Raw genomic sequence first — 109,934 nt, 5'->3', positions numbered from 1 at the left:
CCAGCATGTTATCGCTGGCATTCATGTTAATGTGGCTACCGATGTATTGTTGAACACGAAATGTACAGCAAAGATCAACACGCCCTAGTTAGCGATCAACAATAGCTAGATTACTTCTTTACACCTTCAACGTGTAGATCCATATCTACATAGCTTGAAGCGCCCATTACTGGAATGTTGAAGTCAGCAAGTTCTAGACGAGTTGTACCAACGAAACCTGCACGCTCACCGCCCCATGGGTCTTGACCAGCACCGATGAATTCAGCTTCGATAACGATAGGCTTAGTTACACCGTGAAGTTTAAGGTCACCCATTACTTCAAGTTTGCCGTCGCCTTTATCAACAACTTTCGTGCTGTTGAATGTCGCATCAGAGAACTTACCAGCATCGATGAAATCGCCGCTACGGATATGCTTATCACGTTCTGCGTGGTTTGAATCAAGGCTTGTAGTATCAACCGTTACGTTTACTGTAGACGCTTCAACGTTGCTTTCATCAAATGAGAAATCACCTGAGAATGTGTTAAAACGACCTTGGATAAAGCTGTAACCCAGGTGGCTAACTTTAAAGTTAACTGAAGCATGCGCACCTTTTGTATCAATCACGTAATCAGCGGCGTTCGCAGCGAAAGGCATTGCCATTGCAAATGCTAATCCTGTAGCGATAATTGACTTTTTCATTTTGAAGCTCCTATCATTTTTCGTAGCGTATCGTCTTTGTCGATAACGTGGTGTTTTATCGCCGCTAAGGCGTGTACTGATGCCATGATGATCAGTACCCATGCAGCATAGTAGTGAATCGTTCCTGCGAGATCAGATTGGTTTGCAAACAGTTCACCCATACTTGGTACAGTGAACCAATTGAATACGTCGATCCCGCGGCCATCTGATGTTGAAATCAAATAACCTGAAATAAATAAAACCGCTAAGTTAATGTACATAAAGCCGTGAGCGATCTTCGCTGCTGCAACTTCATAGCTTTTACCTTCTACTTTAGGTGACGCGGTAACTAGTTTCCAAACCAAGCGGATAACGGTAACGGCAGCCAAAAGAATGCCTACCGAGCGGTGATAGTCTGGCGCTGTTTTGTACCACTCGCTGTAGTATGAAAGATCAACCATCCACAGGCCTACACCAAATAAGCCAAATACCGCGAGAGCTGAAATCCAATGCATCGCTCTTGCTAAAGGGTTGTAATTTCTAACGTTGTTGTCCATGCATCTCTTCCGAATGTTAACGAGTAGTGTAGTTTCGAAAAGCGTACCCTACACCAAGTTTGTGTAACATATTATTTACCAAGCTTTACATTGGTAACATCATTTCAAATTAAACGAGTTATTCAAATTATTTGAACAAGTTTGGGCTAAACGTTAGATTTCAACGATTTGTTCGATCTCGTAAAGCTCATCTGAGATATCTAACATTTTACGTTCCATGACTTTTTGAGCGTCTTCTATCCCTTTGTTGTAGTAAACCGCCCCAAACTTTTTACTTATGAAATCGACCAAGAATTCTGTGTCGAACTGACCAAGCTCCACATCGAGTTCATCCTGCAGGTACTTTTGGAGCGTATGAGTAAGCTCAGACTTTTGTTTCGAATCTAATTGAATGGTCATGAATGTTTCCAAATAAAGAGTAAGTAGATCAATTGTGATTTGCTGACTAGACTATAGTCGAGGTAACTAGCTAGAATTCCTCATAATTTAGAATACAGACCTGTAGAGCGCCAGTGCTATCCATAAAATCACTCAGCAATGGTTAATTTTGATAGAGAGATCAAGAACTCGCACTTTGACGATAGGTAACGGAACCGCAATTACCGTACTATTGCCCATCAATAAGATAGTAGCTGTGTATAAGGGACTTCATTGTTATTAGATCTAGTGATTAAAAGCGTTAATCAATTTCAAGACGATTGCCTAAAGCTCTGTGAACGCCACTACCCTACTGTACACAATCAAGGGATCAGTGAGCACCATATAGGTAAGGCATTTGCCCGCCGAATGGAGCACACCTTCGTTAGCTTTAATCATGCAAGCAACATCAGCCCACTTGAAATGCTTTCCTCTAGAGAAACGCCTCGACACTTCCGAATATCTTCCGAAATCGGTACCGTTTGGATGATCAGTCACCACATGGTGAGCGCGGGGAAAACTTGTCGTAGAAAGTTGATGTTGGACATTCATAACTGGCAATCAGAGTATGGATTTGCAATCCAACCCAATGACGTTTTGATCATTGTCTCCGACCATTGGATTAGCCGAAGTAAAAACAGTGGTGAATTATTGCATTGGTGGATGGGTGAACTCCCAGACGAGATCACGGAATATAGCCAACAAGGTATCACGCTAAGAGAGAGTGATTCTCAATTCGCTACTGACTTAAATAATAATTTTAAAATCAGCCCTTGCTTCATTAAATTTGGACACCCTTTAAAGCGGTCAGGAAATCAACAACTGGTTCGTAAATACCTGCAACTTTACGCAGTACTTCAATGGCAGTAAGAATACGGGTCAACTTTTTTAATCAGTCTTGAAAGTAAATAGTTAGACCTCCATCCCAGTATTTTATAAAAGATAACTCATTCCCTGTTCATTAATTATTCGAACTTCCTGTTTTAATTATTAATAGCCGATCGACTCACAGTCTCGATTTTGAGAGATAGATATCATTTCTGTGTAACTCGCTTAGTCAATCTATTTTATAACTTTGACACTCCCCCATAATTTAAGCCATTAACCCTACTTTTCTCTGGTGTATCAGCGTTCTAGCCTTATATTGGTTGGGGTTAATATGTGAGACGTTACTTAGCCATTAGATTCACTTAAACTATCAAACACAGTCAATGATAAGTAAATTTAATGGTTAATGTCATTTATCATGCTGATTTTTCGTTAGTTATATTAATTTAAATATTGACGTTACAAATGAATTTTTATTAATTGACAATTTAGTAACACCTGTCAATATTGTGACAGCCGTGACGTATATTCTCGTCATTAAATAAACACCTTTATTAGCGACTATGATTTTATCAGACAGAAGTGAATTTATTAGCTGTATATCTGTGGATGCCGATATGCAGTTTATTGCGAAATATCAAGACCTAACACTTAGAAGTGTCTACCAACCTATATTTGATTCTTCTATGACTCAGATAGGTGTAGAGGCTTTAGTTCGAATTTCGAACAGCAAAGGTGCCATTGTTCGCCCTGATCACTTCTTTCATTCCGACGAAACCTCATGCACAGACAAAATTAATGTCGAGAGGCTGAGCCGAGCCATTCATATACGCAACTTCGCACAGTCGACTATTCGTCATTTACACCTATTCTTGAATGTTCTTCCTAATGTTGGCGAGTTATTTGCCGCAGAGAAAGTGAGCGATAGCTTGTTAGCTAAGCGCCTGCATGAGCTTAATCTTTCATGCGAACAGATAGTGATGGAGTTGGTAGAGTTGAATGCAGAAAGTGAAGAGCGCTTGAAAGATGCCGCTCTTTCTCTTGCGGATAATGGCTTTCAAATAGCGGTCGATGATTTTGGAACACAAGCATCAACCGAACAACGCGTTCGTCACATTAACCCTCATATCATCAAGATAGACCGCTCGGTTATGTTGGACTTTGAACAAGGCGACACTCGAGGAATGGAGTTAGTGCTTGATCTTGCAAACCAAATTGGCGCAAAGACAGTGATTGAAGGCATAGAAACCCAACAACAACTCCAAGCGATGCAGAGCTTAGGCTTCAATATGTATCAAGGCTATCACTTAGCCATGCCAAAGCCGATTGAATTAGACATACGCCTAGCAATCTAGAATTGCCCTATCCTTCTCAAAGCCGCTTGACCATTGAGTAGCGGATTTTTTAATGCTTGCCTATTCGTACCCTCATACAGCTCTCACGTGTCAACACATTTCAGGACGGGACAACACGCATAAAAAACCCAGTCAAATTTGACTGGGCTGGCTTAAAAGAATCTGTTTTATATCATTCCCTAATAACCCGCAGTGGACGGTTTGATTCTATATAAAATAGCGAACATCACCGGTACTACTATTAGCGTTAGTACGGTAGCAAAGCCTAAGCCTGCCATGATGGTAATCGCCATCGAGCCGAAAAATGCATCGAATACCAAAGGAATCATACCCAAGATAGTCGTTAATGCTGCCATAGATACCGGTCGTACACGACTAATCGCACTGTCGACAACCGCTAAATATGGGTCTTTACCTGTTGATAGCTCACTGTTGATTTGGTCAAGCAGTACAATGCCGTTCTTCAAAATCATGCCGCTTAGACTCAATAAGCCAAGGAACGCTGTGAAGCTGAATGGCATATTGGTACCTAACAGACCAATTGAAACACCAATGATAGAGAGTGGAACCGTAAACCAAATCACAAGCGGCTTACGAACCGAGTTAAACAGAAGCATCGTGATGATAAACATCAGCAAGTAACCCATTGGCAGTGAGCCAAACAGAGATTCTTGCGCATCTTTAGAGCTTTCGTACTCACCACCCCAGCTAATGCTGTAGCCTTCTGGTAAATCTAATGCTTCTACCTTTGGTTTCACACGAGCAAACAGACTCGCTGGCGTTTCATCACCAAGAACATCGTGGTCAGCCAATACTGTTAGCGTACGTTTTCTGTCGCGACGCTGAATCAGTGGCTCAGACCATTGAAGCTCTACGCCATCAATCACTTGCTCAACTGGGATGTAAGTTTGTAGTGATGGGCTCCAAATCTTCACATTGTTTAGCGATTCGAAATCAAAACGCTCTTCTTCCGGTAAACGCGCCACGATAGGTAACATATGAGTACCATCACGCAGTAGGCCGATGTTGTAACCGCCAAACGCCATCTGTAATGTCTCAGACAAGTCAGTTTTTGAAATGCCTAGGCGACGAGCCTTAGATTCGTTGAACAGTGGTACAAGTTCTTTAGTGCGTTCACGCCAGTCATGACGAACATTTCGAGAGCCTGGATCGGCAAGCAAGATGTCTTCGACTTCAACTGCAATGTTACGCAGTACTTGTGGATCGGCACCGATAATACGCGCTTCAATTTTTGAAGCGGGTGACGGACCAAACTCAATCAACTTGAACTGGAACGTTGGTTGCTCAAATTCGTTCGCTAAGTCTTTGTCTAGCGCCGCTAGAGCCTTAAACATAGTGTCGCGGTCAGTGGTTCTTACTTGTAACTGGGCGTACGCTTCGTAGCTTTTCTCTGGTTGGTAAGTCAGTGCGAAACGTTGCATGCCCTGCCCAACCGTTGTCGTTACAAACTCCACGTCGTCTTGCTGGCGAATGTAGCTTTCAACTTTTTCTGTCTGCTTGATCGTTTCACGAACATCGGTGCCTTCTGGCATCCACATGTCTACGTAAAACATTGGGGTATTTGACGGCGGGAAGAACTGCTGCTTCACCATACCAAAACCGACGACAGAAACTGCTAATAGAGCGACCATACTAACTACAGTAAGCCATCTAAATCGAAGTGCTACTTTCAGACACGCACCGAATACCACAAACAGGATGCCTTTGTATGGGTCTTCGTTCTCATCAACCTTGTCTTCTTCTTTAAGCAACATCTCGGCAAGGAATGGCGTTAGTGTTAGTGCAGTTACCCAACTCAAAAACAGTGAGAAACACAGTACCCAAAACAGTGAACCCATGAATTCGCCTGTCGCATCCTTCGACAAACCAATCGGTGCAAACGCTGTGATAGCGATAATGGTCGCACCTAACAGTGGCCATTGTGTTTGCTTGACGATGTCTTTCGCTGCTTGAAGCTTGGTTTTGCCTTTCTTCAAGCCCACCAAAATACCTTCAACGACAACAATCGCATTATCCACCAGCATACCCAGCGCGATGATCAGTGCCCCCAGAGAGATGCGGTGCAGTTCAACATCGTTGTAATCCATCAGGATGAAGGTACCGAATACCGTCAATAGAAGAACCAAACCGATGATCAAACCAATGCGTAAGCCCATTGCGAACAACAATACAATGATAACGATGGCTACCGCTTCAACTAGGCTGATTAAGAAGTCAGCCACAGATTTGTCTACTTCTTGCGCTTGGTTGTAGAAGTAATTCAGTTCTACACCCGCTGGCTTAATGCTTTCTAGGCGATCCAGTTCCGCATCCAGTGCTTTACCAATCTCAACCACGTTTACACCAGAAGAGAACGCAATACCCAAGTTGATTGCAGGTTTACCGTTGTACGTTAATACATTACCCGGTTTTTCTTGAATACCACGAGTCACTTCAGCAACGTCTTTTAGACGAATTAGATTGCCAGTGTCACGACCATGAATGATTAGGTTTTCTAGTTCTTCAACCGTGCTTAATGTGCCGTTTGGCTTAATCGTTAGGCTTTGACCATTCAGCATCACCTCGCCTGCCGATACCACACTGTTTTGTTGTGCTAGCAATGCTGTCACCGTCGACATATCTAGGTTCAATGCGGCTAAGCGTTCCAGTGACATCTCAACAAACAGTTGTTCTTGTTGGTCACCTGCAATGCTAACTTTACCGACACCGTCAACCAGTTCGATTTCACGCGTTAGGTAATCTGCGTACTGTTTGAGCTCAACGTAATCGTAACCATCACCGGTCAGCATGATCATCACACCAAACACATCACCAAAATCATCGATGATCTGAACGGAATTTACACCACTTGGCAGTGTTGGTTGTAGATCGTTGATCTTACGGCGCATTTCATCCCAGATCTGAGGCAGCTCGTCTGGACCGTAGTCCATCTTCATACTGACCATAATTTGGGACATACCGTTCGATGATGTCGAGGTAATCTTGTCGATGTACGGAAGCTGTCTTATCTCTTTTTCTAGTGGGTAAGTCAGCTCTTCTTCAACTTCCATTGACGTAGCGCCAGGGTAAGTTGAAATAATCATTGCATCTTTAATGGTAAAAGCTGGGTCTTCTAAACGGGATAGATTACCAAAAGACGTCACACCGCCAATGGCCAAAATGACTAGAAACAGCCAGCTGATTACTTTGTTCTTTATTGAATATTCTGCGATGTTCATTCTGCTTTTCCTGACAATTGGATTCCGTCACGGAGTTTTCTTAAATTCGAATTTACGAGTAGCTCACCTTGCTCAACACCATGAGCGATGAGTGCGCCTTGGCCACTGATCTTGTCGACTTCTACTTCGCTTTTGAATGCTTGTCCGTCTTCCATTTTCCACACATAGAACTGATTCGCTTCAGAGCCCGCTTCTAGCGTTGTCATTGGTAATTGGTAGCCTTGAACATCGCTCAGGCCCGCTTTCGCCATATCTACATTGACCGTAACGCTCGTGCCTGGCAGGATTTCACTTTCAGGCTGCTGCATCTGCATCCAAAATTCGTAGGTACGGGATTGTGGGTGCAGTTCACTGGTGTGTTCTAGATACGTCAGTGGATATTGGCCTGTGTGACCGCCAAAGGTCGCCTCAGGACGATAGCTATTTGAACGCATGTCTGGGCTAATTGACGCCAAGATCGAATCTGATACTTGAATTCGCACATACACCTTGTCGTTCTGGTACACACTCAGTAGTGTTTCTCCAGGCGCCGTATTTTCGAATCGTTGCTTATCGACAGTTGAAACTGTTCCTGAGAACGGCGCTAAAAGTTCTGTGTAACTCAGCTTGCGTTTCGCCGCCGCCAAATTCGCCGATGCGAGCTTATAGTTAGCCGTCAGTTGGTCGTGTTCTGATTGCGATAACATTTCGCTGCCAAACATCTCCGTTCCACGGGCCAACTGTTTGCTTGCCAGTTTGAATTGAGATTGAGCATCAGTCAGATCTTGTACGTACGTTGCGTTATCTAAGGTGGCTAATAACTGCCCTTTTTCGACATTGTCGCCCGCTTCTACTAATACTTGTTGAATCTCGCCTGCTAGCTTAAATGCCAAGGGAGTCAATTCAGCTGGCATCACCTGTCCATTAAAACTTCTGAACTGATTAGTAAGCGGTGCGCCAACTTCAAAGGTAGAAACCAACAAAGGTGGTTGTTCACGGTGTACAGCTTCATTGTTACAGGCTTGAAGTAACAGAACCGACGCGACAACAACTGATAATTTTGAAAGGTTCATTAAATACCGCCCTCACGAAGCCAAGCTTTTACTTGTTGTCCGTCTGATAACACATCCACACCCGCTTCAACGATAAGGTCACCAGACGACAATCCGTCGATAACCTTGCCTTGCTCATCAAGAAGGACTTGTACTTTAGAAATCAGTTGAGAGTCAGGGTTATAACGCCATAGTTCACCATGGCCTACGTCTTTGTTTAACCAAGCTGAATCCACAATACCAATGCCGTAGTCAGATTTACTTTTCTGAACTTCAACTTGCGCTGTCATACCAGAAAGTAGATTGATGCCTTCTGGCTTTTCGATAGACACAACCGCTTGGTAGCTGTTGGTATCTTCATCTGGTTGCGTTGAGATTTCTTTAAAGCGAGTCGGGATACGAATGCCGCGGTGGTTGTCCATCACAACCCACATGTTTGAGCTCGTTAGGTCTTGAATAGAACGGTCTTCAAGCTTTGATACTGGAATTGAAAACGTCACATCCATTTCACTGTGATTCAAAATATTCAGTACAGGCTGCTTTTCTGCGATCAATTGATATTGCTTTCCAAACACCATCGATACCACGCCATCGAATGGAGCAACTAAGGTAGTGTAGCCAAGGTTTGTTTTTGCTTGGTCCAACTCAACTTCAGCGGCAGTAAAGGTGTTTACGGCTTGGTCGTAGTAATCGGTACTGACCAGTTTTTTCGCATACAACTCAGAAGCTTGTTTGTATTGGCTGTTCGCCAGATCAAATTTAGCTTGGGCTGCGTCAACGGCAATACGGTAATCCGTCGCGTCTAATACGGCTAACACCTGACCTTTCTTCACTTCTTGTCCCATACGAACATCGAAGGTTTCTATATCTCCACCCACTTGGAAAGAAAGTGCCGCACGGTCGGTTGCATCAACCTTTGCAATGAAGCTATCGAGATCAATATCAGTCTGTTGTGGGATTTCGAACAGCTTGACTGGCTTGATTACCTGCACATTTTCCTCTGACTGAACTTTGTCACATCCAGTTAGAGAGCCTGCGAGCAATAGTGCTGCAATAACAGCTCCCATGCGCTTGCTCGATATGGCATTGATAGACAAATTGAACTGCATGATGCCTCTCCGTTTAATTATTATGATTTATTACACAGGTGGGCAGTATATTTAATATTAAATAATTCTCAAGATTTACTTTCCACTTGTGCAGTATTTTTTATTTCAGTAAAAACAGTGTAGAATGTTGTAATCAGGTAATTATGTGAAATGAAGATGACCGAAAAGAAGCAAGGTAGAAGAAGTGCAAAAGACGCCGAAGAGACGCGTTTTTTGATCATGAGCGTTGCCGCAGACATGTTCTGTGACTTTGGCTACGATCGTGTATCACTGCGAAACATCAGTGAAAAGGCAGGCGTCTCGCATAGCCTTATCCGCCACCACTTTGGTAGCAAAGAAAAGATTTGGCATGCAATAAGTGATTGTTTACACGATTATTTTCAGTCTTACATCAGTAAGATTATGGAAGAGCTGCCCAAAGATGTTACGCCAAATATCGCTATCTACCTGTTTAGCATGCGTCTGTTCACCAACATGATTCACTCACGTAGGCCAATGCAGCTTATTTCAGACTCTGTTCGCCAAGAAGACAACCTAGTTGATTACTTCATCGACAATGTCGGCGATGTTGAAAAAGAGATTAACGGGCTTGCCGCTGAGTACAATGCAGCTAACCCAGACAAAATGATCAACATTTACGAAGTTAAATGGCAAATGATCATGTACGCAAACGGCGCTGTATGCCTCACTCCCTTTATGGAAAGCACTTGGAATGAAGGCGATATGGTCACCTCTCCTGAAGATGTTCTACTTAAGCATTGGCAGCTTTTCAACACGCAGATGGTCAGCAAGTTCAATATTGATGAAGAGTGGGTTCTAAACCCAACCTCGATTGAAGAGCTGATTTATGAAGTGCCATGTGAATGGAAATGTAACCAGGAACATAAAGCTTAATCGGGTTCATACCCATGATGAGCTTATAAGATACAAAAACGCGCCGTTACAGAAGTCACTGTAACGGCGCATTTTTATATGTATAGATCTTTAAACTGGAGCTTTGTCCAGCTTGTTAACGACGTGCTTTACCGCGGTTTTGGTGAATCTTAAGCTTCGCTTTCATCTTACGTTTTTCTGATGAACGGCTCTTGCTGCGACCACCACGATCGGGCGCTAGATCTTTTTCAAGGCTTGGTTCAAAGCCCTCTAGCCACTCTTGAGGCAAGCGCGTATCAAGTAATCGCTCAATGTCACCCAATAGGTAAGCTTCATCCTGACTCATCAAAGAGATCGCTAAGCCGCTGTTACCCGCACGGCCAGTACGTCCGATGCGGTGAACATAATCTTCTGCTTTAAATGGCATGTCATAGTTCACAACTTGTTCTAGCTGCTGAATATCAATACCACGAGCTGCCACGTCGGTTGCGATCAACGCACGAACTCTGCCTGACTTGAAATCGTCTAGGGCTTTTTGACGCGCACCTTGGCTCTTATCGCCATTGATTGATGCCGCTTTAATGCCGTCTAACTTAAGCTCTTTAACGAGAGCATCAGTGCCCTGCTTAGTCTTTGTGAACACCAACACTTGTTGCCAGTTTTTTGAACCAATCAAATACGCTAATAGCTCACTTTTACGCGACTTATCTACCGGGTAAACCATCTGTGTTACGGTTTCAGCGGTGCTGTTTTTTGGAGTAACTTGGATTTCACTTGGCTTCTGCATCATACGGTGTGCAATCGCTTTGATTTTGTTATCAAACGTTGCAGAGAAGAACAGAGTTTGACGCACTTCGTTCATGCGAGAAAGAATACGCTTAATGTCAGGCATGAAGCCCATATCTAACATACGGTCAGCTTCATCCAGTACCAGTACTTCCGTTTGGCTCAACATGATGTTTCTAGTGAACATGTGATCAATAAGACGACCAGGCGTCGCGACAAGAATATCTGCGCCACCGCGTAAGTTATCAGTTTGCACCTTCATACTTACACCACCGTAAGCTACGACCACTTTAAGATCGGTACCTTTTGCATAACTGGTTACGTTATCAAACACCTGTTGCGCAAGCTCACGGGTTGGCACTAAAACCAAAGCTCGAACCAGTTTAGGATTTGGAATTACATTATCTTTAGTAGCAAGTAATCTTTGAATAATTGGCAAGCCAAAAGCCGCCGTTTTACCTGTCCCCGTTTGAGCACCAGCCAGTACATCTTTGCCCTCTAAAACCAAAGGAATCGCTTGTTCTTGAACACTGGTTGGAGCCGTGAAGTTCAGCTCTTCTAGCGTAGCAAGTAGATGATCAGACAATCCTAATTGATTAAAAGATTTGGTAGATTCAGACATAGTAAGATGCTCAAAGATTAAATAGGCGCGGATTGTAGCAAACCTACATTACGCTGTTTACCTTTCCTTTTGATTTTTCTTCAATTGAAGCGTATTAAACTCACTCGCTTCTTTTAAAACCATGGGATAAAGCTCATTAAAGTGACACTGCAACGTATCATAATGGTTTTCCAAATCAGCGTAGCACGCTTTTAGCATGCCAAGCTTTGGCCTTCTCAACGCCATTCGCTGTAACACCATTTCAATGGACTCCATATCCTGGTAACTCTCCAACCAGCGTTGTTCTGCCATTTTCTGATGAATGACCACAAAGCTTTCCGGCCAATGAGGTTCTTGATGATCAAATATTTGTTGATGGCTATCGAGACAAAAACGCTCTAGTGATTGCTTAGAAAAATTGGACCAATGATTGGCTAAACAGTGATCCCAGAATACATCGAGTGCGATAGGTGCAAAGCGTTTCGTTTGATTTGAAAAGAGTGATTTAGCAGAACGAGAAACATCGTGCCTGTCTGTATAGCTGTCTACAAACCGATGAAGTCGAATGCCATCGGAAAGCGAATCTGAATAGTGTTTATTTGGGTCGCCTTTCACAAAATCACCTAACAAGTTTCCTGCTAGGTTGCTGTTACAGTATTTGGCGATATGAAGGTGTGCGAGAAAGTTCATTGAACCTCATTAAAGTGTCGAGAACTAAGTAACATGATAAACGTACTTGTTTATCTTCGCGAACTTTAATGAGGATAGCTTTTGGTATGACGAGTGAGCGAATCAGATTTGCTCAGTATAAGAATTGAAATGAAACGTTAGTTAGAAGATGGGAAAAGTTCTTCAGCTAACTGTTTAACTGTCTGTTCGTAGTCAGATAAATCAATGCCAATTTCCATAGCATCTAACAACTCTAGACTTTCGTCATTTAAAGATTGGTCACTCATAGTGCCCCCTCTATTCCTTGATGTGGACGTTATGTCCAATTAACCAGTGCACCATCTTGGACTTATATTATGTCACTTTGATGAACGCACTCTACTCTACCCATTCCATATTTATAGCTTGAAGCTACTCGCGATCATTAACGGTTATCTACGTTAAAGGGGTATACGCGAACGACATATGTACTGCCACCATACATTAAGTACAACAAATTACTCTAATTATTTTGAAGCCGATCATGGTCAAACGTTTGCTCACCTCGTTTTTTGCACCTCAACCACATCAATGTAAATATTAATTTACAGTGGATATTTTAAATTACATTAACCGTTGCAATTGGAATTAAACTCAATCAGAATACTCCAAAATCGAGATATTCTTTGGGTTTATGCGCTTAAGCTAGAAGAATTACAATTAGAACACACCCTAACGTAAAGAATTATATACAATGAATAAATCAAAGGTTTTTGGTAGTACTTTGATCATTGCTGGCACAACAATTGGTGCCGGCATGCTCGCTCTTCCTCTTGCTTCTGCAGGTATTGGCTTTTCAACTTCACTTTTCTTGATGCTTGGTTTATGGGCACTAATGGCATTTACAGCGTTATTAATGGTGGAGTTACACCAATTCGTTGAATCTGATGCCACCCTACATACTTTGGCTCACACGATTTTAGGAACAAAGGGAAAGTGGATTGCGAGCTTCGCTGTTATGTTTCTATTTTACGCACTGTGCGCCGCTTACATCGCAGGCGGTGGTGCGCAGTTTAATCAACGAATTGCCGACATCGCAGGAATTGAGCTCAATGGCCAAGTGACGACTTTGCTGTTTACATTGTTGGTGGCTGGTGTTGTAACTATTGGTACGCACAGTGTTGATAAGGTTAACCGTGTATTATTTGGGCTAAAACTGGTCGCGATGGTTTTAGTTCTGAGCTTCTTAGCACCTAACATCACTTCTCAATACCTATTAAGCATGCCACTACAGCAAGGTCTGATTGTTGCGGCAATTCCAGTCGTGTTCACCTCTTTCGGCTTCCACGGCAGTATCCCTTCTATCGTAAGATACCTTGATGGTGATGTACGCTCTCTACGCAAAGTTATGATTGTAGGTTCCGCGTTACCTTTAGTTATTTACATTTTTTGGCAAGGCGTTACTTTGGGCGTGATTAGCCAAGAGCAGTTGTTGTCTGACACAAGCTTGGGCGCGCTATTAGTCTCGCTATCGCAAACGGTTCATCAATCCAACCTAAGCGTGATCGTCGGTGTGTTTGCAGACCTTGCACTGCTGACATCTTTTATTGGTGTGAGCTTGGGCTTATTTGAATTCATGGGCGACTCACTGAGCAAGAAACTAGGTAACGCAAAACGTGTTAAGACAGCTGCTATCACCTTCTTACCGCCACTGGGGTTTGCCTTATTTTACCCACAAGGCTTCATCATGGCTTTAGGCTACGCAGCCATTGCACTTTCAGTGCTCGCGATTCTGTTACCAACAGTGATGGTCTACAAGGTTCGTTACACTGATTTCTCTGTCAAACCACAATCTTCAGAAGCCAGTTACCAAGTGTTAGGCGGTAGCAAAGCGTTGTTTTTAGCAGGTAGCGTTGGCGTATTTATCATTGCGATTCAAGTTCTTATTTCAGTAGGGTTACTGCCTTCTTTAGGCTAATACCTATACAGAACTAATTTACTTGATTCAGATCTCATAAATGACATATCACTATCATTAATTTTCACAATTAGTCGATTGAAGTCACATTTTTATTCAGGTCGGTTATTTAGAGTCCACGGTAAAGGATTTACCGTGGAGTTTTTATGAAAGAAGTACAATTTCGAACGATAGACAAACTGTTTATTAAGATGTCGATCAACGACAAGTTTTGGGTCATTTTCTTAATCTTTTTTGCCGCTCTGGCAAGCCTAGCTGGACTGAACTACGTCAACAAAATGGAACACATTGACGTAACTGCAAAACAGCAGGTCGAGTATCAACTGCAAGGCATTTTATCAGCATCAGATTCCCCGGCATCTGTTCGCTCTGTTAGCCAGCAAACTCGCGCTCAACAAACCACTATTTCAAATAATGGTTCTGTGACTGCCACAGCACTCGCACAAGATGGCAACTACTACTCACTTACCGTTTCAACTAACGATATACAGAATCAAAAGCAGCAAGCACTGTACACTTTATTACTGAGCTTCTTGTGGTGTGTGCCTTTTGGTCTTTTCTGTTACTGGGTAGCGACTTTCCTAGGCGGCGCACTTTGGGTTCTTTATTCAACGACTCAAAAGATTGGTGATGGTGACTTAACATCACGCCTTGGCTTCCACCCTGGCCGTGATGAGTTCGGCACGATTGGTTGTGCGCTTGACCGTTCAATGGACACGCTTAGTGAGTTAGTCAACAACGTAAACCACAGTGCAGCAACGCTAAGCGAAACATCGGCTTCTTTCGAAACTGAGATGAAGCGCAGCGAAACACAAATCATGAGCCAAAATGCCTCTCTAGACTCTGTAGCGACAGCAATGGATCAGATGACAGCTTCGGCAAATGAAGTCTCTAACATCTCTGCACGCTCAACTGAACAAACAGAACAAGACGCGCAGCAAATCAACGATAGCCACGCGAAGGTTCAACAGGCAATCTCGGAAATCACCACCCTTTCTTCTTTGATTGAGCAAACCTCATCTTCTGTTACTAGCTTGAATGTGAATACGAGCCAAATTAACGAGGTCATCACGACGATCAATGCTATTTCAGAGCAAACTAACTTACTTGCTTTAAATGCCGCGATTGAAGCCGCTCGTGCGGGCGAGCAAGGCCGAGGTTTCGCTGTTGTTGCTGATGAAGTAAGAACACTGGCAAGCCGCACTCAGTCGGCTACTGTAGAAATCCAAGCGATGATTGAACGCTTACAGCAAGAGAGCCAAAATATCGCGAAGATCACCGAACAGACGGTTGACCAAGCGCAAACCAGTAGCCAGTTGATTTCAAACATTGGTCACGACGTAAACTCGATTGCAGATTCAGCTCAAGCACTAATGGATATGAGTATCCAAATCGCAACATCAGCCGATGAGCAAAGTAACGTTGCCAATACGATTGCAGCAGAGCTTAACGATATTCGAAGCCAATCCGATGTGATTAAAGACGTGGCTCAGAATTCTTCAAATGGCGTATCTAGGCTAACAGAAGCGTCGGTTTCTCTATCTCAGACATTGGCACGCTACCGAACTTAAGGATCAACTGGTGAACTAGCGGCGTGAATTGAAAACAAACTAATGAGGACTCGTAATGGGTCCTTTCTTTTTGGCTTTTGTTTAATAACATTACAAGAACCATGGTCAATAACGATGACATTATCAATTACCATGAAGCAAGTCGCAAAGGAGAGATTAAGAAGTGTCAGAACTGTCTAATATTCGAGCTTAGGAGTAATCTAATTGAACGGGTCTTTTTTCGCTTACCCCCTTGCTGCAGGTGACACATAATGAATAAAACAGAAACACCAAACACCGACGACATTACATGCCCTTTATGCCAACACGACGAGTATCTGCTTTCAGAAAGTGGAGAAAAGTTTACTTGTGCATCTTGCGGTTTCCACACCAAACAATTTAGTAAGGTAGTCAGCCTTCAACTAAGCTCTACCCCACCAAAGCTGCAGAATTCGATATACCACCATTTGAGCAGTGCTTGCCATTAATCCAAACTGAAATTTCTTCTAAACTGTAGATATCCTGAGCCGCGAGTTCTGCTGAGTCGGCTTCGGGATCTACGATTGCTTCATCAATACTCGGGCGTAATCGAAACGATTGGATACCCGCGCGAACACCAGCCTCAATCCCTTTCAACGTATCATCCACGTAGATGCACTCATTTGGCAGAAAGCCCATGTTCATGGCCGTGTACATGATTAGATCAGGCTCTGGCTTCCAGCTGTTAGCATCAAAAGCTGAGAACACTTTGCCTTTGAAGTCGTCTAGCATGCCTGTCATCGCCAATGAAGATTCAACCCTAGATTTCGGTGCATTGGAAGCAATACAAAACTCGATGTCTTGTTGTTTGAGGAATTCAATAAGTTCGATAGCGCCATCCATCGGTTTTAAATGACGCTGGAACAGTGCTTGTAATTCATTGCGATATAACGGCTCAAGTGTATCAATCGAGATAGATAGCCCAAGACGTTCTTGTGTATCCATTAAGATGTCAGCTAGCTTCCCGCCTTGGAAATGCGCATAGCAGTCGTTGACGTTTAGCTCCGCTCCAAAGCCAGTGAAAACGTTCACCAAAGCTTGGCAGCACAGCTTTTCACTATCGATAAGTGTTCCGTCACAATCGAAAATCACACATTTAGTCTGTTCTAACCGCATAGGTATCTCACTCAGATTGAATCCAAGTTTTATCCTATAGTGTTCTTTCAATGCGCGAGATGATTGAGGTAACAGTTTGCAGATACAGGCTTATTTCTCTTCGCGAAATATGGAGTTGATCACTTTATCGCTCGGCATAAGCAACAGTTTTTATTAAATTAACCCAGATTCTACGAAACCAAATACTGCGAGCTTTACATAAGCTACTCAATTTCAGGGGAAATATAAATCACTACTTCCTAGCCGGATCGTGGTGAATCGATAAAAAAAATGGCTTATAGGCTACTCAGATAGAGCGACAATTAGCTAACAACCGACTCTTTTAAGACCTTAGCTTCAAGCGAAGGTGAAGACGCATATTCTACAGTTCCAGTATCGGGGTACGAATCTCGGATAGCGACAAACTCGGATAAGTGTTTCAGTAGCAATTTAGTTAGCTGAGGATCAAACTGGTAGCCACACTCTCGCTCAAACAAATCGACCACCATATCTAACGGCCACGGTTCTTTGTAGCAACGTGCACTAAGCAGCGCATCAAACACATCGGCTACGGCAGTGATACGAGCAAACAGGTGTATTTCATCACCCACTTTTCCATTCGGGTATCCAGCACCATCCCAACGCTCGTGATGTTCGTTAGCAATGATTGCCGCGAGGTTGGTAATATCACCCGCTCCGCTCTTTAGTAAGTTATAGCCAGCCGTAGTATGAAGCTTCATCACATCCCACTCTTGGTCGGTTAATTTCCCAGGTTTATCCAAGATTGATTCAGAGACTGAAATCTTACCCACATCGTGCATTGGGCTGATGATCTCAATCATCTCGACCTCGCGATGGCTCAAGCCACGATACTTAGCAAGCAGTGCAGACAACTTGGCTACACGCTTAACATGATTACCAGTTTCGCCAGAGCGGGTTTCAATTGCCTCTCCGAGAACATGAATCATATCCTTTTGGATATTCAAGGTCTGTTTCTGAAGCTTTAAGATTCGTTTGTTCTTATTCGCCAACTCTTTCTTTTGGCGCAGAGTGACAAATTGCATCAAGATGATCAGGCTCAAACCCGCAATCACCATCGACAGCCCCAATAACAACTGGAAGTTTTTGCGAATAAAGGATGAAGGCTCGTTAATGAAAACCGCTTCGTCAGGTAACGCGTTTCCACTAATCCCGTATCTCTTCATTGCAGGGTAATTGAATACAAAACGTTTGTTGTCTCCGGGAGTTAACGGTGTAGTAAAACCAAGTGGAAGGTATTTATCCAACGCATCGACGGCCTGTTCACCCATGCTTTGTGAGTGATTAACGTAACCACCGAGTACATCACCCGAAATATAGAACTGCCATAAAGCAAACACCGGAGCAGCACTCGCTTTTGACAACGTATCCGCAATCTCTTGGTAAGTGTGATAAACCCCTTGCTTTAACTCGGTGTTGTAATGACTGAGCAATACCGCATCGTCCGCAGAGATCCCTTCCAAAAATTGGCTCGTATGCTCCAGCGACAAGTCGCGAATTTCTACGAGATTGATATTTGAAAATTCAGCCATCATTTTGTTCATTTCTTTATGAATCAATTCAGACGTGACACTGTAATCATTTACAAAATAGAGATTCTTTAGATTAGGTCTTAATTTGGAGATCAGCTTAATATTAACGTCTATCTGATCGTTCTCGTAAAGCACAGTTGCTCTGTCAGACACCGCGTACATGTCGGTGCTGAAATCATTGATGCCGGCTGCAACGACAGGTGTGGAGCGATCAATCAAATTAGGCAGAGATTCAAGAAAATTGGCTGCGTTATCGTCCGTCGCAATTACGCCATCAAATTTATAACCTGCATACTTCGCACGTAAGTAGTTCGCGAGAGAGTCGTAATACTCTGGGCTGTGGACACGCTTTGAATCCAAATACTCTATTGAGAGTTTAACTTCGGTTTGAGACTGGCTGAACGCACTGTCTATCCCTTTTTGGAAGTCAGCAGTCCATTGATAAGAAGGTTCGTATGAGTGTAAAACTAGGATGCGTTTAATATCCCAGTCGTTAGCAAAACTGAGTGAAGAATAAGCGCTAACACATAATACAGCGATTGATATCAATAGCTTGTACATACAATACCCTTTAAATAAGACGGGGTATTGTACTTAGATTAACGCTTTGTCAAAGAATCTTTAGTTCTCGATCCATACTTTATCGCAAGAAGCATGATCTTGTGCCCAAAAATCGTGTAACTGCTTAGCAAAGTTGTTGATACTTTGACCATTTTCAGCAACGACATCCGAGATCAATAGGGAACCATCCGCTTCTGTGACGATAGCGCTCGCCACAACTTCACCGTTTTGAGTACCAATATATAATACATGATCGTCAGAAAGCATAATTTGGCTCAAGAACTCAAGCATGTGTGCCCTTTCGATTTCATCTTGGTAAACGCTTGCTTGGTTGAGTGAAAATAGCACGGTCAATTTATGGAAATCGACTTTATGCAGTTCATCAATTTGGGAAGGAGTTTGATCTTGTGCTAGGAGTTGGTATGTCTTGGATGGAAGTTTGCTTTGATAAAGTTCACGGCCGAGGAGGCTCTCTTTTGCGGGGTAAGCAATATCGAGCTGACTAAATAGCCATTGGTTTTTCTTGTGTGCAATTTCAGGTATTTCGTTATTCATTCTTTTAGTACCTACGGTTAGTATCCCCAAATATCGCAGTTATTTGGAAGACATACGGTCGGCTGAGGTGCCGAGCTACAAGCAGAGAGCATACAGAGCATGACCAAGGCCAACAAGTACTTTAAATGCTTCATATTTTTCATTATCCAACAACATCCTTTAAGAACTTAACGAAAAGCTCTACACTCGTATCCAAGCTTTCAATATCCTTATAGTAAATAGAACTATATAAATAAAAAGGACTTCTTATGAAAAAAGCCTTAATAGCAGCAGGTATCGTGACAATGTTAGCTGGCTGTTCGGACAACGAGGTTGGCGACGTCTCACTGGGTTTCTTCACAATGAAGGATATCAAGATGTCTTCATTGGATGACGATAAGATCGCGGGTGTTACCTGTCATATCGCATCAATCGAAGCAAACCTTAGCCTTTCTGATCCAAGTGATAGCTCTATATCTTGTCGTCAAACAGGTGAAATTACACCAGAAATGATTGCTCAAATAGACAAGAGTAAGTCTGGCGAAGTGGTATTCAAGCAATCGAAAAGTATCTTCTTTAAAACAATGAAGGTTCGTCGTATCTACGATGCAGAGAATCAGTCGCTGCTCTACTTGTCTTACACCACCAAAGAAACAGAAGGTAGCTTCAAACACAGCCTTTCAACTGTTCCACTATGGGGTACAGAGGCTTACGTTGATCCAGCGACGTTAGTACAGCCAACCGAGTAGTTTCAAACATATAGTTAGTTGAATCACCTGTACAGACATTGTGCAGGTGATTCAAAATGTAATAAAAATGAAAGAAACAGAAACAAAATGTGATATCATGCGGCAAAATTTTTTCACTGTATTTTTCATATGAAGTTTCCTGGACAGCGTAAATCTAAGCACTACTTTCCAACTCACGCACGTGATCCGTTGGTCAACCAAATTCAACAAACGCCTAAGCTTCACCGCGCAACGATTGTGGGTGTTGGCCAAACGATTGTTGATATCGAAGCCCGTGTTGACAACGAGTTCCTAGAAAAATACGAGCTGAGTAAAGGTCACTCACTGGTATTGGAAGAAAGTAAAGCAGATGCGCTGTATGAAGAGTTAGTTGAGCGCGGTTTGATCACGCATCAATATCCTGGCGATACTATCGGCAACACACTGCACAACTATTCCGTACTTGCGGACAGCAAATCTGTCCTGCTTGGCGTAATGTCTAAGAAGATTGAAGTTGGCTCATTTGGTTATCGTTACCTTTGCCGCACTTCTTCTCGTATGAATCTAAACCACCTTCAAACTGTTGATGGTCCAATTGGTCGTTGTTACACGCTGATTTCTGAAGATGGCGAACGTACGTTTGCAATCAACGAAGGCCACATGAACCAACTTCTTCCAGAAAGCATTCCTGAAAAAGTCTTCGAGAAAGCTTCTGCATTGGTTGTGTCGTCATACCTAATGCGTGGCAAACCTGAAGATCCGATGCCAAAAGCGGTACAAAAAGCGATTGAATACGCGAAAGCGCACAATGTGCCTGTTGTACTAACACTTGGTACTAAGTATGTGATCGAAGGCAACGCTGAATGGTGGCAAGAATACCTGAAAGAAAACGTAACCATCGTCGCGATGAACGAAGATGAAGGTGAAGCGCTAACGGGTGAAAAAGATCCTCTATTGGCTGCTAACAAGGCACTTGAGTGGGTTGACCTAGTTCTATGTACTGCAGGTCCTATTGGTCTATACATGGCAGGTTACACTGACGAACCAGCGAAACGCGAAACCACACTGCCATTGTTACCGGGTAACATCCCTGAGTTCAATAAATACGAATTCAGCCGTGCGATGCGTAAGCAAGACTGTAAAGACCCAGTAAAAGTGTACTCTCACATTGGCCCTTACCTAGGTGGCCCACTTGAGATTAAGAATACCAATGGCGCTGGCGATGGTGCACTTTCAGCACTACTTCACGACATGGCAGCAAATAGCTACCACCACGTGAATGTACCAAACTCAGAGAAACACGAGCACACTTGTCTAACTTACTCTTCACTGTCTCAAATTTGTAAGTACGCAAACCGTGTAAGCTACGAAGTGTTGACTCAGCACTCTCCTCGCCTTTCTCGTGCACTGCCTGAACGCGAAGATAGCTTAGAAGAAACATACTGGGATCGTTAATCGGCCATATTAGGTAGTTACCTCTTAGAGGTTAACGCCAAGTGAGATTACCCATTCCTTGAAGGGCTGCTATATGCAGCCCTTTTTGTATTCAACGCCAATATAATTGCAACTGAAGGTAATCAGAACGAATATTTTGCTCGTTTAAGATTTGATCTCGCGCAATGACTCTTTAGATCTGTTATCTTCCAGCACATAATTCGTGTGGTTTGCCTTTACTTGGCAAATTTATACAGTACTATCGCCACGCAAACGTTTACGTACCGCCTTTCGGTTCTGATATAAGGATCAAATATGCTGTCTGATATTGATATTTGTCGCTCTACTCCCCTTAAAAACATCAGTGAGGTTGCCAAGCAAGCTGGCCTGCACCACAACGAACATCAGCCATTAGGGCAATTCAAATCTAAAGTGTCTCTCACGTCACTTGAACGTCTCGCCAACCAACAAGATGGTAAATTAGTCGTAGTCACGGCGATCACACCGACACCTCTTGGTGAAGGCAAAACCGTCACTACTATCGGATTAGCACAAGGCCTCGCAGAGATTAACCAATCTGCAATGGCCTGCATTCGCCAGCCTTCAATGGGTCCGGTATTTGGTGTAAAAGGTGGCGCTGCGGGTGGTGGTTACTCTCAAGTTGCCCCTATGGAACAATTAAACCTGCACCTGACGGGCGATATTCATGCTGTTACGGCCGCTCACAACCTCGCCTCTGCCGCCATTGATGCACGTTTGTATCATGAACAACGGGAAGGCTTAGAGGCGTTTGAAGCGCGTTCTGACTTAAAAGCCTTGGATATTGACCTAAGCAGAATCGTTTGGCGACGTGTACTTGACCACAATGATCGCGCACTACGCATGATCACGGTTGGCAAGAACGAAGCAGACAAAACAATTAACGGCTTTGAGCGAGAAGATGGATTTGATATCTCAGCTGCTTCAGAGCTAATGGCCATTCTTGCTCTAGCCAATGACCTTCAAGATTTGAGAAAGCGCATCGGACGAGTGGTACTTGCCTACAACAAACAAGGCTTGCCGTTGACCGCAGATGACTTCAACGTTGCAGGCGCAATGACCGTAACCATGAAGGATTCTATTGAACCAACATTGATGCAAACCCTTGAAGGCGTTCCTACCCTAATTCACGCCGGGCCTTTCGCGAACATCGCACATGGTAACTCTTCAATTATTGCCGATAAGATAGCGTTAAAACTGAGTGACTTTGTCGTGACCGAAGGTGGTTTCGGCTCAGATATGGGCTTTGAAAAAGCGTGCAACATAAAAGCAAAAGCGTCGAACAAAAAGCCCGATTGCGCTGTGGTTGTTGCAACATTACGTGGATTAAAGGCCAACTCTGGTTTATACGATTTGAGACCCGGCACTCCATTACCAGATTCAATTTTTAATGATGACCAAGACGCGCTAATTGCAGGCTTTGAGAACCTAAAATGGCACATCAACAACGTTAAGCAATACCAAGTGCCTACAGTTGTTGCGATTAACCGATTCCCACAAGACTCAGCTCAAGAGCTCGATGCTTTGAAACAGATGATCACCGACTTCGACTCAAGCGTTAACGTTGAAGTAAGCGAAGCATTTGGTCAAGGTGGCGAAGGCGCGACTCAACTGGCTCACGCTGTAGTCAAAGCTTGCCAAAAACAGAGTGAATTTAAGCCTTTGTATCACTCAGAGCAAAGCCTAGAAGAAAAGCTGATGGCAGTTGCTGAAGTTGGTTATGGCGCGGCAAGTATTTCGCTATCTCCACTGGCTAAAAAACAACTGGCTGAATTCAAACTGCATGGCTATAGCGACCTATCAGTTTGTTTGGCAAAAACACCACTATCGATCTCGACAGAAGCACACGTAAAAGGTGCACCAACCCAATTTGACGTGCCTGTTAGAGAACTAAAATTGTGTGCTGGTGCTGGCTTTATTTACGCGTTGTGCGGCAATGTAATGACCATGCCAGGCTTGCCTGACAAACCGGCGTTCATGTCGTTAGATATTGATAGTAATGGAAATATCGTCGGCCTAAGCTAGCTGCCCTTAGTTAGATAATCGGCAATTAATCGCGATTAATTTAGCTTAGGTTTCGGAGCAGTGTTCTATATTGAGCAATCATTTACTAACGAAGTGATTGCTCAACAATCAAGCTTAAGTGCAAAAAGTTGCACTTAAATCGTAGTTATATGCGAATCTTGTCTTAACTTCTGGGTCAAGATCACATTAAAAACCCTATAAAATATATAGTATTGCGCTGATTCTTTGAGGACAGTGATGAATACAAGTATAAAAAAACTAGTCAGCCAATTTCTATGTACCATCTTTGCCCTAGGACTAGTCCCTGCCCTCTACATTAACTCTGAATTTGACAGGGTTGAAGCTCAGCACACGCTAAATATCCAACAGTCCAGCCAGAACCAGATCGAATACAGCTTTCATGAACTCGCTGTTATTGTTGAGCAAATCTCTAACTCTGTTCCGTCAATCGCCGACTCTCAAACACTACTCCGAGCGATTCGAGAACCTTCTATTATCCATAAAGAAACCCTGCAAGATCTTTGGGTGATGTTAGCTCGTGGCCAAAAATACTATTCCCAGCTTCGTTATCTCGATCTAGCCGGCAACGAAGTGTTCCGCGTTAACTACAAAGACGGTCGAGCCACTGTCGTCCCCGAGAACGAACTGCAGAACAAGTCTTCGCGTGATTACTATGAGGTACTACAGCAATTAAAGATTGGTGAGATTAGCTCTCGCGGTATTGATCTTGAAGTCGAAAACGGAGAGATCGTTCGCCCTTTGATTCCAGCACTACGCATTATGACGCCAGTCGCTGAAAACAACCGCATTATTGGTTACTTCATCGCAAACCTGAACATGCTTGAGATTTATAAGCGCCTTCACTATCAAATTGGTGCATCTTCTGCTGTTCCTATTATTCTCAACAAAACCGGACACATAATCATGGGGCCGGATCCTACGGAATCTTTCGGACATGTAATTGAATCACGTTCAGAGCAGACTTACGCAAAGTTATACCCTGAGCTTTGGACTGCGATTCAAGACAAGACATCTTCGAGCTATTTCGATGGTGAGAACTGGTATTTTCATTCCGACATCAGCCCTAAAATCAAACAGTTTGAAGGCCCTATTTACATGGTTCTTCACATTGAAAATCAGCAGTTCAGCAGTCAATACCGAGAAGAAAAACAAGCGATCGTCGTTCAGATCATCACCTTGTCTTTCTTGATTTCGATGATCTCCGCTGGCTTCGTATTGTGGAACAGCAACCACAAGAAGAACAGTATCGAGAGCCAACTTGCTAAGGCCGCAATGAATGGCATGTCTGCCTTGGTGATTACCGACAGAAACAACCGAATCATCAAAGTAAACCAAGAGTTCACCCGTGTGAGTGGCTACGAGTTAGAAGACGTAAAAGGCCGCCAACCGTCCATGTTTGCCTCTGGTCGCTACAACGAAGAGTTCTACATCAAGATGTGGAGCATCATCAAAGAGAAAGGCATGTGGGAAGGCGAAGTGGTTAATCGTCGTAAAGACGGGTCTTTGATCACGGAAATATTGCGAATCCAAACCATTAAAGACTCGAAAGACGTGATTCAGTTTTATGTCGCTTCATTTGTGGATATAAGTAAACACAAAGAGCTAGAAAACAAACTGAGAAACCTGAGTGAAAAAGATGCCTTAGCTGGGTGTTGGAACCGCCGTAAATTCGATCTTGAGCTGCGAGATGAGTGCTCTCGTGTTAATCGTTACCCTACTCGCGAACAGTCTTGTTTAGCGATTTTGGACATAGACCACTTCAAACGCATCAACGACAGATTTGGTCACGATTATGGAGATCGCGTCATTCAAACCGTTGCTCAAGTATTACAACGAGAGTGCCGAGAAACTGATTTTGTGGCTCGTATTGGTGGCGAAGAGTTTGGCGTTATTCTGCCTCATACCACAACAGAAGAAGCTGAGTATGTACTTAACAGATTGAGAATCGCAGTCAGTATTGAGCTCGATAACGTGGTGACGGTCAGTGGTGGAATTACCAACCTGACCAACGACCCTGCTCTTAGCTACAAGTGCGCCGATTTAGCACTTTATGAAGCCAAAGCAGCAGGTCGAAACAGTGTGTGCCTGTTCCTAGACAGCGAAATGAGCGAAATCGCCTAACAGAAAATCAGTATTGTTCCGCTAGGCTATTAGTTTGGCGGTTTAACAACCCAATCCTTGCAATCAGCTTGGTGCAGGATAGAACTCTAGTTTGTTCCCCTCTACCACTAGAATACAATCCATGTTCGCAGCATGAGCAGCCTGCTTACCTAGGTTCGTATCTTCAAACACAACACACTGCTTTGGCTGCAAACCCATACCAAAACACGCATCTAAGAAAGTATCCGGATTTGGTTTGTGATTCTTAACGTCTGTTGCTGTCACGAGAATATCGAGCTTACTCAAGATCTCTGTCTTATCCAGTAACTGTTCGGCACTTTTACGTTGACTGCCCGTTCCGACTGCAATCTTCTTGTTACCCAGATGCTCTAACAACAGAGAGTGAGTACAAGGGATAACGTCTCCTTTGTCTTCGATAGCCGCAAACGACGCCATTTTAAACGTAGAAACCGCTTGTGGGTCGAGCGATAAACCGTATTTGCTGTTCACCTCACCGGCTATCTTATAACTCGGCATGCCACCTAAGCTATGCAGCCAAGACGCTTCAAAATGAAAGCCAAACTCTTCAGCCGTTCGCTCCCACGCCTTTACATGTGCAGGCATTGTATCGATCAACGTACCGTCCATATCAAAGATTAATCCTTCATATGCCGTTAAATCTATTTTCATCACTACTACCACTCTTAAATAAAGTTACTGATACCATAACCAATATTCAGTATCATGGCGCCATATTACCGTTCAAAATGGATGTTTATGTTACAAATATCTAACTCTGTTTCGATTCAAGACTGGGAACTCCAGTTAACAGCGATCAGAGCACAAGGAGCCGGCGGTCAGAACGTCAATAAAGTATCGAGCGCGATACATTTACGTTTTGATATCAAGCACTCTACCCTACCTGACTTCTATAAAGAAAAGCTCCTCGCACACAAAGATAGCCGCATCACCAAAGACGGTGTGATTATCATTAAAGCGCAACAGTATAGAACTCAGGAACAAAACCGAGATGATGCTTTAGTGCGCTTGAAAGAATTGATCTTGGAAGCGACAAAGGTTCAAAAAGTAAGACGAGCAACTAAGCCGACGCGTGGCTCTCAGAAAAGACGTTTAGAAAGCAAAAAACAAAGAAGCACCACCAAACAGCTGCGTGGAAGAGTGAGCTGATGGCTTCATGCCCTCAGAGAACACATTACCCTAGAAGTATCTGTCAATTTGACTAACGAATCGATCTATTACGCTGTTTATTTGAAAGAAAGACTACTGCTTCTTTTTGACCGACAAAATCAGCTTGATCAACAACAGGCGCTCTTCGCTGGTCAGCAGACGACTGACCGCAGCTACATCTTCCGCTGTTACTTGTGATGCGCCAACAATATCAAGCACCACATCCAAATCCGTCACTTTTAAGGTTCTAGTGATTGAACGATACTGAGACATCTTGATGTCCGCCTCTCCGCGTTCAATCCTTTGATAGGTTTTTAAGCTCATTTCTGCACTCGAGGCTAACTTTTCTTGAGACAAGTTGGCTTGTTTCCTACGCTCAATCAGCGCCAATATTATGGGTTCTTGTGACATAAGCTCATCCTCAAAAGACAGTTATGTCCTAAATTCAGCAAGAAGCAGACCATATTGACTTGTGATGGTTTACATAAGCCATCAAAGGCATATTATTCGCTTGATAAAACCGTTACGTTTCATAAACCTTCACACTGATATCAGTTGTGAACGTACAGGCTAGGTAACTTGAGTATTCAAGTGTTGGGAAATAATAAAAATTGCATATTGCGAATAAGAAAGACGTCAAATTGGAAATTGCGAATCGCTATACATTGGCATTTCCTTGCATTAGTCACGCATTAGAATCAGACAATCCCCGCCCAGAAATTATTGCAATACAACATAAGCTACTCACGTACAAAGAGGTGTTGCTGCACGGGAACATGTTGGAAGGTAAGGAATTAAAGCAAGCTTTTTCTGCATTGAACGAAAATGAAAAAGGTGTGGCTCAAGGTGGGATTAAAAGCATCAATGCTGCGATAAAAGAGATGGATGAGATTCTAGAAAGATACAGCCGTAAAGCGGTTATCGAGCTGAGTAACTAGTTCTACAAGCAACTAACCAACTGCACACCTGCAAAAGTAAAAAATAAAAAGTCGACGCTATCTTTAAATAAAGCGTCGACTTGTTCAAAACATTGAAGATCTAACGTTTAACTGCTTTTCTAACACCAGCAATCAACATCAGCATCCCTAGCAAACCAAATGAAATACCTCCGCCACTGCTACCAGAGCCAGTTGACGCACTTGTCCCAGCAACAGCAACTCGTTTTGCCTCTGTCGCGGTAAACTGGACAGTTTCCGTGCTATCATTTACCCCTTTAGTTACATCCGTAATCCAATCTTTATAATCATATACCTCTGTAAATACAGATGTTACGCCGATGTCATCACCGCAAGTAGTCGGCCCAAAACTCGTTATACCGACCTGTTCATATGTAGAGCCATTTTTCCAAAACACCGGACCACCAGAATCGCCTTGGCATGTACCCCCGTATAAGCCATTATTCGGTCCGTTACCGTTGAAACAAATTTGTTTATCAGTGACTAACGGACCGAAAACAGCTTTACAATTAAGAGTATCAACATATGTCAGGTCAACTTGTTGTAGCAATGTCGTACCATCAACATCAGTCTCGATGTCACCATGGCCAACTGCAACGAAATCATTCGCAGCATTAAGGTATGTATCAAATTGAGGGATAACAGTTTCAGCTGAGGATTGAAGGTTAAGAGAAGCTTCTAACTTTAAAATCGCAATATCATTTCTTAATAGTTGATTGATACTGTTTGAATAATCCGTTCGATAATACACCTCAGATACTCGTACTTTCTGGATGCTACCGTTAGGGAATAGAGAAGTATCTTCCAATTGAGGAACAACTACCGTGAAAAGTTGAGCATTCTCATCACCATAAATACAGTGTGCAGCAGTCAGTACATGATAGCTATCTAAAATTGTCGCACCACAGTAAGGGCCTGTTGAGTAAACACCGTCATAATCAATACGATCAATGAACAAGCTTGCCATCGAAGGAAATTCCGTGACTGAAGCGTCGCTACCATTCACAATATAGGGTGTTACACCCAAATCAGGAGTACTTTCGTCCGTGTTTTCCGTTGCCATAACACTTGATGTGTAAATTAATGGCGCTAAAAGCCCTAAAACGGCTTTACGAACCGGACTCATTGTATGGTTTACGTTCATAGTTAACTCCTTGTAACCCCTACTACTTATTTACAAAAATGATGAATCGTCACCATAACACGTCACAATCGTGATTATAGTAAGTATTTGTAACGATATCGCCACATATCTCATTTTATAAACGAATTTTAAGTAACCGTTGTTAGTGGGTAACGTTAAAAGCAATACGTTACCAAAGACATACGCTACCAAAATCAAAAAAGCCTACCGTTAGGCTTCCCAATAAAGAGAAGCAAACAATAGGCTTTCATTTAGCTTAGTGGTTTCTCTTAAAAGAGATTAGCCACGATAGTAACGCTGAGGTACGAATGGCATTTTTTCTACTGTCATTGGTAGCTTCTTGCCACGAACTTCAGCGAATACTTCAGTGCCAATAACCGCTAGGTCAGTACGAACGTAAGCCATAGAAACAGGCTTGCCCGCGTTAGGACCCGCAGTACCACTTGTTACAACGCCAATCTTGTTGTCTTCAGCATCGAACAGCTCAGCGCCTTCACGTACTGGTGCTTTAGTCTGACCAACAAGACCAACACGCTTGCGTTGAACGTCTTTAGTCGCGATTTGCTCAAGGATGATATCAGCGCCAGGGAAACCGCCTGCACGTTCACCGTCAGTACGACGCACTTTTTGGATACCCCATAAAAGGCTAGCTTCTACCGGCGTTGTTGTTGTATCTAGATCGTGACCGTACAGACATAGACCACACTCAAGACGAAGTGAGTCACGAGCACCAAGGCCAATCCACTCTACTTCTGCTTCTGATGTTAGTTTACGAGCAAGTGCTTCAGCGTGATCGTTCGGTACTGAGATTTCGTAGCCATCTTCACCGGTATAACCACTGCGGCTTACGATGCACTCTACGCCGTCGATATCGACTTTTTGAACATCCATGAACAGCATGTCTGCAACGCTTGGTTGGAAACGAGCCAGAACTTCAGACGCTTTCGGACCTTGAAGTGCTAATAGAGCGCGGTCATCAATCACTTCCATTTTTACGTCTGCAGGAAGGTGAGCCGTTAGGTGGTCGATATCTTGTGTTTTACACGCCGCGTTCACAACAACAAATAGGTGATCGCCAAGGTTAGCAACCATAAGATCATCCATGATGCCGCCCTGTTCATTAGTAAAGAAGGCGTAGCGCTGCTTACCAGAAGGCAGGTCGATAATATCTACTGGAACCAGAGATTCTAAAACAGCGGCTGCATTTTCACCGTGTAGACGCAGTTGCCCCATGTGAGAAACATCAAAAAGACCAGCAGCGTCACGAGTGTGTAAGTGCTCTTTCTTTACACCTAGTGGATACTGAACTGGCATGTCGTAGCCAGCAAAAGGAACCATTTTTGCGCCGACTTCAACGTGAAGTGCATGCAGAGGTGTTTTTAGTAGGTCTTGATTAGCGTGTTCTTGAGTCATTTTATTCTCCATGAAGCGTTGCAGGCTTTCCAAATCGAATCTGCCGCTTATATCTCTATTTAGAGTCGCCTCTAACGATATGGGTTAACGTTAGAAACAGTAGATAGTAAAAAGTGATGTCTTCTATATAGGCTTTTATTACTAGCGATATAAAAAGAGGCTTCTGTATAAAAGCTATACGACTCACTTTCTAAGAATTCACTTCAGTAAACTTCAATCAACATGAGTAAACCGTGTTCACTATAGTAAACAAGCCTGAGTCAGTTTTACACCCTTAACAAGATTAAAACAGCTCAAAATGTGATATTTAACAATTTAAAAACAACTTTCAGTCGCATACAAAAACGCGATATTGATGCTTTTCACACCAACATCGCGTCTTTTGGCAAACGTTAGAAACAAAAGCAAACGTTTGCATTCACTATAATAAATTCTAACTTTGTTAACTTATTTTGCAGTCACCCACAAAATCAGTGCATCTTCTGTACTAGTAGAAATCAACATATGCCCCATGTTGGCGTCGTAATACATGCTGTCACCTTCGCTCATGGGTACCGGCTCATAGAATTCTGAGTAGAACATCACATCACCAGAGATCACCATCAAGAACTCCTCACCATCGTGGCGAACCCAATCGTTATACTCTTCAAAGGTGCGTGCTCTCACTCGGCTCTTGAACGGCATCATCTTCTTATTCGAAAGTTCTGTCGCGAGCAGTTCATGCTCGTAAGTCGGAGTTGGGTGAGGTTTGCCCTGACCTGCTTTAGTTAAGTCACGACGTCCTGTGGCAACCTTTTTTCTTGGTGGCTCAAAGAGTTGCGGCATATCAATTTGCAAACCCATAGCCAATTTCTGCATCGCTTGGAACGTCGGTGAGATTTGTTCGTTCTCGATTTTACTCAGCGTAGAGCGCGCCAAACCAGTACGTTGGCTCGCCTCTTCTAACGTAATGCCCAGCTTGCTGCGGATATCTTTAATACGCTGGCCGAGCCTAAGTGGTTCGATATTCTGATCTAACGTCTCTTTCGCCAACGTTAAAGATGGGTACTCATCATAAATGTCTTCTGACATAGGTCCCTCATTCATTTCTTACTTCCTGTCTATTGATTTCATTGTTGCATGAAGCGCTTTGTTGATTAAAGAGCACACAGGGAAATAAAGCGTGCTCCCTGTAGCAAAACGAGAAAATCTGTTTCCTATTGGAAATTTTTGTTGAAAATTGATTTTATCGGAGCTATGTTATCGACTTGTTAGATGAAGAGATGCTACTTCAGCTTGCAGCAAGTGATAGATTTAACATTTGTAAGAGCTGTTTTTTACCCGAAATTTTTGGGAACCAATTCGTGCTGCATTGACCCTACAACGATCGCTTTGACGCTATGGTCGTATAAATAAGAAGCAACGCACTATTTATACACCTATATAACGCAAACGATACCGATGCAGAAATCAACGTAAGACCTAATGGACTATAAAAACAATCACCATTAGCTTAATGAAAGGTCTCGACAATGAACGCTTATCAAAACCATAGCTTAGACAGTTTTTTCTCTACGAACCTATCTGCGACTGACGACGCAGTATTTGCTGGAATCCAAGCAGAGAACACTCGTCAAAACGAACAAATCGAACTTATTGCTTCTGAGAACATCGTTTCTAAAGCAGTAATGCAAGCTCAAGGCACTTGCCTTACCAACAAATACGCAGAAGGCTACCCAGGTCGTCGTTACTACGGTGGTTGTGAGCACGTAGATACAGTAGAAGCTATTGCGATTGAACGTGCTAAACAGCTATTCAAGTGTGAATACGCGAACGTACAACCTCACTCAGGTGCTCAAGCGAACGGCGCAGTTAAACTTGCCCTACTTCAACCTGGCGACACTATCCTAGGTATGTCTCTTGACGCTGGTGGTCACCTTACGCACGGTGCACGCCCTGCGCTTTCAGGCAAATGGTTCAACGCAGTTCAATACGGCGTAGACCGCGACACTCTTGAAATCGATTACGAAGCGGTACGCGCTCTCGCTATCGAATGCCAACCTAAAATGATTATTGCAGGTGGTAGTGCTATCCCACGCGTTATCGACTTCGCTAAATTCCGCGAAATCGCTGACGAAGTTGGCGCTATCCTTATGGTAGATATGGCACACATCGCGGGTCTTATCGCGACAGGTGCTCACCCTAGCCCACTACCACACGCACACGTTGTTACAACAACAACGCACAAAACACTTCGTGGCCCACGCGGTGGCATGATTCTGACTAACCACGAAGACATCAACAAAAAGATCAACTCTGCCGTGTTCCCTGGCCTTCAAGGTGGCCCACTAATGCACGTTATCGCGGCTAAAGCAGTGGCGTTTGGCGAAGCACTTGGCCCAGAATTTAATACTTATATTGATTCAGTGATCGACAACGCAAAAGTTCTTGCTGAAGTGTTGCAAACTCGCGGTTGTGACATTGTGACTGGCGGAACAGACACGCACCTAATGCTGGTTGACCTTCGCCCTAAGGGCTTGAAAGGTAACGTAACTGAAGAAGCATTAGAGCGTGCAGGGATCACATGTAACAAAAATGGCATACCATTCGATACAGAGAAGCCTATGATTACTTCTGGCATTCGTTTAGGTACGCCTGCTGGAACCAGTCGTGGTTTTGGCACTGAAGAATTCAAATTTATCGGTGAATGGATCGGCGATGTTCTTGACGGCTTAGTTGAAAGCCCTGAAGGCAACGCTGAAGTTGAGCAACGTGTTCGCAAGCAAGTTAAAGAGCTTTGCAAGCGCTTCCCTCTTTACCGTTAGACCGTTTTTAAGATTTAAATTAAAACCTCATAAATTTTTGGAGAATAAGCAATGGACAATACACTAAAGTTTGCAGACAGCCACGAGTGGGTAAAAGACAACGGTGACGGTACTGTAACTATCGGTATTTCTGAGCACGCTCAAGAGATGCTAGGTGACGTTGTGTTTGTTGACCTGCCTGACACTGGAGACGAAATCGAAGCTGGCGAAAGCTTCTCTCTAGTTGAATCAGTGAAAGCAGCTTCTGATATCTACGCACCAATCTCTGGCGAAATCGTAGAAATCAACGAAGAATTAGAAGATAGCCCTGAGTTAATTAACGAAGAATCTTATGAAGGTGGTTGGATTGTTAAAGTGAAGATGTCTGATGCGTCTGAACTAAACAACCTTAAAGATGCGGAAGAATACCTAAGCTCTATCGAAGAAGACTAATAGGTAACCTCATTACGATAAAGCTGCTCTTTTGAGCAGCTTAATTTTAGGGGCTAGCTCACGGCTCCAGAGAGAAAGTAGAACATATCATGACTGAATTACTTCAAAGCCAATTACTGAAAGACCTGGGTACTCAAAACGAGTTTGTTGCTCGTCATAACGGCCCTAATAAAGCAGACCAGCAAAAAATGCTTGAAGCGATCAACGCGACTAGCCTAGACGCACTGATCGACGAAACGGTTCCTGCACAAATCCGTCTTGAAAAACCAATGACACTCGCTGCTCCATTGAGCGAAATGGACATGCTGACCTCTCTTAAAGAGATCGCTAACCTAAACCAAGTGAAACGTACTTTCATTGGCCAAGGCTACTACAACACATTCACTCCAAACGTTATTCTACGTAACGTTTTAGAGAACCCAGGCTGGTACACAGCTTACACACCATACCAACCAGAGATTTCTCAAGGTCGTCTTGAAGCTCTACTGAATTACCAACAAATGGTAATGGACTTAACTGGTATGGAAATCGCGAACGCGTCTCTTCTTGATGAAGCGACAGCGGCTGGCGAAGCTATGACACTGTGTAAGCGTGCAGGCAAAAGCAAGAGCAAAGTATTCTTCGTTGCTGACGATGTTCACCCTCAAACACTAGAAGTTGTTAAAACTCGTGCTGAGTACATCGGTTTTGAAGTAATGGTTGGTGCTCTTGAAACACTTCCAGAGCAAGACGTATTTGGTGCATTAGTTCAATACCCTGGTACAACGGGCGAAGTTCGTGACCTAACAGACATCATTGCGAAAGCTCAAGCAAACAAAACTCTAGTAACCGTTGCTACTGACCTACTCGCATCTGCTCTACTTAAGCCTGCTGGCGAAATGGGCGCAGACGTAGTAATCGGCAGCGCACAACGTTTCGGCGTTCCTATGGGGTACGGCGGTCCACACGCTGCATTCATGGGTACTCGTGAAAAGCATAAGCGTACAATGCCAGGTCGTGTAATCGGTGTTTCTATCGATACTCACGGTAACCAAGCGCTACGTATGGCAATGCAAACTCGTGAGCAACACATCCGCCGCGAGAAAGCGACATCGAACATCTGTACAGCTCAAGCACTTCTAGCAAACATGGCGTCTTTCTACGCGGTTTACCACGGTGCAGAAGGCCTACGTACTATCGCTCGTCGTACACACCACATGACAGCTATCCTAGCGGCTGGCCTGACTAAAGCGGGTTACGAGCTAACAAACAACAGCTTCTTCGATACCATCACAATCAACTCTGAAGAGAAGACAGATGCACTGTACGCAAAAGCACAAGCAGCAGACATCAACTTGCGCCTTCTTAAAGGTAAGATCGGTATCAGCTTAGATGAAACAACCACAGTCGACGACGTGAATGCCCTATTCGCTATCTTCGACGTAAAAGAAGACGTTCAAGCGCTATCTTCTGACATTGCATCAAATGAGTTTGCGGCAATTCCAGAAAACTGTCGTCGTGAATCAGAGTTCCTAACTCACCCAGTGTTCAACACGCACCACAGCGAAACGCAAATGATGCGTTACCTAAAACAGCTTGAGAACAAAGACTTCTCACTAACGCACGGCATGATCCCACTGGGCAGCTGTACGATGAAGCTGAACGCTGCTGCTGAGATGATTCCAGTAACATGGCCTGAGTTTGGTTCAATTCACCCATTCGCACCTCTAGAGCAAGCGGCGGGTTACACAGCACTAGCAAAAGATCTTAAAGAGAAGCTATGTGAAATCACCGGTTACGACGATTTCTCACTACAGCCTAACTCTGGAGCATCTGGCGAATACGCAGGTCTAATCGCGATTCAACGCTACCACGCAAGCCGCGGTGAAGGTCACCGTAACGTTTGTCTGATTCCAAGCTCGGCGCACGGTACTAACCCTGCAACAGCATCAATGGTTTCAATGAAGGTAGTGGTTGTTAAGTGTGATGAAGATGGCAACATCGACATGACAGACCTAGCAGCGAAAATCGAGAAGCACAAAGAAAACCTATCAAGCATCATGATCACTTACCCTTCTACGCACGGCGTATACGAAGAGCAAGTGAAAGAAGTGTGTGAACAAGTACACGCAGCGGGCGGTCAAGTTTACCTAGACGGCGCGAACATGAACGCTCAAGTAGGTCTAACTTCACCTGGCTTCATCGGTTCAGACGTATCTCACTTGAACCTACACAAAACATTCTGTATCCCACACGGTGGTGGCGGTCCGGGTATGGGTCCTATCGGCGTTAAATCGCACCTAGCACCTTTCCTACCTGGTCACATCGAAAATGGTGTACAAGGTTCTGACTACGCAGTATCAGCAGCAGATTTGGGTAGTGCTTCAATCCTACCTATCTCTTGGGCTTACATCGCAATGATGGGCGAACCTGGCCTAACAGACGCAACGAAAGTAGCGATTCTGAACGCGAACTACGTGATGGAAAAACTACGTCCTCACTACCCTGTTCTTTACCGTGGCACTAACGGCCGCGTAGCGCACGAATGTATTATCGATATTCGTCCACTAAAAGAAGAAACAGGCATCAGCGAAGAAGATATTGCTAAGCGTCTAATGGACTTCGGTTTCCACGCGCCTACGATGTCTTTCCCAGTAGCTGGCACGCTAATGGTAGAGCCAACTGAATCAGAAGATTTAGAAGAGCTAGACCGTTTCTGTGAAGCGATGATCGCAATCCGTCACGAAATGGCAGCAGTGAAAAACGGTGAATGGCCACTAGACAACAACCCTCTAGTGAACGCACCGCATACACAAGTTGACCTTTCAGGCGCAGAATGGGATCGCCCTTACTCTCGTGAACTGGCTTGCTTCCCATCGAAAGCAACCAAGAACTCGAAGTACTGGCCTACTGTTAACCGTGTAGACAACGTATACGGCGACCGTAACCTAATCTGTTCTTGCCCAAGCATCGATAACTACGAAGACTAATTTTGTAGATGATCACAGATAACTAAGTTGAAAACTGTGATAACCGAGTTGGAAATCGATAACTAAGTTGGAAACTAACTCGAATAAAAAAGGCGAACCGTTTGGTTCGCCTTTTGCACATCACTATAACCTAGAAATCACCGTCATCTAATAACTAGCAGGTAGAACCACGCTACATCATTTCAATTTCATCTTTAGTAAACCAACCAGACTCTAAACTCTTCCTCTTTACAGCCTCGGGATCTTTTGTGTATGCAACGACAGCTAAACTCTTTTCTGCCCTACTACATATCACGTAAAACAGCCTTCTAGTTCTTGATAGAACAGAGTCTTTACCTTCTGATTGATTTCGTATATCCGTCTGGGACAACTCTTGAGCACCAAAAAGTTTTTCATAGCGGAACAAAAACCCATTTGCACTACTATCGTCCATGATTGCCATAACACGCTCAAACTCTAACCCTTTAACCCCTTGATGTGTTCCATACCCTAAATCTTCGTTAATATAAAGGGCGTAGTTTTCCAAGTGGCTGATAGGAGCTAAAAGAGCCTGATTCCATGCAATTGACCGTTTACTTAAATTCTCATCTTCCCCATCATTTGTCTCGTCAGATAAACCTACAAGAAGAACATTAAGTTCATCAGGAATATAAAGTAGCTTACATTCTTTTATCAAACGTAAAACCTGTACCAAAGGAGGATTAAGTTCCGAGACTATGACTCTTACTTTCTCAACTGACTTATCTGTATTTTTGAGAGTCAATATTGGATCTAGGCAAAAATCTAGGTTATTGGAGCTAATAACTCCAGAGTGCTTTTTGATGATACTTGCAATGCCAAACTCATCTCGAATTCGAATTGCGTTAACAAGAGGCAACAAGCTATTACATAAAAACCTTAAAGAAGTATTTGTTCCGTTAAGTAAGGAGTCTCTGAGACCGTCAACTGTAGCAAGTGGGAAATAAAATTTATCGAAGTTCCCCCTGATAGCTGCCATTGCATGTTCCAAAGTAAGAGCTTTTATTTGATTTGGTTCAAGCCACAAAGAATCATCTGAGATAACTGACATCTTAGCTCTAATTGAAGCTTCTACATCTCGCTTACGCGCTATATCAGAATCAACAATAAACAACCTAACAACTCCAAGCGACGCTCCAACTTTTGGCTCCTGCTTTTTCTTGTCATCCTCTTCGCGAATGCTATTAATTAACTCTATTACTCGCTGCGGGCAGCGGTAATTTATCGTTTTCGAAGGGGTCTTCCAATCGTCAGGCAATGAGGACTCAAGATCATGTTTCCCTCCTCCATAAATCCTTTGCATGAGATCTCCAAATAACCCAAGAGAAAACTTCGAACAATTCAAACTTTGAGTTTGAATGAAAGCCTCCATAAGCTCTTTTCTTGTGTCCTGACTTTCATCTATTAAAAGTATGGGATACCTATTCGTAAGTATGTTTTGAAGTAACGAGCTCTCATTCAATAGCGTTGCAGTGATCTGTATAACTTCTTCATGAGAAACCGTACCTCTTTCGATCCTATTACTAGTAGGCGAATACGAAAATTTTTTTACTAATCGTAAGTCGTCTAATCTCGTAGCTTTAGACTCTCTTTTTCTAATATTTTGCTGAGCTGTCTTACCATTGATGTCTCTAGCTTTTGAGATTCTCAAGTCAAGATCCTCGATATCAGAACTAAGTTTATTCTTAAGCCATCTTTTGATATCTTCGGTAAACGGCTTAATCATCTCCCAGACAAAGCTATGGATTGTGGATACATGAAACAATGGGTCATAAGACAAGCGCCGTTGAATTTCGTTACACGCAGCATTGGTATATGTTATGACCCCGACCCGTTGGCCATTTTGGATAAGGCGATCTAAGTTCTTCTCTCGTATTTCTTGTAATACATTTACTAGAGACCTAGTTTTACCTGAACCAGCACCAGCAAATAATAGAAAGCTCTTGGGATTATCAAGGTTTAGGTATCCGTAGATTTCCTGATCGATCCCAATTAGGCTGTTAGGCTTACTCATCAATCATTTCCTCCATAATTTCAGAGGCTTTATTTTCTGGTGCCCATGTATATTCTAGACTCATCGTCTCTAGCTCACCCTCTAGCCAAACCAGCCCCTCGCTTATGTACTCTGGGACAAGAAGCTCGTTAGGCTCAACATCAAATAATAGATCTAAAGCCATTTTTGCTTTCTCTCCATCGAGAGCTTTATACATTGCATTGCAACAAGCATTTAGTGTTGTCATTTTTGTAGCTAAATGCATTTTCTTTACCATTCCAGTTGAGTTACTTAGCTTCTTAAATAGCTCGAAGTTCGTCAAAGCCACTGCATCTTCGAACGTGTAAGGAATAACTTCTTTCGTCGTTCTCGCTTTCGGCGTAAGTTTAGTCTGAATACCATATTGGAAAGATACACGAACGTTACTTTTAACTTTTCGCTCAGGCGGTAGGTCAAGCAGGTCGTCCAAAGTCAAATTACTAAAATCAAACCAACTTTTTAGTGTTTCACTACCAGACTCTAAAGAAGCCCCTCTTTTCGGGAGTGCTTTTTTCCCTAGAGAGTCGCACGCATCAGTATCGGTAATGACTAATGTTGGTAAACCTAGTAGTTCAATTAGAGGACGTAATCTTTGTGCATGTGCACCACCAATTTCCAATATTGAAATATAGCTTCGTCTCAAATCCTGATGATGATTGGAAATGAAATGTGGTAGAAGCATCCGTTCTGCTGCCCCCTCGACCAAAATCACCCCATTAGCAAAGAACAAGTCGCAATGAGTTGTCTTTAGATACCTTGAAACAAACTTACTCGTGGACGATACATCAGTTTCATTTTTCTTCTCGGAGGGGAAAACTGTCGCAAGATTAACCACTTCAGCCTGAGGAGTAGGTTGTTCTTTAGAAGCAGGTTTTCTTTTGAAATAACGAAGGGATTCAAAGCCTGCTTCATAAGCAACGTAACTAGAGTGGGTACTAATAACCATTTGGGTCGTCAGGTTAGCTTCAACTGCTCCATACTCTCTGAGTACCTTATAGGCTTTACGAACAAAAACCTGTTGTACTTGAGCATGGAGGTGAGCTTCTGGTTCTTCAACCAAAACTAGATGAATAGGTTCAATCGCCGTATCTTCTTCCGAGCGCTTTTTCCCTATTTTTCCAACCTTCAACCAACGATCTCGGAAAGTAATCAACTGAAAAATTATATGGATCAAGTTTTTATAACCCAATCCATTGTATTGCTCAGGAAGAGAAAATGTATTGTCACCGAAATTCTGTTTTCTAACATCAAAGATTACAGCAGCATCATGCTCTAAAGTATCGATCGGGTTCAACCTGCTCGATAGCCTAATATCAGGATCGGTAAACCCTGGATATCCTAGTTCCTTTATCTCGCCAAGAGTTTTTTCAAAGGCTTTATCCAAACGAGAATCAAACTCGATTTGAGCCTTTTCAACTGCCTCTAACGCATCTAAATCTTCAGCCTCAGGCATATCAGATGGATTTAAATGACGCTTGTAGTACTCGTTTAGTTGAGAAGATAAGCTGCTAGCTGGCTTTCCTAAATCTGAGTGGGGGTCAGAAAAGCCTCTTTGCGCTTCAATCGTATCGACTCGAAAAATACCCTTAAATGGATCAGCATCAAAACATATAGAATCATTTGATAGCGTTTGAGTTTCATCTTTCTTGGAGGGGTCTAGTAAATACGCTTTGATTTCAAATTCAACATGTAACTTTTCTTTAAGGTAGTCTTTAAAGTCTCTAGGCCAAAGTGATAGTTGCTTATCTTTATTTACCTTAACTACAGCATCCCTTTCACGAACATAGTTTTCTCGTAATCTATCTAAGTCTTTGGGCTGATATATCAAGCGAACACCTAAAGGTTCTCCATTCCACTTTAAAGTAGGTATAAGATGAGAAACTCTTTGAACTTCTTTAACATCTGCATCTATCCAAACATCTAACGAAGGACAATAAGGTTGCCATTCTGGCAGCTCTGCTATAGTTGCCCCTTGTTTCATCCAAAATTCAGCAAACTCATTCAAAGCTATCCAATTGCATAATGTAAAGTCGGTTGAGGTTATCTTTTTGCCTTTATCGAGAAAACAAATCAACGCATCTGTCGCTGAAGTCTTTCCGCTATTATTTGCCCCAACTAAAAGCGTCTGCTCCTTCGCAAACTCCACGCGACAGCACTTCAACTTTCGGAAGTTTTGAATGTCTACAAAGCTAATTTTCATGAGTTACTCATCAGATAGTAAATAAGCAATCATTTTAATATCTGGTTAAATGTAAGTTATTGATCTATGTATCATATAAGACCTGAAATTATCTGGCTTCTAGTTTAAATCAACACAATCTCGATAAAACGCACCTTTACAGTCCTGAAACAAACTTGCCTCCTCCTCAGCTGTTAAAACAAAAAGGACAACAAGCTCACTTGCATCGTTATTAACCAGTAAAGACCTTAGCCAAAACGTCTGATCACACTCTAAAGGTGCCAACGCGTCAGCTCTCTCAAAGATGACAAGTGTCTTGCGTCTACATTGTTCCAAAGTAACAACCAGTTCTCGATTCTCTTCTGCTGCGAAAGCAGCTAGGGGGGATTCATAGTCATTAAAGTTCAAGCTAAAGACATCGATGCCTCTAAGCTTCGCTTGGTCTCTACACATATCCAGATAGCCCGCTGGCGTGCGCTCAGTTATTAGTGAGCAGATGGTAAGCTCTAATTCCCATGCCATATTGATAAATCTTTCTGCACTAACCATAACGAGGCTTAACTAACGATCACATATTTCTAAGAGTAGTCGATTTAAAATAGATAGCTAACTCCGAAAATAATGTGCAAATACACTCACAAAAACATTTATTTCGGCGCAAAATTAAAAATAAAATCAAAAAATACGAATAACTCACAAATTATAGATTAAGCCACTGATAAATATAAACATTAAAAACCATGTTAATTATTTAGATGATAATATTAAAGTCATTAGAAAATATGTAATTATTTTGAACAATCTCGATTATCATATTGAACATGAAGGGTTTTCTTTTATACCCCACCTTAGTTTCGATTTATTTAAGTTATAATAAATCCTTTTATAACAACAACTTAAATTAAAAATAAGTTGGACAACCTAGTCATGAACTGCTAATTATATATTAGTCACTAAGGATTAATATTATGAAGATAGTCTCACAACCAAGCATCACAAGACGCGAACTAAATAAATTAAGAAAACACTTAGGTAAAATTAAAAATGGAACCTATGAGCCTTTTATTACAGTTAGAAGATCTAACAGTGTTGGTTTATCGCATATTTTATTCAGCCATAAGACTAATCGTTGTCATCACCTATTTAGTTTGGGCGAGCTCGCGCTATTCCTTCATCTAGAGCATGATCCTGATGTGTTAGACATACAAGAACAGTATCCACTACCGATCAATGAGACACTTTCATGCGCTGAAAAGCTGAACTATCGTCACCCAGGGAAATACAAAGAACGAGATGGCAGAGAAATCCCTGCTGCAACGATGACCACAGATTTTGTTGCCACAATTCACGATGTTACAAGCGGGCAACTTTATATTAAGCCATACAATTACAAGCCAAGTTCAGCTTTGAGTACTGAGTTCGAGTCTCCGCAAAAAGTAAAGCGAACCAAGCAGAAGTTCAGGATAGAGCAAATGTATTGGGGTCGTCACAACCATCACCTAATTCAGGTGACAGAAGAAGATTTAAACCCTAATAAAACATATAACCTTCAATGGCTTAGAGAGACATATCACCACGTCAGGAAGAGTCAAATTGACGGTCATCTATGCCAAGGAATGCTAGAAACCCTCAGCAATTGCTTATTAAGCAACCCTGAATTTACTCTCAAGCAATGTCTAAGTTACTCCGCGTCAATCCACGATGTTTCTGAACTTGCCGCTCTAGAGATCTTTCAACACTTGGTCTATTCAAACCAATTAAATGTAGATCTGAACGAACGCATAGAAGTTTTTCGTCCTGTAATCATGATTTCGAAGCACGATGAGAATTAATCAAAAATTAATCGATGGCAAAAAGGGGCTTGAATATCTCATCGTAGATATGTGCCAAAACCTCGACATGATTGCTGTCACTCAACTCAATATTGAGCGCCCAAAAAGGCCTCATACGCTTTCGCTGAGTGATACGTTGAGTCAAATAGAGCTAGGCAAATGGAAAGTGCTAAAGCATTCCTTTAGCCCTTACCTATACATGTCAGACGAAGAGTTACTGAAAGACATAAAGCGCAGTAAATGGTTACAACGTAGAGACAAGAGCTTCCACATCATTGCCCCGCTAGTCGATAACGACGAACTACGTTACAACTATCTATTTATCGATAGCAGTTCAATCCTAGATCGTTTGATAAAAAAATCGGGGCGCAGTCGTAGTTATGTAGCAAAGATTTTAAATCGTTATTGGTATTACGGTTCTCATATCAATGCTCTACTCCCTCTATGGAGAAACTGTGGAACGAATCAGTCTTTACCTGAATCACCATCATTTGACCAAGCCCCTGAGTTAGGCAAAAGTGGCCCCAAAACCAGGTATGGAACGCCTTATCGTGGAGTAACTCAACAAGATATTAAAAATATTCGACGATTTGCTAAAACCATTCCAAACGGCGGAAAAGTCAGGTTGAGTGACCTTTACGATCAGTTTACACGCAAGTTCATGTATGCACGGGTTAGACCAATGGTTGAGGGAGCACATGAAATAGCTTTACCCGTTCCAAGAGCCAAGCTCATTTCACGAAACACCTTTAACTACCATTTTAAGCAAAACGTTGATCAACTTGAATTGATTCGGAAGTCTGTCGGTACAGTCAACTACCAAAAAGACCATCGAGGCCGATCAGGTCTTGCTCGACAAGGCGTCCGTGGGCCCACGAGCCGTTACGAAATAGATGCAACAGTTGTTGATCAATACATCCGTTACCCCTATGACAAAACCAATCAGTTAGCGACGGGACGCCCTGTGATCTATCTAGTTGTGGATACGTGGTCTGGCATGTTTGTTGGCACTCATGCTTGTTTTCACGGCCCTGATTGGACAGGGGCATCACAAGCCCTTTTCAACGCGTTTACCAACAAAGTCCAGTTTGCTAATCGCTATGGCGTTGAAATTACTGAAAATGAATGGCCGTGTCACCATGTCTGCTCTCAGTTAGTCATGGATCGAGGCTCCGAGTATACAGACCGTAATATTGAAAGCATGCTCAAAGGGGAAATTGGCTTATCAATCGCCAGCTTCGCTCCGTATCATCGCGGGGATTGTAAAGGGACTGTCGAGAAAGCGTTTGATATCTTTCATCAAAATGCTGTTCGATTTGTGCCTGGTCAAGTTATGAAAGTGCCCTGCAAGGAGGAACAACACGCTTCTAGAAAAGCGTCGATGTCCTTCGAAGCGTTCATGGAAAAGCTCATAAGGACAATCATTTATACCAACAATAACCGTCTGAGAAAGAACAACCATAACTTTGAGATGTCTCGAGATGATGTTGGTTTCTCTCCTAGAGACTTATATCTCTATGGGCTAGAAGAAATGATGATCCCGCCAGATCAGATACCTGAGGAGCAACTTCGTTTCGCATTACTACCTGCTGACAAGGCGACTGTGAGAATGGAGGGTGTTTACTTTAAGGGGCTGTATTACAGCTCTAACAAAATCATTCAGAAACAGTGGTTAGACAAAGCTCGTAATTTTGGTCGATACACAGTAGAGGTTCGATACGACCAAAATTCAACGAACTTAATTTGGTGTAAAGACCTTGAATCTAACGAACTAATTACTCTAGAACTCACTGACCGCTCTGAAGCGTATCGTAATCAGATTTGGCAATCGACTCTGCATGAAATCGAATTAACCAAACAAAAACAAAGCCTTCATGAAGAGCATTCATTCGCTAACAAAATTGAGTTCTTAAACAAACTGGATGAAATCGATAAACAAGCAAAAGCTGACGCTAGATTCCTAAAAACATCGTCAGCAAAGTCTATCGAGACTGGCATTAAAAAACGAAAGAATATTGTTTCTTCTATTGAACGCAACAAACAATCTGAACAAATAGCAGCAACGTTAAGTTACGAAGAGATCGATAGTTCGACCGCTAAAAAGAAAACCCAACACTTGGAAACACCTGATTTTTTTGACTTTGATGATGAACAAGATGATAGCTAATTATACACCTCACCCTAACTCTCAGATGGCAAGAAATCCTCTGATTGAAGCGCTTGGAATGCCATTGCTACCTAAACAATTTATACAGGCAACAACATTATCTCCTGACATGTTGATTGATGTGAGTTCACTCCCTACTGAGCATCATGGCTACTACACCAGAACATTCATTGATAACCTATCTGAGTGCTATGTTGTTCAGGATGAAGCCCCTCGCCTTTATGACACAGTATTTCGCATGATTGAGCGAGGCTATATCTACCGCAATCCTTTGGTGTATGGCGATATTAAACAATTGCAATTTGCCAACTCTATTGAAATACCTGAAGGGCAAGAACGCACTCTAAAGCAAACAGCAAATCAGCAGAGCTTTTTGGTTGCGGGTCTATCAGGTCGCGGCAAGTCTGCGATGGTTGAAAGCATCTTGTCAGCCATTCCTCAAATCATTTCTCATCAAGAGTATCAAGGGAAAAGATTCATCTACGAACAGATTGTCTGGCTTAAGGTGGATATCCCAACAGCGAGAGGCCAACGGGCATTGCTATGGAGAATCCTTGAGTCTATTGATAGTGTAACGGGAGAGAATTATTACGAATCACATCAAAAAAGTTCAGTCACGGCGCTAATGATTGCTGTTCGTAAAGCTTTACTCATTCATGGAGTTGGGCTTATTGCTCTAGATGAAGCTCAAAACCTATCAGAGACTCGACAGTACGAGAAAGTCGGTAACAACGAAAATGCCACACTAAAGTTCGTTGAAGAGTTGTTTAACAAGGTTGGTGTACCGCTCCTATTGGTCGGGACATTATCAACACTCAATCTATTTTCCAAAGAGATGACCTCCGCTAGGCGTATTGGAAAAACAGGTTCGCTTATCTTAGAACAATGTGATGTTGAAAGTTCTTTTTGGAAACGCTTCATTAAGCAAATGTGTTCTACACAATTACTTAAGAATCAGACAACTGACATCGATACTCTAACGCGTCATATACACTACCTGTCAGCAGGAATACCTGCCATAGCAAGTAGTTTAATAAAGGCCACGTTGTCTTATCTGACCTATCTAACTCCAAGCAATCAAGATCTGAGCATGGCTGCATTAAACCATGTATTTAAAGAACAGTTTATCCTGGTTTCAGGAGCACTGACGGCTCTAAAACGTGGTCAGTTCCATAAATATGAAGATTGTATTCCTTTGTCTCAACTTCACTCGATTCAAGACGATTTTTCTCCCTACGGCGATTCAAATTTTGGCAGTGACCAACTCAAGAAGCAGCCCACTAAAAGCTCTCGCTCTGCCGTAAACCTATCTGAAAAAGATCAAGAAATGCTTGAGAAGCTCACTCCTGAATCTCTTTTAGCACAGGCTCGCAAGTATGAATAACATCTTAAACTTGCTTCCCCACGAACATCTGAGAAGTTTTCTTCATCGGATTCATATTATGTCTCCATTTGGTACTTTTAGTACTACAGCACGACGTTTAGGGCTCGAAAAATTTAGTTCTTCTCCAGTGACAGTGTTCTCAGATCTCGACTTCTTACTCATGGACACTTTAAATAGTGATAATCGTACTATTTGGAAAAAGCATTTGCACGGTAACGTCATTGAGTCTTTCCTGAACGAACATGAGAAAAGACAGGTTCCGTTGTTCCTGATAGGGAAACAATATGACATTGAATTTATACACTCGCAAACAGTTCACAACCGCACATGGCGTTGCTGCAAAGACTGCATAGAAGAAGATCATGACACGTATGGTGTGGCATATTTCCATCAACCACATCAACTGCAAGGTGTGTTTCACTGTTACAAACACGGTTCAAGACTTATCAACGCCTGCTCGTCATGTGATTACCGCTTGAAGAACATCAGCCGAATGCCAACACCAGCTTTAGCTTGTCCAAAATGTGATTCCAGCATGACATGTCAAGAATTGTATTCTGATGAAACAACGCTGAAGGTTGAACGGCTAATGATTGCATTAAACAATGGAGAACTCGCCCTAGACCTTGAATCCGTGCAACAAAATACGTTGGCACACATGGGATTTACGCTTGAGCAAACTGAAACGTTAGCTTTTAAGAAAGCTTGTGGCGATTGGTACAAAGAGATTTTCATGACTCTAGGGAAAAGCGCTCTAGAGCAGTACTTCTCGAATACGAGGAAAGTAAATGATCACATAATTACTCCTACTATGAGGACTACACGCCTATTTTTATCAACTTCAACAAACAGATTTAGTCCACCACTGATCTACATTCTCATGCTGGTCGCTACAGGACAACTATAGATCTATGTACCTGCACGAAATAGCTGGAGAAGCCTTTTATAGTCTAGTTGCGCGACACCACGCAGCCTCACCAAGACGCTCGCTACGCGAAAAAAACCGAGCTCTCCTTGGGCGTACAGATGTGCGCATTAACCCACAGCTTCCTTGCATGCTCAAACACGTTGCCAAACAGACTTCAATAGACGCGGAAAGGTTGTTGTTTGACGGTACTTGTTTCCCTGTTGTCGGCTCTTGCCTTCAAGATAACAAAAGCAAAGCAAGACTTAGATGGCACATGTTGAGTAATGATGGCAGTCACATCGCTGCTGTATCACGTACCGCTTGTTCTCGGTTACAGTTTAGCAGTGCACTAAAGCTCTGCTCGCGATGCCTAGAGGAAGATGCATTGAAATGGGGGCATGGTATTTGGCGTACCGTACATCAGTATTACGGTATGTTCGTTTGCCCAAAGCATGCATGTTGGCTGCAATATGCACCGACAAATGCCGATGGTCTTAACAAACGCATTGAACTACCACCAACACCTTACGATAGATGTTTCCATGGTTCGGATCTGTGCTTAGAACGAGCGTTGAGGTTGTCGCAATTCATCAGTAGTTGGCATCAATATGAATGCGAACGTCGATTCGGTCATATTGTTACGCCCTCTCACTCATCTTGGATGGGTAAGGCTCATTTGTTAACTCCGAAAGGACAGATCAGGCAATCAGAAGCAGTCAATCGTCTACAAAACTTTTGGGCTCCTCTATTTGCTGGTGCAAAGCTACTGCCTTCGAAGCTATACCAGTTTAATTTCTTAAGATTCCTTCTCTTAAATGGCAACTACAACCATTACATACAGCATGCATTGGTTGGTGCTTTTTTTCCAAGAACGCCAAGTTTTATCTTCAACAAACTGAGCAGGCCTCAAATTATTGCAATCGGGAATCATCTAAACCTCGTGTCTGTCTATCAGAGCTGACCTCAGGAAACTCGCTTCGTTCTGTCGCCAAGGCGACAGGATATTCGGTGGGCTATCTAGCAGCCCTAGCGCAGAGGAATGGGATAGCGGTAAATCATCGATTCAAACGACTAAGTAACTCGCTAGTCGATATGATCATAAAACTCGCATTCCGTGGACTTCATCGACGAGATATCGCGAAATTATGCGGTGTTAGCGTTGGAACCGTGGAACAAAAAATCAACTCGATGTCAGGGTTAGCGGCTTGGAGAAAACGGCTCTGGTTCTGCCAAAAACGAAATCAATATCGTCAAACACTCCAGTCAATCATTTCTCAAAACCCAACATTAACTAGAACAGAGATTAAACATTCGAGCAGTTGCTACATGTGGCTCTTTCGATATGACAAAGATTGGCTAAACCAACACTTACCAAAACGAGAGCCAGCTAAGTTCCATAAATCTATTGATTGGAATCAGGTAGATAAAAAGCTGGCTAAACAAATTAAGCAACACGTAAATAAGGCTAATTCGGTGTCTCACGTCGAAAGACAAGTGAACTCACGACACTCCTTAATCAAAAACAGAAAACGCCTACCCCTTTCGATTAAGCAAGCGGAACAAATCGTCGAAAAATCTAAAAACTAGGAACAATTACTATGACATTTCTCGGTAAATTCAAACAAATTTTCGAAGCACACGAAGTTAAACCTCACTTGCGTGACATTGCCATGTTTGTGACTCTGAATGATACAAGGCTCTACCCAATTGAGCAGTTTGATGAGAATGGAGACATTCACCCGTACCTCGCGCCACACCTAAACCTCATAAAGGTAATCAAGCGACACAACGCGGTAAGGTGGTTTCTTACCCCCAAAACTTACCAGGTTTGGGATTATAAAGTGCATCCTGACTATAAACATCTTATTGATAAGCGACTTAACGACCATCTAAAAGCACTAGAAATGTTTGAGCGAAGCCATAACTATCTAACTGCGAGTCCTGAATCACTCCTCAAACAAAATGACAACGGCAAACTATTCAACATGTTCTGTGATTACATGTGTACATTTAACGCCGTTGCCATTGAAAGCAAAGAGATATCAACGACTGAATGGGTTATTTGGTTTGCTGAAGCTTCCCGCATCGATCAGCAGAGTGAAGAATACAAGAAAAAACAGAGACATCATAAAGCGGCTATCGCTGACTGTAATATCATCAAAGACGATTACGACGAAGAAAATGATGAGTTCTACAATCGAAATTATCCAAAATATCGATTAGCTCAGAAGAGTTGACTCTGGTGGAGCGCAAGTAGCTCCACCTGCGTTGGTTCAAACAAACCATTGATTTAGAAAGTTACGCCAATTGATTTTAACGAAAATCAGAAGCATAAGTACACAAGCTCTATGTTCAGGTCAATAGTCAATACGTGACCTATTCTCTGAAGACAAGTTGACACTTGAATAGCCTCAGCGACAAATTAACAATGTGAAACTTAACACTGTGAAACACATATGTTAGTGATATAGTCCAGTAACCCTCTAAATAACAAGGACTAATGAATATGTCTGTTCGAGACTACAAAAATGGTAGATTACTTTACCACATAACTTCAATCCAAAATCTTCCGAGTATTTTGAAAGAAGGTTTACTTCCCAGAAATCAAAGGAAGCCAGTTGTCGATGTAGCAGACCAAGAAATACTTACTGGTCGTGCAAAGTATGGGCTAGATTCAATGGTTCCTTTCCATTTTTTTGCCGACAATCCTTTTGATGGACGAGTCCAAAAAGATCACCCTCAAGAAACCTTTATTTTTATTGGCATTCCTCGCACACATGCCAACTCGAATAATTGGAACATATCAGCGAAGCACCCATTAAATGGGGAATTTGAATTGCTAGGTTATGCGAAAGGTATCGAAGCAATTGATTGGGATGCAATGAATGCTCGAGATTACACTACACGCGAAGGCAAAAGCGTATGTATGGCAGAATGCCTTTCACCCAAAACAGTCCCTGCAAAAGATTTTCAACAGATCTTTGTAAAGTCAGAGCAAGACAAACAAACCGTTGAGGCTATGCTGCGAGACTTCGGTATCAAGTGTTGGGTAAACGTTAATACTCATATGTTTGCAGGTTAGTCTCTAGCAATAAAAAACTTTCGAAAACTTCAGATAAGAAGGGCTTAGGTAAACTGCCCTTCTTCAACTAAACGTTGATATGCGGACTTAATTAAAGTCGGGGACACACGAGCTTGTAATGATGTTAACGATGACACATGTTCCACAAGAGACTCTGCAAAGACCTCCTTGTTAGCGTCACTCATTTTTTTAGCTGACCACAAAGTAGATGCCAGAATAATCATTCCATCTTTAGATTCATAGCCAGCAATGAGGTCGATAACGTACGATATACTTTTTTCATTAGAATTCTGTTCTCGCAACATACGAGTTGCTTTAGACACAACTTTAGGTTCCAACATAATGAAAGTACTATCAGCAGGCTTATTAATCCCAGAGATATATAAGAAATCTCCATCCATTATTTTTATCGCACTATTTAAAACAGATGAATACGGCCCCTGCCTGAACTCATTAAATTCCATCTTGTTTAGCTCTACACCGTTACAACTTAGAATATAAAGTAAACACTGAGCCTCAAGCTCCGACATTTGTTTCTTACGCGATGATGACAGATACTTTTTCAATGCAACTATAAGTGTTGCCCTACCTAGCGTTAGTTCAAGGCTTCTGTCCTTTGGAGGCGCGTCATTTGGAGCATAAATTCTCCATTCTACGTCATCTAACGAGGACAACTTATCATGAATTTGTCTTTCAACCTGGCTCCATGGTAGCCCCCCTAATCCACTACCGAGGGCAGGGATAGCCACTGACTTAATCCCCTTATCTAAAACAACTCTAACTAAGTCATCTAAACCATTCTCGATATACTCTATTTTCGATTTACCGCGCCAATGCGCTTTAGTTGGAAAATTAATAATGTATCGGGGAGAACCTTCAGCAATGTTCTTTACTAACAAAACCTTACCAACTGATAACTCTTCATTTTTACAAGCATCTCTGTAAATTTTGAAGTTATCTGGATAACGTTCTTTGAACTGATAAGCAAGGCCTTTACCCATTACCCCTACTGTATTCACTGTATTGACTAGGGCTTCAGCATCATCAGCGAACAAGTCACCTTTTTTGTATGTAATCATGTTAGTTCGTTAGTGTGAAAGGTAGTCCCAAAAACAGGACTAACAAATGTGAATTTAAGACTGTATAGGATACTTGATACGCAACTAATCCGCTATAAGAGTATGAGGTAATGACAGTTTTTCTTAAGTTTCATGACGTAAAAGCCAAGCTAAACTAGCAGCTTGGCTTCCAACGAACAGATCAAAAACTAGTCGCTCTTTGATTTGACTAGTTTATGTTCATGTAAAAACTCAGCCTTATATTGGTCTATTCGCCTTACTAGTTCCATGCCAAAACTATCGGAAATTGAATTATGAGCGAATATCCTGATGAAGCACTTTATGGACTGGTATCTTGACAACTTCTTGTTTGAATCCTTAAACGCTGTTACAGAATACTTTCCATCAAGCTGTTTTTCTAACAATTTAATCTCCGTCTTTGAGATATCTTTGAAAGCATTATCGGTCATGACATCTATGGTAAATTTCGACCTATCAATACCTTGGCTTGTAATCATTTCATCGATTGTTAACGTTAACAGCTTGACTGTATCCTTATTGATAACATCCGTGATATTTAAGTTTTCGGGATACAACTTTGATTCGTAGACTTTTTCCCATGGCGTACGATGGATTATGTCGTTATTCACTTCCTCAGCAGCAATGTTCCCTTCAATCGCCACAGCCAGTTGTTCGTTCAAGAAATGATCATCCGAGTTATTCTCATAGAAATCTTGGATTTGCTCTAAATAAGACTTTTTTTCGGCATCTGAAGGCAAAGTGAACTCAAACAAATCAACATCTGCGTTAACTTTCTTTGCTAAGCTACACACTTTGCTCAACATAGAAGAAAAAGAGCGATTAGTCTTGTGGTAGTAGACTTGTCCAAATAAATTCGCCCTAGCGTTGATGAATTCAACAATAGAGTCTAGGCCACTTTCTTTATAAGCTAGGTGAACAGCCCCATCACACTGGACAGGAACCATAGACATAAAGAGTCGGTTATGGTCATAGATTCCACATTTCACGCCTGAAAAATAGCTATCCCTTAGAAGGTAGTCCATTCGATCTGCATCAATAGGGCATGATGAAATTATTGAAGTCAAAAGAGGTAGTATGTTTAAGTTTCCTTGTTCAACCTCTATGTCCAAGCACACGTTATTGCTCTTGTAATCCTTCTCAATAATTGCGAGGACGTTATCGATATTTATATCCGCTTTATGTTTATCATCCAAGCTACTGTAAATAGCTTTAATAAATAAAAGTGAAATGTGCTCATGCTCTACGTTATTGCCGTCTTTAATCAGTTCCAATATCTCAGGGAAATCATTTCCAAAATACTCCTGAAAGTCATCCTTAGAAAACATAAAGGAGTCAAACTGATGAGACATAGGGCCATGACCGATGTCGTGCAATAACGCCGCCAAACGAAGTTCTTTAACAAAATTGACAGGTAACTCAGTAAGGCCAGTATAAATCAAGTCATCATTGTATTTATTCTCATACCGATGTGCATTCACTCCCATATTGGTAAGGATTTCATATGACAAGTGCATCACACCTAATGAGTGTTCGAAGCGGCTATGCATAGCTGATGGAAAGACTTTATAGAGGAATGTATTTTGTTTTATATTCCTAAGTCTCTGGAATAGAGGATGATCAATAAATGCTAGTTCAAGCTCTGTCAGCCGAATTATTCCATGAATGGGGTCAAGTATTTTACCTGTTAAGTATTGTTCGAATCGCATAGCACACCTATCTCCTGAAAATGCAATATAACTCATAACATTGGGGTGCATATCAACAAATTCAATAGATAGTGTCTAAGTATCTTTCTAGTTAATCAAAATATACAAAGTTGCCATTAAAGCCCACTCATTAACACGTTACTATTGACTCTATTCACAGCACTAGTAGTTATCCTCTAATGGAGCCACTAAATACTAATCATGTTGAACTAGACTTTCTGTTTAAATAACAGTTAAATTAGAATTGAACACTCAAAATTAGGTACGGACTAAACCAAGGGAGCTCTAGATAAATCTATAATAATCAAAGTGCACTGGTTTCTAATCAAGTGCTCTTGAGTTATTGCCAGTGAATTCTCCTCAATGAAGGTTAAATGCTCTCGTATTGATGCGCTAACAACTCTGTTCTTTAGCCTATCAAGCTGTTCTAGTTGCTTCAAAAATTCATCTAGCTTGTTGATACTTTGGAACAACTCCAGATTTTTGACAGGTACAATCCAATGATGTTTATCATTACTTAGTTGGTCGATCATATCTAAGCCTGCTGGATCGTAATCAAAGAAAAAACCCACCTCAACATCATTGTTGTCAAAGCACTCAATCATAGTAGGTAGGTCTTTTTGGTTCTTTCCGTGACCACGGTAGACGAGCACTGCGGATTGCCATTCCGCAGGTAAGGAGTGTACGACATCTCTCCATCGCACAATAAGCTCACCATTTTCAATAATGAGGACACGGCTAAAACGCTGGAAATCAAGGTCATCCAATTCTACAGAAACAATATAGCTAGCTTCTTTCGGTACATCTGGCTGGTTCTTTAACGGGATATTCACATTACCAGCTAAGCTAATTAGCTGCTGAAACACACCACCTTTAGCTGATTTCTCATTAATACTAGGGCCTGCTGCGTCCAATCTTGAATTACTACACTGTTGAAAGGTCAATAAATTTTGCCCCAATGCAGAAGTAAAATAATTATCAATTTCCCTCAATTCGGAGCGGGATACGAGAATTGAATTGCCACTAACAACCCCTACTTCCACGAGTCTGCAAACTTCAGTATTGGACTTGTTGGCAGATATCCTCTCCCTAGAACTGGCAACAATCCTCTTAGCTGCATTAATTAACGATCGAGATAACATCATTAAGCACCACCGATTGCTTCAAAAACAATGTCACTAATAATCACATTACCGTCATAAGGAAGTATTATTTCTCTTTCTTCCTTGATTTGGACAATGCTCTTCAAACCAATTTTTTGCGCACTAATGTATCCATCGACCAATAAAAGCCAGTCTTCTAATTCTATATTAAGGTCAAACATCATATAGCTTTGCGCAGCAGACAGAGGGAGAATGTTCAGATCAGCTTTAATAGCCTCAAACATTAATTCCAACGCTTCGTCTACCTCATTAAGTTCAAACTCTTCCTCATCTTCACGGACATCCATGACTTCGATACTGTCTAAATCTGAAGTTTTACCTTTCTTCCGCTCACCGCCAGCAAGAGCCCTCACTGCCAAATCGATTAAGTCATCAGCTTGGAGCTCACTGTTAGTATTTCCATAGGCTCGTACTTCCGTTTCCGAAACCTGAGACAAGCAGTCAGGCAAGCATTCAATTGAATCTATGGATGGAGAGAAGGTTTTGTCATCTTGGAATTTAATTGCAAAAACATCAATAATACGATTAAGCTTGGACGATTTCTTATCTCGCTGAAGCTTTGCCAACATATCGACCATTTTTTTGTTTGATACATTTAAATCCTTCAATGCTAGATCGATTTTAGATTTAAGTACCTTAAGAAGGATTCTCTCAAGATGAATATCAGTTTGTACCCACTCCCTAAGCTTTTTCACACTTAAGTGCTCGAAGATATCATTGATTCTACCGATCTCACGTTTGCATCGACCGATTTGGCGAATTTTGTCATCAACATCAGTGACCATGCTAAATTCATCCGCAACGATCCTATGAAAAGAAGACACAGTCTCAACCAAGGCGTCATTTATCTCGACGGTTATCTCTCGAATTTCATCTAAATAGTTTTGTTTTTTATCGTCATTGAAATCCTTAACTCGTCTATAACTTTCAACGGCATAGTCCAAATTTTCAATCTGATTAGAAAACTCGCCATGACGTTCTCTGAATCTATAACGGCTAGTCACCCTATCTAGTAAACGCTTAACAGACGAATGGATTTGGACTCCATGTTCATCATCTAAGTCATACGCTAACTGATGCTTTGTAAGCGCAGCGATTGCAGCCTTATTGCTTTCACTATAATGAAGAACTCCAGCATGCTCATAGCAAGCCTCGTCTACTACCTCAGTATGAGTACTCAGCGCTCGTACAGCTTCTTTTGACTCCACCTGTCGAGACATCTAAATTAACCCCATTTGAGTATCTAGTTGGTTTTCAGCATCAGCTTCGATTTCCAGCATCCCTTCATTAGTAGCGATAAACTCCAAAGTCTCATAAAGCAGCGACCATTTCGCTGTAGCAATAAAAAGAGAACCAGTTGAGGATGGAGATACAAAATATCCTTCTTGGACAAGGTAATCTAAGATCGACCGCAGCTTCGTTTTACTCTCTTTGCTTTTATGAGCTCTTTTAAGTTTATGTGCAATATGATCAAGCTGATTTTGAAGAGAGTTACTTTCCTCTATTGCTGCGAGTAACTCTGACTCCGATAGTTTACCACCAGCCATTATAGGTCTTGAGTCTGAGTCAATATTTCGGGCTAGCTTTAGCCAAGTTATTATCCCTTCCATTGTCTGCGAAAAAACTTCAAAGTCTTTTAGTACTTCGTTTTTCTTACGTGTGTTATCTATGTTCTCGTATCCACAGTAAAAACCTAGCCCGTCTTGTGTTTCGACTGTTGTCATACTTATTCGAGACAAGTATTGGTTCATGTCACTTCGATTTCTGGTATCGGATAAATATGTGAACTCAATAGGAGTCGCATACTCACAGATCACTTTTTTACTCATGAGCAGTCGGAAAACCGATTCGAACTTATTCATTCAACCACCTCTATAGACTGATTTTGCTTCGACTCAGAAAGCAATGGATTGACTTTGCTTCTACGTCCGCCAATAAATGATTTAACACCTACATTCTTCACTATGTGATTTTTAGTCGCGAAGTATTTGTAAGTGGCTGGATGCAGATCTGGCTGAGCAGTGAACAAGCAAATACCTTTTTGAGCCATCATGTCGAATAAAATGGCCAGGTTAGAAATAGAGATTTTCCCTAATTCGTCTAGCGGCCAGTGAATAACAACGTCTTCATCCTGGCACAAGAATCGAGTCATCCCACAGAAAACAACGATAATAGCTAGTTTGGAAATCCCTTCGGAGCCGACCTTTTCTAGATCTTCATCATTTCGAACCACTGCTGGACGTCCATTCTCAACAATCGTTATCTCCATCTCGACCAAAGACTCTAGGTTTTTAGATATCTGAGCCTCTTTAAATGAAGCCAACAATTGCTTGAAAGAAGCAAGAAACGCTTTGGAAGGTAGACCTCTTGAGGTTTCGCCTGACCATTTATCCAACTCGAGGCTAAAGAGATTGAGGTCTTTCCAAAGATCAAAAGTATGGATCTTGCTTGATAGTTTGATGTGTATGCTGTCGATAGCAGGGAAAGGATTGCCTGTTTCAATCGACTTGTCCAAAGTGCTCGAAACTGAATCTACTTTACTGTTCACTTGTTTAAGGGTTTGGTGGTAGTTAGAAACCTGAGTCGAGATTGAACGAAGAGTTTCAATTTTAACGTCCCTAACATCTGGAATCACGTTTAGGACAAGCTCTTCAAGGTCTCCCAAGCAAGCAAGGGAAAATTGAGGACTATCGTAGTTGATAGCATATTCATAATTTTCTGAAAGCTTCGTCATGGTCGCAGAGCGCATCTGCTCCCACATCATTTTTATTTCATTGTTGTCGTCCAATCCTAAGATTGTGTTACTTACATCTTTTACTTTACTAACGATTTCTTTCTTAAGCGTGTTAATAGCAGTGATTTTGTCTGTCACTAAACTTACGGCATGCTCAACAGAATGAAACTCTAAATCTACAGATACATCTTCTAAACTAACTAAATCTGATTCATCGACCGCTTTTTCCAAGTTATTGGTACAAGTTGTAAGCTGCCCTATAGCCTCTTTGGTTGAAATTAGCTCCTGCTCATCCAATTTAATTGAAGTCGCTACGTCATCGATTTTTCTGCCCACCGATTTCTCATAATCGTCTCTCTTCGAAACGCCTCTCGCGATCTGTCGCTCTAAATCCAGCTTTTCAGAATTATAAGTATCAATATATTTCCATTCTGCTTCGAGCCAAGTGTGGTAGTCGATAATTAAAGCTTGAAAAGATTTGATCTCCTCACACTGGCGCTCGAGCGCACCCCACTTCGACTTGGCACTCTCGATGCTGACTGGATCTACGCCTTTATTCATCAACGCATGGTTGAACGTTAACTTGCAGTCTCTGATTCTGTCTGAAGTCACCGTTTCTTTATCTTTGATCAAAGCTTCAATAGCACTTTTTTTCGCGTCTTCTTCTGACAACCTATAATCAAAGTTAGCTTTTACCTGAACACGCTCCTGTTGGTGGCGCTGTTCTTCATTTTCAAGGTTTGCTTTCAACTCGGACTTAATTGCAAAAAAATCAGACTCTAGTACGCTTTTTTGTTTCTTAACTTCGTATGTACGACTTTCAGCATCACTTTCAAACTGGCCTATCTTTTGATCTTTTAGGAGGTTAAGCTTACTCAGTTCATCCTCAAAGACTTTTGATCTTTGACTCTGAATTTTTACTTCTTTCTGAAGATTCTCTGTTTCTTGCTCATCACTTTTGGCTCGACTCTTAGCTTTCTCTTTGCGTGTTTCTGTTTCCAATTCTTTAATTTTTAAAGTATCCAGACGCTCTGAAAGCTTTTCTTCACTAAGACAAAAATCAGGAAGCGCAATTGAATCAAGATCCAGATGAAGACCGAACATTGACTCAGTCGTATCGAGGTCAAAAATTGGCTTTAGATTGTTTGAATCTAACAAGTTAGGGTCGATTACTTTACCTATATTGCAACGCCAATCAGGAAATTTCTGTTCTAAAAACTCGTTGAGTGACCCTTTTGTGGGCAACAATGCACGACTTACAGAAATGATTTCATCTGAGATTTCTTTCAGCTCATCCCTACAAGCATGGTAAACCGATAGACTGCCCTCATGAGTTTTGGTTGCTTGACGAAGTTGCTCATTTAAATAAATTACTACACTTTGCGAAGCACTAAGGTCTTGGCGCTTACCCTCAAGATCATTTTCCAGACTACGTAACTCACCCTTTTGTTCTTGTGTGAACTCAAGAGATTGTCCTTCAAGAACTGCAAGTCGAACTTGTTCTTGTCTTATCTTTTCAGACCGTTCATCGAACTCATCTTGCAACCTTTTTCTTTCAAGGTGAAGGTCACTTTGCATCGCCTCTATACGGTCAGACTTGTGCTCGAATATCTCTTCCCTAGTTTTAAGTATGCTATTGATTTCTTGGTGCTTGCGAGAGCGGAAATCAGAACATTCGAGTTCCAGTTTTTGAACCTGAGCGTTAAATGTACTTTCTTCTGTTTGTACATCTTCCAGTAGATTGTCGTAATGGTTCTTGGCCGATTCCGCTTCCTTCAGCATATCGCTCAAGCTATTGTAAAGCGTGATTTTCCCTAAAATATCATCTTCACTTTCATACTTGTCACGCTTATTGTAAATAGCATCAACAACCTTGGATTTCCTTTCAAACTCAGTCCGTTGAATGCTTAACTCAGTGTCGAGCTTTTGAAGATGATCTTTCCTATCACCGACCAACGAGCTGTACAACACCTTCTGCGAACGAATCTTGTCTGACAACTGAGTGTCACTAAATGCCAGTTGATGCAGGTAAGAAGAGATTTGAGCTCGGTACAAGTTTAATTGCTTGATGTACTCATCAAGGCTGTCTTTATTTGCAACTGCTTCATCGAACTTGCTCTTTTTAGTATCTAGTTGAACAAATACGTCTAGGCTATTTGCTAGGTTGATATACTCTTTCTTATATGGGACATCGTCCATCGATGTATTGTTCAAGAAACAATCTACAATCATCGTCTTAAAACGACTCAACATTTTCTTGTGGCGCATCATTGTCGCCGTCAAAATATCGATATGATTCATGTTATGGTTCGCAGAACACAACGAGTACTCATGAGCGATTGCAACTAAGTTTTTTCCCGTACGGCGTCTATGGGCCAAACGCTTTTTGTTATTTAGAATTACTGAACGGTAATCGACGCTTGTTTCTATTTGCGAACTTACCAACATTGACTGAGAAACAACGTTTTTAAGCCATGTTCGAGTTTCATTTCCTTGCTTAATCAGCTCGTCGTACAAATGCTGAGAAAACAATTGTTCAGCGGTTCCCGTCAAAAACCTATAGGCGACACTGGAGCCATTCCGATACATTACAGAGCACTTTCTCTCACCAAGCTTTTCATATTCGAACACGATGACAGATTTTGGGGTGGGCAAATAGTAATCAACGAAGGAAACTTTATCCGCTTGTCTATCCACCAGCTTACTCGGATCGGCTCCATAGAACGCTGGAAGTAAGCTTAACAAAGTGGATTTACCAGCTCCGTTATCACCCGTATTGTTGCTATGCCCGATAGCCTTGACCTTGAATAGTTTCCCAGGGATAAATGAGTGGAAAAGTACGATCCCTAATAGTTTTGAGCTTTTTGTTTCAGATTTATTCATTTCTTTCATCACAGTGCGGCAGAGATATTCTCAACCCCTCGGTTAGTGAATGATCTACAACAAACTTACTGACTCGGCTGCCACTAAGTGAGTCCATTATTTGTGCTTCCAACTTCCACCAGAGTTAAGAGGCTGCGTTTAAGATAGAAATGCCTCAACACCCAAAAGAGCCAAGTGTATCGTGTCTACTAGCGGTCAAAGAATCAACTAGTATCATATTACACTGGAATCAAATGATTCGTTAGAGTAAATTAGTACAGTTCATTTTGATAAGGGTAATCATTATGCGTTGTGTCGAATCTCCACAAACCAAACGACTAAGGCTTATTGATTTCTATCTCTGCTTCTTTGGGAAAGTGAATCGCTCCGACCTTATTCAGCACGGCGATATTGCCGTTGCTACAGCAAGCCGTTCTTTTAACGCTTACAAGGAACGTTTTTCCGACAACACGGTTTTCAACGAAAGCCTGCGTGCATATATGAGGTCAGCATCGTTTAGTCCAGCTTTTGAGCATGCCCCAGAAGCTGCTCTGAGGTTAATCGCATGGGGTCAGGAGCTTAACTCAATTCCAGTAACAACTTATGGTGTGAGCAGCTTCGCGACAGTGTTGGATTCACTATCCATTGATATCGTCTCTCAAGTCACAAGGTCGATCCTGAATAAGCACTGTATTTCTGTCCTGTACAGTTCCTCAACTAGCACCGAGACTAGAACCCTTACGCCTCATTCTCTATTCAAAGGACTTGGGGCTTGGCACATCCGTGCTTGGGACAGCAAAAGACGTAAATTCCTGTGCTTTAGAATCAGTCGAATTCTTAAGGCTCAGCAAACTGACTGCTCATACGACAAGACTATAAAGGACGATACTCTTTGGAACCGTGATGTCGTCTTAAGTGTTGCACCACACTCTAAGCATGAAAATAGAAATGACTTAGCCATTGATCTTGGTATGGAAGGTCAATACGTTCGAAACATTACAATCAATGAGGCGTTAGCGGGCTACGTGCTCAATGACCTTCACGTAGACTGTACGCCTGATGCTTCTTTGCCGCCGCATGCTTTCAACTTGCAGTTGATGAATAGGCACGAGCTAGAGCATGTTGACTCTATTCGAGCCCTAGTACCTGGATTTAAATCAGGAAACCGATGACCATCACTAAACACCAAATTAGCGTATAGACAGCTATACATATTTGTTTTGTATATCCTTAACGAGTAGGACAATGAGCTTGAAAGCTACCTCAGATACTGGCTGGGTTAAGCCGATTAATCAGATTACTGGCCTCGACCATTTAGGAGTGCAAGCTCCATGCATCGAAGTCTACGGTAAACTTCTTCCTGGAATCACTAATGTTACCGATAGAGCTCGGTACTATTCGTTCTACGCATGGGTGTTTTATGCCTTCGAAAGGAAAAAGTGGTTAGATAGTGACACTTTTTTAAAAATGTTCCGAAGAGCAGACTGCCTATTCACACTTGCCGCTATGGCACATGAAACAAGTGATGACGGTACAGTTAATCACTCTGGGGCTCTTGTAGGCAAGGATACATTTCAGAAACACTTCGAAGACATCACCTCAGGGAAAAAATTCAAGCTATCGCAATTTAGCCATACTAATCCTGATTCCTCTCGATACTTTAAGAACTCCTTTGGCGGCCTAGGACAGTATTACTTTGGCACACTTTGCAACCTAAAAATACTAGCGGGTGAGTCTCCTAAAAACGGGAAGCTCATTGAAGAAGTAGGACTAAAACTAGCCAAAGCATTTGACCAAAACGTTAACTCATCACTTTTTTTGGAAACTATTGAAAATGATGAGTTTACCTACGAAACTCTGACTTATTTAAAGTCATTCTGCCCATGTAATCTATCATGCGACAGTGAAGAACGAACTCTTTTAATTAACCTATTCACCAAAGGTTTCGCGTCACTTTATCAAACAGAATACGAAACTGACTTTCAAGCTCTCAGCCGCGTTGAATCGATGGCTTATATCCTTGCTCTCACCGAGCATATTACTAAAACAGACACCTCTCAAAGTTTTGATGTGGCGGTCTTCCGAAAACTGGCTTATACAAATGCTCTTCAATACACAGGTAAATACGAGCACCTTTGGAACATTGAATCTAGCTGGCAAGATTACGCTAGAAATGAGATAGCCTCTATTGCCATGCAAGGAATATTTTACTGTGTTCTAAAAGCAACTGAATCTCGCAGACCGAACTTCAAAGACACTCGGTCAATAGCTGCGTGGTACTGGCAAGAAGGGCCTGGTGGCAAGGTAATATCAAATTATCATCACCAACAATTCGATCAAACCTTGTCTCAACTTTCTGTTCAGTTACCTAACTATGAACGATGGGATGAAAATAACCATGAAATGACTCTTGCCCACAGAGTAGAGAAACTTACAAAGAATGGCAGTAACGATTTAGAATCCATAACTAATAATTGCCTAATGATCTTGGCAGCACTGGTTTCCCGCACTCAGAATAAGTCGGGGTATAACAGCGTAGAGCTCCAGAAAAGCTTTTTAGATAGATACCCACTCAATCTGTTAGCTATCTGTGAAACTTTAAATACCCAATTGAGTAAACAATCTACTCTGTCAGGGTTGATACAATTAACTCACCATAGCTTACTTGAGAACCACTTTCTTGTTGCTATGAGAAAGCTAAGAAACCAACAACAGATGACCTTTCGTTTCCTACCCAGTGAATTTGGTATCGAAATAATAAAGCCACCCCCAGCAGTTTTTACGTCACCAAGATTTAAGCAAGTTATTCAAATTATGGCAGATCTTGGCATGGTTCGTATAACAAAGAACTCTTTTCTAGTAGAACCTGCGGGCTATGACATTCTGAAGGTGAGCCTATGAGCAGCCCTATTTCGCTCATAGAAGAGCTGAAGAAAGGTGGTTACGATTCATGCCTAATGACAAGCTACTCTATTAACTTTGCATTCTATGAAGAGTACCTTCTTCGAAAAATGCAAATTGCTGGTGTGACAAATCATTTACTGTTCGTTGATAATCGCATGTTAAAAGCGGCTATCCAGAATTTTCCACCTAAGTTTGCTGGCTACGCATACGGCATTGCACCTATGAAATGTAACCAAGCATTTCACCCCAAAGTGTATATGCTCCTTGGTAAAAGGAAAGGCTTGCTTGTAGTTGGAAGCCACAACATGACTCTATCTGGTTTCGGCAGCAACTTAGAAGTTACAAATGTAATTAGGTTCGATGAGAAATCTAACGAAGAAGATCTTTCTATTTTTAAAGATGCTTTTCATGCGTTTGAAATATGGCTGAATGATTATGGGCAAAGCTCGTCTCAGATAGTTAGAGAGATGTTAGGTAAAGCCAAGACTTTAGCTCCATGGGTTAAAAAGAAGCCGAAGCTACCTAGTAGCAATAGCTTCCTGTTTTCATCCTCTTCCAATAAAGAATGTCTTTGGAGAAGCCTCCAAACGCACCTACCGAAAACAGTTGACAAAACATACGGCGTTTCAGCGTTCTTTGACAGCTCGGGACAGTTCGTTTCATCTCTTTCTGAGTTTTCTGTAGCTAAACCCATCATTGCAATACAGCCTAAAAGCGTTTGCCTGAATACCACAATACTGCACAGTGGCACCGTAAAATTTGTAGATATAAAATCTATCCAACCTGATAGTATGCCAGAGTTCACAACATACGCTCATGCAAAAGCTTTAGTATTTATCGCCAATCAAGAAACATTCTTCATATCAGGTAGTGCTAATTTCAGTAGCAATGCATGGCTTAAGACTGGCAGTAATACCAATGCTGAGGCAATGCTTCTTCTCCGAAATGGAGATGCAAAGGACGCAATAATCTCAACCAACTTTTTGGATATGGTAGCGTCAGAAGAAGTACTGGAAGTAAATAGCAAAGAGCTAAGCGAAGGCTCTACAGACACTACACATATCGAGTTGGTATTTGTTGAACTAGAACTTAACCAGTCTTTAGAAATCGAGCTCAAGGATAGCCATAGAGGTTGTCAGCCGTTTTACAAGGATGAGTTTGGTGACTATTACCAAATTGAACATACTCTAGAAAATCAGGTCATTATTATATCTGAGCAGTTGTTAGACTGCGGGAAACTGATCTACCTACTCCTTAATGAAAAGTTAATCGCTACTGTCGTTACACATAACGTCCCCTCGCTAGAAAAACTATGTGAGTCTTCTGAAGAACGCCAGTTAAGACAGGCTGTTTCATCATTAAGTACTGATTACCCTCAATTTGATCTTCTATTTAACTGCATTGAGAAGCTAACACCTCAATTACGCCGCCCTGTCGGTACATCTGAAAAATATATACCACAAACTCATGGTGATACGAATGAGAGAGATTCGCTCATTGTTAGCATTGATCAAGAAAACTACGCTCACACCAAGTCAGGAAGGCGTGCCATATCGTCGGATGGTTTAAACCTAATCTTAGATATGTTTCTTCATGCCATACCTTCTATCCAGCCAGGCAGCAATTCTCTATATAGAGAAGACCATTTAGGACGCAATGAGGAAGAACTTGTCGGAACAGATGATGAAGATACCGCTGAAAACCCAAGTATTTCTCCTGAGCAAGTAGAATATGTACATAAAAAGCTCACGAAAATACTTAATAAGCTTGAAAAGGTATATGTTTCGAACTCGGATAATGAAGCCAATAAAATGAGCTTTCTACTAATGGCCTTCGTTGTAATTCATAACCTTAGCCGTCACGAGTTTATTGTCGGTTCGCATGAAATCAAGGTACAGCCGACTAAAGACAATGCCAACAAAACAAAACCAATAGTTGATGAGAAGCACCTTAAAAAACTTAGAGAGATCTCTTTTTTCCGTTTCTTTAATGAAAAAGAATCTCCAATTCAGATCCTCAATGACAGTGAAAACATCTACAACAGCAACGAATACACCCAGTTGTTAGCACACGTCTCGTGGTTGCTTTTTAAGTTAGGCATAAGCTATAGCGACGCTCCACGGCTATCAAATAGTGATAAAGAATGCGAAATCATTCACTGCGCAAACGCTCAAATGCTTTTCCTGATGCAAAGGTTAGATGGTGATGAAAAGGCTTTTAAAACTGCGGAAAGCTTACTTGAAAGTGATTCATCGAGCGCTTTAGAGTGGTTACACAGGTCAATGTCGGAAACTGAACTGTTACTTTATGAAGACAGGCTCCCTTATAAAGGATATCAATTAGCGAAATCAAATCTCGCTGGCTTTAACGGATTCTGCTTCGTTGATAAAAAAAGGAATAACAGGCCATCGGTACAACTTGCTACTGTAGGTTCGAACTTAACATTTTCCCGAAAATCCTTAGATATTGTATTTTGAGAATTATCGAACCCCAGTAGTGGAATACTAAATTTGGCCACCTTAACTAGCGATTTGCAAAGCCCTAGATAATCCATAATTTGCTAATTTAGTAGTTTCACTAACACAAAATTGTCCGTGCGGGATGCCTGCTCTGCCTTAGCTTCTACTTTCAAGTGTTTTCGTGTCAATGATGGTCTACAAGCGGGACTTCAGCTACAATAGGCTTAGGTAAGAGAAGGATTAGTCGAATTGAAAAAGCCCTTCCACCCGCTCTATAGCCGAATTAATGTAGGTACTTCGGGAGAAGTTTAAAGTTAGAGCGACTGCGAAAAGCGTATATACAAAAAGGTAATTCGGTGATAACACGCCCTCACTTGTGGGGGCGTTTTTTATTTGCAGATTTTGATCTCTAATTTAAGGGAGTTAGTTGATTAAAGTTTATCTGCTTTTCTCAGCATGATGTTCTTTGTTAACAGCCACTTGACCAACATTTTTGAATATAGTCGCGTTAAAAGTTCGGTTGACAGTTTAATTTTACTCCATAGCTAAACATCTTGAATCAGATCCAGTAGAACATAATCCTTATCTAAAATTGAATACGTTGCTCTAGAAGTTTACGAATAGCCAATGTTCTATTAAGAGGCAGTTCGATTCAGATCGTAATCAATTATTCACAGAGTCTATATAATGTTGTTTTTACGAACATAATTCCAATTAAAAGGTAGCCTTCGATGGTAACTAGGTTGCCCGAAGTCTAACTAGTGCTCTGATCTACATGGGCTTACTACTGATTCAGCCTTCAAAATTCTTTTCTTATGATCATTTCATGCCAGCTTAATGAACCGAACAAGCAAAAACACCAGTTTAATAGGCTAACTTGTGAAAAACATCAGATTAAATGCAGCCAAAGGGAAAAGTATCAGATTAAGAAGCTAGTTTGAGAAAAACATCAGAGTAAATGTAGCCAAAGGGAAAAGTATCAGATTAAGAAGCTAGTTTGAGAAAAACATCAGAGTAAATGCAGCCAAAGGGAAAAGTATCAGATTAAGAAGCTAGTTTGAGAAAAACATCAGAATAAGAGGTTTGAAAGAGAGTGCCACAAAAAATGAAGCTCTAGCAGGCCATTTCTCAATGATGTTCTCCTTAACTATATCAAACAGTGGCGGTTCGCTGTATGGAAGCTAAAACCGACTAATCCCTACCCTCTTAGTTTCCATTTTAGTTATCGCTACAAAGTTTAATAAGACTTCCAAGTTACCAACAGTTTCCAACTTAGTTACCCTAAACATGATTTCCAAACGATTGATAAAGAAAGATCACAAGTTTCCATCTTAGTTATCTGTGATCAGGTGGTGCCCCTCTTGGCTTACTTCTAAAAGTCACGCTTGGGATTGGGATTTTTGTGTTTCTGCTGGCTTTGTGGCAGTAGGAACCTGATATGGCATTAGATTTCAAACGAAGACGTGAAAGTACTTAAGAGTCATGTAGTTACAAATTGCTATTGGCGCCATAGTCGTTTGTTAGGGCTTCACTGTTTTGGGCGTGGAATTGAGTCCTTAACTATACTTAAAGACTCCTTTTGCACTTCATTCATCTCTCCTAAAAACACCCAAATTTTATGAATCAAATTCAGAAACATTAAGACCACACCAGAGATAGATAATAAAATCATTTTCAAAACTGAAAATTTATCAATAGGGCCATCACTCATAACTTCCAAGTATAGTTGGTAAGAAATAACAGAAATTGCCCCCAACGTTAGCAACTTCATCATGATTTGTCTTAAGTAATCATCAGACTTTTTGCGTGACGACATACTACTCAACTTGTTTTCTAATAATTTTGAAATAATGGTTACTATAATTGCAATAAACAATGGTATTAATAAATCTTTCATATAACTCCATAATTAAATTTATTAGCCTGAGCTCTAACAGCTATTAGACCGAAAAACTCCATATTTAAATACCGCACTTTTCTATCAAGTTTTTATGCTATCAATTGTACTAGCCTTTGTCTTTCCATAACAATCACTTATACCGTAGCCTTAGTGATTAGCGTGGCAAATGTAGAATTTACCCATCTAGTATGATTCCCACTAAATCATGAGCTTACGTGCGTTAGAGCTGTGTTTTAACCATCAGAACCCTTGACTGTCTCCAAGCTAATTGAACTCAATAAATCCAATGCTTGACCCTATACGGTAAGGTGTTTATATTGTCGCCCGCCCAACGGGGCACATCCTAAAATGCACACCGGCCATCCTGCCATCATTCGTGTATTTATATTGGTGTTGTGAACTTCCATGCTAACGAAACTTCGTCCTTTTACTCGTGAATCGGGTGCACTTATGCATCTTTCGGTTCCAATCATTTTGACTCAAATAGCGACCCAAGCGATGGGATTTGTCGATACGACAATGGCTGGCCAAGTAAGCCCTGCCGACCTCGCCGCAATTGCACTCGGCACTAGCCTTTGGATTCCTGTATTGCTGCTACTGCGTGGCGTGATTATGGCGTTAACGCCAGTTGTCGCTTACCACCGCGGTGCTCGTGACTTTCAAAGTATCTCTGTTGAATTCTTCCAGATGGTTTGGCTCGCATTAATTGCTAGCGTGCTGCTTATCGCTTACTTGGTGAGTGCGAAACCGATTTTAGAATGGATTGGTGTAGCCGCTGAGATCATCCCTATCGGCAGTGACTATGCCTTTGCCCTAGCCTTCGGTGTACCGGGTATTGCCCTGTTCTACACCTTGAACGGCTTCTGTGAAGGGATGAACAATACCAAAGTACCAATGATCATTTCTGTGGTTGGTTTGTTGGTGAATATTCCGGTCAACTACGTGCTTATCTACGGTAAGTTCGGCTTCCCTGAAATGGGCGCTGTGGGTTGTGGCTGGGCAACAAGCTTGGTGTATTGGCTAATGTCGGGAATGCTGTATTCCTACATTAAAGGTCATCACCATTACAAGACCATCATCAACTTTTCAGATGCGAAGCCAAAAGCAAAAGAGATGCTTCACCTTCTAAGATTAGGTTTACCTATCGGGATGAACATTGCAGTGTGTGGCAGCATCTTTGCGGTAATCGCACTGATGATTGGTCGTATTGGTGCTGAGAACGTAGCAGCAGCTCAAATTGCACTTAACATCTCGAGCCTGACTTACGTGATTCCAATGAGTATCTCGTTTGGAATTACGATTCGTGTTGGACACGCTCTAGGTGAAAAAGACGAACTCGGTGCGATTGAGCGCAGTAAAGTCGGTATCTTGGTTGCAGCGTTGATCTCATTGCTTTCGGTTGCGATGTTCCTGCTGTTCCCAGAATGGATCATTAGACTTTACACCACTGACCCAGCGATAAGCGCAACGGCAGCGGTATTGTTGACCTTTACTGCTATGTACCAATTCAGTGATGCATTGCAAACGTCTGCTAACGGTGCATTACGTGGCTATAAAGATACTAAGATCCCAATGATCTTAGCCATCGCTTCATACTGGGGCTTGGCACTACCACTTGGCATGGTGTTGGGCTTAACAGACCACATTGTTCCTGCAATGGGTGAAGAAGGCTTTTGGATTGGCATTCTAACGGGATTAAGCGTATCAGCTGCGTTGATGTTGCTTCGCTTGCGATACGTAATTAAGAAGCGTGACTTGCCACCAGCAAGTGCTCCATTAGCAAACTAAGATAGACCTATAAGCTAATACAAAAAAGCGCGTTACTGCCACAAGGCAATAACGCGCTTTTTCTATTTAAATTGAACTGTGTTTATCTGTTTATCGCCAAATATGAGCCAGCAGCAATCATTATTCCACCAGCACTTTGATTTAGTCTTTTATGTGCGCGTGGCGTTTTTAACAAACCTGCCATTCTGCCCGCGCCCACAGCGATAAGCATTAAGCCTGACATCAGAGCAACAGATGCTAAAGCAGAAACTAATACGATATCTTGTGAGCGCAGAACAGTCAGATCAATAAAAGTCGGCAAGAACGAAATATAAAACAGAATCACTTTAGGGTTCGATGCTGAAATCAAAAAGCCTTGCGCGAAACTCGCGAGTTCAGATTTCTGACTCTGTTTGGCCGCAAGTTCCGCAGAGCCTTGCACTTCAGGCAGGCTCTTAAACATCTTGTAGCCCAAGTAAATCAAATAAGCTGCACCAACATAGCGAATCACCTCAAACGCAATCGACCAATTCTCGGCAATCGTTGCTAGACCGAAACAGGCAAGCGCAAGGTAAATAAGATCACTGCATATCATACCTAACGAAAGCGTGACGCACTTTCGCCATCCTTGAACCATAGCACGAGCTAAAATGGCAAAGACGCCAGGCCCCGGAGTAATACCAAATACAAACATGGCAATAAAGAATGTAATCGCACTTTCTAATGACATTGGACTGTCCTTTTCTATAACCCAACATAATTGATCATGAACGTATCATGGAGCTTCGATTCTGGTAAAGAACGTTTTTTACTAAATACGATTTACACAACTCATGTATTGAATAAGTGTCGCACGTAATTTACCCACCAGACTTAATTAAACCTAAACCTAAGTACTTTTCGTTAGGGCATAAAAAAGGCGAACCTATTGGCTCGCCTTAATCATTTTGTTCGCCAGAATCGTTTAGTCGTTACGAATGGGTGATAACAACTCAGGGTTAACCACCAAATTTCTCACACCGTGGGCGTGATCTTCGTTAAAGTCATTGCCTTCACACCAGCTACCTACTGTCGCGATATTTACTTTCGCGACTTGTGGTCTAACGCTCCATGTTACTTGGAAAGGTGAACCTTGCTCATTATAACCAGGACCCGTTGTAGAGCCTGCGTATTGGATCGCTGAGCCCGTATCTTGTGGGATGTTTGGTGCTTGATGTAAGCCGTTCACTTTTGAATGTTTAGCGAGCGCTTCAAAGTCGGGTGCTTTGTCGTCATTCACTAATACGTAAACTTGGGTTTCTACACGCAGTTGCGGGTTGGTAATCGCATCGTTAAAACAAGCACCCAGTGTTTCACCCGGTTCAACTTGCGCCGTTGAATAAACATAGTGAACTTCAATGGTGTCACCCGAATGCAAAGAACCATGCTCGCTCGGACAAACCTTGCCCTCAAATGGTTTCAGCTCAGCAGAACTCAGCTTGCCTGTGTATTTAAAGCCACTCTGGAATCCCTTACCATCACCGTTACCAGCGTATTGAGTAAACTCTCCACCTTTATGCTCAGCATTTTTATGGAAGTGAATATTACATAAGTTCATCGCTGTTGAATCAGGGGCATCCGAGAACAGCCTAGTATTTGTACCTTCTAATGAACCCAAATCTCTTGGAGCTTGCGGTCCAAAACCTTGTCCTTGGGTATTTTCAGAAAGCTTTGCTCTTTGTTCTGCGATAACACCATCTGATACAGACTCATGGTTCGCGTCTGATGCACTTGCATGAGCTGACAACATCACCAATGCGGCACTTAAAAACACACTCTTATTCTTCATTTTTCTTCCCTAGAATATTGATAACTAAACCCAAACCGACTTAACAGCAAACATCTTACTATGCTCATAAGTGAATATAAGGCTTGTCTTTGTAAGATTAGATTTCATTGCTTACTTTGGGATGAGTATTAGAACCCTTGATGCATATAACAAGTCAAACAGGGTAAATTCGGCGACTCCCTTCCAGAACGAATAATTTCCTATTTTCGTTAACCGTCGCCTGACTCAGCGCTCAGATAAGTGAACACGATTCTTAGGAAGAATGGTGGCCAGATTTAGAAGACCAAAAAAGGCGAACCATCTGGCTCGCCTTCACGTTTCATTCTATCTATTAGGTTGTCGTTCTAGGTTAACGATTTAACCGTTACCGGTGGCAAATATCCCAAACGTCATGACGTTCAATGCATCTGTCACGCCCTCTAGTGATTTAATCACCGTCTTAGTCGGTTTATTATGACGAATAAAATAGCTTCCGATGCCTTTTTCACCGCCACTCTTAGCATCGCTTTCAGTTGTTTCTGTCGCTTCTATTTGAGAAGGCTCCACTGATTCTGGCTCTGCATTGGCGTGAGCTATCGTATCTTTATTTGAATCAAGGTTAGTGAGTGGTTGATGATTAACGATTGAATCATGGGAAGAATCAACGCTGGTCTCAGCGTTTGTATCCTTTGAAGTCTCGAGATTACTCTCTCCCTCTACGCTTTTCGACATAGCATCTTCGTTGCTCAATGTCTCATCGTCTAGCTGATGATTACTCGTTGAAGAACAGGCTGTTAAGAAGAACAGGCTAACGATGAATATGAGTAAGTTTCTCATCATAATGATAAAGCACGAATTAATAAAACATTGTTCGATTGTATTTTATTTGGCTGACGACATCCAGTGATAAGCGGAGTAAACACGAACAGTCACGGTCTTGAAGAGTAAACAAAAGCGTACGGGTTTAGTGCTTAAGAATAATAATTCGAGAGCTCAATTAGGTTGCCCGCCGCTTATCATCTGAAAGGTGGTGTCAGTTAGGCTTGAGGATTCACACGCTATAAGCTTAATCTTTACTGGAACACAGTTCAGAGATTCGGTCACACATGGCTTGGTTGACTGCGAAGTGGGTGTTGAGGAATGCTAGTTGGGCAAGTGCCGATTCAGCGGTGCGCTCGTAGCCTTGGGTAAAGGTTGGTAGCAATTGGGCAAACTTAGGGAAGCGTGCTTCTAGCCTTCTATCCGACATAAATTCATCAACGAATTCAGGCTCAGACTGTTCAGTTTGATCCACAAGATCGATCAAACGATCGAGTGCGTAAGATTGAATGAACCGACTGCCCGACAGCTTTTCGCCTCGGTTATAACGAGACATACCCACATAAAGATTGGTTAGAGCCTCACCAATGATCCAATCTTGGGAATTAGTGTCTGTCTCCCCTTTTATTGGTGAAACACAACACTGTGTATCAAATTCATGTTGCTGCCAAACAATACGCCCTTCAGCAAACGGAATGTGCGCTAACTCGTGGGGTTCAAACACTGCAAACTCACAAAAGATTCCGTCAGCGTACAGAACTTTATAGCCATCGACGGTATTTCTCACTGTGTAGTCGATTGAGTGAATATCAGATAGCCAATGCAAACTGTCTAAGAAATACTGCTTGTGCCCTGTTTGCACTATTGCGAAAAAATCGACATCTGAGTACTGATCAAGTCGTTCTGTTTCAATACCTACTGAGCCCAATCCCAGCAAAGCATGAGCCTTACCCGATGCTTCCAAAGACTCCCCAATAGCATCTAAACGCTGGAGTAATTTTTCTGGTGTGTTTATGTGTCTTGTCTGTATCACTTTGTCCGTCTGCATTGCTCAATCCCTATCAAGTTGAATGCCACTCAACCTAACTGATAGTTAGAACATCTAAGAAGCTTAATTTATAAAATGTGTGTTTTGGATAACGATCTGCGCAAGTTATTGTTTGAATTAAGGTGGGATTTAGAGGTGAGAAAGAGTGTGTACAAGCTATAAACAACACTCTTCTATCATGACTTATCTTTTTAGCAGCTCATATTTGCAACAACGTTGACGCCATGCTCACGAAGTTTGCTTTTCTTCCAAGATCTCGCGTCTGCCGACATATGAACAGAGACCGTAAAACCCAATTTGGCACTCATGATACCGATCGACATGCCTAGATTACCCGTGGATCCTACCGCAATGCTGTATTGTTGGAAGAAGTCACGGAATTCAGGTTCGAGCAACTTACTATAGTCATCGCTCTCACACAGTAACCCGGCTTCAATCGCAAGCTTCTCGGCATGTGTTAGTACTTCATAAATACCACCGCGAGCTTTGATTGAACCTGAAATTGGCAAATGGCTGTCTTTCTTCATCATCAAACGCCCTTTTATAGACTGCTGATAATGCGCTTCCAATACTGATTTCATAGATGGAATGTCAATAAGCTCAGACTCGATGATGCCATTGGTCGCTTGAGTTTCAGGAAACGCCTTGGCTAGATAAGGAGCAAACCTTTGCAGCTTCAAACTCGCATCATGAATATCTTGTTCGCCTAATCCCACATAAGGTAAACCGCGCTCCAGAGTCGTCACATTTGGGTTAAACCAAACCACTTCTTCCAATGCAATCAATTGTTGAAGTAATGGGAAATCTGAGATGAGTTTATGGGTATTCAATATGGTCATGGATTACCTTTTTTGGTAAAGCGCGCGCGACGCTGGTTCAGTCATTAGTAAACCTATTTAAACGGTATTTGTGTAATCATTCAATGATCTGTAGGCTAGCCTGTCTCTCATAAGCAAACAGTAGAACAACCTATGAGCGCCTCTCTTCGTAATAGCATTTTCGTCATGTTAGGGATTCTATTCCTAGCACTTAACCTTCGTGGGCCTTTTACGAGCTTGGCTCCTGTGCTTTCTCAGGTTATGGAAGGCCTCAACCTTACGTCGTCGGCTGCTGGATTCTTAACAGCTTTGCCACTGTTAACTTTTGCCTTATTTTCACCATTAGTCACCAAGATATCTCAACGAATTGGTCTAGAACCTAGCCTGCTCTTAGGCTTAGTTTTGATCACTACGGGTATTACACTGCGCTCTTTTGGAGCAATTCCGACGTTATACATCGGCACAGTAATGATTGGACTTGGTATCGCGATTGGTAACGTGTTGTTGCCCGTTGTAGTGAAAATTAGCTTCCCTACTCGTATTGCGACAGTCACTTCTTTGTACATTTTTACGATGGGCATCGGTTCGACGTTAGGCTCAAGTTTGATGGTGCCGTTTTCAAATCTAACCTTATTTAAGATAACGGGTTGGCAATTAGCGCTGTTAATGAACCTAATATTCCCAATATTAGCTCTGATGATCTGGTTGCCTAAAATCAGAAAACGCTCTTCTTCATCGACCAATAACAAGCATCAAGAAAAGCCGATTCCGATGAAGAAGATGATCAAGAGTGGCATTGCATGGCAAGTGACACTAGCTCTTGGGCTTAACTCATTTACCTTCTATTCTTTGGCAGGCTGGCTTCCACAGATCTTAAACGACCTTGGCTACAGTGAAATCGATGCGGGTTATATCTACGGATTTCTACAATTTTCGACTATGGTTCCGGGATTACTGTTACTGCCGTTCTTAGGTAAAAGCGATAACCAACAATGGCTCATTACGCTTTGTACTTCGAGTGTATTTATTGGATTGATTGGGCTGCTGTATTTGCCTGAGTTTGCGATCTTTTGGGTGGGACTCTTTGGATTAGCCAACTGCTCTACGTTTATTATCGCTCTCTCTTTTGTTGGCCTGCGAACTTCGAATAGCAGCCAAGCCGCATCGCTGTCGGGTATGGCGCAAGGAATCGGTTATGCGTTGGCTGCCACTGGTCCAACATTGGTGGGTAAGCTTCATGCTCAGACAGATTCTTGGAGTGTTCCTATTCTGCTGATCGCATCTGTTGCCTTTGCGTGCACGATTTTCGCAGCACTGGCAGCACGAGATAAAAAAGTGAGCGTTTAGGCCAAACAGAATGATTATGGTGTCGCGACTTTATTGCTGACGACAGTTTTGATGTATTCACTTGGCGACAAACCAAACTTCCCTTTAAAGCGCTGGCTAAAACGCCCTTCCGATTGATAACCGCAAGACTGAGCTAACATCGCCACATTCTGCTGTCCGTTTTGCATCAGATAAAGCGCATGACTCAACCGAACTTCAGCCAAAACCTCACGATATTGCATGCCTTCAAGTTTCAATTTACGGATAAGCGTGGCGCGGCTCATCGCAAAGCGCTCTGCTACCGACTCTAACGGATGTTTCTCGTCCGGTGAATGTGAAAGGTAGTGGCTGAGTTTCTGGCTAAACGAAACGTTTGAGCTAATAAACAATCGATGCAGTACGCCCTTCTCGGCTAATTGCTGGTATAAGCCCTGCAACCAAAACTGCTGGGTCTCTTTACTCATGCTTTGTTTATCAAAGGAAAACAGAGCATTGAGTGAATCTTGTAAGCTACGATCCGCTTGTACTTTAGGCAGCCCCAGATCATTCGAGCGTTCCTCACTTAAATCAAGCATCGCCTGAGAAGGTTGGAATTGAAAGCTGAACACTCGTGATAAGAAGCGCCCTTTGTGGGGCATGTTCTCAAAACTTAGTGAAGCTGATGCCTCACACAACAACAGCTCAGAATGTGAGAGTTCTGCCGCTGAATCTTTCCAAAACAGGCGCTTACTGCCTGTAATGATCTGAATGATACTAGGGGATAGAATCCTCACATTGCGCAGTTTTTGTAACTGCTCTGCACGAAAGATCGTCACTTGATATTGATGATTCATCTCATCCCCTTGTTTACTTATTATGTACGTGTATAAGCTTTAACGTACATAAGCTATTAACGTGTATAAGTTGCGGTCAGTTTAGCTTTGTCTAAAGCCATGCTGTTCAACGTGAATCCAACCACAGCCGACGGCGTATTTTCGTCGAGGTTAAGTTTGTCCGTTGGTAATGCCCAAACCGTGAACTGGTAACGGTGCATACCATCTTTTTCTGGAGGACAAACGCCACCGTAGCCAACTGTACCGTAATCAATGCGACCTTCTTTGCCACCGACTTTAGAGATGTCGACACCGCGAGGTAGCTCGTTCACAGTTGCAGGGATATCAAACGCAACCCAATGCCAGAAGCCACTTTCAGTCGGTGCATCTGGATCATAAGCTGTGATAGCAAAGCTTTTGGTACCTGCTGGTGCATCTTTCCACATCAATTGTGGTGATTGATTATCGCCGTCACAACCCCAACTAGAGTATTCAAAAGTCTTTGCCATTGGGTGACCTTCTTGAATATCGTTGCTGGTTAATTCGAACGCATGAGCAGAGCCTGTAGCCAAAATACTGATTGCCAATACTGATTTGATGATGAGTTTCATGATGGTTCCTCTTATTAGGTATGAGCCCAGTATAGTCCCCACATTTCGCCCAATAATGACAGTAAGTACACAATTATCTATTTTATTTCAAATAAATGATACTTACTGTATTTGTACTTTATTATTTAAAAGCATGACCCACTCGACAATTTGTTGTTAAAAGAACACTTGTTGACATTCAGGTTACAAATCGCGCCCAAAACTCTTTAGACTCGCCCCACGACTTTTAACGAGAATGATTGGATGCGCAGGTTTACATTAGCTCTTTGCTTGATCTTTTGGCTCCCAACCCTAGTCAATGCCCAAAGTTTGCAAGATAAGTGGCAAACTCTGTATCAACTGAGCTGGCAATCATCCCCACTCTTAGTATCTCAACAAGAGTTGGCTCAGTATCCGAAAGTTCTGCTCCATGAAAATAGCCGCTATCCTGATTTCAACCAATTCAGTTGGGACGACATCGCAGCGTTAGCGTCAATACAAGATCACTGCCAAGCGATTGAAAGCAGTAACCCTTCATTACATGAAGCCATCGAGTTCGAGCTCGCTCTGTGTCAGCAACAAACATTGGATTCGATTTGGTTTGCAGCACACTCCAAACGTCACCCTGCCGGTGGCAGCTTTGCTGGTCGTTATTTAGCCGCTTACCCAGATGTGACCGAGCAGATACGCCCATTTTTGAGTCTTACCAACCCTCAGCACCCTTTATATAACAAACTAGAAAGCCTAAGTGCACAAGGCAGAGAAGCACTGCTCAATGGATACCGCGCTTGGCAACAAGATGATGTGCTTTGGTTAAGTGGCGAACAAGGCTGGAAAGCTATTCCCTTAGATGTTTGGCAACCTATCGCAGAGCAACAAGAGGTATCTTTGGCAGGTGAAACCTGTACTTTTCGTTACAGTAACGTGTGCTTAAACGAGCCTAGCAATGACAATCTGATCATGAAAACGTTGATCTTTACATTGCTGCTAACGTTGCTTTCCGGGCTCGCTAGAGTCTTATACCTAAGAACAAAACAACGAAAAGAGAGGCAGTTCGTTTTACAGCTTCTTACTCATGAACTGCGCACGCCTATTACTAGCCTAGGCTTAACCGTCGAAATGTTTAGAAATCGCTACGATGACTTTTCTGATGAAACTCAAAGTGCGGTTTGGCGTTTAATATCTGACTATCAAAGGCTTTCTCAGCTCACCGAAAACAGCAAAGTGTACCTAAGTTCGGATCAGTCAGAGCCTTTGTTGAAGCAAAACGCTTCATTAGAAGAGTGGCTCGATCATGTCTGTGAAAAGCACAATATTTCTTATCAATGTGAAGCGCGTGAAGTTGAACTGAACCTTCCCTATTACTGGCTAACCATCTGCTTGGATAATCTAATCAAGAATGCCAAACAACATGGTAAAGGTGAGGTTTTGGTCAAGGTCGAACTCGGTGACAAGCTGACGATTGAGGTACAAGACGAGGGGCACTTCCCTTCACCGATACAACGGCTCATGTCTGGTGTCACGCCAAGTGAAACGCACGAACTGGATAACATGGGCATTGGCCTGACTATTGTCGAGCACTTGATGAAGCAAGCGAATGGCCGCCTCATTATTCTTCGTAACCCAACCCGATGTATTTTGGAAATTGCTTATGAACACCCTACTGCTGATTGAAGACGACCAACTGCTTGGACAAGGCCTCGTCAGCTTCTTTGAATCCAATGGTTACCAATGCCTTTGGGCGAAGGATTCAGAGAATGCCAGTAAGAAATGGTTTCGAGCCGATCTTGTGATACTGGATCGACAGCTTGAAGATAGGGACAGCTTGCAACACCTTCCAAACTGGTTGCTCCTCAAAGCGCTGCCTGTGATTGTGTTGACCGCTAAAGTAGAAGTTCAACAACGTGTTGAAGGTTTAATGGCGGGTGCCAAAGACTATGTGACTAAACCATTTTCGAACGACGAATTACTCGCTCGAGTCATTACCCAGCTACGTCCGTTAGGTGTGAGCCTCTTAACTTACGCAAATATCCAAATCAACTTGTCGGAACGGATCGCTTATCTGGATGAAAGCCCTGTAACACTAAAACCTAAAGAGTTTCAGCTATTGGTACTGTTTGTTCAGAACCAAAGTCGTGTGTTTCACCGAGATGAATTACTCAATAAGATTTGGGGATATCAGGCTTTTCCTAGTACCCGAACTATTGATAATCACATACTGCGCTTACGCCAGAAGCTGCCAACATTGAATATAGAAACACATCGTGGCGTTGGTTACCGCTTGGCCGGGGAATCATAATGAAAGTTACTTCGTTAACCGCACTGATCTACACATTGCCGCTCGCAAGTCATGCGGCATGGTTTACCGACACGCCATTGCAGCACACCTATCAATCTCTACTTGATGACCAACCTCAAGTTGCGTGGCAAGAGCTGCAAATCGCACTCGATCACAAATCACTTGATAGTGAGCTTTGGTTGCCAGTTAAACAACAGATACTGAGCCAAACTCAATGCGGAACTTCACTAAGACAAGACACTGAGACGAAACATCACATTCAAGTTAGCTTCATTCGACGCTACGGCCTGTCGTCGCACGGTTATCAAATCAAAGTCTCTGCCGAGCAACTCAGCAAAGGCTCAGAAACTCAAACTCTTTCTTTGGTATCGCCTAAAGGTAAAGTCCTTCTCGATGGACAACTCGCTTCCAATAATGAGTATCAAGAGATTGAAACCAATGAAATGTTCATCAAACCCGAATCTGGTGTTTATCAACTAAAGATAGGTTCAAATCACTACCCTATTATTGTCGCTTTAAATAACAGTAATCGATGGCTGACGCTCGAAAGTAAACTCAGCGAACCACATATCGTGCTCTCGCCTCCAAAGGTGATCGACAACTGCCCTGACGCTAATGTGAGTTGGCAATGGTTTGATGAAAACTACAACCTGCTGGGTTACAAAGTGCCAATCAAAACAGCGCAAGCACCCGTTCCCACAGAAAGTCCACTTGGAACCAAAGCCAAGCACTTGAGTGCTTCGGTTGAAATGTTTGAATACCAAGGCGCTATTGAAGTCCAATATGTGCAGCGTGTCGCGGTGCCTTTCTAATGGAATGCTTTCAGAAGAAGATTAGAACTAGGTAATGCAGAAAATAGAGACATATAGGTGACAAAGCACTAACGCTACTTGGGTGTAATGACCGTACTTACCCTTTACGGAATCTAGATATGCTCAGCGTACGTCACCCACTCAATCTTTCTACTTGTGCCATTGTAGCTTTAACAACAGCTTGTCTGTTTTCATCCAATGCACAAGCGAGCCAAATAACGCTAACCAGTAATAGCAGCGTCAGCACTAACACCACTACCAACAATACAATCTCTATTTCATCGAATACTTTAGAGATAGATTGGAACGGCTTAAGCGTTAACAGCGCTGCTCTCACCGTTGATAGCCAACCACAGAAAGCGACCAATCTGGTCATTGGCTTTTCCGATAAAGCTGACTCAGCAAAAATCGCCACTTGGACCTTAGTACCCAGTGGGATAAACCTTGAGGCAGAGCTTAATCAAGACCAGCTCACTTTTCAGTTCAGCTTGCCTTCAAATATTCAGGTGAAGCGAAACGATCCCATCGAGTTGACGTGGTTTGATCTCGCCGAACAACAAACTCAGACACTATTTCTTCCGTTTAGTGAAGGTATGCGCGTGCCTACTGACAACAAGCTTTGGGCAAGTTATCTCGTCGGTAACCATTCTGGAAGTAACACTACTCAAGACTTGAAGATGCCTTTTTGGACAGTACAGCAAAACAATCATTTCATTAGCTATCAAATGGTTAATGCAACCAATAATCAACTGCTCTTTTCAGATGCATCCTCTAATGCTTCCTCAAATACAAAAACCAAAATTGATATGAAGGCAGCACACCAATTTACGATGCTCAATCAGTCACAGCCTTTTATTGTTCGTATCACCCTCGGAGACTCGTGGTTAGATGGTGCCAAACAATACCGAGATTGGCGCATCAATAATGACCAGTCTGAAACGCTTGTAGCAAAGCAAAAGCGCAATCCAGATGTGACTAAGTTGATCGGCGCGAGCCACGTTTACCTATTTGGCAAAGACCCATTAAGCATCCAAGATGTGAGTGACTGGTGGGGATTGAAAACATGGTATCTAGAGGGCTCTAAACTCAATGTTTCTGCGGAAGCGAAAAGAGAGCTATCGTCACTCTCCAAGGGGAAAGATTGGTTCAGTCAGTACCACAAACAACTATTGTTGGACTCTATTAGCCAGTCATTGCAGGTGTTATATCCTGTTGGTAATCCGACACTCGAAGACAACACGATTAAAGCGCAATATAAAGCAGCACAGGATAAGAAGAACTGGTTGCTAGAGCACGCTTCCCCTTACCTAAACTCGTCAGAGACTTGGGGACAAGCGCTGTCTTCAGACATGGTCGCTAATCTAAATAAGGCAGGCTTAAACAAACTGTGGCTTGGATTCGATAATTGGATGCCAGCATTCTATCAACCTAACGCTGTGGGTCTGGCAAAACAGTCCGGATATCTGGTCGGTACTTACGATTCCTACAACACCGCAATTCCTGCGAAGCTCAATGACAACTGGCTAACCGCTCAATTACCAGAGCCGATGCGTCAAAGTTGTGCGATTGAACTAGCGGATGGGAGTTTGAAAAAAGGATTTCGTGGAAACGGCTTTTACTTAAACCCGAACTGCCATTTAGAATACGTAAAACAGCGTGCTCAAGACATTATGAGATTCGGCAACTTCAACAGCTTGTTCTTAGATGTTGATGCAACCGCCATGGCACGTGAAGATTACCGCGTCTCTATAGACAGTAATGGCAATACAAACGACGAATCAGACATGCTTTCTGCGTTCAACAACCGAATGAAGTGGCTTAGCGAGCAACCTTCGTTAGTATTAGGCTCTGAAGACGGCAACAGCCTAACAACAAAAGGCATCGCGTTTGCACACGGCTTAGAAACGGTTGGTTTTGGTTGGACAGACAAAGACATGAAAGAGAACCGCCAATCTCCCTATTACTTAGGTCGTTGGTACCCAGACCAAAAGCCCGACTTCTTCTTTAAGCCGGCCGCGGTTAAAGAGCCCTATAAGTCGCTACTGTTTTCGCCTCAATATCGAATTCCACTTTACCAAGCCGTTTTCCATGATGAAGTAATCAATACGCACCATTGGCATTCAGACAGCCTTAAGTTCACTAATGTACAAGCAGAACGTGACTTAACCGCCATGCTGTACAACACACCACCGATGGTTCACTTGACCAGAGATGAAGCTTTATCAAGTTCAAGCCAGAGAATCAAAGCACTCAAACACTATCAAGATGGCTTTGAACCAATGCACGAACAGTTATGGGATAAACAGTTAGTCGATTCCGAATGGTTAGATAAGAGCGGCGATGTTCAACAAACTGAGTTCAGTGACGGGAGTAAGATCATTGCTAACTTTTCTAACAAGGCATTTCGTTACAACGGTGTCGATATTGCTGCCCTATCGGTCAAAGCTATATTGGCGAATGGGCAAGTCGTCGACTGGCAGCCCGATCATAGTTAGCTTCGATACGGTTTAGACAATAACGAATAATAGGAAGCCTAAGCACTTAACCGCTAAGGTTTTCCCCGTTACTTTTGCTTCCTATTTTGAAAGGCAGTCAGTAGATAGTCGATAAAGACCTTTTTACGTTTCGGCATCAACTGCCTGTCTGCATACACTAGGCTTACTGAAACTTCCGGCATCTCATATTCAGGTAGCAAACGAATCAACTTGCCTGTCTTGAAGTGCTCACGACAAATGAATTCAGGAAGCACCGCCAAGCCGAGCCCATCTACACAAGCTGTTAGGCATGCCGTGATGGTATTCACCCGTAACTGACACGGCAGATCGATCAAAATCGACTCACCGCCTTCTAATTGTAAATGCCACTTGGGTAGACGCGCGGCCTTGTTCACCACCTCAATCATTCTGAATGGCGGTTCAAGATCATCGGGTGAAGAGACGTCATCGAACTGCTCTAAATACTCAGGGCTGGCTGCCAATACACGCTTTGATGTTGTGAGGTAGCGAGAAACCAAGCTCGAGTCCACTAGCTCACCAATTTGTGCGTAAAGATCGATACCCTCCGCAATGATGTCGACTTCTCGATTCGACAGTTCTAAGTTCAAAGTCACGTTTGGGTGCTCTTTTAGGAAGCTGTGGATGTATTTGGCTAATACTTGATGCCCCAATTCGACAGGCAACACAACATTCAACTGCCCTCGGATCAAATCCTGATTGGCTGAAACCTCTAGCTCAGCTTGGTTCATGATCTCTTGCATCTGCATGCTCGACTGATAAAAGCGCTCACCCTCTGGCGTTAAGACTAAACTTCGTGTCGAACGAGTGATCAACCTCACACCTAGATGCTGTTCCAGCTCGTCTAGCTTTCGGCTGACGGTCGACTTGGTCATGTTCAATGCTTCAGCTGCGTGCGTGAAACTCCCACAATCAACAACTTGTGTAAAAACAGTCACAGCATTTAAGTCCATCGTACTTCTCCCAAAGCGCCATTAGTTAGATTTTTGCAACAGTGTTTCCCTTTTTTCCTATCTTATCAATCAATCGAATTCATTTACAATTCGTTACATCTAAATAAAAACAAAATGAGAAAGAAAAAATGACAGAGAACAACAACGCTTCGCAAACAGTAAGCACAAAAAAACGTAAAAAAGCTCCGCTTATTGCTACTGCGATCATGCTGTCATTGGGTTTAGCCGGTGCTGGATACTGGTACGGCTATGGCCAGTACTTTGAATCTACCGACAATGCCTACCTACAAGGCGACATCACGAATATTAGCCCTAAGGTCTCTGGCTATATTGTTAAGTCTTATGTGAGTGATAACCAATCGGTTAAAGAAGGTGATTTGCTGGTTCAAATCGATGACCGTGATTACCAGTCAGCACTCGCTCAAGCAAACGCCCATTTAAGCGTCGTGCAATCAGACGTCAAAAATCTAGTGGCACAACAAACGTTACAACGTAGCAAGATCAATCAAGCAGAAAGCCGCGTTGATTCTGCACAAGCTGAATACGAACGCGCGATTCAACAAGTGGTACGTTCTCGTAGCTTACTAAAGCGTAACTACGCGTCTCAAGATGAAGTCGATAGCATGGTTGCACAACAAAAAGTAACTCAGGCAGATTTAGAAGAAGCAAAAGCAAACCTCGTTGCAACCAATGACCAATTAACCGTTATCGCTAGTGAGATTGAGCAAGCAAATGCATCCGTGACCGAAGCTCAAGCCCAGAGAGATCAAGCACAGCTTAACCTTGATTACACCAAAATTTACGCGCCAACAGATGGCGTGATTGGTAAACGCAGCGTACGTGAAGGCTTGCTGATTCAAGCAGGCGCACCACTGATGAGCTTGGTACCAAACAACCAAGTGTGGATTGAAGCCAACTTCAAAGAGACACAGCTAAGTGGTATTCACAAAGGTCAGACGGTTGAAGTAGAGCTGGATGCGTTCCCGGGGCAGCCTCTTGAAGGTGTGGTAGACAGTTTCTCCCCTGCGACTGGCGCTAAATTTGCGCTCCTACCACCAGAAAACGCGACCGGTAACTTCACTAAAATCGTTCAACGTGTACCGGTTAAAATTACTATTCCAGATCAGCAAGAGTTGAAAGGTCGACTGCTTCCTGGTTTGTCTGTGGTAGCGACCATCGATAAACGAGGCTAGACCATGAGTAACGCTGGTGTTGTCACCCAAACAAATGATGATGACGAGGTTTCGAGACGCCATTGGATCGCCCTATTTGGCGGCTTGATTGGCGCGTTTATGGCGATCTTGGATATTCAGATCACCAACTCGTCTCTCAAAGATATTCAAGGTGCGCTATCAGCCACCTTGGATGAAAGCTCGTGGATCTCTACGTCTTACCTAGTCGCAGAGATGATCGCTATCCCACTCAGTGGTTGGCTTTCTAAAGCGCTCGGTAAACGCCGTTATATCACGTGGACGACAGCCATTTTCACCATTTCATCTTTGTTGTGTTCGTTCTCTTGGAACATGACCTCGATGATCGTGTTCCGCGCGATGCAAGGCTTCAGTGGTGGTGCTCTAATCCCGCTTGCTTTCTCGCTGGTGATTCAGTTATTGCCGGTCAACAAGCGTGCTGTGGGTATGGCACTGTTTGGTGTAACCGCGACCTTTGCTCCATCGATTGGCCCTACCTTTGGTGGCTGGCTGACGGAGAACTTCTCGTGGCACTATATTTTCTACATCAATATTCCGCCAGCTTTGCTTGTGATCACCATGATCCGATATGGCTTGGACGATGAAAAGCTCGACCTTGGCACGCTGAAAAAAGCCGATTGGTTTGGTATCGCCACCATGGCATTAGGGCTAGGTTGTTTGGAAGTGGTGTTAGAAGAAGGTAACCGTGAAGAGTGGTTCAGTTCGAGCTTTATTATTGGCTTGAGTATCGTGTCGGCGGTGAGTTTGGTTTACTTCGTGATAAACGAACTCCAACACAAGAAGCCATTGGTTAACCTGCGGCTATTGCGGGATGGGCAATTTGCGATGTCTTGTATCGCCTATTTGATTCTAGGAATGGCATTGCTCGGCTCTATCTATGTTCTACCGATGTATCTCACTCAAATTCAGCAATATAACGCGATGGAAATTGGTGAAGTGCTAATGTGGATGGGTTTCCCACAGCTTCTGATATTCCCAATTGTGCCAAAGCTAACACAGATCATTAAGCCTAAGTACTTGGTTACCTTTGGCTTCGCGATGTTCGGTTTTAGTTGTTACGTAAATACACACATGACAATCGATTTTGGCGGGCAACAGCTGATTTTATCTATGGTTCTGCGTGCTATTGGTAGTCCGTTCATCATGGTTCCGCTGTCTTTGGTTGCCATGAAGAACATCAGCAAAATGGACACGCCAGACGCATCAACGTTAACCAACGTAATGCGGAACTTAGGGGGCGCTTTCAGCATCGCGATTATCGCTACGCTATTGGATAACAAAACCCGTGAGCACTTAGCACACATCAAGGAGTCGCTACCTTCAGTGAGTCAACTTGGTTGGCAGACGCTTCAGCAACAACAAGCGTTTTTCATTCAGTCAGGAAGTGATGCCGCAACTGCGATGCAACAAGCACAAGCAAGTTTGCTCGGCACAATGCAACGTGACGCAGCCATCATGGCTTACAACGATGTGTTCTTAATGATGACGGCGTTCTTGGCTCTAGCGGCAGTATTGATTCTAAACATGCGTGATTAACGCTAGAGTTTCGGTAAATAAAACTTCAAGCAAAGAACAACATTTCGAATAAAAACTCGAACAATAAAACAGATAGGTGAGCTTATCGGCTTGCCTCTTTTTTATTTCTAAAACACGTATAACCCCACTAAAATCAGGTAAAAGTCACCTGCGTTTGAAGGCTTTCATAAATGTTATCTAATACTCTTTAATTACCAATAGTTTATTGAGTGTTTGTATGTGATATAGGCACCTTGACAATGTGCAACTTGACACCTAAATTAAAAAATAACATTTGGTATTAAGGAAAATGGATTTGACCTTACCAACAGACCTTCGAATTTTGATCGTCGACGACTCTAAAAGCGCAACAATACTTATTAAGCAGCAACTGGCTAGTTTGGGAGTTTCGCGCGACTGTATTTTTATTGCGACCGACTATCGAAAAGCCATTAAAGCGGTCGAGACACACTCTTTTCATGTACTCCTCATTGACTACCACTTAGAACAGTCTTTTACTGGCTTTGAGCTGTTGGGCATTCTGTATCGAAACCGCCTCATCGATCATACTGTGGCGACAATCTTGCTCTCTGGGGATATGCGTCAGGAAACAGTATTAACCGCCCTTTCAGGTGAAGCACACCACTTCGTTTCTAAACCGATTAATACTCAAACGTTGGGTAAAAAGATCCAAAGTGCCGTGTCCGTTTCAAAGAAACTCACCCAACTGAATGATTTGTATCCCATTGCCAGTCAAGAGAGATTAGCTCAAGCTTTGGCGATCTCCCCTAATGGTACTAGCGTTCAGTTCGAAGCGACATTGATTGAACATTTAATTGCAGGTAAGAAATGGCAGTTACTCTCTAGCGTCATTAACAACTCCAAAACCAACATGCACCCAACCAAATTGGTGGCTGAGGCGCTGATTCTCGACAGCTTAGGCAAGCCAAATTTAGCCATAGATAAGCTCCACAATTTTCTAATAGCACAGCCACTCTCATTGAGCGTGATTGACTGCTTAAGCTGTATCTATGAAAAACATAAAATGCTGCTGCCTGCTCTTAAATTAGCGATTCGTGCATTTGAGATGACTCCCAGCATCAGCCATCGTGCAATCAGGGCCATCGACTTAGCTGAGAACGCAGATAACACACATATGATCATAAAGTTAGGTGAGATGTATGCAACCCACATTTCAGCTGCTGACATTGATGTCATCCATTCCATTGGTGCGCACTTTAATTCCTTAAAAGCAACGTATCAGCGCGAGACGCAACTAAAGTACAAACGTATTTTGCTTGAGCACGCCAACCAATTCACCGAGTTGGTAAACCTGAAACTTCCGGTAAAACAACAGCAGCAAGTTTTGGCCAGCCTTGCCCTATTTCAGAGCAGCATATTGCTCATCGAAAATAGCCCTCAGATTGCCCACAAAAAAGTGATTAGAGCTTCGACACTGTTAGCGAACAATTTCCACAGCCAACCGACTTATTTGCTCACTCAGTTATTACCCATGCTCGCCCACTTTGGTGAGTACTCTCTTTATCATTTAACAGTGGAATGTCTCAAATCTCGTGGAGAAGCCATAAATCACCAACTTGAGTCCAAAAATGTCGACCCTTCAACGTGTATAAACATTGAAAATTTGGGTTCGATCCAAGAAATAAAGGACTACATTCACAGTTACCCATATTCAGTTGCCGCCAAACTTGACTATATATACGCCGTCAATAAAGCTCATATAGATGAGAAACTTAGCGACGACTATCTAGAAGAAATCTTACAGTTAGAACTTCCTCCAAAATGGAATCAATGGATTAGTGATTCATCAAGGTATGGTTTTTCCACTAAGCCGCCTAGCCCATTTTCAACATTCACCCGACAGGAGTCCACATGCTAGACTTTGATGCTTTAAACGCCTATTTAGACAATGACAGAGACGTCATTTACGCCGTTTTGTCTACATATCAAGAAGACCATGGCAATTCGCTACAAGAGATCGAAGAGTTGGTTCAACAACAAGATTGGGGCAAGCTTCATTTTACCGTGCACACCTTAAAAGGCATTTTAGCCAGCTTTGGTGAAGAAACGGCCACAGTTGCATTGGAAAGAGTAGAACAAAACACACTCAATAAGCTTGCGCCGCAAGATGATGATCTTTCGGTTATCTACAGCGAAATGAAGATCATTAATCAGCAAATCGATGAGGTTCTTAGCACTTATTAGTCGATAGAATTAAAACGTGCATGGCGATACTTAACAGCCGACACAGCTAAAAGAGTTGAGGTGCTTGGAAACATTGAACCTCGACTCTTAACATTTTTCTCATCATTTCTCCTCTCAATTATAGTTCTAACCCACACCTATAAATTCACGTCATTTATCTAGATAAACCGATGTATAACACATGCTTTATAAACTATCCGTCTTAATGTTTTAAACGAAAAACCAACACACTTGATGAGATGCAAAATAGTTAAATATTTGTAGATCTTTTTGTGACATAAACATACGAAATTGCATTTTATTTATTGGTAAAGAAGAAATTGTTATCTACACTCTAATGAAACCAAGCGTTAATCACTTGGTGGCATAATAAAAAAAACTAAAACGTTCAGTCGGCTAGATAAGGACAAGGAAATGAACAACGATAGTTTTGCTGCGTTTCAGGGGCTCACGGATGAAACACCCATTACCGAATCATTTTCTACCAGTGCAGACCCTTATGCTCATTATCTGAAAGATATTGTTGGCATTGATCTGCTGTCGCGTGAAGATGAGGTGTATTACGCAAAATTGAATCGCGCGGGTGATAAAAAAGCGCGTGATGTCATGATCGAATCAAACCTGCGCCTTGTTGTGAAAATCGCAAAGAGTTACCTAAAACGTAAAGGCAATAATTTCACCCTGCTCGACCTGATCGAGGAAGGCAACATTGGCTTGATTAAGGCCATCGACAAATACGATCCAGAACCAGGCTATCGTTTTTCAACCTATGCTGTTTGGTGGATCCGCGAAAACATTGAAGCCGCACTCATGAACACGGGTCGAACCGTTCGATTGCCAGCCCACGTGTGTAAAGAAATAAACAGCCTCGCCTCAAAAAAGCTCGATGCAAGCAAAAAAATGAGTAAAGAGGTTTCAATTTCTGAGCTATCAGACAGTTCAGGTGTAAAGGCCGAACGCGTCGATCAACTGGTGGCGTTAAGCGGGTTTATTGACGTGACGACAACGGTTGGAACTAGCCATGCGCCTATGGTGCTTGATCAATGCGAAAGTGAATATATCCCAGACCCTCAACAAGATTGTGAGGATCAATCCTTTACCCAAGCTCTAGAACAAATCATCTATACACTTCCTCCAAAATTACAAAAGGTGCTCATCCACCGTTTTGGTTTCTTTGATAACAAGGTGAAAACGCTGTCTGAGGTCGGACAAATGTTGGATGTGAATGTTTCTAATGAACGTGTTAGACAAATGCAGAAAGAAGCGGTCGAAAGAATTCAAAAACGACTCAAATTTGATGGTTGGGTGTAAGTCGTAACCCAGTTGAGAATTAGTTGAAAATAACGTTAAGCCAAAACAAAGACCTTTAGGGTGAGCCTCCAAGCTTGCCTTTTTGTTTGCTGATTCGTTAGAAAAATAAAAAGATCGTAAGCACACGAACCCTAAGTCGCTAATCCCTAATCCCTAATCCCTAATCCCTAATGCCTAATCCCTAATGCCTAATGCCTAATGCCTAATGAAAAATGAAAAATGAAAAATGAAAAATGAAAAATGAAAAATGCCACACCATTAACTTACCTTAAAGAAGTGACTCGCTCACTGCGCAAAATGAGATAATTGATATAAGTGGTTTCAAGACAATCTTGTTCCCACACTGATAAAATCCGTTTAGCCGCAAAATAATAATCTTTGTTTCTCAACAACATCCCAACGGTGCGGCTAAGCTTTTCAAATCGAACTTGATCGCTCGCAGAGATGTAGTCATCGTCACTTTCAATAATGGGCGCTAAACCATCAGCAAACCAATTATTCAATATTTCTCGCATCTCTAATTCAGACTCAGGCACATCCACACTCGACAACTCTCGATGTTGAGGCGGTGGCACTATGTACTTCGACGCTTGCGGTGAACTGACATAACGATACATGTCGTCCCTCCTGTCTAACGGACCCTTCTAATAATTAAGGACATATTTACCTGTTCTCAAGTTTATTTAGCGAAACAAAAAAATAAATAAAAAAAAGCCATGTATCAATAACTCTACATGGCTTTAATGAGGGCAACTTTACGCTGCCCTATCTACTTGTCGGTTTAGACTAAATGTCGGTTCAGACTAAAACCAAGCCCTCTCGATTAAATCGAGCTTTGGTCGAAGTCGTTGCCTTGATCGGTTCCAGTTTGAGAATCTGAATCAAAGCTTCCAGAGTCATCCGTGAAGTCAACACCTTGATCTTGACCACCTGAACTTGTCCAGTCGCTGCCTCCAGATTCCATACCCGCCATGTCTGGTTGCTGCTCTTGAGTAGAACCTTGCATGGTGTATTGATCATCGACCTCAACCTCAACAGAACCGCTAGCACCGTCTATTGAACTACCCAATTCGTCGTAACCTTGGAATTGGATCTCGCTAGTACCTTCATAACCTTCTGGAAGTTCAACGGATACAGGCTGCTCTAGGTTGCCACTGATTGTGAAGCTACCATCACCGTTATCCAGTGCGTTGTTCACAGTAGCGCCCTCAGGTAAGCCAGACATATCAGCGTAATCAACCGATTCGTTACCACTCACCTCATCTGGAATCGAGATAGAGATGGTATCGCCCGGTGCCGCGGTTACATCTGCTGTGCTGCCTTCAGCTTCAGCATCTTGAGCTTGGTCATCAGCTTGTTGAGCCACATCTACTTGTTGCTCTTCTGTTGCTTGAGCAGCTTGTACTTGTGGTTCATCACTTTGCACTGATTCATCGGCTACTTGAATACTTACACTGTGACTTGATACTTCACCGCCGTCGTTAACTTCGACATTCATCGCTAAATTGCCATCGAAGTCTTCGTTCGGCCAGTAAGTCCACTCACCTTCACCTGATTCGGCAAAGAAGCCAGCATCGTTCGCGTCTGCAACATCAACAACCTGTGCAGAATCACTCACGCCCAACTCATCCACCAGTTGTGCATCCGTGATAGTTAGTGAACCATCATCAGCTAAGGTATAACCTTCGCTCGCCGCTGCTTCATCGCCACTTTGGATATCCACATTGAAGAAGCTTTCGATGCGATTTTCGCCATCGGTCGCTATAAACCCAACTTGAACATCGCCGGTGTAGTCTTCAGCAGGAGTGAATTGATAGTTACCTTGGTTATCGCTCTCAATTACGCCCTGACCTTCCATCAAGCTTACTGACTCAATGCTCAAGCTGTCGCCTTCTGCATCGCTCAGATTCGCTAACATGTCTTCATCAGTGAACGACAAGGTGGCATCCGCTGCGATTTCCGTCGTTGTGATGCTGTTAACTTCTGGTGCTGCATTCTCTTGCGAGTGACCTTCTTTCACGACTACGCCAGTTTGCTCATCATGAAGCACGCCATCTTTATCAACTACGTACGCAATGTCTGCTTCGCCCGTGAAGCCTGGTGCTGGTGTGAACGTCCAAGTGCCATCGCCATTATCGACAATCTCACCTTGGCTGCGGTCGGCAAGATGAACCAGTTTCACTTCATCATCGCTGTTTGCATCCACATTCTCAGCCAAAGCAATTAGGTCGTCCGCCGTTAGGATGATGGAATCACCCGCCACAGTTTCGAAATCACCTGAATCGATACCATCATCAAACGCTTCCGGCTCATCTCCGTAATCAACCGTTGTTGCGCTTACGGTTACGAAGAACTCACCATGGAAGTCTTCAGGCGGCGTCATTTGAATGTTTGAGATATCCCAGTCGAACAGGTCGATGTATTGACCCGGCTCGGTGATCATCACGGTATTCACACCATCTGTTACCTCGAATCCAACAGGGAAACCTGTCATCACCAAGTTACTTAGTGTTTCTGAATCATCGACTAGGCCAACGTTCAGTCCCAAGTGACCGGTTTCATCTTCGCCGAAGACTAATGGACCGTCATGGTCAGTTGAAATAACCGCGCCATCTGCGACAGGACGTACGTACACAGGAACATCGAGAACCGTTTCGAACTCACCGTCACTCACGACAACTTGTAGGTCAGAAACACCCGCAAAGTCGCCTGTTGGTGTGAATGTCCAAGTACCATCACCGTTGTCTGTAACTTCTCCGCCATCTTCACCGTCTGCGGTGATAATGCGAGAAACAACAAGGTCTGCGGTATCAATGTCACCGAACAAGTTCATCAAGTCGCCAGCATCGAAGGTGAACGCGCCATCTTCGTTGGTGGTCATCATTGCGTTGCCGACGTTGAATGGTGCGTCGTTAACCGGAATGACATCCACATTCAGCGAGCCATCAACCACTTCTTCACCGTCAGTCGCTTGATAACCGAGTTCTACTAAGCCATTGAAGTCTTGAGTAGTCACTAAGTGATACATACCGTCTGGTTGCTGAGTTAAGGTCGCATTCGCTGGAGCTCGAACTGTGATGCTCTCAATGCTGATCTCGTCGCCATCAAGGTCTGTCACTTGATCCGCGATGTAAGCCGGGTCAATCACCATGACCACATCTTCTTCGCCTTGCATCTCAATCATTGGCGCTTCAGGTGCATCATTCACTGGCGTAACATCGATGTTGCCGTCGACTGAAATTGTCTCTTGGCCATCGCTAACGTTAAACGTCATTGGCACATCGCCATTGAAGTTTTCGTTTGGTGTAAATGACCAAGTACCATCTTCGTTATCTAGCAACTCACCCAAGCTAGGGTCAATTTGTAGACCAGAAGCCGACAGCTCGTCTGCGGTGTTATCGATGTCGGTAGCTTGAGCTAACAACATGTCTTGTGTGATAAGAATGGTGCTGTCTTCGGCTGTGGTTAGTTTCACATCCTCAGATTCAGGTCCATCGTTCACAGCCAGAACTTCGATTCCAGCCGTTGTTGTTGCAGTTGCACCGTCATCATCGGTCACAACCACATCTAGGCTGATATCACCATTAAAGTTCTCGTTTGGAGTGAAGGTCACAGACCCATTATCGTTTTGAACCAAGGTGCCGTCAGAGCCTGAGTAAGTCACGCTTTCAAGTGACACTTCACCATCAACGTCAGAGCTATTAGCAATTAACTGCTCAGGGCTGATTGTAATGGTGCCATCTTCGTTCATTTGGTAAGACGTAGAACCCGCTACCGGCGCATCGTTAATATCCGTTACCGTCACACCAATATTAGCATCGACTGTCTCAGTGCCATCAGTCACTGTGAAGCCAAGGTTGACATCGCCATTGAAGTTCTCGTTCGGAGCAAAGCTATAAGTGCCGTCACCGTTGTCAGTGAACACACCCTCTGCGCCCGTGTAAGACACATCCGTGATAGAAAGGTCATCACCATCAATATCCGCAGCACCTGCTAATAGGTCAGCGTCAGTGAAGGTTAGCGTTCCATCTTCCTCAACAGTAAAGTTTTGGTCTTCTGCTGTTGGTAGGTCATTGACTGGATTAACGGTTAGGTCGACGCCAGCTTGAACAGTTTCAAGGCCATCTGACACATCGAAGCTCAAATCAATGTCACCGTTGAAATCAGCATCCGGCATGATAGTAAATGAACCATCTTCGTTCGCTGTTACAGTCGCATTGTCACCTGCAGATAGATTGCTTGCGGTTAGTGCATCACCATCAACATCGGATGCGTTAGCCAGCAACTGCTCTTGAGATAGCGTAATTGAACCGTCTTCATCAACCGAGTAAGCCACGTTTCCGGCCACTGGTGCGTCGTTAACTGCAATAACTTCAATACCAGCGGTAGTCTGAGCCGTTGCACCGTCGTCATCAATAACCGTCACATCAAGGTTGATGTCGCCGTTAAAGTTTTCGTTTGGTGCGAACGTTACCGACCCATCTTCATTTTGAACCAAGATACCGTCTGCACCTGAGTAGCTCACGCTATCAAGCGACACTTCACCGTCCACATCGGAGCTATTAGCAATCAACTGCTCAGGGCTCAATGTGATGGTGCCATCTTCGTTCATTTGGTAAGACGTTGCGCCTGCCACTGGTGCATCGTTAACGTCTGTTACCGTTACGTCGATGTTAGCATCGACCGTCTCTGTACCGTCAGATACTGAGAAGTCTAGGCTTACGTCACCGTTGAAGTTCTCGTTCGGTGCAAAGGTGTAGGTTCCATCGCCATTGTCGGTAAACACACCCTCTGCGCCAGTATAAGACACGTCGGCAACTGAAAGCTCATCACCATCAATATCAGAAGCACCTGCTAGCAGTTGCTCGTCCGTAAAGGTAAGCGAACCGTCTTCTTCAATGGTGTAAGCGACATCTTCTACAACTGCGATGTCATTCACTGGATTCACAGTAAGGTCAGCCGTTGCAACAACCGTTTCAGTACCATCAGAAAGGTCGAAGCTTAGGTCAATATCGCCATTAAAGTCAGCATCCGGGGTAATGGTAAATGAACCGTCATCGTTTGCCGTAACGGTCGCGTTATCACCGGCGGTTAGGTTGGCAGCGGTAAGATCATCGCCGTCCACATCCGATGCTTGAGCAAGCAGCTGCTCTTGGCTTAGTGTGATTGAACCATCTTCATCCACTGAGTAAGCCAAGTCACCTGACACTGGCGCGTCGTTAACCGCGATAACTTCAATACCCGCAGTGGTTTCAGCCGTTGCACCCTCTTCATCAGCAACGGTGACATCTAGGCTGACATTGCCGTTGAAGTTTTCATTTGGTGCGAAGCTGTAAGTACCATCACCATTGTCAGTAAAGATACCGTCTGCGCCTGAGTAGGAAACGTCGCTAACGGATACATCACCTTCAATGTCTGAGCTGTTCGCAAGAAGCTGTGCTTCAGAGATGGTAATCACGTTATCTTCGTCAACGCTGTAGGTCGTTGAACCTGCAACCGGCAAGTCATTAACAGCAATGACGTCGATACCTGCGGTTGTTTCAGCGGTTGCGCCATCTTCATCCATAACAGATACATCAAGACTGATGTCACCGTTAAAGTTTTCGTTTGGAGCAAAGGTGTAAGTACCATCACCATTATCAGTGAATACACCATCAGTGCCGCTGTAGCTTACATCGCTGACAAACACTTCCCCTTCAACATCCGAGCTATTCGCTAGAAGTTGTGCATCGCTTAGGGTGATACTGCCGTCTTCTTCAACACTGTAAGTCGTAGAACCCGCTACCGGTACGTCGTTGATTGGAACCACTTGAACATCAATATTCGCCGATACAACATCTGTACCATCACTCACATCGTAAGTTAGGTCGACATTACCATTGAAGTTCTCGTTTGGAGCAAAGGTATAAGTACCGTCGCCGTTATCCGTGAACACACCGCCTGTACCTTCGTAGTTAACCGACTCGACAGAAAGATCATCGCCGTCAATATCCGTTGCACCAGTCAGTAGCTGTTCATCGGTAAAGGTCAGCGAACCATCTTCATTAATGGTGTAGTCGTGGTCGTAAATTACAGAAAGGTCGTTAACTGCTGTTACGGTCACGTCTAGTTCCGCTGGAGTAACCCCACCGTTGCCATCGTCTACGTTGTAGCTAATCGAGAATTCACCATTGAAGTTCTCTTCCGGTGTAATGGTGTAAGTACCATCACCATTGTCAGTGATAAGAGCGTTCTCAATGGAAACATCTCCAACACTTGGTTCGTTACCACCCGTTTCACCAGAATCATCACCTTCCTCGCCGGTTAGCAATTCAGAGATATCAATGCCGTTTTCATTCGCGAGCGCTTCTTCTGCCGTTGGTAAATCAAACGCATTCTCGCTGCCTACATCTTGGCTTGGAACAATAACGCCGTTCACGATATCAAATACATGCCAGTGGTCACCCGATGGGCTTTCAGATAAATCAGGGCTAAAGGTTTCAACCAATGTATCGCCAACAAATACCTGAACCTGTACATCTTCAACACCATCTACATCCCAACTTCTGCTGGTGTAGTTGTGTACTGAATAGTGCATGTCAGCATCTTGATAATTTGGAATAGTGATGGTTTCAGGACCACCGCCATTCGTGTCATCTACATCTTGCTGAACGACATTACCTTCACCCAAATCATGGCTCATGTCGCGATAGTAAATATGGTCTAGCTCACTGCCATTCTCTGTATCGTAGAGCCATAGGTGGTTGTCCATATCACGTGGACTGTCACCCCATGTGACCACGATACGCATATCTGTTTCTTCAAGGACTTCAGATATTGCAGTCACGCCACCATTGGTATCTTCGCCTGCTGGAACTAGGAAGCTGCTAGTAATTGAGCCTTCTTGTTCAATCGTAACGGTACCTTGGTCAACAACTGGACCGCTCACAGAGTAGTTACCAGATTGATCGGTCACCGCTGTGTAAGAATGACCTGCGTTGTCGGTTAGCGTAACATCCGCACCTGCGATTGGATTGCCAGTTTCAGCATCCAACACTGTACCGGTTACGGTTGTTTCATCGCCCTGCTCTCCGATAATTGCGGTCATGTCATCGTCTTCGATGTCAGTCGCGAATTGTAGGAGCTCTTCTTGAGTAATGGTGTATGAACCGTCTTCTTCAATGGTTATCGCCACATCAGCAGAAACAATTGGCGCGTCGTTAACTGGGTCAACGGTTAAGCCTAAGTTAGCGGCAATTGGTGTGTCGCCATCGCTGATGCTGTAGGCAACATCGATGTAGCCATTGAAGTTTTCGCTTGGAGTGATTGAGAACGTGCCATCGCCATTGTCGACAATCGTTGCATCGTCGCCCACTAAGGTTAAGTCGGAAGCGACAAGGTCATCGCCCTCAATATCAGCGGCATTCGCAAGTAACTGCTCCTGCGTGATAGTGATGACATTATCTTCATCAACGTTCGCATAAACATCAGATGTCGTTGGCAAGTCGTTGACTGGGTTTACCGTCAGATCGGCGTTCGCCACAATCGACTCGGTGCCGTCCGAAATATCAAAGCTTAGGTCGATATCGCCATTGAAGTTCGCATCTGGCGTTACCGTAAAGGTGCCATCGCCATTATCAACAACGGTTGCATTATCGCCTGCGCTTAAGTTGCTTGCGGTCAGATCATCGCCATCCACATCAGATGCTTGAGACAGCAACTGCTCTTGAGTCAGAGTAATCGAACCATCTTCATCAATGCTGTATGCCAAGTCACCCGATACTGGTGGATCATTAATTGGAAGAACATCAATACTTGCGCTGGTGGCTACTGTCGCACCGTCTTCATCTGTCACCACTACATCGAGGCTAACATCGCCATCGAAGTTTGCGTTCGGTGCAAAGCTGAATGTGCCGTTGCCGTTGTCAGTAAAGATACCGTCAGCGCCTGTGTAAGTAACACTATCAATCGCCACTTCACCTTCAATATCAGAAGAGTTCGCCAACAGTTGCTCTGCACTGATGGTGATAACTTCATCTTCGTTGACTGAGTAGCTGGTTGAGCCTGCGATTGGCGGATCGTTCACCTCAAGTACGGTGATTCCCGCGGTGGTCGCTTCTGTTGCCCCTTCTTCATCGGTAACAACAACCGCTAAGCTCACATCACCATTGAAGTTCTCGTTTGGCGAGAAGGTGTAAGTGCCGTCACCGTTGTCTTCGAACACACCGTCACTGCCAGTGTAAGTCACGCTATCAATCGCAACCTCACCTTCAATATCTGAAGAGTTGGCTAATAGCTGTTCGTTACTGATCGTGATTGAGTTGTCTTCATGCACAGTGTAAGACGTGCTACCCGCCACTGGTGGATCGTTCTCAGGCGTCACGCTCACATCAATGTTGGCTTGAACCGTATCCGTGCCATCTGACACATCAAAGCTGAAGTTCACATCACCATTGAAGTTCTCGTTTGGCGCAAAACTGTAGCTTCCGTCACCATTGTCGGTAAGCACACCATCAGCACCAGTGTATGTCACACCTTCGACTGTTAGGTCGTCACCTTCAACATCCGTTGCACCCGTTAACAGGTCTGCGTCAGTGAAGTTAAGAACCCCATCTTCACCAATAGTGAATGCTTGATCTTGTGGCTCTGGCGCATCATTGACAGGTGTTACCGTCAAGTCTAGGCCAGCAGCGACCATGTCCTCTCCATCGGTGACATCGTAACTAAATTCGATATTACCGTTGAAGTTTTCACTCGGTGTAATGGTGAAACTGCCATCGTCGTTCATTTGAACGGTCGCATTTTCATCATTGGTGGTTAGGTTGATTGCTGATAGGTCATCACCATCAATGTCGACAGCGTGCTCTAGCAACTGCTCTTGAGTTAGCGTGATGCTGTTATCTTCGGCTGTAACGGCACTAATATCACCGTCAACTTCTGGAGCATCGTTCGCAGGTGAGATGTGAATCGTCACGTCTTGCGTAGCTGTTGCGGTTGTACCGGTATCAACATCTGTTGATGTTGCATTCACAGTTAGAACCACATCACCATTGAAGTCACCTGAAGGGATAAACTCTAGCCCTTCTAGCTCGCCTGGTTGCAATGACCAAGTGCCATCACCGTTATCGGTACCTGCAGAAAGCGAGCTGCCTTCTGGCACGTCTTCAATCAAGATAGCAAGGTTTTCTGAGCCATCGGTATCTGTTAGAGCTGCATCAATATCAAGTGGTACAGGTGTGTCTTCAGTACCAATGATTTGGTAATCCGCGTCAGACACTGTGATTTCGATGTTGTCGATACCAAACGCCTCGTCATCGACGCTTTGATTCAGGGTTGAACCGAAGCCAAGTTCAAGTTGGCCGTCTTCTACTGGTACCGTTAGGTTGATTTGATGTGCTTGGTCATTCCAACCACTGAAGCCCTCACCTTGCGATACGCCGTGAACCACTTCGCCGACTTCATTTCCTTCTGAATCGTAAAGCGTTGTTGTGCCATCTTGAGTACGGAACGCAGAATTATCTAATGTCGTTAGCTCTTCGCCGCCGACAAAGATTTGGAACGACTCACCATCCCAAGAATCAATTTCGTAGAAGTTGAACGAGATATTAACTTCGCTCACATCGCTTGGAATGTCGTAAGTTTTGCTGACGGCTTCATCACCGCCCGTTCCACCAATACGACCTAGCATGTCACCCGACTCGAAGCCTTGAGAGCTTTCTGTGCCTGTATTCCAACCGTTTGAGCCAGACTCGAAGTTGTCTGAAGCAATCACTAGGTCAGAAGCAATCGACAGCTCTGGCATATCAACCACAGATTGAACATCAATCGTCGCTTCTGCTGGTACTGTCGCTGTACCGTCATTCACGTCGAACGTCACATTCACATTGCCGTCGAAGTTTTCATTCGGTGCGAATGTGTAAGTACCGTCGCCGTTATCAACCAAAGTACCGCTATCTGAAGCCACATTTTCAATCGATAGGTTATCGCCATCAATGTCGCCCGCATTTTGCAGAAGTTGCTCTTCTGTGAAGGTAAAGCTGGTGTCTTCTTGAGTCACAAACTGTGGCTCACCGACAATTGGCAGGTCATTAACTGGGTTAACCGTTAGGTCAGCCGTTGCTTGAAGCGTCGCATCGCCATCGGTAATGTCGAAGTTCAAATCAATGTCGCCATTGAAGTTAGCATCTGGCGTGATAGTGAAACTACCATCATCGTTTGCTGTAACTGTCGCATCACCACCAACGGTTAGGTTAGCCGCTGTTAAGTCATCGCCATCAACATCACTCGCTTGAGCAAGTAATTGCTCTTGGCTCAAGGTAATTGAGCCATCTTCGTCCACGCTGTACGCCAAGTCGCCCGATACCGGAGCATCGTTAACAGGCAGAACATCAATGCTTGCGTTGGTCGCTACGGTTGCGCCTTCTTCATCAGTAACGACAACATCAAGGCTTACGTCGCCATCGAAGTTAGCGTTAGGTGCGAAGCTGAATGTTCCGTCACCATTGTTGGTAAAGATACCGTCTGAACCTGTGTAGTTAACGCTATCAATCGCCACTTCACCTTCGATATCAGAAGCGTTTGCCAACAGTTGCTCTGAACTGATGGTGATAACTTCGTCCTCGTTGACTGAGTAGCTGGTTGAGCCTGCGATTGGTGGATCGTTCACCTCAAGTACAGTAATACCCGCGGTGGTCGCTTCAGTTGCGCCCTCTTCATCAGTTACGACAACATCAAGGCTAACTTCGCCGTTGAAGTTTTCGTTTGGTGAGAAGGTGTAAGTACCGTCACCGTTGTCTTCAAAGACACCGTCAGCGCCAGTGTAAGTCACGCTATCGACGGCCACATCACCTTCAATGTCAGAAGAGTTAGCAAGTAACTGTTCGTCGCTGATGGTAATTGAGTTGTCTTCATGAACGGTGTAAGACGTGCTACCTGCAACCGGTGGATCGTTCTCTGGTGTCACGCTGACATCAATGTTGGCTTGAACCGTATCCGTGCCATCTGACACATCAAAACTGAAGTTTAAATCACCATTGAAGTTCTCGTTTGGCGCAAAGCTGTAGCTTCCGTCGCCATTGTCAGTAAGAACACCGTCGGCACCTGTGTAAGTCACGCCTTCAACCGATAGGTCATCCCCATCGATATCGGTAGCACCTGTTAGCAAGTCTTCATCTGTGAAGTTCAAGATGCCGTCTTCGCCAATGCTGAACGTTTGATCTTGTGGTTGTGGAAGGTCATTAACTGGATTAACGGTTAGGTCAGCCGTCGCAACGAGCGTGTCTGTACCGTCGCTAATGTCGAACGTTAGGTCAATGTCACCATTGAAGTTCGCATCTGGCGTAATGGTAAAGCTGCCGTCATCGTTAGCAACAACCGTCGCGTCTCCATCAACAATCAAGTTAGAAGCAGTAAGGTCGTCTCCGTCTACATCGCTTGCTTGAGAAAGAAGCTGCTCTTGGCTCAAGGTAATCGAACCGTCTTCCTCAACACTGTATGCAAGGTCGCCTGATACTGGTACATCGTTGATTGGTAATACATCAACCGTAATAAACGTATCAACTTGAGCGCCGTCTTCATCTTGAATGGTTACATCCAATTGAACTTGGCCGTTGAAGTTTTCATTCGGAGCGAAGCTACATGTACCGTCACCATTGATTGAGAAGATACCGTCTGGGCCATCGTAGTTGATCTCAACAAGCTCAACATCACCTTCAATATCAGAAGCGTTCAACAGAACTTGAGACTCATTGAAAGTCAGTACTGAATCTTCATCGATGGTGTATGACGTAGGGCCAGCAACTGGCGGATCGTTCACCTCAAGGACAGTAATACCCGCCGTTGTTGCTTCAGTCGCTCCATCTTCATCCGTCACGACAACATCTAGGCTAACTTCGCCATTAAAGTTCTCGTTTGGCGAGAAGGTGTATGTACCGTCACCGTTGATTTCCAGAACACCGTCGCTACCACTGTAAGTCACGTTATCAATTGCGACTTCGCCTTCGATATCCGAAGAGTTCGCTAGCAGTTGTTCGTTGCTGATTGTAATAGAGTTGTCTTCATGAACCGTGTAAGACGTACTACCCGCAACCGGAGGATCATTCTCTGGCGTCACGCTCACATCAATGTTAGCGGTTACCGTATCGGTTCCATCTGATACATTGAACGAGAAGTTCACATCGCCATTGAAGTTTTCATTCGGCGCGAAACTGTAGGTGCCATCGCCATTATCGGTTAGGACACCATCTGCGCCAGTGTAAGTTACACCTTCAACACTTAGGTCGTCCCCTTCAATGTCCGTTGCACCTGTTAATAGGTCTTGGTCATTGAACGTTAACACGCCATCTTCGCCGACTGTGAATGCGTGGTCTTGTGCTTCTGGACCGTCATTTACTGGTGAAACTGTTAACTCAAGGTTGGTAGAGACAACATCATCACCATCAGACACATCAAACGTAAAGCTAACATCGCCATTGAAATCAGCATCTGGCGTTAATGTGTACGTACCATCACCGTTATCGGTAATCGTAACGCTCTCATCATCGGTTGCTAAATTCAGAGCCGTCAACTGATCGCCATCTAAATCACGCGCATTAGCCAATAAGTCTTCTTGCGTAATGATGATTGAACCATCTTCTTCAACCGTTGCAGAAACCGGAAGTGCTTCAGGTGCGTGCTCAATGTGCGCGCCTGTCGCGTTAATGTAGATGGTTTGAGATACCGTTTCAGAATCATCATTCGATAACTCTGTCGCAGTTGCGGTTACATGAACTTCAAGCTGCTCATTGAAGTCTTCTGGTAACTGGATTTGTAACGCATTTTCGATAGCCGTTGTTGGTAAGTTCACCGTACCATCAGGGCCAACCGTTACTTCACCGCTGTAGATTTGGCTGTTCACTTCACCGACATCGATTGTGAAGTTGAAGTCAGAATAGTCAGCATCACCGCCGCCATACAAATCTTCAAATCCGTAAACCAGCTCGCCGTCTTCATTAACCGTAGTACGAGTATGTTCGATACCATCTTGGTTTAGCTGAGAGCTTGAACCACCATGGAAGATCGCGTCACCATTTTGGCCTTGAATCACTGTCTCGGTTCCATCAGCAGCCACAAAGACAAGTTGAGGATCAACCGTATCCATGTTCGCAGGCGAACCATCCTCAGCACGGAACTCGTACTGACCGTCTTGCATCGCATCAAAGTCGTTGTGCTGATGTCCGTTTGGAATTAAGAACAGGTTAAAGCTTTCGCCTTCCTCGACTTGGAAGCTGAATTGATCTTGCCCTGGAACAAGGTCGCCGCCACCACCAACTTGTGATGCGTTTTCGTAAACAACTTCAACACCTGTGATGTTGCCGTCTTCGTCTACTTTGTAGTAACCCGCAGCGTTTTGGTAGCCAGCCGTCTCACCTTCAAACGTTACTGTGATTTCAGTGTCGTTGTAACTGGTGATACCGTTCTCTTGGTCATTCAGAACGCCTTCGTTATCGTATTGAATAACCGAACCTTCTGGCACACCATCTACTGTAACAGTGAGTGTTTCAGACAAGTCTTGGTCGACAAGTGCCGCAGCAATGTTCAGTTCAACAATACCGCCTGGCTCAACCAAAATCGCCTGGTCGTCGACGTTAACACCATCACCATCCGTGATAACTAAGTCAGGCGCATCAGCAACTGCTTCAATGTGAACATTAATGTCTTGTTCAACTTCATCCGTACCGTCTGTCACAGTAAAGCTGAACTGCAGATCACCACTGAAATGCTCTTCAGGAACGAAGCTGAACGTGCCATCGCCGTTATCGGTGACTGTACCTTCATCGCCAGAGTAATTGATGCTAGTAACACTGAGGTCATCGCCATCAATATCAATCGCACCACTCAACAGATCCTCTTGAGTGAACAGGATGCTGCCATCTTCTTCAATGTGGTACATGCCTGGAGCAACAATTGGAATGTCATTCACCGGATTCACGGTCAATGTCATATCATTAGACGTGCTCAGCTCACCGTCGCTCACCTCATAAGTGAATGCAATATCACCATTGAAGTTTTCAGAAGGTGTCACTGTGTACGTGCCATCACCATTGTCTACAATGCTGGCGTTCGGATCATTGGTTTCAAGTGAAGAAGCAAATAGCTCATCGCCATCTTGGTCGCTCGCATTCTCCAACAACATTTCTTGTGTAACGAGGATTGAACCATCTTCGTCGACATCAGCCACCATTGGCGTCGCTTCTGGCGCATCGTTGACGAACTCAACTTTTAGGTCGATGTTTGCGGCAACCACGTCAGTGCCATCGCTCACATCAAACGCTAAGTCAACGTTACCGAAGAAGCCCTGCTCTGGTGTTAATGTGTATGTTCCATCGCCATTGTCTGTTACTTCTACCGTGTCGCTTGCGCTCGTTACATTCACAACTGACAGTTCATCGCCTTCAACGTCTGTCGCTTGTGCCAGTAACTCAGCTTCGGTAATAGTAATCGCTTGACCGTCTTCCGTAGTGAAAGACATGTCAGGCACGTCTGGTGTATCATTGATTGGATTTACGGTTAGGTTGAGGTCAGCGGCAACAGTTTCGATCGCGTCAGTGACATCGTAAGTAAATTCAATCTCACCAAAGAAATCTGCACTTGGTGTAATCGTGAAACTACCGTCTGGATTTTCTACAACAACCGCATTTGGATCGTTGGTCGCAAAGTTAACCGCTTCAAGGTTATCGCCATCCACATCGGTTGCATTCGCTAACAGATCCTCTTGAGTGATAGTGATTGACCCATCTTCATCAACAGCGGCTTCAATTGGGCCACTAACCTCTGGGCCATCGTTGACAATTTCAACGTCAACTCTTGCAGTGCTTGGCGCGCTTGCTTGACCATCACTGATATCGAAGGTCAGATTCACTTCACCAGAGAAGTTCTCTGCAGGCTCGAAGGTGAACGTGTTATCGCCATTATCCGTTAACGTACCTTGCGTTTGGTCTGCGAGTAATAGGTTTTCAACATGAAGAATGTCGCCATCAACATCGGTCGCACCAGACAATAGGTCTTTCGCTTCGATGATCATGGAACCGTTTTCAAGCATTTGGGTGTGCAATGGTTCACCAGGAACTGGCACATCATTGACCGGTACAACCGTTAGGTCTAGGTGCGTTGCAACTTCATCAGTACCATCAAACACCTTGTAGTCGATGTCGATTTCACCATTGAAGTTTTCATTCGGCATGAAGGTAAACGTACCATCGCCGTTGTCGACCAAGTCACCGTTATCACCACCGTAAGTGATGTCAGAAATAGACAGCGTATCGCCTTCCACATCTGTGGTGTTCGCTAGCAAGTCATCTGCACTGAACGTGATACCTTCATCTTCATCTGTCGATAGAACAATCGGGCCAGAAACGATTGGCGCATCATTTACTGATTCGAAATTGATATTGATGATATTGCTGTCTGTCAGCTCACCATCGGTAACTTGGTAACCAAGTTCGATTTCACCATGGAAGTTTTCATCCGGTGTTACCGTCCAAGTGCCATCACCATTATCGGTGAGTGTTGCATGCTCTGAGTTTTCACCCACTAGCTCTAGATTTTCAATATCAAGGTCGTCGCCATCAATATCAGATGCTTGCGCCAGTAGTTGCTCTTCGGTAATCACAACCGAAGTAAACTGGGCAGAACCATCGGTATCGACAGTAATATTCGGAAGATCAGCCGTTAACTCGATTTCGTTGTCACCCGCATGGATATTCAACTCAACCGTTTCAGTAATCTCTGAACCATCTACACCAATCGATGTAAACACCGCTTCATCATGACAAGTTTGTGACACTGTCATGTTTTGAACGACGTAAGTACCATTACCTTGCACGGTACCAAGCTCAAAGTAGGACACTGGTTGATCAACCGTTAGCGTGTAATCTGTCTCGAAAGTACCACGGTCTTCTTTGTGGTAAGTCATCGAGTCAATTAGGTCGCCATCCTCATTGAACGCTTTGATTTCTACTTCTGTAAAGTGACGAGACTCTTCCATGAACCAGCCACCCAAACCATCTAGGTGGAAACTGATTTCATTGATGTCTTGACCTTCAACCGAAACAGTCAGTTTCTCATCACCACTTAGACCTTGGCGGTCGGTATCACCAAGTCCGTGACCAATGTGGGTGTTACCATTCCAAGCACCAAGAGGATCATCGTTACTTTGAACGGTTACCGTTAAGTCACCATCTGAGAACTCACGCGTATAAGGGTCTACTTCTGTACCCCAGTCATCCACGCTCGCGTTATCGTCAAACGTACCGATTTGTGTGGTGTGTGTACCTTCAGCAAGAGCATCTTCACTTGGAACAAAGCGCACTTCGGTATCTGCAGGAACTTCTTGTCCTACTTCCAGTACCACCCATTCGTCATTCACATTTGCTTCAATGATGCCGTTTTCTGGCGCTTGGTCTAAACGTAGTGCTGGTTCTTCACGAAGTGTCACACCAACTGTTTGGTCTTCTTGCGCTTGGATGAAGATTTCATCGCCCGCTTCTGGCGCATCGTTGACAGGGTTAACCGTCAAGTCGAGTGTCGTCAGAACTTCATTCTCACCATCACTGATGCTGTATGTGAAGTCCAACTCGCCATTGAAGTTTTCTGTGTGCGTAATAGTGAATGAACCATCGTCATTAGTAACAATTGTCGCATCTGGATCGTTGGTTTGTAGGTTAGATGCCGTTAACTCATCACCTTCAACATCGGTCGCATTAGCGAGTAACTGCTCTTGAGTAATGGTGATTGAATTATCTTCATCGACTTCAGCCTGAATGCCCGAAGTTTCAGGTCCGTCATTCACAGCGATAACATCGATGCCAGCGGTTGTGGTTGCGGTTGCACCGTCTTCGTCAACGACAACAACGTCTAGTGAAATATCACCATCGAAGTTTTCATTTGGCGTAAAGGTGTAAGTACCATTGCCATTATCAACAAAAGAGCCGTCATCACCGGAGTACGATACTCCAGACAGTGAAACATCACCTTCTACATCGGAAGAGTTTGCCAATAATTGCTCATCACTGATCGTGATTTGGCCATCTTCTTGAACTGTGTACGATGTTGAGCCCGCTACTGGTGGGTCATTCTCAGGCGTTACGCTGACATCAATAACAGCTGATGTTGAATCAGTACCGTCAGAGACATCGAATGAGAATTGAACATCACCATTGAAGTTCTCGTTTGGAGCAAAGCTATATGTGCCGTCGCCATTATCGCTAAGAACACCATCTGCACCTGTGTAGAGTACGTTTTCAATCGACAGTTCATCACCATCAATATCCGACGCACCTGCAAGCAGGTCAGCATCGGTGAAGAGTAACGTACCGTCTTCTTCAATCGTGAACTGTTGATCTTGCGCTTGTGGCAAGTCATTAACCGGATTCACGGTAATGTCTAGGCCAACTTGAACTGAACCACCATCGTTATCGATGATATCGAAGTTCAGATCTAGGTCACCGTTGTAATCTGCGTTCGGTGTGATGGTGTAGCTGCCATCATCATTGTGTTGGATGGTCGCATTTTCATCAGTAGATAGATTGATAGCTTCTAAGTTATCGCTATCGATATCACCTGCTCTTGCTAGCAATTGCTCTTGGCTTAGCGTGATGGAGCTATCTTCATTGATGGTGTAAGCCAAATCGCCCGATACTGGCGCATCATTGATTGGCAATACATCAACGTTAATGTGTGTTTCAACCGTTGCGCCATCTTCATCTTGAATGGTCACACCCAGTTGAACCTGACCATTGAAGTTTTCGTTGGGTGCAAAGCTGCATGTACCATCACCATTTACAGTGAAGATACCGTCAGAGCCATCGTAGTTAATGCCAACAAGTTCTACATCGCCTTCGATATCCGAAGCATTCACAAGAATCTGAGATTCACTGAACGTCAGAACCGAATCTTCGTCAATGGTGTATGACGTTGGACCCGCAACTGGTGGATCGTTCACTTCAAGAACGGTAATACCTGCTGTGGTTTCATCAATTGCACCTTCTTCATCTGCAACAATCACATCAAGGCTGATATCACCGCTGAAGTTTTCATTAGGAAGGAAGGTATAGCTGCCATCGCCGTTATCTTGGAACACACCATCAGTGCCACTGTAAGTCACAGTATCAACCGACACCGCACCTTCAATATCCGAAGAGTTAGCTAGCAACTGTTCATCAGAAATTGTGATGGCATTGTCTTCATTGACCATGTATGAGGTTGAACCCGCAACTGGCGGATCGTTCTCAGGAGTCACACTCACATCAATGTTAGCGCTAACGGTTTCTGTGCCATCAGACACATCGAAACTGAAGTTCACATCGCCATTGAAGTTTTCATTTGGCGCAAAGGTATAAGTACCATCACCGTGGTCGGTCAGTACGCCATCACCACCTGTATAGCTAATACCTTCAACGGTTAAGTCGTCGCCATCAATATCGGTGGCACCGGTAAGTAAGTCGGCGTCTGTAAATTGAAGCGTACCGTCTTCTGCGATACTGAATTGTTGGTCTTGAGGAACCGGCAAGTCATTAACTGGGTTAACAGTAAGATCGGCGGTTGCTTGAACCGTGTCAGTACCGTCAGTGATGTTGAATTGAATATCAATGTCACCGTTGAAGTTTTCATCTGGCGTAATCGTGAAACTGCCGTCATCGTTAGCTACAACCGTCGCATCACCACCAACTGTTAAGTCACTTGCGGTTAGATCTTCGCCTTCTACATCGGACGCTTGAGACAACAGCTGATCTTGGCTCAGTGTGATTGAACCATCTTCGTTAACGTTGTAAGCCAAATCACCAGACACTGGCGCATCATTGATTGGTAATACGTCAACATTGATGACGGTTTCCACTTCTGCACCATCTTCATCACGAATGGTGACATCAAGCTGAACTTGGCCATTAAAGTTCTCATTTGGAGCGAAGCTGCAAGTGCCGTCACCATTTACTGAGAAGATACCCTCAGGGCCATCGTAGCTAATACCAACAAGATCAACATCCCCTTCTACATCTGAGGCGTTAAGCAACACTTGAGACTCACTGAAGGTAAGTACTGAGTCTTCATCAATGGTGTAAGACGTAGGGCCTGCAACCGGCGGATCGTTCACTTCAAGAACATTGATGCCCGCGGTCGTTGAGTCGGTCGCACCATCTTCATCAGCAACAACCACATCCAGTGCAATTTCACCGCTGAAGTTCTCATTTGGCGAGAAGGTGTAAGTGCCGTTACCATTGATTTCGAGGACACCGTCGCTACCAGAGTAAGTCACGCTGTCTATCGATACATCACCTTCAATATCTGAAGATGTTGCCAATAGTTGTGCATCAGAAATGGTAATCGAATTATCTTCATTCACCGTGTAGGACGTTGAGCCCGCAACAGGCGGATCGTTCTCAGGAGTCACGCTAACATCAATGTTTGCAGACACGGTATCGGTACCGTCTGACACATCGAAGCTAAAGCTCACATCACCATTGAAGTTTTCGTTTGGAGCAAAGCGATATGATCCCTCACCCAAGTCAGTCAGTACGCCATCAGTGCCTTCATAAGTGATGCCCTCAACCGTCAGGTTATCACCTTCAACGTCTGTCGCGCCTGTAAGCAGATCCGCGTCTGTGAACTGTAAAGTACCGTCTTCTGCAATACTGAACTGTTGATCTTGAGGTACTGGTAGGTCGTTTACTGGGTTAACCGTTAGGTCAGCCGATGCTTGAACGGTATTGGTGCCATCAGAGATATCGAAGCTGATATCAATGTCGCCATTGAAGTTCTCATCTGGCGTGATGGTGAAACTGCCATCATCGTTAGCTACAACCGTCGCATCACCACCAACCGTTAGGCCGCTAGCAGTAAGGTCATCGCCTTCAACATCAGATGCTTGTGATAACAGTTGCTCTTGGCTTAAACGGATAGAACCGTCTTCATCGATTGAGTACGCTAAGTCACCAGACACTGGCGCATCATCAACCGCTATAACACTCACATCGATGTTTGCAGAGACCGTATCGGTGCCGTCAGACACATCAAAGCCGAAGTTTACGTCACCATTGAAGTTTTCATTCGGTGCGAAGGTGTATGTGCCATTACCGTTGTCGGTAAGAATACCGTCACCGCCATCGTAGGTCACACCTTCAACCGTTAGGTTGTCGCCTTCAATATCAGTCGCACCTGTTAATAGGTCAGCATCAGTGAAAATAAGTGTGCCGTCTTCTTCAACGCTGAACTGTTGGTCTTGAGGTACTGGCAGGTCATTAACTGGGTTAACGGTTAGGTCAGCCGATGCTTGAACCGTATTGGTACCATCTGAGATATCGAAGCTAATATCGATATCACCATTGAAGTTCTCATCTGGCGTGATGGTGAAGCTGCCGTCATCATTAGCTACAACCGTCGCATCTCCACCAACCGTAAGGTCGCTAGCCGTAAGGTCATCGCCTTCCACATCTGATGCTTGAGAAAGCAGCTGCTCTTGGCTTAGACGAATCGAACCATCTTCGTCGATTGAGTACGCTAGGTCACCAGACACAGGCGCATCATCAACCGCAGTCACACTTACATCGATGTTCGCAGAGACCGTATCGGTTCCGTCTGACACATCGAAGCCGAAGTTTACGTCACCATTGAAGTTTTCATTTGGCGCAAAGGTGTACGTACCGTTGCCATTGTCAGTAAGGATACCGTCGCCACCATCGTAGGTCACACCTTCAACCGTTAGGTTATCACCTTCAATGTCGGTAGCGCCTGTTAACAGGTCGGCATCAGTAAAGATTAACGTGCCATCTTCTTCAACGCTAAACTGTTGGTCTTGAGGGACTGGCAGGTCATTAACTGGATTAACAGTAAGGTCAGCCGAAGCTTGAACCGTGTTGGTACCATCTGAGATATCGAAGCTGATATCGATGTCACCATTGAAGTTCTCATCTGGCGTAATCGTGAAGCTGCCGTCATCGTTTTGAGTAACGGTTGCATCACCGTCGACCGTTAAGCCGCTGG

Annotated in this window: 72 protein-coding genes and 1 pseudogene; 36 read left to right on the top strand and 37 right to left on the bottom strand. The window is 43.3% G+C overall.

Annotated elements, in window-relative coordinates; all coding sequences use genetic code 11:
* Window positions 1–110 precede the first annotated feature (110 nt).
* The 3 genes from AB6D06_RS15135 to AB6D06_RS15125 all read right to left on the bottom strand — a co-directional run bounded on the left by AB6D06_RS15135 (window position 111) and on the right by AB6D06_RS15125 (window position 1,615).
* Window positions 111–680, bottom strand: coding sequence for a YceI family protein (locus AB6D06_RS15135; protein WP_017059819.1), 570 nt, complete (start codon window positions 678–680; stop codon window positions 111–113).
* On the bottom strand, window positions 677–1,216 hold the full coding sequence (locus tag AB6D06_RS15130) for a cytochrome b (protein ID WP_086967989.1): 540 nt from the start codon (window positions 1,214–1,216) through the stop codon (window positions 677–679). Before AB6D06_RS15130 ends, AB6D06_RS15135 begins: the two co-directional genes overlap by 4 nt.
* Window positions 1,217–1,369: 153 nt before the next feature.
* Complete coding sequence (locus tag AB6D06_RS15125; RefSeq protein WP_017059821.1) at window positions 1,370–1,615, bottom strand: DUF2164 domain-containing protein; 246 nt, start codon at window positions 1,613–1,615, stop codon at window positions 1,370–1,372.
* 252 nt (window positions 1,616–1,867) lie between these two features.
* On the opposite strand from AB6D06_RS15125, the gene AB6D06_RS15120 reads away from it, so the two are divergent.
* On the top strand, window positions 1,868–2,503 hold the full coding sequence (locus AB6D06_RS15120) for a hypothetical protein (RefSeq protein ID WP_372110811.1): 636 nt from the start codon (window positions 1,868–1,870) through the stop codon (window positions 2,501–2,503).
* Window positions 2,504–3,078: 575 nt separating this feature from the next.
* Window positions 3,079–3,816, top strand: a complete 738-nt coding sequence (locus tag AB6D06_RS15115; protein ID WP_372110808.1) for an EAL domain-containing protein — start codon at window positions 3,079–3,081, stop codon at window positions 3,814–3,816.
* Window positions 3,817–3,995: 179 nt separating this feature from the next.
* Here AB6D06_RS15115 and AB6D06_RS15110 read toward each other — a convergent pair whose 3' ends face one another.
* The 3 genes from AB6D06_RS15110 to AB6D06_RS15100 are packed head-to-tail and all read right to left on the bottom strand — an operon-like array spanning window position 3,996 to window position 9,195.
* Complete coding sequence (locus AB6D06_RS15110; protein ID WP_372110805.1) at window positions 3,996–7,055, bottom strand: efflux RND transporter permease subunit; 3,060 nt, start codon at window positions 7,053–7,055, stop codon at window positions 3,996–3,998.
* Window positions 7,052–8,107 carry an efflux RND transporter periplasmic adaptor subunit gene (locus tag AB6D06_RS15105; protein WP_372099333.1) on the bottom strand — a complete coding sequence of 352 codons (1,056 nt, stop codon included), beginning with the start codon at window positions 8,105–8,107 and terminating at the stop codon, window positions 7,052–7,054. Before AB6D06_RS15105 ends, AB6D06_RS15110 begins: the two co-directional genes overlap by 4 nt.
* Window positions 8,107–9,195: an efflux RND transporter periplasmic adaptor subunit gene (locus tag AB6D06_RS15100; RefSeq protein ID WP_372099331.1), complete on the bottom strand. Its 1,089-nt coding sequence runs from the start codon at window positions 9,193–9,195 to the stop codon at window positions 8,107–8,109. Before AB6D06_RS15100 ends, AB6D06_RS15105 begins: the two co-directional genes overlap by 1 nt.
* Before the next feature lie 150 nt (window positions 9,196–9,345).
* Between AB6D06_RS15100 and AB6D06_RS15095 the strand changes: the two genes are divergently transcribed.
* The gene (locus AB6D06_RS15095; RefSeq protein ID WP_372110802.1) at window positions 9,346–10,089 is read left to right on the top strand and encodes a TetR/AcrR family transcriptional regulator; all 744 of its coding nucleotides are present in this window, start codon (window positions 9,346–9,348) and stop codon (window positions 10,087–10,089) included.
* A 115-nt stretch (window positions 10,090–10,204) separates the two neighbouring features.
* Here AB6D06_RS15095 and AB6D06_RS15090 read toward each other — a convergent pair whose 3' ends face one another.
* The 3 genes from AB6D06_RS15090 to AB6D06_RS15080 all read right to left on the bottom strand — a co-directional run bounded on the left by AB6D06_RS15090 (window position 10,205) and on the right by AB6D06_RS15080 (window position 12,411).
* A complete protein-coding gene (locus AB6D06_RS15090) occupies window positions 10,205–11,476 on the bottom strand; it encodes a DEAD/DEAH box helicase (protein ID WP_372058290.1) in 1,272 nt (423 codons plus the stop codon).
* Window positions 11,477–11,533: 57 nt separating this feature from the next.
* Window positions 11,534–12,145 (bottom strand): ACP phosphodiesterase, encoded by a 612-nt coding sequence (locus AB6D06_RS15085; protein ID WP_372110799.1) that lies wholly within the window; start codon window positions 12,143–12,145, stop codon window positions 11,534–11,536.
* A 137-nt stretch (window positions 12,146–12,282) separates the two neighbouring features.
* On the bottom strand, window positions 12,283–12,411 hold the full coding sequence (locus AB6D06_RS15080; RefSeq protein WP_004738089.1) for a hypothetical protein: 129 nt from the start codon (window positions 12,409–12,411) through the stop codon (window positions 12,283–12,285).
* 446 nt (window positions 12,412–12,857) lie between these two features.
* Between AB6D06_RS15080 and AB6D06_RS15075 the strand changes: the two genes are divergently transcribed.
* Together AB6D06_RS15075 and AB6D06_RS15070 are read left to right on the top strand one after the other, a co-directional pair.
* Entirely contained in the window at window positions 12,858–14,081 is a 1,224-nt protein-coding gene (locus AB6D06_RS15075) for an aromatic amino acid transport family protein (RefSeq protein ID WP_372110796.1), read from the top strand.
* Between the two features lie 146 nt (window positions 14,082–14,227).
* Entirely contained in the window at window positions 14,228–15,652 is a 1,425-nt protein-coding gene (locus tag AB6D06_RS15070) for a methyl-accepting chemotaxis protein (protein ID WP_017064641.1), read from the top strand.
* Between the two features lie 408 nt (window positions 15,653–16,060).
* Here the strand turns inward: AB6D06_RS15070 and AB6D06_RS15065 are convergent, their stop codons facing one another.
* The 3 genes from AB6D06_RS15065 to AB6D06_RS15055 form a co-directional block, all read right to left on the bottom strand.
* A complete protein-coding gene (locus AB6D06_RS15065; RefSeq protein ID WP_017059834.1) occupies window positions 16,061–16,786 on the bottom strand; it encodes an HAD-IA family hydrolase in 726 nt (241 codons plus the stop codon).
* Between the two features lie 302 nt (window positions 16,787–17,088).
* The gene (locus tag AB6D06_RS15060) at window positions 17,089–18,897 is read right to left on the bottom strand and encodes an HD domain-containing phosphohydrolase (RefSeq protein ID WP_372110793.1); all 1,809 of its coding nucleotides are present in this window, start codon (window positions 18,895–18,897) and stop codon (window positions 17,089–17,091) included.
* 60 nt (window positions 18,898–18,957) lie between these two features.
* Window positions 18,958–19,452, bottom strand: a complete 495-nt coding sequence (locus AB6D06_RS15055) for a hypothetical protein (protein WP_017064644.1) — start codon at window positions 19,450–19,452, stop codon at window positions 18,958–18,960.
* Between the two features lie 248 nt (window positions 19,453–19,700).
* Between AB6D06_RS15055 and AB6D06_RS15050 the strand changes: the two genes are divergently transcribed.
* From AB6D06_RS15050 to AB6D06_RS15035, 4 genes are all read left to right on the top strand, one after another.
* On the top strand, window positions 19,701–20,180 hold the full coding sequence (locus AB6D06_RS15050) for a CreA family protein (protein WP_017064645.1): 480 nt from the start codon (window positions 19,701–19,703) through the stop codon (window positions 20,178–20,180).
* A 129-nt stretch (window positions 20,181–20,309) separates the two neighbouring features.
* Window positions 20,310–21,614 carry an inosine/guanosine kinase gene (locus tag AB6D06_RS15045; RefSeq protein WP_017069885.1) on the top strand — a complete coding sequence of 435 codons (1,305 nt, stop codon included), beginning with the start codon at window positions 20,310–20,312 and terminating at the stop codon, window positions 21,612–21,614.
* A 294-nt stretch (window positions 21,615–21,908) separates the two neighbouring features.
* Window positions 21,909–23,657: a formate--tetrahydrofolate ligase gene (locus AB6D06_RS15040; RefSeq protein ID WP_372110790.1), complete on the top strand. Its 1,749-nt coding sequence runs from the start codon at window positions 21,909–21,911 to the stop codon at window positions 23,655–23,657.
* 237 nt (window positions 23,658–23,894) lie between these two features.
* On the top strand, window positions 23,895–25,799 hold the full coding sequence (locus AB6D06_RS15035; RefSeq protein ID WP_372110787.1) for a diguanylate cyclase: 1,905 nt from the start codon (window positions 23,895–23,897) through the stop codon (window positions 25,797–25,799).
* Window positions 25,800–25,862: 63 nt separating this feature from the next.
* Here AB6D06_RS15035 and AB6D06_RS15030 read toward each other — a convergent pair whose 3' ends face one another.
* Complete coding sequence (locus AB6D06_RS15030; protein ID WP_017069882.1) at window positions 25,863–26,468, bottom strand: beta-phosphoglucomutase family hydrolase; 606 nt, start codon at window positions 26,466–26,468, stop codon at window positions 25,863–25,865.
* An 87-nt stretch (window positions 26,469–26,555) separates the two neighbouring features.
* On the opposite strand from AB6D06_RS15030, the gene arfB reads away from it, so the two are divergent.
* Window positions 26,556–26,966: an alternative ribosome rescue aminoacyl-tRNA hydrolase ArfB gene (gene arfB, locus AB6D06_RS15025; RefSeq protein WP_017059842.1), complete on the top strand. Its 411-nt coding sequence runs from the start codon at window positions 26,556–26,558 to the stop codon at window positions 26,964–26,966.
* 93 nt (window positions 26,967–27,059) lie between these two features.
* Here the strand turns inward: arfB and AB6D06_RS15020 are convergent, their stop codons facing one another.
* A complete protein-coding gene (locus AB6D06_RS15020; protein WP_372110783.1) occupies window positions 27,060–27,377 on the bottom strand; it encodes a helix-turn-helix transcriptional regulator in 318 nt (105 codons plus the stop codon).
* A 200-nt stretch (window positions 27,378–27,577) separates the two neighbouring features.
* Between AB6D06_RS15020 and AB6D06_RS15015 the strand changes: the two genes are divergently transcribed.
* Window positions 27,578–27,904, top strand: a complete 327-nt coding sequence (locus tag AB6D06_RS15015; RefSeq protein WP_029236416.1) for a hypothetical protein — start codon at window positions 27,578–27,580, stop codon at window positions 27,902–27,904.
* 100 nt (window positions 27,905–28,004) lie between these two features.
* Here the strand turns inward: AB6D06_RS15015 and AB6D06_RS15010 are convergent, their stop codons facing one another.
* The 3 genes from AB6D06_RS15010 to AB6D06_RS15000 all read right to left on the bottom strand — a co-directional run bounded on the left by AB6D06_RS15010 (window position 28,005) and on the right by AB6D06_RS15000 (window position 31,550).
* On the bottom strand, window positions 28,005–29,066 hold the full coding sequence (locus AB6D06_RS15010) for a trypsin-like serine protease (protein WP_372110780.1): 1,062 nt from the start codon (window positions 29,064–29,066) through the stop codon (window positions 28,005–28,007).
* A gap of 279 nt (window positions 29,067–29,345) precedes the next feature.
* Window positions 29,346–30,479 (bottom strand): glycine cleavage system aminomethyltransferase GcvT, encoded by a 1,134-nt coding sequence (gcvT, locus tag AB6D06_RS15005; RefSeq protein WP_017059846.1) that lies wholly within the window; start codon window positions 30,477–30,479, stop codon window positions 29,346–29,348.
* 447 nt (window positions 30,480–30,926) lie between these two features.
* Window positions 30,927–31,550, bottom strand: coding sequence for a helix-turn-helix domain-containing protein (locus AB6D06_RS15000; RefSeq protein ID WP_017059847.1), 624 nt, complete (start codon window positions 31,548–31,550; stop codon window positions 30,927–30,929).
* A 440-nt stretch (window positions 31,551–31,990) separates the two neighbouring features.
* On the opposite strand from AB6D06_RS15000, the gene AB6D06_RS14995 reads away from it, so the two are divergent.
* The 3 genes from AB6D06_RS14995 to gcvP all read left to right on the top strand — a co-directional run bounded on the left by AB6D06_RS14995 (window position 31,991) and on the right by gcvP (window position 36,684).
* Window positions 31,991–33,283 carry a serine hydroxymethyltransferase gene (locus AB6D06_RS14995; RefSeq protein ID WP_372110777.1) on the top strand — a complete coding sequence of 431 codons (1,293 nt, stop codon included), beginning with the start codon at window positions 31,991–31,993 and terminating at the stop codon, window positions 33,281–33,283.
* Between the two features lie 51 nt (window positions 33,284–33,334).
* On the top strand, window positions 33,335–33,715 hold the full coding sequence (gene gcvH / locus AB6D06_RS14990) for a glycine cleavage system protein GcvH (RefSeq protein ID WP_004730871.1): 381 nt from the start codon (window positions 33,335–33,337) through the stop codon (window positions 33,713–33,715).
* An 89-nt stretch (window positions 33,716–33,804) separates the two neighbouring features.
* On the top strand, window positions 33,805–36,684 hold the full coding sequence (gene gcvP, locus AB6D06_RS14985) for an aminomethyl-transferring glycine dehydrogenase (protein WP_372110774.1): 2,880 nt from the start codon (window positions 33,805–33,807) through the stop codon (window positions 36,682–36,684).
* A 172-nt stretch (window positions 36,685–36,856) separates the two neighbouring features.
* Here the strand turns inward: gcvP and AB6D06_RS14980 are convergent, their stop codons facing one another.
* From AB6D06_RS14980 to AB6D06_RS14970, 3 genes are all read right to left on the bottom strand, one after another.
* The gene (locus tag AB6D06_RS14980) at window positions 36,857–38,716 is read right to left on the bottom strand and encodes a UvrD-helicase domain-containing protein (RefSeq protein ID WP_372110771.1); all 1,860 of its coding nucleotides are present in this window, start codon (window positions 38,714–38,716) and stop codon (window positions 36,857–36,859) included.
* On the bottom strand, window positions 38,709–40,934 hold the full coding sequence (locus AB6D06_RS14975) for an ATP-dependent endonuclease (protein ID WP_102503460.1): 2,226 nt from the start codon (window positions 40,932–40,934) through the stop codon (window positions 38,709–38,711). Before AB6D06_RS14975 ends, AB6D06_RS14980 begins: the two co-directional genes overlap by 8 nt.
* 99 nt (window positions 40,935–41,033) lie before the next feature.
* Window positions 41,034–41,435 (bottom strand): hypothetical protein, encoded by a 402-nt coding sequence (locus AB6D06_RS14970; RefSeq protein ID WP_371694847.1) that lies wholly within the window; start codon window positions 41,433–41,435, stop codon window positions 41,034–41,036.
* 446 nt (window positions 41,436–41,881) lie between these two features.
* On the opposite strand from AB6D06_RS14970, the gene AB6D06_RS14965 reads away from it, so the two are divergent.
* The 8 genes from AB6D06_RS14965 to AB6D06_RS14930 all read left to right on the top strand — a co-directional run bounded on the left by AB6D06_RS14965 (window position 41,882) and on the right by AB6D06_RS14930 (window position 50,285).
* A complete protein-coding gene (locus AB6D06_RS14965; RefSeq protein WP_108155956.1) occupies window positions 41,882–42,745 on the top strand; it encodes a TnsA endonuclease N-terminal domain-containing protein in 864 nt (287 codons plus the stop codon).
* A complete protein-coding gene (locus AB6D06_RS14960; RefSeq protein WP_372110767.1) occupies window positions 42,735–44,912 on the top strand; it encodes a Mu transposase C-terminal domain-containing protein in 2,178 nt (725 codons plus the stop codon). Before AB6D06_RS14965 ends, AB6D06_RS14960 begins: the two co-directional genes overlap by 11 nt.
* Window positions 44,902–46,296, top strand: a complete 1,395-nt coding sequence (locus AB6D06_RS14955; RefSeq protein ID WP_372110765.1) for an ATP-binding protein — start codon at window positions 44,902–44,904, stop codon at window positions 46,294–46,296. Before AB6D06_RS14960 ends, AB6D06_RS14955 begins: the two co-directional genes overlap by 11 nt.
* 58 nt (window positions 46,297–46,354) lie before the next feature.
* A complete protein-coding gene (locus AB6D06_RS14950) occupies window positions 46,355–47,203 on the top strand; it encodes a hypothetical protein (protein ID WP_061017745.1) in 849 nt (282 codons plus the stop codon).
* Between the two features lie 4 nt (window positions 47,204–47,207).
* Window positions 47,208–48,164, top strand: coding sequence for a TniQ family protein (locus AB6D06_RS14945; protein ID WP_372110757.1), 957 nt, complete (start codon window positions 47,208–47,210; stop codon window positions 48,162–48,164).
* On the top strand, window positions 48,050–48,790 hold the full coding sequence (locus AB6D06_RS14940) for a TnsD family Tn7-like transposition protein (RefSeq protein ID WP_372110814.1): 741 nt from the start codon (window positions 48,050–48,052) through the stop codon (window positions 48,788–48,790). The genes AB6D06_RS14945 and AB6D06_RS14940 overlap by 115 nt, the downstream gene beginning before the upstream one ends.
* Window positions 48,791–48,801: 11 nt before the next feature.
* Window positions 48,802–49,440 (top strand): hypothetical protein, encoded by a 639-nt coding sequence (locus AB6D06_RS14935; RefSeq protein WP_061017090.1) that lies wholly within the window; start codon window positions 48,802–48,804, stop codon window positions 49,438–49,440.
* A 269-nt stretch (window positions 49,441–49,709) separates the two neighbouring features.
* Window positions 49,710–50,285 (top strand): DarT ssDNA thymidine ADP-ribosyltransferase family protein, encoded by a 576-nt coding sequence (locus AB6D06_RS14930; RefSeq protein WP_198594739.1) that lies wholly within the window; start codon window positions 49,710–49,712, stop codon window positions 50,283–50,285.
* Between the two features lie 44 nt (window positions 50,286–50,329).
* Here the strand turns inward: AB6D06_RS14930 and AB6D06_RS14925 are convergent, their stop codons facing one another.
* From AB6D06_RS14925 to AB6D06_RS14900, 6 genes are all read right to left on the bottom strand, one after another.
* Window positions 50,330–51,364 carry a macro domain-containing protein gene (locus tag AB6D06_RS14925; protein WP_102550643.1) on the bottom strand — a complete coding sequence of 345 codons (1,035 nt, stop codon included), beginning with the start codon at window positions 51,362–51,364 and terminating at the stop codon, window positions 50,330–50,332.
* Between the two features lie 188 nt (window positions 51,365–51,552).
* Window positions 51,553–53,091 carry an HD domain-containing protein gene (locus AB6D06_RS14920; RefSeq protein ID WP_061017095.1) on the bottom strand — a complete coding sequence of 513 codons (1,539 nt, stop codon included), beginning with the start codon at window positions 53,089–53,091 and terminating at the stop codon, window positions 51,553–51,555.
* A 269-nt stretch (window positions 53,092–53,360) separates the two neighbouring features.
* Window positions 53,361–54,236: a hypothetical protein gene (locus AB6D06_RS14915; protein ID WP_061017098.1), complete on the bottom strand. Its 876-nt coding sequence runs from the start codon at window positions 54,234–54,236 to the stop codon at window positions 53,361–53,363.
* The gene (locus AB6D06_RS14910; RefSeq protein ID WP_269337774.1) at window positions 54,236–55,474 is read right to left on the bottom strand and encodes a hypothetical protein; all 1,239 of its coding nucleotides are present in this window, start codon (window positions 55,472–55,474) and stop codon (window positions 54,236–54,238) included. Before AB6D06_RS14910 ends, AB6D06_RS14915 begins: the two co-directional genes overlap by 1 nt.
* Window positions 55,475–56,116, bottom strand: coding sequence for a hypothetical protein (locus tag AB6D06_RS14905; protein WP_102550647.1), 642 nt, complete (start codon window positions 56,114–56,116; stop codon window positions 55,475–55,477).
* Complete coding sequence (locus AB6D06_RS14900) at window positions 56,113–59,871, bottom strand: ATP-binding protein (RefSeq protein ID WP_157939102.1); 3,759 nt, start codon at window positions 59,869–59,871, stop codon at window positions 56,113–56,115. Before AB6D06_RS14900 ends, AB6D06_RS14905 begins: the two co-directional genes overlap by 4 nt.
* Window positions 59,872–60,155: 284 nt before the next feature.
* Here AB6D06_RS14900 and AB6D06_RS14895 point away from each other — a divergent pair, with 284 nt between their 5' ends.
* The 3 genes from AB6D06_RS14895 (at window position 60,156) to AB6D06_RS14885 (ending at window position 65,231) form a co-directional block, all read left to right on the top strand.
* Window positions 60,156–61,022 carry a WYL domain-containing protein gene (locus tag AB6D06_RS14895; protein WP_102550649.1) on the top strand — a complete coding sequence of 289 codons (867 nt, stop codon included), beginning with the start codon at window positions 60,156–60,158 and terminating at the stop codon, window positions 61,020–61,022.
* A gap of 79 nt (window positions 61,023–61,101) precedes the next feature.
* The gene (locus AB6D06_RS14890) at window positions 61,102–62,751 is read left to right on the top strand and encodes a hypothetical protein (RefSeq protein ID WP_372110749.1); all 1,650 of its coding nucleotides are present in this window, start codon (window positions 61,102–61,104) and stop codon (window positions 62,749–62,751) included.
* On the top strand, window positions 62,748–65,231 hold the full coding sequence (locus AB6D06_RS14885; RefSeq protein WP_371703990.1) for a hypothetical protein: 2,484 nt from the start codon (window positions 62,748–62,750) through the stop codon (window positions 65,229–65,231). Before AB6D06_RS14890 ends, AB6D06_RS14885 begins: the two co-directional genes overlap by 4 nt.
* A gap of 1,510 nt (window positions 65,232–66,741) precedes the next feature.
* Here AB6D06_RS14885 and AB6D06_RS14880 read toward each other — a convergent pair.
* The gene (locus tag AB6D06_RS14880) at window positions 66,742–67,110 is read right to left on the bottom strand and encodes a hypothetical protein (protein WP_372110746.1); all 369 of its coding nucleotides are present in this window, start codon (window positions 67,108–67,110) and stop codon (window positions 66,742–66,744) included.
* Between the two features lie 408 nt (window positions 67,111–67,518).
* On the opposite strand from AB6D06_RS14880, the gene AB6D06_RS14875 reads away from it, so the two are divergent.
* Window positions 67,519–68,901 (top strand): MATE family efflux transporter, encoded by a 1,383-nt coding sequence (locus tag AB6D06_RS14875; protein ID WP_372110743.1) that lies wholly within the window; start codon window positions 67,519–67,521, stop codon window positions 68,899–68,901.
* An 82-nt stretch (window positions 68,902–68,983) separates the two neighbouring features.
* Here AB6D06_RS14875 and AB6D06_RS14870 read toward each other — a convergent pair whose 3' ends face one another.
* The 5 genes and pseudogenes from AB6D06_RS14870 to AB6D06_RS14850 form a co-directional block, all read right to left on the bottom strand.
* On the bottom strand, window positions 68,984–69,610 hold the full coding sequence (locus tag AB6D06_RS14870; RefSeq protein WP_017066602.1) for a LysE family translocator: 627 nt from the start codon (window positions 69,608–69,610) through the stop codon (window positions 68,984–68,986).
* Window positions 69,611–69,844: 234 nt separating this feature from the next.
* On the bottom strand, window positions 69,845–70,708 hold the full coding sequence (locus AB6D06_RS14865; RefSeq protein WP_136982778.1) for a delta-class carbonic anhydrase: 864 nt from the start codon (window positions 70,706–70,708) through the stop codon (window positions 69,845–69,847).
* A 357-nt stretch (window positions 70,709–71,065) separates the two neighbouring features.
* Window positions 71,066–71,527: a hypothetical protein gene (locus AB6D06_RS14860; RefSeq protein ID WP_372099309.1), complete on the bottom strand. Its 462-nt coding sequence runs from the start codon at window positions 71,525–71,527 to the stop codon at window positions 71,066–71,068.
* 226 nt (window positions 71,528–71,753) lie between these two features.
* Window positions 71,754–72,554, bottom strand: coding sequence for a hypothetical protein (locus AB6D06_RS14855; protein WP_372110740.1), 801 nt, complete (start codon window positions 72,552–72,554; stop codon window positions 71,754–71,756).
* A 209-nt stretch (window positions 72,555–72,763) separates the two neighbouring features.
* Window positions 72,764–73,393 (bottom strand): annotated as a pseudogene (locus AB6D06_RS14850) (D-serine ammonia-lyase); the annotation flags it as partial.
* 132 nt (window positions 73,394–73,525) lie between these two features.
* Here AB6D06_RS14850 and AB6D06_RS14845 point away from each other — a divergent pair.
* Window positions 73,526–74,719, top strand: a complete 1,194-nt coding sequence (locus AB6D06_RS14845) for an MFS transporter (protein ID WP_372110737.1) — start codon at window positions 73,526–73,528, stop codon at window positions 74,717–74,719.
* 14 nt (window positions 74,720–74,733) lie between these two features.
* Here the strand turns inward: AB6D06_RS14845 and AB6D06_RS14840 are convergent, their stop codons facing one another.
* Together AB6D06_RS14840 and AB6D06_RS14835 are read right to left on the bottom strand one after the other, a co-directional pair.
* Window positions 74,734–75,531, bottom strand: a complete 798-nt coding sequence (locus AB6D06_RS14840; protein ID WP_017079143.1) for a helix-turn-helix transcriptional regulator — start codon at window positions 75,529–75,531, stop codon at window positions 74,734–74,736.
* Window positions 75,532–75,587: 56 nt separating this feature from the next.
* Window positions 75,588–76,121, bottom strand: a complete 534-nt coding sequence (locus AB6D06_RS14835) for a YbhB/YbcL family Raf kinase inhibitor-like protein (protein ID WP_017060498.1) — start codon at window positions 76,119–76,121, stop codon at window positions 75,588–75,590.
* Between the two features lie 243 nt (window positions 76,122–76,364).
* Between AB6D06_RS14835 and AB6D06_RS14830 the strand changes: the two genes are divergently transcribed.
* The 4 genes from AB6D06_RS14830 to AB6D06_RS14815 all read left to right on the top strand — a co-directional run bounded on the left by AB6D06_RS14830 (window position 76,365) and on the right by AB6D06_RS14815 (window position 81,706).
* Window positions 76,365–77,774, top strand: a complete 1,410-nt coding sequence (locus AB6D06_RS14830) for a DUF3404 domain-containing protein (RefSeq protein ID WP_017066450.1) — start codon at window positions 76,365–76,367, stop codon at window positions 77,772–77,774.
* Window positions 77,752–78,399 (top strand): response regulator transcription factor, encoded by a 648-nt coding sequence (locus AB6D06_RS14825; RefSeq protein WP_372110733.1) that lies wholly within the window; start codon window positions 77,752–77,754, stop codon window positions 78,397–78,399. The genes AB6D06_RS14830 and AB6D06_RS14825 overlap by 23 nt, the downstream gene beginning before the upstream one ends.
* Window positions 78,399–79,211 (top strand): DUF2861 family protein, encoded by an 813-nt coding sequence (locus AB6D06_RS14820; RefSeq protein ID WP_372110730.1) that lies wholly within the window; start codon window positions 78,399–78,401, stop codon window positions 79,209–79,211. Before AB6D06_RS14825 ends, AB6D06_RS14820 begins: the two co-directional genes overlap by 1 nt.
* Window positions 79,212–79,330: 119 nt before the next feature.
* Window positions 79,331–81,706, top strand: a complete 2,376-nt coding sequence (locus tag AB6D06_RS14815) for a glycoside hydrolase (protein ID WP_372110727.1) — start codon at window positions 79,331–79,333, stop codon at window positions 81,704–81,706.
* A gap of 68 nt (window positions 81,707–81,774) precedes the next feature.
* Here the strand turns inward: AB6D06_RS14815 and AB6D06_RS14810 are convergent, their stop codons facing one another.
* Entirely contained in the window at window positions 81,775–82,677 is a 903-nt protein-coding gene (locus AB6D06_RS14810; RefSeq protein ID WP_017064671.1) for a LysR family transcriptional regulator, read from the bottom strand.
* Window positions 82,678–82,805: 128 nt separating this feature from the next.
* Between AB6D06_RS14810 and AB6D06_RS14805 the strand changes: the two genes are divergently transcribed.
* The 5 genes from AB6D06_RS14805 to AB6D06_RS14785 all read left to right on the top strand — a co-directional run bounded on the left by AB6D06_RS14805 (window position 82,806) and on the right by AB6D06_RS14785 (window position 88,940).
* Window positions 82,806–83,870, top strand: a complete 1,065-nt coding sequence (locus tag AB6D06_RS14805) for an HlyD family secretion protein (protein WP_372110724.1) — start codon at window positions 82,806–82,808, stop codon at window positions 83,868–83,870.
* Window positions 83,871–83,873: 3 nt separating this feature from the next.
* Window positions 83,874–85,424 carry a DHA2 family efflux MFS transporter permease subunit gene (locus tag AB6D06_RS14800; protein ID WP_017060506.1) on the top strand — a complete coding sequence of 517 codons (1,551 nt, stop codon included), beginning with the start codon at window positions 83,874–83,876 and terminating at the stop codon, window positions 85,422–85,424.
* A 289-nt stretch (window positions 85,425–85,713) separates the two neighbouring features.
* The gene (locus AB6D06_RS14795; protein WP_372110721.1) at window positions 85,714–87,303 is read left to right on the top strand and encodes a response regulator; all 1,590 of its coding nucleotides are present in this window, start codon (window positions 85,714–85,716) and stop codon (window positions 87,301–87,303) included.
* Window positions 87,297–87,629: an Hpt domain-containing protein gene (locus AB6D06_RS14790; RefSeq protein WP_017060508.1), complete on the top strand. Its 333-nt coding sequence runs from the start codon at window positions 87,297–87,299 to the stop codon at window positions 87,627–87,629. The genes AB6D06_RS14795 and AB6D06_RS14790 overlap by 7 nt, the downstream gene beginning before the upstream one ends.
* 414 nt (window positions 87,630–88,043) lie before the next feature.
* On the top strand, window positions 88,044–88,940 hold the full coding sequence (locus AB6D06_RS14785; protein ID WP_017060509.1) for an RNA polymerase sigma factor RpoD/SigA: 897 nt from the start codon (window positions 88,044–88,046) through the stop codon (window positions 88,938–88,940).
* Between the two features lie 263 nt (window positions 88,941–89,203).
* On the opposite strand, the gene AB6D06_RS14780 is transcribed toward AB6D06_RS14785, so the two are convergent.
* Both AB6D06_RS14780 and AB6D06_RS14775 read right to left on the bottom strand, forming a co-directional pair.
* Window positions 89,204–89,557 (bottom strand): hypothetical protein, encoded by a 354-nt coding sequence (locus AB6D06_RS14780; RefSeq protein WP_372110718.1) that lies wholly within the window; start codon window positions 89,555–89,557, stop codon window positions 89,204–89,206.
* Between the two features lie 206 nt (window positions 89,558–89,763).
* On the bottom strand, window positions 89,764–109,934 hold a 20,171-nt coding region (locus AB6D06_RS14775; protein ID WP_372110716.1), incomplete at its 5' end, for a tandem-95 repeat protein.

The sequence above is a fragment of the Vibrio sp. 10N.239.311.G01 genome, assembly GCF_041465805.1.
Classification (GTDB): Bacteria; Pseudomonadota; Gammaproteobacteria; order Enterobacterales; family Vibrionaceae; genus Vibrio; species Vibrio crassostreae_C.
The sequence above is the reverse complement of the archived record's forward strand: the minus strand, read 5'-3'. Positions and strand labels throughout refer to the sequence as shown.

Bases quoted from the DNA above. Each gene is read 5' to 3' on its own strand.
- AB6D06_RS15135 (WP_017059819.1), bottom strand. From the start codon at position 680: ATGAAAAAGTCAATTATCGCTACAGGATTAGCATTTGCAATGGCAATG.
- AB6D06_RS15130 (WP_086967989.1), bottom strand. From the start codon at position 1,216: ATGGACAACAACGTTAGAAATTACAACCCTTTAGCAAGAGCGATGCAT.
- AB6D06_RS15125 (WP_017059821.1), bottom strand. From the start codon at position 1,615: ATGACCATTCAATTAGATTCGAAACAAAAGTCTGAGCTTACTCATACG.
- AB6D06_RS15115 (WP_372110808.1), top strand. From the start codon at position 3,079: ATGCAGTTTATTGCGAAATATCAAGACCTAACACTTAGAAGTGTCTAC.
- AB6D06_RS15110 (WP_372110805.1), bottom strand. From the start codon at position 7,055: ATGAACATCGCAGAATATTCAATAAAGAACAAAGTAATCAGCTGGCTG.
- AB6D06_RS15105 (WP_372099333.1), bottom strand. From the start codon at position 8,107: ATGAACCTTTCAAAATTATCAGTTGTTGTCGCGTCGGTTCTGTTACTT.
- AB6D06_RS15100 (WP_372099331.1), bottom strand. From the start codon at position 9,195: ATGCAGTTCAATTTGTCTATCAATGCCATATCGAGCAAGCGCATGGGA.
- AB6D06_RS15095 (WP_372110802.1), top strand. From the start codon at position 9,346: ATGAAGATGACCGAAAAGAAGCAAGGTAGAAGAAGTGCAAAAGACGCC.
- AB6D06_RS15090 (WP_372058290.1), bottom strand. From the start codon at position 11,476: ATGTCTGAATCTACCAAATCTTTTAATCAATTAGGATTGTCTGATCAT.
- AB6D06_RS15085 (WP_372110799.1), bottom strand. From the start codon at position 12,145: ATGAACTTTCTCGCACACCTTCATATCGCCAAATACTGTAACAGCAAC.
- AB6D06_RS15080 (WP_004738089.1), bottom strand. From the start codon at position 12,411: ATGAGTGACCAATCTTTAAATGACGAAAGTCTAGAGTTGTTAGATGCT.
- AB6D06_RS15075 (WP_372110796.1), top strand. From the start codon at position 12,858: ATGAATAAATCAAAGGTTTTTGGTAGTACTTTGATCATTGCTGGCACA.
- AB6D06_RS15070 (WP_017064641.1), top strand. From the start codon at position 14,228: ATGAAAGAAGTACAATTTCGAACGATAGACAAACTGTTTATTAAGATG.
- AB6D06_RS15065 (WP_017059834.1), bottom strand. From the start codon at position 16,786: ATGCGGTTAGAACAGACTAAATGTGTGATTTTCGATTGTGACGGAACA.
- AB6D06_RS15060 (WP_372110793.1), bottom strand. From the start codon at position 18,897: ATGTACAAGCTATTGATATCAATCGCTGTATTATGTGTTAGCGCTTAT.
- AB6D06_RS15055 (WP_017064644.1), bottom strand. From the start codon at position 19,452: ATGAATAACGAAATACCTGAAATTGCACACAAGAAAAACCAATGGCTA.
- AB6D06_RS15050 (WP_017064645.1), top strand. From the start codon at position 19,701: ATGAAAAAAGCCTTAATAGCAGCAGGTATCGTGACAATGTTAGCTGGC.
- AB6D06_RS15045 (WP_017069885.1), top strand. From the start codon at position 20,310: ATGAAGTTTCCTGGACAGCGTAAATCTAAGCACTACTTTCCAACTCAC.
- AB6D06_RS15040 (WP_372110790.1), top strand. From the start codon at position 21,909: ATGCTGTCTGATATTGATATTTGTCGCTCTACTCCCCTTAAAAACATC.
- AB6D06_RS15035 (WP_372110787.1), top strand. From the start codon at position 23,895: ATGAATACAAGTATAAAAAAACTAGTCAGCCAATTTCTATGTACCATC.
- AB6D06_RS15030 (WP_017069882.1), bottom strand. From the start codon at position 26,468: ATGAAAATAGATTTAACGGCATATGAAGGATTAATCTTTGATATGGAC.
- arfB (WP_017059842.1), top strand. From the start codon at position 26,556: ATGTTACAAATATCTAACTCTGTTTCGATTCAAGACTGGGAACTCCAG.
- AB6D06_RS15020 (WP_372110783.1), bottom strand. From the start codon at position 27,377: ATGTCACAAGAACCCATAATATTGGCGCTGATTGAGCGTAGGAAACAA.
- AB6D06_RS15010 (WP_372110780.1), bottom strand. From the start codon at position 29,066: ATGAACGTAAACCATACAATGAGTCCGGTTCGTAAAGCCGTTTTAGGG.
- gcvT (WP_017059846.1), bottom strand. From the start codon at position 30,479: ATGACTCAAGAACACGCTAATCAAGACCTACTAAAAACACCTCTGCAT.
- AB6D06_RS15000 (WP_017059847.1), bottom strand. From the start codon at position 31,550: ATGTCAGAAGACATTTATGATGAGTACCCATCTTTAACGTTGGCGAAA.
- AB6D06_RS14995 (WP_372110777.1), top strand. From the start codon at position 31,991: ATGAACGCTTATCAAAACCATAGCTTAGACAGTTTTTTCTCTACGAAC.
- gcvH (WP_004730871.1), top strand. From the start codon at position 33,335: ATGGACAATACACTAAAGTTTGCAGACAGCCACGAGTGGGTAAAAGAC.
- gcvP (WP_372110774.1), top strand. From the start codon at position 33,805: ATGACTGAATTACTTCAAAGCCAATTACTGAAAGACCTGGGTACTCAA.
- AB6D06_RS14980 (WP_372110771.1), bottom strand. From the start codon at position 38,716: ATGAGTAAGCCTAACAGCCTAATTGGGATCGATCAGGAAATCTACGGA.
- AB6D06_RS14975 (WP_102503460.1), bottom strand. From the start codon at position 40,934: ATGAAAATTAGCTTTGTAGACATTCAAAACTTCCGAAAGTTGAAGTGC.
- AB6D06_RS14970 (WP_371694847.1), bottom strand. From the start codon at position 41,435: ATGGCATGGGAATTAGAGCTTACCATCTGCTCACTAATAACTGAGCGC.
- AB6D06_RS14965 (WP_108155956.1), top strand. From the start codon at position 41,882: ATGAAGATAGTCTCACAACCAAGCATCACAAGACGCGAACTAAATAAA.
- AB6D06_RS14960 (WP_372110767.1), top strand. From the start codon at position 42,735: ATGAGAATTAATCAAAAATTAATCGATGGCAAAAAGGGGCTTGAATAT.
- AB6D06_RS14955 (WP_372110765.1), top strand. From the start codon at position 44,902: ATGATAGCTAATTATACACCTCACCCTAACTCTCAGATGGCAAGAAAT.
- AB6D06_RS14950 (WP_061017745.1), top strand. From the start codon at position 46,355: ATGTCTCCATTTGGTACTTTTAGTACTACAGCACGACGTTTAGGGCTC.
- AB6D06_RS14945 (WP_372110757.1), top strand. From the start codon at position 47,208: ATGTACCTGCACGAAATAGCTGGAGAAGCCTTTTATAGTCTAGTTGCG.
- AB6D06_RS14935 (WP_061017090.1), top strand. From the start codon at position 48,802: ATGACATTTCTCGGTAAATTCAAACAAATTTTCGAAGCACACGAAGTT.
- AB6D06_RS14930 (WP_198594739.1), top strand. From the start codon at position 49,710: ATGTCTGTTCGAGACTACAAAAATGGTAGATTACTTTACCACATAACT.
- AB6D06_RS14925 (WP_102550643.1), bottom strand. From the start codon at position 51,364: ATGATTACATACAAAAAAGGTGACTTGTTCGCTGATGATGCTGAAGCC.
- AB6D06_RS14920 (WP_061017095.1), bottom strand. From the start codon at position 53,091: ATGCGATTCGAACAATACTTAACAGGTAAAATACTTGACCCCATTCAT.
- AB6D06_RS14915 (WP_061017098.1), bottom strand. From the start codon at position 54,236: ATGATGTTATCTCGATCGTTAATTAATGCAGCTAAGAGGATTGTTGCC.
- AB6D06_RS14910 (WP_269337774.1), bottom strand. From the start codon at position 55,474: ATGTCTCGACAGGTGGAGTCAAAAGAAGCTGTACGAGCGCTGAGTACT.
- AB6D06_RS14905 (WP_102550647.1), bottom strand. From the start codon at position 56,116: ATGAATAAGTTCGAATCGGTTTTCCGACTGCTCATGAGTAAAAAAGTG.
- AB6D06_RS14900 (WP_157939102.1), bottom strand. From the start codon at position 59,871: ATGAATAAATCTGAAACAAAAAGCTCAAAACTATTAGGGATCGTACTT.
- AB6D06_RS14895 (WP_102550649.1), top strand. From the start codon at position 60,156: ATGCGTTGTGTCGAATCTCCACAAACCAAACGACTAAGGCTTATTGAT.
- AB6D06_RS14885 (WP_371703990.1), top strand. From the start codon at position 62,748: ATGAGCAGCCCTATTTCGCTCATAGAAGAGCTGAAGAAAGGTGGTTAC.
- AB6D06_RS14880 (WP_372110746.1), bottom strand. From the start codon at position 67,110: ATGAAAGATTTATTAATACCATTGTTTATTGCAATTATAGTAACCATT.
- AB6D06_RS14875 (WP_372110743.1), top strand. From the start codon at position 67,519: ATGCTAACGAAACTTCGTCCTTTTACTCGTGAATCGGGTGCACTTATG.
- AB6D06_RS14870 (WP_017066602.1), bottom strand. From the start codon at position 69,610: ATGTCATTAGAAAGTGCGATTACATTCTTTATTGCCATGTTTGTATTT.
- AB6D06_RS14865 (WP_136982778.1), bottom strand. From the start codon at position 70,708: ATGAAGAATAAGAGTGTGTTTTTAAGTGCCGCATTGGTGATGTTGTCA.
- AB6D06_RS14860 (WP_372099309.1), bottom strand. From the start codon at position 71,527: ATGATGAGAAACTTACTCATATTCATCGTTAGCCTGTTCTTCTTAACA.
- AB6D06_RS14855 (WP_372110740.1), bottom strand. From the start codon at position 72,554: ATGCAGACGGACAAAGTGATACAGACAAGACACATAAACACACCAGAA.
- AB6D06_RS14845 (WP_372110737.1), top strand. From the start codon at position 73,526: ATGAGCGCCTCTCTTCGTAATAGCATTTTCGTCATGTTAGGGATTCTA.
- AB6D06_RS14840 (WP_017079143.1), bottom strand. From the start codon at position 75,531: ATGAATCATCAATATCAAGTGACGATCTTTCGTGCAGAGCAGTTACAA.
- AB6D06_RS14835 (WP_017060498.1), bottom strand. From the start codon at position 76,121: ATGAAACTCATCATCAAATCAGTATTGGCAATCAGTATTTTGGCTACA.
- AB6D06_RS14830 (WP_017066450.1), top strand. From the start codon at position 76,365: ATGCGCAGGTTTACATTAGCTCTTTGCTTGATCTTTTGGCTCCCAACC.
- AB6D06_RS14825 (WP_372110733.1), top strand. From the start codon at position 77,752: ATGAACACCCTACTGCTGATTGAAGACGACCAACTGCTTGGACAAGGC.
- AB6D06_RS14820 (WP_372110730.1), top strand. From the start codon at position 78,399: ATGAAAGTTACTTCGTTAACCGCACTGATCTACACATTGCCGCTCGCA.
- AB6D06_RS14815 (WP_372110727.1), top strand. From the start codon at position 79,331: ATGCTCAGCGTACGTCACCCACTCAATCTTTCTACTTGTGCCATTGTA.
- AB6D06_RS14810 (WP_017064671.1), bottom strand. From the start codon at position 82,677: ATGGACTTAAATGCTGTGACTGTTTTTACACAAGTTGTTGATTGTGGG.
- AB6D06_RS14805 (WP_372110724.1), top strand. From the start codon at position 82,806: ATGACAGAGAACAACAACGCTTCGCAAACAGTAAGCACAAAAAAACGT.
- AB6D06_RS14800 (WP_017060506.1), top strand. From the start codon at position 83,874: ATGAGTAACGCTGGTGTTGTCACCCAAACAAATGATGATGACGAGGTT.
- AB6D06_RS14795 (WP_372110721.1), top strand. From the start codon at position 85,714: ATGGATTTGACCTTACCAACAGACCTTCGAATTTTGATCGTCGACGAC.
- AB6D06_RS14790 (WP_017060508.1), top strand. From the start codon at position 87,297: ATGCTAGACTTTGATGCTTTAAACGCCTATTTAGACAATGACAGAGAC.
- AB6D06_RS14785 (WP_017060509.1), top strand. From the start codon at position 88,044: ATGAACAACGATAGTTTTGCTGCGTTTCAGGGGCTCACGGATGAAACA.
- AB6D06_RS14780 (WP_372110718.1), bottom strand. From the start codon at position 89,557: ATGTATCGTTATGTCAGTTCACCGCAAGCGTCGAAGTACATAGTGCCA.